74 protein-coding genes and 1 tRNA gene (1 of these 75 only partly in view) are annotated in these 115343 nt (G+C 42.2%); 51 read left to right on the forward strand and 24 right to left on the reverse strand.

Annotated features, from left to right (window positions below):
* Positions 1-320 precede the first annotated feature (320 nt).
* The 7 genes from EOD41_RS03200 to EOD41_RS03230 all read left to right on the forward strand — a co-directional run bounded on the left by EOD41_RS03200 (position 321) and on the right by EOD41_RS03230 (position 7171).
* Positions 321-1358: a porin gene (locus EOD41_RS03200; protein ID WP_127703323.1), complete on the forward strand. Its 1038-nt coding sequence runs from the start codon at positions 321-323 to the stop codon at positions 1356-1358.
* Between the two features lie 72 nt (positions 1359-1430).
* Positions 1431-2033 carry a DUF4468 domain-containing protein gene (locus EOD41_RS03205; RefSeq protein WP_127703324.1) on the forward strand — a complete coding sequence of 201 codons (603 nt, stop codon included), beginning with the start codon at positions 1431-1433 and terminating at the stop codon, positions 2031-2033.
* A gap of 199 nt (positions 2034-2232) precedes the next feature.
* Positions 2233-3078, forward strand: a complete 846-nt coding sequence (locus tag EOD41_RS03210; RefSeq protein ID WP_127703325.1) for an energy transducer TonB — start codon at positions 2233-2235, stop codon at positions 3076-3078.
* Between the two features lie 168 nt (positions 3079-3246).
* Positions 3247-5469: a phosphoribosylformylglycinamidine synthase subunit PurL gene (gene purL / locus EOD41_RS03215; protein ID WP_127703326.1), complete on the forward strand. Its 2223-nt coding sequence runs from the start codon at positions 3247-3249 to the stop codon at positions 5467-5469.
* Positions 5470-5555: 86 nt separating this feature from the next.
* A complete protein-coding gene (gene gloA2 / locus EOD41_RS03220) occupies positions 5556-5945 on the forward strand; it encodes an SMU1112c/YaeR family gloxylase I-like metalloprotein (RefSeq protein WP_127703327.1) in 390 nt (129 codons plus the stop codon).
* Positions 5946-5947: 2 nt separating this feature from the next.
* Positions 5948-6661: a tRNA1(Val) (adenine(37)-N6)-methyltransferase gene (locus tag EOD41_RS03225; protein WP_127703328.1), complete on the forward strand. Its 714-nt coding sequence runs from the start codon at positions 5948-5950 to the stop codon at positions 6659-6661.
* 18 nt (positions 6662-6679) lie between these two features.
* Complete coding sequence (locus EOD41_RS03230) at positions 6680-7171, forward strand: metallophosphoesterase family protein (RefSeq protein WP_127703329.1); 492 nt, start codon at positions 6680-6682, stop codon at positions 7169-7171.
* 63 nt (positions 7172-7234) lie between these two features.
* Here the strand turns inward: EOD41_RS03230 and rnhA are convergent, their stop codons facing one another.
* Positions 7235-7708, reverse strand: a complete 474-nt coding sequence (rnhA, locus tag EOD41_RS03235) for a ribonuclease HI (protein ID WP_127703330.1) — start codon at positions 7706-7708, stop codon at positions 7235-7237.
* A 79-nt stretch (positions 7709-7787) separates the two neighbouring features.
* Here rnhA and EOD41_RS03240 point away from each other — a divergent pair.
* Positions 7788-7861, forward strand: a tRNA-His gene (locus EOD41_RS03240).
* Here the strand turns inward: EOD41_RS03240 and EOD41_RS03245 are convergent.
* Both EOD41_RS03245 and EOD41_RS03250 read right to left on the reverse strand, forming a co-directional pair.
* Entirely contained in the window at positions 7853-8032 is a 180-nt protein-coding gene (locus EOD41_RS03245) for a hypothetical protein (RefSeq protein ID WP_127703331.1), read from the reverse strand. The two genes, EOD41_RS03240 and EOD41_RS03245, sit on opposite strands and share 9 nt — an antisense overlap.
* A gap of 197 nt (positions 8033-8229) precedes the next feature.
* Complete coding sequence (locus EOD41_RS03250) at positions 8230-9417, reverse strand: amine oxidase (RefSeq protein WP_127703332.1); 1188 nt, start codon at positions 9415-9417, stop codon at positions 8230-8232.
* A gap of 394 nt (positions 9418-9811) precedes the next feature.
* Between EOD41_RS03250 and EOD41_RS03255 the strand changes: the two genes are divergently transcribed.
* The 4 genes from EOD41_RS03255 (at position 9812) to EOD41_RS03270 (ending at position 19430) form a co-directional block, all read left to right on the forward strand.
* Positions 9812-10855 (forward strand): glycosyltransferase, encoded by a 1044-nt coding sequence (locus EOD41_RS03255; RefSeq protein WP_240663157.1) that lies wholly within the window; start codon positions 9812-9814, stop codon positions 10853-10855.
* Positions 10856-10857: 2 nt separating this feature from the next.
* Positions 10858-11988 carry a UDP-galactopyranose mutase gene (glf, locus tag EOD41_RS03260; protein ID WP_205780480.1) on the forward strand — a complete coding sequence of 377 codons (1131 nt, stop codon included), beginning with the start codon at positions 10858-10860 and terminating at the stop codon, positions 11986-11988.
* 818 nt (positions 11989-12806) lie between these two features.
* Positions 12807-13034, forward strand: coding sequence for a hypothetical protein (locus EOD41_RS03265; RefSeq protein ID WP_127703333.1), 228 nt, complete (start codon positions 12807-12809; stop codon positions 13032-13034).
* A 261-nt stretch (positions 13035-13295) separates the two neighbouring features.
* Complete coding sequence (locus EOD41_RS03270; RefSeq protein WP_127703334.1) at positions 13296-19430, forward strand: alpha-2-macroglobulin family protein; 6135 nt, start codon at positions 13296-13298, stop codon at positions 19428-19430.
* Positions 19431-19764: 334 nt separating this feature from the next.
* On the opposite strand, the gene EOD41_RS03275 is transcribed toward EOD41_RS03270, so the two are convergent.
* The 4 genes from EOD41_RS03275 to EOD41_RS03290 all read right to left on the reverse strand — a co-directional run bounded on the left by EOD41_RS03275 (position 19765) and on the right by EOD41_RS03290 (position 26381).
* A complete protein-coding gene (locus EOD41_RS03275) occupies positions 19765-20940 on the reverse strand; it encodes a hypothetical protein (protein WP_127703335.1) in 1176 nt (391 codons plus the stop codon).
* 179 nt (positions 20941-21119) lie between these two features.
* A complete protein-coding gene (locus EOD41_RS03280) occupies positions 21120-21644 on the reverse strand; it encodes a lipid-binding protein (protein WP_127703336.1) in 525 nt (174 codons plus the stop codon).
* Positions 21645-21655: 11 nt separating this feature from the next.
* Positions 21656-23158, reverse strand: coding sequence for a SusD/RagB family nutrient-binding outer membrane lipoprotein (locus tag EOD41_RS03285; RefSeq protein WP_127703337.1), 1503 nt, complete (start codon positions 23156-23158; stop codon positions 21656-21658).
* Between the two features lie 10 nt (positions 23159-23168).
* Positions 23169-26381: a SusC/RagA family TonB-linked outer membrane protein gene (locus EOD41_RS03290; protein WP_127703338.1), complete on the reverse strand. Its 3213-nt coding sequence runs from the start codon at positions 26379-26381 to the stop codon at positions 23169-23171.
* Positions 26382-26739: 358 nt separating this feature from the next.
* Between EOD41_RS03290 and EOD41_RS03295 the strand changes: the two genes are divergently transcribed.
* From EOD41_RS03295 to EOD41_RS03305, 3 genes are all read left to right on the forward strand, one after another.
* On the forward strand, positions 26740-27615 hold the full coding sequence (locus EOD41_RS03295) for a hypothetical protein (RefSeq protein WP_127703339.1): 876 nt from the start codon (positions 26740-26742) through the stop codon (positions 27613-27615).
* Between the two features lie 307 nt (positions 27616-27922).
* Positions 27923-28987 carry a sensor histidine kinase gene (locus EOD41_RS03300; protein ID WP_127703340.1) on the forward strand — a complete coding sequence of 355 codons (1065 nt, stop codon included), beginning with the start codon at positions 27923-27925 and terminating at the stop codon, positions 28985-28987.
* Positions 28962-29687, forward strand: coding sequence for a LytR/AlgR family response regulator transcription factor (locus tag EOD41_RS03305; RefSeq protein WP_127703341.1), 726 nt, complete (start codon positions 28962-28964; stop codon positions 29685-29687). The genes EOD41_RS03300 and EOD41_RS03305 overlap by 26 nt, the downstream gene beginning before the upstream one ends.
* Positions 29688-29753: 66 nt before the next feature.
* Here the strand turns inward: EOD41_RS03305 and EOD41_RS03310 are convergent, their stop codons facing one another.
* On the reverse strand, positions 29754-30242 hold the full coding sequence (locus tag EOD41_RS03310; RefSeq protein WP_127703342.1) for a cupin domain-containing protein: 489 nt from the start codon (positions 30240-30242) through the stop codon (positions 29754-29756).
* Positions 30243-30553: 311 nt separating this feature from the next.
* On the opposite strand from EOD41_RS03310, the gene EOD41_RS21150 reads away from it, so the two are divergent.
* Positions 30554-30676, forward strand: coding sequence for a hypothetical protein (locus EOD41_RS21150; RefSeq protein WP_262707642.1), 123 nt, complete (start codon positions 30554-30556; stop codon positions 30674-30676).
* Between the two features lie 326 nt (positions 30677-31002).
* Here the strand turns inward: EOD41_RS21150 and yiaA are convergent, their stop codons facing one another.
* Entirely contained in the window at positions 31003-31470 is a 468-nt protein-coding gene (gene yiaA, locus EOD41_RS03315) for an inner membrane protein YiaA (RefSeq protein ID WP_127703343.1), read from the reverse strand.
* Between the two features lie 131 nt (positions 31471-31601).
* Here yiaA and EOD41_RS03320 point away from each other — a divergent pair, with 131 nt between their 5' ends.
* Complete coding sequence (locus EOD41_RS03320; RefSeq protein WP_127703344.1) at positions 31602-33107, forward strand: hypothetical protein; 1506 nt, start codon at positions 31602-31604, stop codon at positions 33105-33107.
* Between the two features lie 158 nt (positions 33108-33265).
* On the opposite strand, the gene EOD41_RS03325 is transcribed toward EOD41_RS03320, so the two are convergent.
* Both EOD41_RS03325 and EOD41_RS03330 read right to left on the reverse strand, forming a co-directional pair.
* A complete protein-coding gene (locus EOD41_RS03325; RefSeq protein WP_205780481.1) occupies positions 33266-35482 on the reverse strand; it encodes a putative Ig domain-containing protein in 2217 nt (738 codons plus the stop codon).
* Between the two features lie 638 nt (positions 35483-36120).
* Positions 36121-37737 (reverse strand): DUF6377 domain-containing protein, encoded by a 1617-nt coding sequence (locus EOD41_RS03330; RefSeq protein ID WP_127703345.1) that lies wholly within the window; start codon positions 37735-37737, stop codon positions 36121-36123.
* Between the two features lie 430 nt (positions 37738-38167).
* On the opposite strand from EOD41_RS03330, the gene EOD41_RS03335 reads away from it, so the two are divergent.
* The 4 genes from EOD41_RS03335 to EOD41_RS03350 all read left to right on the forward strand — a co-directional run bounded on the left by EOD41_RS03335 (position 38168) and on the right by EOD41_RS03350 (position 47821).
* Positions 38168-41155 (forward strand): SusC/RagA family TonB-linked outer membrane protein, encoded by a 2988-nt coding sequence (locus EOD41_RS03335; protein WP_127703346.1) that lies wholly within the window; start codon positions 38168-38170, stop codon positions 41153-41155.
* An 11-nt stretch (positions 41156-41166) separates the two neighbouring features.
* On the forward strand, positions 41167-42897 hold the full coding sequence (locus EOD41_RS03340) for a RagB/SusD family nutrient uptake outer membrane protein (protein WP_127703347.1): 1731 nt from the start codon (positions 41167-41169) through the stop codon (positions 42895-42897).
* Between the two features lie 75 nt (positions 42898-42972).
* Positions 42973-45147: a TIM-barrel domain-containing protein gene (locus EOD41_RS03345; protein WP_127703348.1), complete on the forward strand. Its 2175-nt coding sequence runs from the start codon at positions 42973-42975 to the stop codon at positions 45145-45147.
* Between the two features lie 94 nt (positions 45148-45241).
* Positions 45242-47821: a glycoside hydrolase family 31 protein gene (locus EOD41_RS03350; RefSeq protein WP_205780482.1), complete on the forward strand. Its 2580-nt coding sequence runs from the start codon at positions 45242-45244 to the stop codon at positions 47819-47821.
* Positions 47822-47910: 89 nt separating this feature from the next.
* On the opposite strand, the gene EOD41_RS03355 is transcribed toward EOD41_RS03350, so the two are convergent.
* Positions 47911-49515, reverse strand: a complete 1605-nt coding sequence (locus EOD41_RS03355) for a DUF6377 domain-containing protein (protein ID WP_127703350.1) — start codon at positions 49513-49515, stop codon at positions 47911-47913.
* 344 nt (positions 49516-49859) lie between these two features.
* On the opposite strand from EOD41_RS03355, the gene EOD41_RS03360 reads away from it, so the two are divergent.
* From EOD41_RS03360 to EOD41_RS03390, 7 genes are all read left to right on the forward strand, one after another.
* Positions 49860-50969 (forward strand): glycoside hydrolase family 43 protein, encoded by a 1110-nt coding sequence (locus EOD41_RS03360; protein WP_164849872.1) that lies wholly within the window; start codon positions 49860-49862, stop codon positions 50967-50969.
* Between the two features lie 195 nt (positions 50970-51164).
* Entirely contained in the window at positions 51165-54314 is a 3150-nt protein-coding gene (locus EOD41_RS03365) for a SusC/RagA family TonB-linked outer membrane protein (RefSeq protein WP_127703352.1), read from the forward strand.
* A gap of 4 nt (positions 54315-54318) precedes the next feature.
* Positions 54319-56172: a RagB/SusD family nutrient uptake outer membrane protein gene (locus EOD41_RS03370; protein WP_127703353.1), complete on the forward strand. Its 1854-nt coding sequence runs from the start codon at positions 54319-54321 to the stop codon at positions 56170-56172.
* Between the two features lie 281 nt (positions 56173-56453).
* Positions 56454-56930 carry a hypothetical protein gene (locus tag EOD41_RS03375; protein WP_127703354.1) on the forward strand — a complete coding sequence of 159 codons (477 nt, stop codon included), beginning with the start codon at positions 56454-56456 and terminating at the stop codon, positions 56928-56930.
* Between the two features lie 336 nt (positions 56931-57266).
* Positions 57267-59093 (forward strand): sodium:solute symporter family protein, encoded by a 1827-nt coding sequence (locus tag EOD41_RS03380; protein WP_127703355.1) that lies wholly within the window; start codon positions 57267-57269, stop codon positions 59091-59093.
* A gap of 21 nt (positions 59094-59114) precedes the next feature.
* The gene (locus tag EOD41_RS03385; RefSeq protein ID WP_127703356.1) at positions 59115-60299 is read left to right on the forward strand and encodes a glycoside hydrolase family 130 protein; all 1185 of its coding nucleotides are present in this window, start codon (positions 59115-59117) and stop codon (positions 60297-60299) included.
* 86 nt (positions 60300-60385) lie between these two features.
* Positions 60386-64522 carry a hybrid sensor histidine kinase/response regulator transcription factor gene (locus EOD41_RS03390; RefSeq protein ID WP_127703357.1) on the forward strand — a complete coding sequence of 1379 codons (4137 nt, stop codon included), beginning with the start codon at positions 60386-60388 and terminating at the stop codon, positions 64520-64522.
* Positions 64523-64526: 4 nt separating this feature from the next.
* On the opposite strand, the gene EOD41_RS03395 is transcribed toward EOD41_RS03390, so the two are convergent.
* On the reverse strand, positions 64527-65396 hold the full coding sequence (locus tag EOD41_RS03395) for a helix-turn-helix domain-containing protein (RefSeq protein ID WP_127703358.1): 870 nt from the start codon (positions 65394-65396) through the stop codon (positions 64527-64529).
* Positions 65397-65925: 529 nt separating this feature from the next.
* On the opposite strand from EOD41_RS03395, the gene EOD41_RS03400 reads away from it, so the two are divergent.
* The 5 genes from EOD41_RS03400 to EOD41_RS03420 all read left to right on the forward strand — a co-directional run bounded on the left by EOD41_RS03400 (position 65926) and on the right by EOD41_RS03420 (position 73398).
* Positions 65926-68982 carry a SusC/RagA family TonB-linked outer membrane protein gene (locus tag EOD41_RS03400; protein WP_127703359.1) on the forward strand — a complete coding sequence of 1019 codons (3057 nt, stop codon included), beginning with the start codon at positions 65926-65928 and terminating at the stop codon, positions 68980-68982.
* A 23-nt stretch (positions 68983-69005) separates the two neighbouring features.
* Positions 69006-70505, forward strand: a complete 1500-nt coding sequence (locus EOD41_RS03405) for a RagB/SusD family nutrient uptake outer membrane protein (protein WP_127703360.1) — start codon at positions 69006-69008, stop codon at positions 70503-70505.
* Between the two features lie 11 nt (positions 70506-70516).
* Positions 70517-71485: a DUF5018 domain-containing protein gene (locus tag EOD41_RS03410; protein ID WP_127703361.1), complete on the forward strand. Its 969-nt coding sequence runs from the start codon at positions 70517-70519 to the stop codon at positions 71483-71485.
* Between the two features lie 59 nt (positions 71486-71544).
* The gene (locus EOD41_RS03415; protein WP_127703362.1) at positions 71545-72585 is read left to right on the forward strand and encodes a glycoside hydrolase family 26 protein; all 1041 of its coding nucleotides are present in this window, start codon (positions 71545-71547) and stop codon (positions 72583-72585) included.
* Between the two features lie 120 nt (positions 72586-72705).
* Positions 72706-73398: a hypothetical protein gene (locus EOD41_RS03420; protein ID WP_127703363.1), complete on the forward strand. Its 693-nt coding sequence runs from the start codon at positions 72706-72708 to the stop codon at positions 73396-73398.
* 49 nt (positions 73399-73447) lie between these two features.
* Here EOD41_RS03420 and EOD41_RS03425 read toward each other — a convergent pair whose 3' ends face one another.
* Positions 73448-74344 carry a hypothetical protein gene (locus tag EOD41_RS03425; protein WP_127703364.1) on the reverse strand — a complete coding sequence of 299 codons (897 nt, stop codon included), beginning with the start codon at positions 74342-74344 and terminating at the stop codon, positions 73448-73450.
* A 229-nt stretch (positions 74345-74573) separates the two neighbouring features.
* Here EOD41_RS03425 and EOD41_RS03430 point away from each other — a divergent pair, with 229 nt between their 5' ends.
* The 5 genes from EOD41_RS03430 to EOD41_RS03450 all read left to right on the forward strand — a co-directional run bounded on the left by EOD41_RS03430 (position 74574) and on the right by EOD41_RS03450 (position 81459).
* Positions 74574-75569, forward strand: a complete 996-nt coding sequence (locus tag EOD41_RS03430; protein WP_205780483.1) for a glycoside hydrolase family 26 protein — start codon at positions 74574-74576, stop codon at positions 75567-75569.
* 14 nt (positions 75570-75583) lie between these two features.
* Positions 75584-76771 carry an AGE family epimerase/isomerase gene (locus EOD41_RS03435; RefSeq protein WP_127703366.1) on the forward strand — a complete coding sequence of 396 codons (1188 nt, stop codon included), beginning with the start codon at positions 75584-75586 and terminating at the stop codon, positions 76769-76771.
* Entirely contained in the window at positions 76768-78147 is a 1380-nt protein-coding gene (locus EOD41_RS03440) for a glycoside hydrolase family 30 protein (protein WP_127703367.1), read from the forward strand. Before EOD41_RS03435 ends, EOD41_RS03440 begins: the two co-directional genes overlap by 4 nt.
* Positions 78148-78160: 13 nt before the next feature.
* Complete coding sequence (locus tag EOD41_RS03445) at positions 78161-79690, forward strand: carboxylesterase/lipase family protein (RefSeq protein ID WP_127703368.1); 1530 nt, start codon at positions 78161-78163, stop codon at positions 79688-79690.
* Between the two features lie 92 nt (positions 79691-79782).
* Positions 79783-81459, forward strand: coding sequence for a DUF5060 domain-containing protein (locus EOD41_RS03450; RefSeq protein WP_127703369.1), 1677 nt, complete (start codon positions 79783-79785; stop codon positions 81457-81459).
* Positions 81460-81513: 54 nt separating this feature from the next.
* Here EOD41_RS03450 and EOD41_RS03455 read toward each other — a convergent pair whose 3' ends face one another.
* The 9 genes from EOD41_RS03455 to EOD41_RS03495 form a co-directional block, all read right to left on the reverse strand.
* Positions 81514-82194 carry a GNAT family N-acetyltransferase gene (locus EOD41_RS03455; protein WP_127703370.1) on the reverse strand — a complete coding sequence of 227 codons (681 nt, stop codon included), beginning with the start codon at positions 82192-82194 and terminating at the stop codon, positions 81514-81516.
* A 266-nt stretch (positions 82195-82460) separates the two neighbouring features.
* On the reverse strand, positions 82461-83108 hold the full coding sequence (locus tag EOD41_RS03460) for a DinB family protein (protein ID WP_127703371.1): 648 nt from the start codon (positions 83106-83108) through the stop codon (positions 82461-82463).
* 75 nt (positions 83109-83183) lie between these two features.
* Complete coding sequence (locus tag EOD41_RS03465; RefSeq protein ID WP_127703372.1) at positions 83184-84437, reverse strand: NAD(P)/FAD-dependent oxidoreductase; 1254 nt, start codon at positions 84435-84437, stop codon at positions 83184-83186.
* A 203-nt stretch (positions 84438-84640) separates the two neighbouring features.
* Positions 84641-85378, reverse strand: a complete 738-nt coding sequence (locus EOD41_RS03470) for an SDR family oxidoreductase (protein WP_127703373.1) — start codon at positions 85376-85378, stop codon at positions 84641-84643.
* A gap of 65 nt (positions 85379-85443) precedes the next feature.
* Positions 85444-86337, reverse strand: coding sequence for a helix-turn-helix domain-containing protein (locus tag EOD41_RS03475; RefSeq protein WP_127703374.1), 894 nt, complete (start codon positions 86335-86337; stop codon positions 85444-85446).
* A gap of 126 nt (positions 86338-86463) precedes the next feature.
* On the reverse strand, positions 86464-86820 hold the full coding sequence (locus EOD41_RS03480) for a diacylglycerol kinase family protein (protein ID WP_127703375.1): 357 nt from the start codon (positions 86818-86820) through the stop codon (positions 86464-86466).
* Between the two features lie 14 nt (positions 86821-86834).
* Positions 86835-87341, reverse strand: coding sequence for a hypothetical protein (locus EOD41_RS03485; protein ID WP_127703376.1), 507 nt, complete (start codon positions 87339-87341; stop codon positions 86835-86837).
* Entirely contained in the window at positions 87338-87925 is a 588-nt protein-coding gene (locus tag EOD41_RS03490; protein ID WP_127703377.1) for a class I SAM-dependent methyltransferase, read from the reverse strand. Before EOD41_RS03490 ends, EOD41_RS03485 begins: the two co-directional genes overlap by 4 nt.
* Before the next feature lie 22 nt (positions 87926-87947).
* Positions 87948-88661 (reverse strand): DoxX family protein, encoded by a 714-nt coding sequence (locus EOD41_RS03495; protein ID WP_127703378.1) that lies wholly within the window; start codon positions 88659-88661, stop codon positions 87948-87950.
* 293 nt (positions 88662-88954) lie between these two features.
* Between EOD41_RS03495 and EOD41_RS03500 the strand changes: the two genes are divergently transcribed.
* The 3 genes from EOD41_RS03500 to EOD41_RS03510 are packed head-to-tail and all read left to right on the forward strand — an operon-like array spanning position 88955 to position 92357.
* The gene (locus EOD41_RS03500; RefSeq protein WP_127703379.1) at positions 88955-90205 is read left to right on the forward strand and encodes a protoporphyrinogen/coproporphyrinogen oxidase; all 1251 of its coding nucleotides are present in this window, start codon (positions 88955-88957) and stop codon (positions 90203-90205) included.
* 3 nt (positions 90206-90208) lie between these two features.
* Positions 90209-91639, forward strand: coding sequence for a flippase (locus EOD41_RS03505; protein WP_127703380.1), 1431 nt, complete (start codon positions 90209-90211; stop codon positions 91637-91639).
* Positions 91640-91658: 19 nt separating this feature from the next.
* Positions 91659-92357, forward strand: a complete 699-nt coding sequence (locus tag EOD41_RS03510; protein ID WP_127703381.1) for a glycosyltransferase — start codon at positions 91659-91661, stop codon at positions 92355-92357.
* A 51-nt stretch (positions 92358-92408) separates the two neighbouring features.
* Here the strand turns inward: EOD41_RS03510 and EOD41_RS03515 are convergent, their stop codons facing one another.
* On the reverse strand, positions 92409-93425 hold the full coding sequence (locus EOD41_RS03515) for an LLM class flavin-dependent oxidoreductase (RefSeq protein ID WP_127703382.1): 1017 nt from the start codon (positions 93423-93425) through the stop codon (positions 92409-92411).
* A 593-nt stretch (positions 93426-94018) separates the two neighbouring features.
* Between EOD41_RS03515 and EOD41_RS03520 the strand changes: the two genes are divergently transcribed.
* The 10 genes from EOD41_RS03520 to EOD41_RS03565 all read left to right on the forward strand — a co-directional run.
* A complete protein-coding gene (locus EOD41_RS03520; protein WP_164849873.1) occupies positions 94019-96316 on the forward strand; it encodes a Kelch repeat-containing protein in 2298 nt (765 codons plus the stop codon).
* A 113-nt stretch (positions 96317-96429) separates the two neighbouring features.
* Positions 96430-100503, forward strand: a complete 4074-nt coding sequence (locus EOD41_RS03525; protein ID WP_127703384.1) for a hybrid sensor histidine kinase/response regulator transcription factor — start codon at positions 96430-96432, stop codon at positions 100501-100503.
* A gap of 139 nt (positions 100504-100642) precedes the next feature.
* On the forward strand, positions 100643-103471 hold the full coding sequence (locus EOD41_RS03530) for a glycoside hydrolase family 31 protein (protein WP_127703385.1): 2829 nt from the start codon (positions 100643-100645) through the stop codon (positions 103469-103471).
* A gap of 16 nt (positions 103472-103487) precedes the next feature.
* The gene (locus tag EOD41_RS03535) at positions 103488-106586 is read left to right on the forward strand and encodes a SusC/RagA family TonB-linked outer membrane protein (RefSeq protein WP_127703386.1); all 3099 of its coding nucleotides are present in this window, start codon (positions 103488-103490) and stop codon (positions 106584-106586) included.
* Positions 106587-106593: 7 nt separating this feature from the next.
* Positions 106594-108177, forward strand: a complete 1584-nt coding sequence (locus EOD41_RS03540; RefSeq protein ID WP_127703387.1) for a RagB/SusD family nutrient uptake outer membrane protein — start codon at positions 106594-106596, stop codon at positions 108175-108177.
* 19 nt (positions 108178-108196) lie between these two features.
* The gene (locus tag EOD41_RS03545; protein WP_127703388.1) at positions 108197-109564 is read left to right on the forward strand and encodes a hypothetical protein; all 1368 of its coding nucleotides are present in this window, start codon (positions 108197-108199) and stop codon (positions 109562-109564) included.
* Positions 109565-109761: 197 nt separating this feature from the next.
* On the forward strand, positions 109762-110145 hold the full coding sequence (locus EOD41_RS03550) for a glycoside hydrolase family 95-like protein (RefSeq protein WP_127703389.1): 384 nt from the start codon (positions 109762-109764) through the stop codon (positions 110143-110145).
* A gap of 119 nt (positions 110146-110264) precedes the next feature.
* The gene (locus EOD41_RS03555) at positions 110265-110858 is read left to right on the forward strand and encodes an RNA polymerase sigma-70 factor (RefSeq protein ID WP_127703390.1); all 594 of its coding nucleotides are present in this window, start codon (positions 110265-110267) and stop codon (positions 110856-110858) included.
* 65 nt (positions 110859-110923) lie between these two features.
* On the forward strand, positions 110924-111895 hold the full coding sequence (locus EOD41_RS03560; protein ID WP_164849874.1) for a FecR family protein: 972 nt from the start codon (positions 110924-110926) through the stop codon (positions 111893-111895).
* A gap of 211 nt (positions 111896-112106) precedes the next feature.
* Positions 112107-115343 carry the 5' portion of a TonB-dependent receptor gene (locus tag EOD41_RS03565; protein WP_127703392.1) on the forward strand. 159 nt of this gene lie beyond the right edge of the window, so the window shows 3237 of its 3396 coding nt (coding positions 1-3237); the start codon lies at positions 112107-112109; its stop codon lies beyond the right edge, outside the window.

Here is a 115343-nt window from a genome sequence, read left to right on the forward strand (position 1 = left end):
TTTTTTACGAATAACGTGTGTGAGTTATGTTAATGAATAAGAAATTATTCACAATTTGAACTTAAAATCGAACTTTAATTTAAAAATTTTTGATTTTGTGTAATTAAAACTTGTATTTATTAAATAAGCTGTCTATTTTTATGAAAATTTTAATAAAAAAAACATTTATTAAAAGATTTTAAATTAACGTGCAGCTTAATTGGAATTTTGGCAGAATCGTTTTTGTTTAAAATCTTTTTAAAAGGCAAGGAAATAGAATAATCCGTAATTAAACTATAATTAAACACAATTCAGACAACTTAATTAATCAATCCATTATCATGAAAAGAAAACTTTTACTATTATCTATTATGTCTGCCGCCATATTTACGGCAAAAGCGCAGGATTCAACTTTGTCTATCACCGGTTCGGTAGATACCTATTACAAGTATGATTTTGCCGATCCTAAAGGCGGTCTGGGCCAAATCCCGACAAGTTTTGCTACAGATCACAATTCGTTATCTATTGGTATGGTTGATATTGCTTTGAAAAAGAAAATCAGCAAAGCGGCTTTTGTAGGGGAGCTATCATTCGGTCCTCGTGGTCAATATCAGTCAATTCCGGCAGGTGATGGCAATGATTTGAATGGAACGAATTCATTTCATATTCAAAACCTATATATATCATATGATTTGACCGATAAATTAAATGTTACAGCCGGTTATATGGGTACATTTATAGGTTATGAAGTAATTAGTCCGACCGCTAATTTTAACTACTCAACTTCTTACCTGTTTACTAATGGCCCATTCCAAAATGCAGGTTTTAAAGCTACCTATACCTTTTCTGATAAGGTTAGCTTAATGGCAGGTATATTTAACGACCAATGGAATGGCTACCGGGCATTTGAAAATGGGATGGATAATTTTGGCGCGCAATTAGGTCTTCACCCTGTTGAAGGATGGGATGCTTACCTGAATGTGATTACCGGTCACACAATGGGTACCGAATTTGATTTAACAACTGCTTATCAAATTACTGATATGTTTAAATTAGGCTTGAATGCTGCGGTTTACTCATCCTCTGATTATGCAAAAGCTAACTTCGAACTACCAGGCTTTGCAGGTGTGGCATTGTATCCTCAGGTGGCAGTATCAAGTTCGGTTAGCTTGGGTTTAAGAGGAGAGTATTTTAAATTTAAGTCTGATGGTCCGGATGTAAAAGCTATTACAGCTACCGCTAACATTAAAGCGGGCCCGCTTACCTTTATTCCTGAAGTTAGACTTGACAGCTGGAATGAAGAGGCATTTGAAAAAAAGAATGGTGATCCTACCAAATCTGCCAGTCAATTTTTACTGGCTGCCGTTTATGCATTCTAACAAGCAGAATAATTTTAGTTGATTTTTTCATAAGGCCGCCTGTCATTCAAGGCGGCTTTTTATATTTACAGAATGAACAAGATTGTTTTATTGATACTGGTTGTATCGGCTTTTAGCATAACTTCGGTACATGCACAAAATAAAGATTCATTGTCATTTGATGAGCGTAACAAATATATCTATTACCAGGTAGCAGAAGAGACAAAAGTAAAGGCTGATACATTATATGAAAGAGCGCTGCATTTTTTGAAGAATGCTTTCGAAAACGACAGGTTGAAATTGAGCAAGGAAGATAAAGATAAGGCTATCTTAACCGGTAAGGGCGGTTTTATGGTAACCAAAAAGGCACTTGTATCAATGCAGGACGATGCCAAAATTACCTTTAATATGGTAATAGAGGTTAAGGATGGAAAATACCGTTACTGGTTTACCGATTTTGCTGCGATACCTTATCGGCGCGACAGGTACGCTAATTTTAGCCCGGTAGATGGCAAGAAGATTCCCCTTGAGCAGGGACTGCGTAAACTTGGCCAAAAAACACTTGATGATTACCTGGAGCAAACATTAATAAACTGCAGGAACATCAGCGGTGTGTTAAAAACTTATATGCAAAAACCATCCGGAACGCCAAAAAATGACGGAATAAAACGGTCTGTTACTACAAAAGAGTGGTAAAAGCCAAATGATAAATTTAAAAGCCGGTAATGAACCGGCTTTTTTTATGCAAAGTTTATACGTTTCTTGTTTAAACATTAAAACTTTTAACATCTTTCCGCTTTGCCAAATAAAATTTTGTGAAAAGCGAATTTTTCAGAATAATACAAAATATAATATGGTAAATTAGCGTTATAATAGAAACTTAATTCTAACTATTATGCTTATCACCAAATTAGATTTGTACAAGGGCGAGTGGCTCGATCTTGTATTCACCAATCGCAACAAAAGCTATGGAGCTTATGAGCTACGTCAAAGCTACGGTAAAACCATGACAAAAGCTATGGGTATAGCCTTTGCTTTTGTAGCTGCCAGTATATTGGCTTTTACTATTAATAAAAAACCAGTTGTTATTGAAAAGCCATTAGTTGATAAAGATATTGAAACAGTTGTTGATTTATCGCATGCACCTAAAGTAGAAAAGCCTGTAGAACCGGCTAAATCCGAAATTCCTAAAACACCGCCCCCAGCAAAAGCCGAAGCAGCAAAAACAACAGCAATTCCAACAAAGGTAACCTCAGATCCTGTTCCGGATGAACCGCCAACAAAAACTGAAATTGAAACAAGTGCTGTAGGTCCCACAAAATCAGAGGGTGTAAATACTCCCGGAAATGCACCTGAAGGAACACCTGACGGCAGCGACAAAGGCGGCGGTACTGTTTCAGGTACAGAAGATACAGGCATCCACGACACATTTGAAACAATGGAAAAAATGCCCATGCCGGTTGGCGGACAACAAGCCTGGACCAAATTTTTGCAACGGAATTTAAGGTTCCCATCAGAGGCACAAGAGCAAGGCGTAAACGGCAGGGTATTTATCAGTTTTATTATTGAAAAAGATGGAAAACTTTCAGATATAACCGTTTTACGCGGCGGCGAGCATGGTTTTGGAGAAGAAGCTTTGCGTGTGCTTAAAAAAGCCGCCGCCTGGACACCCGGCATTCAAAACGGCCGTCCGGTACGCGTTAAGTATGTTATCCCTATAAACTTTCAAATGCCCGAGTAATATTACCTAAATCCTTATAAATTGATGTTTTACTGTAAGCGATGGATTATTATCCGTCGCTTTTTTGCTTTTCTTATCAGCGTTTCTATATAGCTTTCTGCCTTTTACCTTTCCGCTTTCGCCTGATTTTCCTAATTTTGCGCATCCTTTCAAAATAAATATAAAACATTGGAGAACCAGGAGCTAACTACCGTTGAAACCGCCAAAGACCTTGGCCTGTTACCCGAAGAATTTGAACGCATAAAGGAAATTTTGGGCCGGGTGCCTAATTTTACCGAACTGTCTATTTTCTCGGTAATGTGGAGCGAGCACTGCTCGTACAAAAACTCTATAACCTGGCTAAAAACTTTGCCAAAGGATGGGCCGCGCATGCTGGCCAAAGCCGGTGAAGAAAACGCTGGCCTGGTTGATTTGGGCGATGGCATAGGTTGTGCGTTCAAAATAGAATCACACAACCATCCTTCGGCGCTTGAACCTTACCAGGGAGCGGCAACAGGTGTGGGCGGTATAAACCGCGACATATTCACCATGGGTGCACGCCCTATAGCGCAGCTTAACTCGTTACGCTTTGGTGATATTAACCTTGATAAAACCAAGTGGTTAATTAAAGGCGTGGTAAAAGGCATCAGTCACTACGGTAATGCCTTTGGCATCCCTACAGTTGGCGGCGAACTTTTCTTCGACGAATGTTACAATATCAACCCGCTGGTTAACGCCATGTCGGCAGGTATTGTTAAGGCCGGTGAAACTGTTTCGGCTACTTCATATGGTGTAGGCAATCCGGTTTACATTGTTGGCTCTTCAACCGGTAAAGATGGTATTCACGGTGCGGCATTCGCGTCAAAGGATATAACTGAAGATTCGGTAAACGATTTACCTGCTGTACAGGTAGGCGACCCATTCCAGGAAAAATTGCTGCTTGAAGCTACACTTGAAGTGATACAAACCGGTGCCGTTATAGGCATGCAAGATATGGGGGCGGCTGGAATTATCTGCTCAAACTCTGAAATGTCGGCCAAAGGCGAACATGGAATGCGCGTTGATTTAGATAAGGTACCAACCCGCCAGGAAAACATGAAACCTTTTGAGATATTGCTGTCAGAGTCGCAGGAGCGTATGCTGATCGTAGTGGAAAAAGGCCGCGAAGCCGATGTACAAGCCGTTTTCGATAAATGGGATTTAAACTGTGTGCAAATAGGAGAAGTTACCGATACCAAACGTTTAGAATATTACATGCACGGCGAACTGGTTGCCGATGTACCTGCTGATGACCTGGTATTGGGTGGCGGTGCGCCGGTTTACCAACGCGAATATCGTGAGCCTGCTTACTTTGCCGAGAACCAAAAGTTCAAAATAGAAGATGTTGCCGAGCCGGAAGACCTGGTTGCTGTTGCCGAACATCTGCTTGGTCATCCAAACATTGCATCAAAACGTTGGGTAACAGACCAGTACGACTCAATGGTAGGTGTATCAACCATGACCACCAACCGCCCGAGCGATGCTGCCGTTGTAGCTGTTCGTGACACTGAAAAAGCTATCGTCCTTACAGTAGACTGTAACTCGCGTTATGTATATGCAGACCCGCAAAAAGGTTGTGCTATTGCCGTTGCCGAGGCCGCACGTAACATTACCTGTGCCGGTGGCGAACCTGTGGCTATCACCAACTGTTTAAACTTCGGTAATCCGTATATTCCTGAGGTGTATTGGCAGTTTGTAAGCGCTATCAAAGGCATGGGCGAAGCTTGCACCAGGTTTGAAACCCCTGTAACAGGTGGTAACGTTAGCTTTTACAATCAATCGTCTGACGAAGGGCCGGTTTTCCCGACACCAACCATCGGTATGCTGGGTGTAATGGTCAATATTGATAATATCATGACGCTTGACTTTAAACAGCCGGGCGATTTCATTTACCTGATAGGCGAGTCGGTTAACGATATTTCATCTTCACAGTACCTTGCTTCATGGCACAAAATCAGCGCATCACCGGCACCATACTTTGATCTTGATAAAGAATATGCAACGCACCAGGTTATAAAAGAGCTGATCAAACATAAAATGGTACAGTCGGTACATGACGTTGCCGATGGCGGTTTATATGTAGCGCTTGCAGAATCGGCCATGCCAAACAAACTTGGTTTTGACATAGCTACCGATGCAGCCATACGTAAAGACGCATTCTTGTTTGGTGAAGCACAGGGCAGAATAGTAGTTACTGTGGCGCCGGCCGATCAGGACAGGTTTGTTGAACTGATGGCTACCAGCGAAACAGATTTCACGTTGTTAGGTACGGTTACCGATGGTTACTTCCATGTAGACGAGCAGTTATTCGGCCACGTTACCGATGTGAAACTGTTATTTGATAACGTGCTTCACGTAGCGTTGGGGGAATAAAGTAGTTTTTGTCATGCTGAGGTACGAAGCATCTATCGGCGAATAGATTCTTCGCTTTTGCTCAGAATGACAGAATATATAGAATAATGCTGAAAATTAACCGGGTACACCACATAGCCATTATCTGTTCCGACTATGCAAAGTCGAAACAATTTTACACTGAAGTACTTGGTTTAACCATAGTTAGCGAGGTTTATCGCGAGCAAAGAGATTCATATAAGCTCGATCTGGCTGTTGCAGGGCAATACCAGATCGAGCTTTTTTCATTTCCAAATCCACCCGCACGCCCATCACATCCGGAAGCGACAGGATTGCGTCACCTGGCCTTTGAAGTTGATAATATTGACGAGGCCGTTGCCCATGTCAACAATCATGGTGTAGCTACAGAAGCTATACGTGTAGACGAGTTTACCGGCAAACGCTTCACCTTTTTTGCCGACCCCGACGGTCTTCCCATTGAGTTTTACGAAAAATAGTGATGAGCGGCGTATTCCGTTTCAAGCAGTTTGAGGTTGACCAAACCGGTTGTGCCATGAAGATTAATACTGACGGAGCATTGTTGGGTGCCATAGCAGGAGAGGGAAGTCCGCAAAATATTTTAGATATTGGTACCGGGACTGGTGTGATAGCGCTGATGCTTGCGCAGCGATTTGCTGAAGCTAAAATTGACGCGGTTGAAATTGATAATAGTGCTGTGCTAACCGCTGGGAAAAATTTTAAAAATTCGCCGTTTGATGAAAGACTTACTGTTTATGATACGTCATTTACCAGCTTCTTTGAGCAGCATTCTGATAAAAAATATTCACTGATTGTATCTAATCCGCCATTTTATATCAATTCGCTGGCGTCTCCACAAAAGGAAAGAAACACGGCCAAACACGCAGGGAAATATTTTTTTAAGGAGTTGATGCAAGGCTTAGCTCAACACCTTACCCCTGATGGGCAATGCTGGTTAGTACTGCCTGTTGATACAGCGGCTTTGGTAAAAGATAAAACAGCGGATGTTGGCTTACATTTGCAGAAAATTATAGAAGTGAAGTCATTTGAAAATTTTGAACCGCATAGGGAAATAGTAGTTTTTGGACTGATGCATAACATACCCTCGAAATTCTCATTTGTTATTTATAGCGATATAAGCGTTTACAGTGACCAATATATTCATACATTAAAAGACTTTTTTACTATATTTTAGCCTTATCAATCTACAAAAGTGACACGCATAGGCCTTATATCTGATACCCACAGCTACCTTGATGATGCCGTTTTTAAGCATTTCCATAAATGCGACGAAATTTGGCATGCCGGTGATATTGGCAATATTGAGTTGGCCGATAACTTAGCCGCTTTTAAACCCTTCAAGGCAGTTTACGGCAATATCGACGGACAGGATGTGCGGCGTATATATCCGCTAAATCTGCGTTTTCAATGTGAAGATATGGATGTTTGGATAACTCATATCGGCGGTTATCCGGGCAAGTATAATCCGGCTGTACGTAATGAAATTTATACCAACCCGCCTCAATTGTTTATATGCGGGCATTCACATATTTTAAAAGTAATGTATGATCAGCAGATCAATTGCCTGCATCTGAATCCAGGCGCCGCAGGCAAGCAAGGCTGGCACAATGTACGTACATTAATGCGTTTTAATATTGATGGTGACAAGGTAAGGGATATGGAGATTATTGAGTTAGTTAAGTAGTTGATTTACGCGTTAATTAATCACAGCCATTCATTTGGTCAACCCAATCAACCACTAACCAAATTACAACAAATTCACCTTAGCGTTTTCCACTTCAAAAACCGAATCTATAAGTAAATTAGGTTGTTTGTAAGCAGCCACGGCAAGCTGGTCGCAACGCTCATTTTCCGGGTGGCCAGCATGGCCTTTTACCCACACAAATCTGATTTTATGCAGTTTGCTTAATTCAAGATAGCGTAACCAGAGGTCTTTGTTTTTCTTGTCTTTAAAGCCTTTTTGCAGCCAGCCGTAAACCCAGCGCTTTTCAACAGCGTCTATCACATATTTTGAGTCGGAATATATAATAACTTCCTGGTTAGGGTTTTTTAAGGCTTCAAGCCCTTTAATAACCGCCAGCAGTTCCATGCGGTTATTGGTGGTTTTACGATAGCCTGCTGATAACTCTTTATAATGTTGGCCCGCACGTAAAATAACCCCATATCCGCCGGGGCCGGGGTTACCGCTTGAGGCGCCATCTGTAAATAACTCAATAACCATGCGGCAAAGGTATCAGGAAATATTAAAAAAGCTTTGCAAATAGGCCGGAGATTTATATTTTTGCACTCCAAACAAAACGGTAGGTATAGCTCAGTTGGTTAGAGCATCAGATTGTGGTTCTGAGGGTCGTCGGTTCGAGCCCGATTACTTACCCTTCAAGGGGGTAAAAGATTTTAAGGTCTTTTGCCCCTTTTTATTTGCTTCCTTGATAATCTTATAGATATAGTAATAAACATCGCTTACGGGAGCAATTCGATGTTGTAAGTTTTCAAAAGTGAATTTTTCAGGGAACGTAGAGCCAATTAGCCTTTTTTCTTCACTCATTCTTACAATCAGACAATCCTTAAACATTTTTGTTACTGTGAACCGGAAGTCTTTTGCTCACCTTTTTTGTTTGAAAGTTGCTGTTGGTTGAGCATAATAAATCCGGCGGGTTCAGTAAAGTTAGTTATGCGTGACGTAAGGCCGATTTATAATCGCAAGGCTGTAGGTAAACTAAACCTGCAATAAGTGGTTCACTATTAATGAGATCTCCTGTTTGATGGATTATCTATTTGATAAATCAGACGCTGAGATTTCCTTAATGCATTTGCATATGGTTCATTCAATAACCTAACTGTGGTTCCGCTTACGTGTTGAACTTCATCCCAGAGGCCGCTCTGGTGCCAGTACGTAAGATTATCCCAATCGGGACGGTCAATAATCGGGTAGAGGCATATGCCCCAAAACGGAATACCTTGTTGTATTGCTTTAAAGCATTCGTTGGTAACGAAATCAATCCATAGCGGCCTGTCTTCTTTAGGATGGCTGGTTTCTGTTAATACGATAGGCTTGTTATAACGGTTGTATGCGTCTGTCAACAATGCGCTCAAAGGGCGCCAGCGTAGGTCTTCTTCTTCATTTAACCAGGGTAAAAATTCATTAAAACCAACTACCCATTGGTTATTGTAGTAAAAATTAACACCCATCATATCCAGCAAATCTGGCGAGCCCCCAAGCTCCGGACAAATCCGTCCTACCAGTATATCCAACGCCTGAAACTGTTCTTCATGTGCCTTCGCTGCTTCTTCAATTTCAGCTTTATTGGCAAAAAGGGGTGGCACAATGTTAACAATGGGTTCGGTGGTAAGTATGCGAATGCTCGGGTCAAGCTCTTTGATGGCTTTAATGCCGGCAATATAGGCACGCATCAATTCATACTTTATAGTCCAGCCCTGGCCGGTGCAGTAGGGGGTAGTTCCAGCAGCTTCGCCACCCAGCCATGATATAAAACTCACCTCATTAATAGGAGTTACTATTAATACGTCTGCCGGGTATTCCGATCTGTAAAACTCAACAAAAGCACGGCAGATTCCCACAAATCGTTTGGTGAAATGCGGGTGTAGCGGGCTTAGATCATCAGGGTAGCCAAAATGACATATATCCCATATCTGCTGAATACCGTTGGATTTACCTTCGGCAAGCATTGTTTGAACAACGCTGAAATCATATTGGTAGGGCTGCTTTTCTACATGGCTCCACCTAATTCCTTCACGAACGGTAGTGATATCGAAGTCTTTTATGTCTTCATAATCGGTTTTTAAACGGCTTAAGTGGTGGGTGGCGTTGATTAGATCTACCCGGTTGCCCGAAATGTTCAATTGGTCTGTACATTCATAGCCCCCCATCCAAAAAGATTGAAAAGGACTGCTATCATGAGGGGTTTGCATGTAATTTTAGAAGTTTATTAATGAGATTAGCGCACACCAATCGGTTGAAAGTAATTGTGGAAGCGCACTAATATGAAAGTATAAAATGTGCAGGATTGTTTTTAGCAACAAGCAAATGTGGATTTTGTTGTATTGAAGGAGCAATGGCAAACTGAACTTATACCTTAACGTTTTTAATTAAATATTAATTTATATATTTTACTTTAAAACAATCGGCGCTGTTAATACTTGTTAAATAAAGAGGTAACATATGCAGGTAAAAAGCGACCAGTCAATGGAGCACTTAGGGCTGAATTTTAAAAACATGCCAAAAAATCTGGTTTGCTTTTCCCATCTCCGGTGGGATTTTGTATTCCAAAGGCCACAGCATTTATTAACCCGCTTAGCTACAGCTATGAAGGTTTTTTATATTGAAGAGCCCGTAATTATTGCTTCGGATAAATTTTCATATTATTCATTACAGAAAAGGAGCGATAATATCACGCTTATTGTACCGCAGCTTCCGGCAGGGTTAAGCCCGACAGAAACAGTTAAAATGCTGGAGCAATTGCTTGACGATTTTATGACAGAGCATCAAATAACCGACTACGCTTTTTGGTATTATACACCCATGGCGCTCGAATTCAGCCGAAAATACAAGCCCAAACTTACTGTTTTCGACTGCATGGATGAGTTATCTGCATTTAAGTTTGCGCCAGAGTCGTTAAAAACTTTGGAACAAGAGCTAATGCAAAAAGCCGATGTTGTATTTACAGGAGGGCATTCATTATATGAGGCCAAAAAATATCAGCATAATAATATACATGCGTTTCCCAGTAGTATTGATAAAGCACATTTTGCTAAGACACGGGTGCTTAAAACAACCACCAAAAACCAGGATGCTGCGTACAGGCCGAAACTGGGATTTTATGGCGTTATAGATGAACGGTTTGATATTGACCTTATTAAAGGAATAGCCGATGCGCACCCCAATTGGGATTTGATGCTGGTAGGCCCGATAGTTAAAATTGATCCTCAAATTTTGCCGGTAAAAAATAACATTCATTATATGGGGCCGAAAAGCTATGACGAACTGCCAAACCTCATGGCCGGGTGGGACATTGCACTGATCCCGTTTTTGCTAAACGAGTCTACCCAATTTATTAGTCCTACGAAAACGCCTGAGTATTTAGCTGCAGGATTGCCGGTAATATCAACGGCTATACGTGATGTGATAAACCCTTATGGCAAACTTGGTTTGGTATCAATAGGCAACACACCCTTAGATTTTATGATGCTTGTCGAGAAGGAACTGCATCGTACAGACAGAGAAGCATGGCAGCAAAAGGTAGATCTGTTTTTATCTGATATTTCCTGGGATATTACGTATGCGCAGATGATGAATGTAATGAGTGCTGCATTAAGCCCGGTACCGGTTTTTAACAATACCTTAGTTTAATAATGATGTTTGATTATTTAATAGTAGGAGCGGGTTTTGCAGGAAGTGTATTAGCAGAACGCCTTGCGGTAGCCGGAAATAAAAAAGTGTTGCTGATAGACAAAAGAAATCATATTGGTGGAAATGCTTTTGACTATTATGACAATGAAGGTATTCTGATCCATAAATACGGGCCGCATATTTTTCATACCAACAGCCGGGAAGTTTTTGATTATTTGTCAAAATTTACGGAGTGGCGAAATTATCAGCATAAGGTACTGGCTGATCTGGATGGGCAGCAGGTGCCTGTACCCATCAATTTAACCACAATTAACACACTATATAATTTAAACCTGAGCAGTAGCGAACTGGAGGGCTTTTTTGCCGATAAAGCAGAAGATGTTAAGCAGGTACGCACATCAGAAGATGTTGTTGTTAAGGCGGTAGGACGCGATTTATACAACAAGTTTTTTAGAGGCTATACGCAAAAGCAATGGGATTTGGACCCCTCAGAGCTTGACGCATCGGTAACGGCACGGGTACCAACACGTACAAATAAAGACGATAGGTACTTTACTGATACGTATCAGTCTATGCCTTTGTATGGTTACACCAAAATGTTCGAAAATATGCTTAACCACCCAAACATTAAGATTATGCTGAACACAGGTTATCGTGAAATTGCAAATGAAATCGCTTTCAGTAAAATGATTTTTACAGGGCCGGTAGATGAATATTTTAATTACTGCTATGGTAAGCTGCCTTATCGTTCAATTAATTTCAAATTTGAAACGTTTGATAAAGAACAATTTCAACGGACAGGAACGATTAATTACCCGAACGATTATGCCTTTACCCGTATTACAGAGTTTAAATATTTAACCGGGCAAAAGCATCATAAAACCAGTTTAGTATACGAATTCCCGACCGCAGATGGAGATCCGTATTACCCCATTCCGCGTCCGGAAAATGCTGAACTGTATAAAAAATACAAAGCCCTGGCAGACCAGTCTGACACGCATTTCGTTGGCCGTTTGGCTACTTATAAATACTATAACATGGACCAGGTAGTGGCTCAGGCGTTAAGCACATTTAAAAAAATACAGGCAGAGGTTGGTATAAAATCAATGCATAATAATGAAGCCGCAGCCTGAACAAACTCAAAGTTTGGGGCGGCATAGAATGCATTATAAACCGGGTTGGCAAATGTTATTTCGATCAACTCGAACATTCGGATCACCGGCAAAGAGCGATGATATCAAAAAGTTTGCAAGCCTCGGTTTAAAAAGGCCACCGTTTGGCTATGCAGGCCATTCGTAAAATAAACCCTGATGCTTAACTAATTCAAACGACGGCCTAAGAAAAGTTCACGCACAAAAAAGCTCCGTTACCAGGCAAATTTTTAAAACGAACGGCGATGGTTAGGGTATAACATTATATCCGGTAGGGTTAACCCATCTCATTACCTGGATGATTATTTAATTATAAACCATATAAGTATCGCCGAACTTGAATTTTTATTTGCAAACCTTGTAAGCCTGATGTATTAGGTGTGAATTATTACTTCACAAGTGAGCGTTATCTCGATGAAAATAAATCGAAATACCCAAGACATACTTATGGAAAAAAAGAGTTCATATTTATGCTGATGTAGAAGCAGTACTGTAGGCCATATTCTTCCCGTTTGGACCGAAGTACTGATAAAAGAGGCCTGGGAGCGCAACCATTATCCCCATTACCATAACCGAAGTTCACTTGCATTGTACCCGCGACGAACAAATGCGATGGTTAACTTACATATGGTTGGCCGCAATGCAGTTAAAAGCCAAAGGGTGAGCATACTGGGTATACCTCATGGGCACTGCTTAAATCATTTGATTGGGATAAACTGCTTACCAAACTCCATGGAACCTACGAATCAGGTGTGTATGAGTTAAATTATGGTTATCTGCACGAAACTATACTTACTAAAATGATTAGGGCATATAGTAATAAAGCCTTCTGCCGCCCGGTACTGGTTACGCCCGGCTGGTGGCAACGAAGATCGCGTGTAACCTACGGACAAGAAAAGTTTTTTGAAGATTCTACCGCATATTTATTAAACAAGCCGGTATCAATCAGCGGTGTTCATGCTAAGCTTTTAGGCAGCATTTGTAAGGACAGATATCTTAACTTTCAAATATCAGATGGCATTGCTTGATTTGATACAAGTGGCTCAAATGGCAAAAAAAACACTCGAATCCCTGATATCAAATGACAAATTGCTTCCATTGAAAAAGAGCAGCTGTGTATAACTTTATTTCGGCGATGCAAGCCGCCGCAGTTATGTATGGTGCATTATGGAGAGTAGCCTGACGGTTAAGGAAAAATTGCATTACGAAAATTAATATATCTTATGGAATATCCGATATTTGTGCATCCATAGGGTAATTATATATTCGTTTCACTTTATCCTGTTTATATGCGCCTTATCTACACCGTGTTTTTATGTATCATAATTCTTTGTGCGCAAAGTCCTGCAAAAGCACAGCGCAAACACAATGACTTGCCCGCAGTAGACATTAAGCAACTGGAACAAAACATCAAAAAAAAGAAAGAATTACAGGACACGAGAGTGAAACTGGAGGATATAAAGAGCCGCGCCTCTGCCAGCGGCGATAATATTTTACTGGCACGTGCGCTGTACAATATTATGCTGATAAATGATAAGCTTAGCGAAGATACGTTGTATTTCAAAAACAGCGCTTTTATTGATACCGTGCTTGATAATCCTAAAACACCTTCGCAGCTTAAAGCTATTTTTCATCTTATTAGGGCTAGCCGTTTACATGCGTTTTCGCAACGGTACAAAAGGTTTAATGAGGCCGCTTACCGCACACCGCGGCTCAAATATAATTATGCCGCGCTAACGTCCTTACAACGTGATGCACTGGTTGCGAAGGACATTGATAGCGCTTTAGCATATGCCGGAAAAAAATTAAGCGGCGAAAAACTGTTGTGGCTTAGTTCAAGCCCTGACGCTTTTTTATTTGAACCTCAATTTGCCGATATCATACTGGCTGAATATGTTAACATGATCACCTCTCACGGTGAAAGAACTGGTTTTGCACGCGGGTTGTTATCACTATCTTCAACATATTTCAGGGAACGTTTGGCTAAGGAAGGACCGAAGTTTAAAGCATACTATAATTGGTTAAACTACCACAAGCGCAATGGAAACATTGCCGCATTTATTGAATCGCTTGCGCGGAAGTATATTTACATGTCATCAGGTACAGATTCAGTAACCCGCGCGCTGTATATTAAGTATTTGCAGGATGGTATCGCTTCAAAAAATGAATTGCTTAAAGCCCATTCTGTGTATCAGCTTTGTTTAATGTATAACGAACAAGGAAAGAAATATGCATCAAGCGATCGTTACTATAACACCCTGACGCTTGATCCTTTTAAACCGGAGTACCGGCTGTTCCCGGCAAAAGCGCTTGCGCTCTTTAATACCCATCGTAAGTTAATGACCAAATATCCGCCATTTTATAGAGTCCTTAAAATCATGGAAAAGCAGCTACTGCACAAGGGCGTTATGATTGAAATGGAAGACGCGCACTTACCGGGCGGGGCCATACCATTCCGTGCACTGTATAAAAATGCCGACACGCTTTATTACAGGGTAATACAACTAAGTGCTGTTGAACCGGTAATAAAAACCGAAGTAAAAGCTACCGAAAAACTGTTTGAAAATAAAGCGGCCGCACAAGGTAAATTCGTATTACCACTGCCTGCCGACCATAACCTGCACGCCACTTATCTGAAACTTGAAGGATTGCCCACCGGGCGTTACCGCCTACTGTTTGGTGCCAATCCGTTGAAAGCTAACGGTGATACTATTAATAACATCACATTTAATGTAACCGGTATAACGGCTGTTAATGCCAGCAGCCGGATATTTATACTCGACAGGATAAGCGGCTTACCTTTAAACGGAGCAAAGGTTAGCGCGTTCAAAAAAGGCTGGCCGGCGAATGTTAATGTAACAACGGGTGAAGAGGGTAGTATTGATATAAAGCCCGGCGTTGCCGATAGTCTCTTTATCACTTATAAAGCCGATTCGATAGGGTACGACCTTGATGTAAAAGAACTATACGCTGCCGACGGCGTGTTTGATAAAGATGAATATGACGACCTGGAAGAGTTTTACAAAGACAACACCCGGATGGAAGTATTTACAGACAGGAGTATTTATCGCCCCGGGCAAACGGTGCACTATAAAGTTATCTTTTTAACTAACAACCCAAATACAGGCGGGCGCATGTTGTTCAATGCCAAAAATGTTGGTCCTAAACTGTTTGACAGTATAGTGAAGCAGATGCAAAAAGACGATGAGGATAAATTAAAACTTACTGATCCGTTTCGTAAATCAATTGATACCGCTATCATTAAAATAAACGAATACGGGAGTTTCTCGGGGGAATTTACTTTACCTAAAACAGCCGCCACAGGCGAATGGAGTTTAGAGAGCTCTATTGATGCCGAATATGCAAACAGGGGCGAGTTTAAGGTGGAAGAATACAAAAGGCCCACTATCGAACTCAGCGTCGAAAAGCAAAAGAAAATGCTTATACCCGGGCAGCCATTTAGTATCAAAGTTAAGCTGCGTTCGTTAAGCGGGGCTTCGCTTTCAAATGTGCCTGTTAAGTATATGCTTAAACGTAGTGGCAGTGTGCCTGATATGTATAGCAGTAACCGCGAAACCTACCGTAATATAGAGTTGTTAGATACTACCGGCTTTACAAATGAAAAGGGGGAACTGGTAATCAGCGTAAATGACAGTACACTGAGGAGGGCTGAATTAGAAAACGGCAAGGTTTGGAGTTACGACTACAATTTAACAGCCACCGCTACCGATGCTACCGGCGAAACCACTGATGCCGAAGAGCATTTAACTGTTTCATCACGCCCAATTATTATCAAAATACCACTTGCCACTGTTTACGACAGGCAACTGCTACCTGTTTTGACTATAAGTACATCAAACCTTTTTGAAGGTGTTACCGGCCACAAAGTAAATGTCAAGCTTTATAGAACAAGTGAAGAAAAAAATAATCACTATCAAAAAGAACGAGGCACTGTTGACCAATGGTATTATGATATAAATGATTGGAACAGTTGGTTTCCTGAAAAAGCGGAGAGAAAAATACCTGAAAATACAGAAGGTATGCTGGTGCTGGACACCGTTATCAATACTGCCGAGTACCAAAAACTTTTGTTGCCTAAAGAAAAAATAAATGTTGGTTTTTACCGCTTAACGGCTGTTTGTACGGATAATGGGCGTATTGTCGGCGAGTTTAATCAAGCGTTCAGCGTGTTTGACAGCAAAACCGGTAAAACAGCTGTAGAGGATATTGATTACATGCCGTTAAACTCGGTGCAACCAGGCGAGATGATTAACTGGTATACATCGGCAAAAGATAGCAGCTACACCATATATTACATCCAATACTTAACCGCTGATAAAAAACTACAGGCAAGAGAAGAATACTTTACCATAGCTGAAAAACCCGGCGTAAGGCACTGGCAGTTTCGTGTGCCGGCAAATGCAGAAGGTAACATAGCCCTCAGCAGTATAAGCATCGCGAATAATAGGGTTCATAAACGCGAAAAGCGGGTGTTTGTATATACTGATAACACTTTGCAGCCCGAAATAATTGCCGAGCGTTACCGGAAGGTAATGGCTCCGGGTGCGAAGGAAACTTTTTCGGTGTCGATAAAAATACGTAACGACAATGTAGCTGCCGAACTGATGACTACCCTGTACGACGCGGCTTTAGATAAGTTGGAGGAGCACAAATGGAACTTGCCTTACACCCGCCCGCGCGACCCTTATTTTTACACCAACTGGAACAATGGATCAGCAAACACCAGGTTAGCCGGAAGTTATGATTACATTACATTTTACCGGGATAATAACTTTGAGTATGAAAACCAAGCTTTTGAAAATAGCCTTTCCGGCAGGGTAGCAGGGGTAAGTGTTACGCAAGCCAGCGGATTGAATGAGGTGGTTGTAGTGGGTTATGGCAGTGTAAAAAGACAATCGCTTACCGGCAGTGTAATGACTATCAGAGGTACAGAGAGCTTGAAAGATTATAATCAGCCGCTTGTGGTAATTGATGGCGTAATATTTACAGGGGATATTTCAAGTATTATAACAGCAAACATCACCGACGCTATGGTACTGAAAGGTGCTGATGCATCTGCCATATACGGGTCCCGGGCTGCTAAGGGTGTGCTTATCATCAGCACAAAAGGGCCTATAGTATTACCCGGTGCAGATACTCAGACGCCTGTAAAGGTGCGTAAAGACTTTAGGGAAACTGCCTTTTTCTATCCTAAGATATATGCCGGTGCCGACGGCAATTATACGTTTAGCTTCACCATGCCCGAAAGTACCACTGAATGGAACTGGAAAATACTGGCACATACCAAAAATACGCAGTTTGCTTACCTTGAAAAAAAGCTGCAAACGCAGCTTAACCTGATGGTGCAGCCCAATATGCCGCGCATGTTATACCAGGGCGATAAAATAAAACTGCAAAGCCGCATAAGCAATTTAGATACCGCCGCAATAACCGGCAACGCTATATGTAAAATTGAAGATGCCGTCACCGGCGCCGACATCACAGCGGAGCTTGTAAAAAATAAAAAAGTGCCGTTTACCATAAGCGGCAAAAACACAGGCATGGTAGCCTTTGAGCTGCAGGTTCCGGAGGTTCAGTTAAATCCACTTAAAATAATTGTCACCGCGGCAAGTGGTAACATTGCCGACGCTGAAGAGCATGTTATACCTGTATTGTCGGCTAAAATATTTGTAAGACAAAGCCAACCGGTAAAGTTTGCGGAAGGCGAACCATCAATAACAGTACCTGCTGTTAGGCTACCCGACGGGGTGTCGGTATACGGCGTAGGATTATCTATTGATCAAAAACCACAGGCATCATTAATATATGCCTTGCCCTGGCTGGCCAATTACTCGTACAACTGTGCCGAACAAACGTTTAATAAACTGCGGGCGCAGGTCACAGCGCTAAACCTGATGCGTAACGATACGCTTGCTCAAAGTTCTTACAAAACAGCCGCACTTAACATGGAGAACCGTAACGGTGATGATGCGGTGTTGCCCGATGAACTGGCAGAGGCTACAATGCCATGGCTGCGTTTGGGTAATAAAACAGCGAATAACCAGCGTGAACTGTTCAGGCTGCTTGATACTTCTGTAATACACAGTAAAATTGACGGTCATATAAAACGCTTACATGAGTTGCAAACAGGTAACGGAGGGTTAGCCTGGTTTGAGGGCGGGCAAAGCAATCCTTACATATCTGCTTATGTACTTGCAGGTTTCGGTCAGTTAAAACCAATCTGGGCTGAGCGGCAAATTGTAAGTGGTAATCAACATAGATTTATTGGAGGTCTGTTTAAATATAGCGCTGATTTTCATGGTGCAGAAAATAAAGAGAATGAATTAAACCAGCTATACGCCCTATCGTACTGGTTAGCTGAATATGGGACTCCGCAATTAAAAGCAACTGCCAATAGCCTTTTAACTTCGCACTGGACAAATGCCGACAATAAGAGTTTGCAGCAGCAGGCGCTGTTAATAATAACTACTTTACGCTTTACCGGGGCCGGAAGCAAACTTTATGAACAAGCGCTACAGCAACTAGAAAGTATAAGACAGTTGGCTATTGAGGATGCCGGTAACGGCATACGCTGGAAAGATGTTGCCGATGCCGAAGAAATGAGTATTTCGGCCGAGGAAACCATGGCAGTACTTAGCGAAGCGTTTGAAATAAGCGGAGAATATAGCGAAGTACCCGCGGGCATCGTTAAGTGGCTGCTCACCACAAAACAGGAAGAGCACTGGCAAACAACAAAAGCAACAGCGGCGGCTATACAAATGCTGCAAAAAAGCAAAGGCTCCGCGTTTAGTCAATCGTTGGTTATTGAAACCAACATTAATAATAAACCACTAAAGGTAAACGATGACTTGCTTGGCGGTGTACCTGCTACCGTTGTAAGAACGGAGAAACAACCTCAAACCATAACTTTAAAGCAGCAGGGTAATAAAGCTGCAGGTGCAATAACGTGGCACTACTTTGCGCAGGCAAACCGGTTGGATACGCTTAATAAGGCTATTAAGATTAATAAGGTTTTTCATGTACGCGATAACGACGGTAACTGGCAGCCGCTTGCAGTAAATACGGTATTGAGAGCAGGTGACAGGGTAATGGTGAAACTTATCATTGAAACATCAGCACGGCTTAATTATGTGCATGTAAACGACCCAAGAGCAGCAGCTTTTGAGCCGGAAGAAAGCAGCAGCGGCTGGAAATACGGTAATGGGTTTAGCTATTACCAGTCGGTACGTGATACGGGGCTGGATATTTTTACAGAAATCCTGCCACGCGGCATTTCCGAAATTAGTTATGAGCTTGTAGTAAGTCACTCAGGAGCATTTACCAGCGGGCCTGCAAGGCTGCAATGCATGTACAATCCATCAATGACAGCCTATGGTCAATCAGCTAAGATATTAATCAATTAATTACCCACTAATTCCAAATTGTAACAGGAAAGATTTAGTCGTACTTTTTGTTCGGACCAGACACTATCTTAAAATAGCATGAACGCACTAACACGTAAGGATTTTTTATCGATTTTACGGCAAATGATGTTGCCGGAGGCGTCATTCGTAAAAGTGTTTGTTTTCTTATAAACTTGCACTAACATTCAATTGATTAAAATTGGATTTGAATTATTGCGTTTAACATAGACACATCACTGAAAATCCTGGCTGTATATTCACTGCCTGTATTATATCTTAAACAAATAATACAACCGTTAACTCTTTATGTTCTAAAATGCTTATGGTATTTGAATTAATCAAATACGGCTATCTTGGTGATCACGGATGCATTGGCATCTTTATTTTCAATTTCGATAAGCTTGTCGTTACGCCAATAGCAGGCTTTGCCACTTTGCTCACCGGCGGTGTAAACAGCGTTGCCCTTTGTGGCTACAAGTGTGGCAGAGCCGTAGTTGATGCCGGCTTTGACCGGCAGGTCAACTTTTTCAGTGATCAGTTTGTCCAGTTTGTCATCTAACCTGACTGTGACGTAAGCGCACTTGTTCGAACTGTTCTCGTAATAAGGCAGATAAACGGTGTTTTTGGCATAAGCGCCTTCGTTGATGTGGTAGTTAACTTCCGGCAGGTCGGCCTGGTACCGTTTGATGGTATGGTCTATCAGATTGATGGTAAAATAGAATAAACCGGTAATGGGAGTGCCCTCTTTTTTAGCGTCTACGATGACAATGAGGTGTTCGGCATCTTTAGCAAATACATTTTCAACGTCAATATAAATGTAGCCAGGCGCTTCCAGTTTGTAATCCTGTAACCATTGGGTTTCCCGGTAGATTGAAAGAAAGGTTTTTTTCGTGTCCGGGCTGAGAGAATTGGATACCAGCAAGCCTTTTTCTGTGCCACAATACCAAGCGTAGCCATTGCCATTGGGCGTTTGCGCAAGTGGATGAAAAGTAGGTTTACCGTCGGTACCGCTTACTTTGTAATAGTAAGAACTGGCCCGTTGGCCCTTATATGTTCCAAGCGCAATGATGTAGGTATTGTCATTGTAGGTGGTGCTGCCTTGCGACCATTCGATATAGCTCGGGTTTAGCTCCCGGCCTGTTGTTGTGGCAAACGGGGTGCTGACCTGTAGAAACTGGCACAGGCGGGAATTATTGCCGTTTGCAACTTCGTTACCGTAGAAGTCGATCCCTTTGGCAATGCCATTTGGTGAAATAACAGCGCGTTCATAAAACCCGGTGACGATCAATCCACTGTGTTTATAACCAACAATAGTAGTGTCGCGGTTTTTTCCGCTCCAAACGGTGGCAACGCCGGGAGAAGTTGATTTCTGCCAGGTTTGTCCGAATAAAAGGGGGTCATTCACTGGCCCCGGGTTCACTTGCGAATCCGGCTCACCAGCCTTTTCTTTTTTGCAAGCGGTTTGCAAGGCCGTTGCCAACGCCAGGATAAACAATATCTGTATTTTCATAAGCTATAAATTTCTACAAAGGTGAACATGCATTGAATAACGGTCAAACATGGTCGATACAGGTCGACTTTTATCGATAAACGGCGTTTTTGAACGGTCAAAAGATTTTAGGAATTCGCTAATCCATAAAAAGCCGGCAGTGCCAGCTTTTTATGGATTAGCGAATTAATGATTCGTGTTTAAGGTTCGTCGACGATAAAGCCTGTTGCGTGAAAGCCTGAAACTTTAAAGGTCTTGCCTTTCGCCTTCACTTCAAAATAGATAGAATCGGCCGGTGTACGTGATTTAATACCGACCGTACCGTTGGTAATCACTTTGCCATTCAAAATGTCAAATGTAGGAATGTTAGTAAGTGTGGCCGTCAACGTATTGGCCAGTCCGGTTCCTGAGAACGTTTGGGCGGAAAGTTGGACCGGAACTTTTCCCTTAACACCGATGTTCTCGGTGGCGCTGACGGTCAGATCGCGAAGCGCTGCGGTCTCCAACCAGAACTGGTCGGGAGTATTTGCCGCCGTATTATAGGTGTTGATTGCATATCTTTTAGGTAGATTGTCGACGCGGACATACCATTTGCCCGCTAATTTTTCAACGCTTGTACCTGTGCGCTCCGGCACTTTGCGGCAAGCGGTCACGGTGATCATCAGCAGCAGAAAGATGGCTGCCGGAAGGGTTATCTGTCTATAATTCATTTTTAATTTTATCATTGTGTTGATTATTATTTTGCCCACCAAACCGGCGTGCTTAAAGGCACCTCAGCCGGCGTATTTGTATTACGGGAACGTTCGAAGTCTGGGAAAACAAATCGTTTGGGCAGGGTCTGGCCGATCACAGTCTGCGGAACGATGACCAGTCTGCCAGGCACGTAGTCGGGGTCAGTTGAATATACTGTACTGGTCCTTGGATACCCTGTCCTGTTCTTCTCGAAAAATGCTTCGATGGCATGCGGTCCGAAAAGTGATACCCATTTCTGCACAATAATGGCCTCTATTTGTTGCTCCGGAGTTCCTGCAGTTGGGAAGGCATAAGGTCCGCTGAGTAAGGTGTTGGCCTCAGCTTCGGTAAAACCGCGTTCTACGAATGCTTCTACAACACCCTGCCGGTACAAGCTTTCGGCGTTGGTGCTATTGTTATAACGTACATCGGCCTCGGCCCTCAAAAAGTAAACTTCGGGCAGGGCAAACAGCCAGGCCGGATCGGTTGCTTTCTGTACAGCGACGGCTGATTGCTGGGCTTCCACAGAGTTGTTTCGGAAATCACCCTGGTGCATTAATTTAGGATCGGCCGAACCAAAGTACGCAATGATCCGCGGGTCATTGTTCGCCTTCAGAAAACTGCCTAATGTCCTGCTCCCGCGGAGGTTGGTCTGCGTATTCAATCGGCGGACATTCAGTTCATAAAATGGATTGCTGCCGTTGGGCACATCCTGGAAGGTGCTGACGCCGGCGGGAACCGTCAGAAACTCAGTGTCGGAATTCAGCAACGTGCTGACGCCCGCTTCTGCTTCATTGGGTTTGACGTTGACCATGCGCAGGTACATTTTTAGTTTCAGTGTATTGGCCAGTTTTTTCCAATTGGCCATTTCAGTTTCAAAATCAGCGGCGCCTTTATCACCGAAGATCAGGTCTACTTTGATCTGGCTTGCTGAAAATGGCACGCTGGTGAAATCTTTTGCCAATGCGTCGTCCAACTCTGTCAATAACGATTTGTAGATAGCATAACCATCATCAAACTTTGGCTGTAGGTATTTACTGCCCTGCATAGCCTCGCTGTAAGGCACTTTGTCATAAAGGTCCACCAGCACTTGATAAATATATGCTCTTAATGTGGTCGCCATCAAATAGAAACGCCAGTCATGTTTCTCACGGGCCTTCGTGATGATGGTGGTAAGGTCAAGCAGGGCGCCTGTATTAAGTTCACTGTAAGAGTTGTTGACGTAGCCGGTATTGCTGGAGATATTATAGGAGTCCAGGTCGCGGTATTGACTTGAGCTGGAAGCCTGCGCCCAAAACTGCGCCCACATGCCGCCGACAATGGCATAATCGCCGTCAATGCGTCCTACGGTGGACATTACTGCCGAGGGGAACAGCGACTCCATGGCGGCATCCTGTTCTGAAAGGTTGTTCGGGTTGATGTTGATATCCAGCTTCTGGCAGCCGGTCACGGCGAGGCTGCAGGCGCCCAGAGTAATGATGATATGTTTGATTCTGTTCTTTTTCATACTATGTTTATTAAAAAGTCATGGCCAGTTTGACGCCGATGTTACGGGTGGCCGGACCGGTTCTGAACTCGCCGAACTCACTCCTTAGGTCATTGCCGAAATTTGACACCTCGGGGTCGATGTATTGATTTTTAGCAGGCAGGTAGGTTAGTAAATTACGTCCGTATAAAGTAATCGAGGTGTTTGCAATCTTCCGTTTGGAAAGCAGCTTTTTTGGCAGGTTATAGGTTAGTGTTACATCGCGTAGTTTAAGGAAAGTTTTGTCAATGATGGTATTGGCGTTGGTCACCGCTTTGCCGTTGCTATGATACCAGTAATCATAAAAACCGCCTTCAGTCACCGGGATTGTATTTTCCTGGTATGTAATATTTCCTGCCGCATCTTTCACCTCAACCACCGAGTTAGGGACGATAAAGTTCCGGCGGTCGTTGAACAGCGTAACGTAGCCATTCCCGACGAAGTTGGTCAGATCGGCGGTTCCGGAATAAAACACGCCGCCTTTACGATAATCCAACGTAAACCCAAGGGTAAAATCTTTAAAACTGAATGCGTTGGTCAGCCCCATAGTAAAGTCACGCTGGGAACTGCCGTAGTTTTGGCCATCCTGTGCAACCGGGTAGCCATTTGCGGTGATCACCCTGCCTTGTGGGTCGTATTTCATGCCAGGCGCCTCGTAAACGCCCAGCGGCTGACCAACCTTGGCCACATATTGTGCTTCGTAAGCACCTGAGATAACGATCTTACTGAGACCATTTGGTAGCTCCAGAACCTTGTTGCGGTTTCTCGTAAATGTATAGCCAACAGTCCAGTTGAATTGATCAGTTTTAACTGGTGTTCCGTTAACCGCCAGCTCTATACCCCGGTTGCGTATACGCCCGAAATTGACGATCCTTCGGCTGTAGCCGGTAGAAGGGGCTGTCACGACCGGTAAAATCTGGTCTTTAGTCTCTTTATTATAAACAGCCAGGTCGAACCCAAACCGGTTGTCAAAAAAGCGCATTTCGGTGCCAAATTCGGTCTCAGAACTGATCTCTGGCCGCAGGTTAGCATTATTCAACTGATCGGTAATGGTTGTCCCGGCGATCCCCTGGTACGGGAACTGGATTACACCACCCAGGGCGGTACCGCTGAGAACCACTCCTGTTGTACTTAATGTGTTAAAAATTCGGTAGGGATCGGTATCATTGCCCGTGCGCCCCCAACTGGCTCGCACTTTGAATAAGCTGATTTTTGATTTTGATAGGTCAAAAGCATCCGACAAAATCACAGCCAGGTTGGCTGACGGGTAAAAGTAGCTTCTGTTCGCCTTCGGTAAGGTGGAGCTCCAGTCGTTCCGCGCATTTACGGTCAGGTAGGTCCAGCTCCTATAGCCTATGGTTGCCGAGCCGTATACCGCATATAAGCGACGATGAAAATCGTATTGTGTGGTGACCGGCTGGTTGCCTGAGTTACTTAATTCGAAAAATCCCGGAACGGAAAGGTCTTCCACTTTTGAATATAGCGTATTTCCACCGCGGTCATTATAGTTCACGCCTAACAGGCCGTTCAGGTCAAAGTCACCGCTGATCCGTTTACTGAAGATCGCGTTCAGCTTACTATCGTACTCGAAGTTACCTTCAGCACCTTCCGTTACGCTACCCACATAGGGCGCTTTCTTTTCACCTTCATCATTTCCGCCATCGGTCCAGCTACCCGGCGAAGGCTCATTTTTATTGAACCAGACTTTCGTGGTCAGGCTGCTGACATCAAAACCCTGCTGAAACTGTAGGTCCAGCCATTTGGCGACTTTCAATTTCAGGTCGATATTTCCAAAAAGACGGTCGTTAACCAGATGTGACCCATTTTCGTTAATAGAGTAATAAGGGTTTTCGGCAAACGAAGTAAAATAATTGTCTATATTATACCTGATATTTTTGTAATCTTTCATTGGTGCGATAGGCATGTTGACCGGTATTTGAATTATCTGGTCATAAAAAGCTGCCCCGATACCGCTTTGGTCGCCACCTGTAAGTGGGTAACGGGAATTTTTGTTGATATAGTTCAGAGAAGCGCTTGCGGTAAGCCTTTTGAATTTCGTACTGCCGTTGAGACTGATGACATTCCGGCGGTAAGTATCATTGGATGTGGGCAGGATACCATTGCTATTGGTATTACCATAGGAAACACGGAAAGCAGAGGACTCGTTACCGCCGCTGAACGCAATGGTGCTGATGTATTCCGCCCCCGTATCGAATGCATCTTTAAAACGGTTTTTAACCGGCGCGAATTCTTTCTGCAACTGCGTGCCGTCTACGAATGAACCGTAGCCACGCACCATTCCATCCATTTTAGGCCCCCAACTGCCGTTTTCATTAATATAATCCAGCTTGCCCCAGCCGCCACCCCAGACATCCTGCAGGTAGGGAACGAAAGAAACATTCGTGAATGACGCTGCCGAGGTAAAATCAACTTTAAAATCGCCGGCCTTGCCTTTTTTTGTCGTGATCAGAATCACACCGGCGGAACCTCGCGAACCATACAAAGATGTGGCGGCCGCGCCCTTTAAGATACTGATGTTTTCAATGTTGTTGGGATCAATGTCATTCACCGCGTTTCCGAAGTCGAAGCTTTCGCCCAAGTCACCAGCGGTTCTTAATGGCGCGGTGCTGCCTGGCCGGCTGTTGTTCACGGGGACACCGTCAACCACATACAATGGCTGGTTATTACCTGTTACGGACGAGAAACCCCGCAGGATTACTTTACTGGAACCGCCGGGGCTGCCTGATGTGACCGAAATATCAACCCCGGCGACTTTTCCCTGCAGGCCCGCGGCTAAATTAAGCGGCGCGGCGCGGTTGATTTCCGCGCTATTGACGGATGTTGTCGCATATCCCACCGCCTTTTTCTCCCTTGACACACCAAGTGCCGTCACAACAACCTCCTGCAACTGTTTGTTGTCCTGTTGGAGGACAATGTTGATAATCGTCCGCCCGTTTACCGGCAATTCTTGTTTAACAAAGCCAAGGAAGCTGACGATCAATACGGCATCGCCCGAGGCCTTGATATGGAACCTCCCGTTGGCGTCCGCTTGCGTGCCGTTGGCTGTACCTTTTACTGAAATGGTAGCGCCCGGTATGTTTGCCCCATCTTCTCCCGTGACCGTTCCGGTTATCACCGACTGCGCCTGCAGCCGGTTAAAACACCAGAACAGCATCACCATGACCAATAGTAATTTCTGTTTCATGTACTTGTGATTAATAATTTATTTACTGTAGGCCCTGAAAATCATGAGGAAATTTAATAGCTAAAATCGTTGTCGTTGAACGACTCGTTCTGTCGACCGAAAACCAGATTGAATGTTGAAGTGCATAATTCAGGTGATATTGAATTTGGTCGCGTCAGACGCCGGTTGGTCGTTCGTGATTCGATATTTATCGACATATAGCCGTCAATTTGATGGATGTGGTAGTTAATCTCCCGACACGGGAAATACAGGCGGCTGGGTACTACGGTTTGGATATATGGCTTTCGTCGATAAAGGCGGCTGTAAGTCGATCCGCTTAGGAATTTATAAGGTGGAGGCTTAGCATTGTTACAAAAAGATGAAAAATCCCCTGATTAGTTATTTGCGTCGCCTGGGATCACTTATTTCCATACTGGCGCTGGTTGTAGCTGTGCGCGCGCAGTCAATGACCATTCCGTTTATTGCTGCCGAAAAGCAGTTCGCATCACACGCCCTCGCAGAAGGGATAAAAGCTGCTTTTCTAGAGCACCTGGATTCCGCAGGTATTGTAGTCAATGCAGGTCAGTTTGTAAATGGACGAAAGTTTTATGCTCAGGTAAGCCCCGAGACAACCGAAGCGCTGTTCTGGCAGCCGGCTTATGCGCGAACTAATCAGGCAGGCACTTTCGGCTTCACGTCGGGGCCGTATCATTACTATGCCGACCGCAGGACATTTCCTGTATTATCGGGCTATTATTTTTCTATCTGGAAAACGGACCTGGAAGGACGGTTAAAGGTATTTTTCGACGGCGGGGTCAACCATTCCACAGCTGTGCCGGTAAAACTGGCGGATATCACACCCGTATTGGCCGACACTGTACAACACGGCCAACTAAACTGGGTAAATAAAGGTAAAGGAAAACCCAAAACATTTCGCTTATTCCAAAACGCGCTTGTCCGGAAACCGCTGTCGGCTTACCAGAAATATCTGAATGATGCGGTGCTTGTACTCCGGCCCGATCAACCTTTTCATACTTCCGCAGTGGGCTATCTGGCATATTGCGCCCGGGGCAGGCAGCCTGTTTTTGATTACCGGCACTATCAGGAGGGATTTGACCCCCAACGCCAGTTATATTATCAGTTCGGACATTTAACCGGGACGGCGGGTAAAATATGTGGGTATTTCGTGCGCATCTGGCAGTTACAAAAAAATCGCTGGAAGATCGTGGCTGATGTACAGCAGTACGAGCCGTAGAAAGAGCAGTTAAAGCGGCGGCCCGTTTCACTCGCTGAAACAGGCCGCCATTAACTAAACTGATCTTATAAAGAGATCCTGGTACAGCCGCTCTCATGGCCTGCCCAGAAGTTGAGCCCCTTTAATTATGCATAAACCTAATCCAGCAAAAAGCTAATTTGAAGGCGGACAGACAGACAGCACTTTTCCCTGATAGAGGACAGTTCGCGGCGACCAACGGGTTCAACGGTTGTTTATCGACAGATGCCACCGTTTGTCGACGGCTAGCTGTGTTTTTCGGTGAAAGCATTATTTTAGCACAGGTGTTATGAAGAAATTCCCGGTTGCCCATATTGCCTTCTGGTTATGCAGCGTTTTACTGCTGACGCTGATCTACGGTATTGCATTTGATAGTTACCGCCTGGGCATTGTCGTAATCCTAATGCTCATCCCGGTGCACATGATCTATTTCTACACCGTGGTATATGGCATCGCGCCAAATTTTTTCCATCAACGATATGTATTTACCGGGATGACCCTCCTGGCTGTTGGGTTTGGCGCCGCCGTGCTTTACCGGATAAACGAGATTACTATCTCTGACCCTTACATTTACCGGTATTATTTGGCGATGGATCCAGCCTTCACCTGGAAAAAACTGGATGGTAATTTCTGGCAACAGTTAAGCCGGCCTGCTGATTTTGTGAACGCTGCGGAACGTAGCAATGTGATCGTTTGGATCGGCATTTCAATGAAATTCATTAAAATGTGGTACGAGCGGCGGCAGGCGGCTTTGCAGGCTGAACTGAGCTTTTTAAAAGGTCAAATTCATCCGCATTTTTTGTTCAATACCCTGAATAATCTCTATGCTCTGTCGCTCGGGCAGTCGAAACAAACCCCGCAGGTGATCCTGGGCCTGTCCAATATCCTGCGTTATATGCTGTACGAATGTAACACCGCGCAGGTGATGCTGAAACGGGACGTGGAGATATTGCAAAGCTATGTCGCGCTAGAAAAGATCCGGTATGAGGAAAGGCTTGACCTGAACTTCAACATCAACGGTGATGCCCGACAGCAAAAGGTGACGCCATTGCTGATGCTGCCATTAATAGAGAATGCTTTTAAACACGGGGTAAGCGAAACAGTAGACGCACCCTGGATCAATATCGAACTTCAAATCAAGTCCGATCAACTTTTGTTGAAAGTAAGTAATAGTAAGGCGAAAACTGTATCCAATAAACAGGCTTTCGAAAATGTTGGGCTGGCTAACTTGCAGAAACGTTTGGATCTGCTTTATCCGAAACGTTTCTCGCTGGAGCTGTGTGATGAGGCTGATGTATATATTGCCATACTTCAATTGAACCTGAACGATGACGATAAGAACCCTGATAATTGACGACGAGCCGCATGCCATCGAAGTGATCGATGGCTACCTGGCCAATTTTCCGGAGATAGAAGTAGTGGATCGCTGCGCCACGGCTATTAAAGCCTTTAAGATACTGCAATCACAAAAGATCGACCTGTTGTTCCTGGACATAAAAATGCCCGGGCTGACCGGCACCGACCTGATGCGCAGTTTGCACGAACCGCCCCGTGTGATCTTTACTACGGCCTTCCAGGAATACGCGTTGGACGGCTTCGAACTGAACGCCATTGACTACCTGATGAAGCCGGTCCCGTTTGACCGCTTCCTGAAAGCAATGAATAAGGTAATGACCGCTTTCCGGGGGACGCCTGAAGTGGCAACGGTTACCCCGGTTGCCGAGGTTGCGGAAAAAGTGTCGCACTATCTTTACCTCAAGACGGAGCGGCGGACCAGTAAGGTCGAAACCTCGGATATCTACTGGATTGAGAGCGTAAAAGACTATATCAAGGTGGTGCTGAAAGACCGCAGCCTAATGTCAAAGCATAAGATCAGCGTCATTGAAAAGCTGCTTCCGCTGGATGCTTTTGTGCGTATTCACCGGTCTTTTATCGTGCCGCTGGATAAGATTGAATGCTTTCACCCTAACTATGTGCAGATCCAGGGCAAAGAGATCCCCATCGGAAGGAACTATAAAGCGGATTGCCACAAGCGGTTCAGGTCAGACGATTGATTGACCACTGAGAACCAACACGGCACCCTGCACGTCGTTTGTTAAACCGTAATTATATCCCTTTGCCTACGATACGCGGGCGGCAGCAGTAAAAGTAATGCCATAGGCATTCGTCATCCGGTTAACCAGGTAATCAAGGTAGTCCTGAGGCGGTGGTCCTGGCAATGGTCTTATCATTGGTTCACCCACCGTCGGCGTACTAAACTCCTGGAAATATTCCCACAGCTTACCGGGAGTAAGCAGTGTGATAAAACGCACCTGAGGGCTCAGTAGTTTGAACAAATGCGGGATGCCGCGTGCCGCAAAAATGGCTTCGCCAGGCCGGGCTGCAAGGGTCTGGCCACCTATTATAAATTCCATTTCGCCTTCAATCAGGTAAAATGTCTCGTCTTCGTGCGCATGCATATGCATTGGCGGTTCCGCGCCTTGCGGCAAAACCATTTCCATCATTGCCAGCGCGCCGTTGGTTTGTGCAGGTGAGATAAGGGTTTTGTAATAACCGCCGTGATACTCACGGTAAATTGTGTTGACGGCTTCAGTCAGGTTTTCTTTCATATGTATATGTTGTTAATGATTGACGGATGCAAAAATCTGAAGGACATCAAACATGCGCAAATCCAGAAGATAGGGACCGGTTTTTGTCGACAAAAAGCGGTTAGCGCTGCTGAACAAAGCCGGCGGCCATGACAGCGTTTAATAAATCAGCCATGAAACTTCCTTTGTCGACATCAAACGCCTTCTGCCGACTATTGTTCTGTCGTTGTAACGTCTGCTGTTCTGCTTATAAAATTTTTTCTATGGAAAGATTTTTATATGCTGCCTGGTGGGCGTCGATTCGCCTGTTTGTTTATAAGCTCAAAGACACATTGAAACAATTCACAGACCACAATATGGCTGAAGAACCTGCCTTTTACCAGGAGATCAGGAACTGGCAGCCTGGCGTACGAGGCTCCCGACCAGCGCGCAGGGAAAAGGCGAAGGCACATTGATAGTAGAAATCACAGAGGCGTTAAGGGTCACATAATTGGTGAGTGTGGTTGTTATATCATTGTAAATGTCGTAAACGTTATATGTAGGTCCGGTCAATTTTCTCAGAATGTGCTGATCAATCCCTTGCATAAAGAAACCAGAGAGATTATGATTGAATCGGTTAGTTCGTTTGGATTTGATGAACGGTTTTATAAAATGTTGACCTTTTTTATCGACTGAGAAAATGAATGGTTTACATTAACCGACAAGCACAGCTTAAAAATAATAACGCATAAAAACCCCGCAGACTTGCAAGGCAAGGCGCCGCGGGGAAGCAACCGCTACGTTACATATCTTTATCTCCAATCAACTTTGCGTCGCGGGTATTTTTTTGCACAGCAATGGCCGAGAACATACTAAGACAAAAGGCCATAGCATAAAAGCCTTTCTCACTTCTGGCAATGTCTGCATTCCAAAGGCCAATCGTTAACAAAATCATTGAAGCTATAGTGGCAAACCAGCTTAGGCCGTAATAGAGGTCAGTCACTGCAAGTCCTTCGGCTCGGTCCCTTACAGTTTTTTGTACCGAGATCACTGCAAATAGTCCAAACAATAAAATGGTGAAGTAATACCCTTTTTCGTTCAGCTGCATACTGGCGTTCCATAAGCCAATGCAATAGGCTACTGTTCCTGTTAACAAGGCAAACCAAGATGCCCCTATAAACGCAGCAGTGGGTTTAAAAGGATTTCTACCGTTCTCGCCATGTTTGGTGAAAGATAAATTTTCGTCTGTTTTGTGTTGTAGCGGTTCCATGTTGTTTTTGTTTTAATGATTAATATGGAAGCAAATTTGCGATCTAAAACAGACTTGTAAAATGCAGATTGTGCCAATTACTGACGATATAATTTATGATAATATTACCTTTATAGGTATTATTATATCTCATGGATCCACTTTCAGAGTTAATCAACTTGCTTGATAATAATGATAAAAAACTTTTCAGACAGTTTCTGCAACGCAAAAACAAACGTAGTGACGTCAAGAATTTACAGTTACTGGATTTAATAGAAACTGACGATATCATTGGCTTAGATAAGCTCTATCATTCAGAAAAAAACAGGGATGCTTACCATGCTTTACGCAAAAGGTTGCAGGATAACCTCCTGCACTTCTTATCACAGAAAACATTTGAAAGAAATCAGTCGGACACCTATGATGCGCTACGATTAGTGATAGTAGGACGTTTCCTGTTAGAAAACGATGTAGTGAAGGTGGGTTTAAAATGCCTGGATAAAGCAGAACGACTGGCCGAAAATTTAGAGCAATTTAATTTATTGAATGAGCTTTTACTGTTAAAGCTGCAATATGCTCATTTGCCGGAAGCCGAAGATTTTGAAGCCTTAACTACACGCTTCCAGCGTAACCAATCAGACATGCAGCGCGAAGCCAAGCTCAATATGGCTTACGCCTTTTTAAGGCAACAATTGCAGCAAATTCATCTGCAAGGCAAAGTTGTTAATTTAAACGCCCTAATGCTGACTACGATAAGGAAATACAAAATTTCGGTGCAAGACCTGATGACTTATAAATCGTTTTATCAAATACTTTTTATTGCCAATGAATATGCCGCTATACAACATGATTACAGCTTGATAGAACGTTATATCGACCGTACAAATCAGTTTAAACCACGGCAGACTAACCCAAAGAAAACTTACCTCTTTTATCATATCTCTATTTTGTACTTTTTGGCAAACTTTTATTTACGGCAGAAAGATTTTGCAAAGAGTACGTCTTTACTGGAAGAGATGATGGAGTTGATGATGTCTGATAGTCGTTATCATATCGTGTTTTATTTGCGATACCAGTTACTCTCAGCTCTTAATCAGTTCTTTACAGGTTATGCTGATAAGGCAGTTGCACTATTGCGGGAGTCGCTGGCTGTTTCCAAACCTTCATCTAAGACTGAAGACGTAGAAGATATACGCATATGTTTGGCTATGTTTTTAGCCCTTTGTGATAACCGGGACAGTTTAAAACAGTTGACGCTGTTAACCCGAACAGATGCTTGGTACGAGAAGAAACTGGGTATGCTCTGGACTATTCGAAAAAACCTGATGGAAATTCTGGTACAGGCACAATTCTCTAATATTGAGCTTGCCATGTCCCGTCTGGTCAGCTTTCGCCGGAGGTACAGGAAATATTTGCTTAAAACTTCAGAAGAACGTGTGCTGGTGTTTTTGAGTCTGGTTGAAAGATACTTGCTAAAGCCCGACGTCGTCTATGAACCGTCTTATCAAAAGAAGGTTTTAGCCTTGCGAAGCGGCCCGGAAAACAATGACATATTCATTTCAAGCTTTATCAGCTGGTTAATAGCAAGGTGGAAGAAAAAAACGGCGTATTTGGTTGTGCTGAAAATTATTCAGGATGATAACTACGACTACAATTAAATTAAAAGACTTCATTTAATTTATATTAATTCATGAGTGGCCAATTCAATAAAGTATTGAAAATAACCCTTAACTTATCGGTTATAAGGCGTTTCACTCACCCAGTGAAAACACCTTTCAAAAGCGGCGTTTCGTGATAAGGTAAGAAAAAGTTGTTATTAATTACTCTTTACCTTGATCAGCATTACGCCGTGTGGTGGAAGTTTGTAAGTAAGCCCTTCGGCAATTTTGCCGAGATCCTTTTGTCGCCATATGTCACGTACTTGTGCTGATGGGCTCAGACTGATCTCGGACGGTTTTACTGAGATGGTGCGGTATTTATCGGCAAGATTAAACAAGCCTACGGCCTTGCTGCCATCGGCGAGTTCCTTAACATAAACTTCGTACTCATTTTTGGCCAACACACGGCGGGCCTGTTTGCCCAGTGTATCCTGGTTAACAGCTATCACCTCATCATTTGTAAGCAAGTTAAGGGTAAAATCATCGATTTGACTAATATCGCAACCTATCAGCAAGGGGGAAGCCAGCAGGCTCCATAAGCTGATATGGGTGTATTGTTCATCGGGTGTTAAACGGGTGTTACGTAAATTCCCGCTCCAGCCTACTTTGCCAACAATAAGCATATCAGGGTCGTTCCAGCGACCGGGGCGGGCGTATTCCGATAGTTTGTACTGGCGGAAACCAATGTCGTGCAGGCTTTCCCAGGTATCAGTAATGTCGCCGGTAGTGCGCCAGCTGTTAGCATCAACCTGTGGCCCCCATTTCCATACATCCTTCATACCATACTGGCAAAGGCTGTAGTAGATATCACGGGGTTGCGCGCGTAAGGCCTTTTGCATAACACGATAAGGTTTCATAAAGGTTTCGAGCGAGGTATCGCTGCCCGCCACTTCGCTGTATGAGCACCAGTCGTGTTTCAGGTAATCAACACCCCATTTGTTATAAGTTTCGGCATCCTGCAACTCATGTCCAAGCGATCCTAAGTAACCGCCGCAGGTCAGCCTTCCCGGTGATGAATAAATACCAAATTTTAAGCCATGGCTATGCAGCCAGTCGCCCAGCGCTTTCATGTCTGGGAATTTCTCATTGGTTACTATAGTACCGTCGGCAGAGCGGGCGGATGCTTCCCAGGCATCATCAACGTTGATGTATGTCCAGCCGTGGTCTATCAGTCCTTTATCGATCAGGGCTTGCGCTGAGCTTTTAACCTTTTCAGCCGTTACTGATGTACCCCAGCAGTTCCAACTGTTCCAACCCATGGCCGGGGTCAAGGCCAGCATATCGCCAACTTTAATGGTCATTGTACGGCTGGTGGTACCCAATGTGTTTTTTACGCTGATGTTTACCGGGTAGTCACCTGCTTTGGCTATCGAACCGGTGATAATACCTGTGGCGGAATCCAGTTTCAAGCCATCGGGTAGTTGAGTGGCGGAGTAAGTCAACGGTTTTTTACCTGTTGCGGCTATTTTGTAGATCAGTGGAGAATTTGGCCTTACACCTGTTATTTGCGCGCCGTTTATACGCGGCGTTTCCTGTGGCCTTGGGGTAAGTATATAGGGTGACTGCTCAATAGCCATTATGCTTTTGCCGGTTTTTTGTTCAGCAAATATATAGGTAAGCGTAGTACCCGGTTTCCCTGCAATATCAATTAAAATGGTGGCGTTGGCTTTAGGCGCAATGCTTATGTTGTATTGTTTCGAGTAAACGTTTTTACCGGTCTGCTCGTCCTTAGCGTTCACTGTGAACAAGCCTTTTACAAGCGTATCATTGTTGTTGGTCACCTTTAGCTCTTTACGCACATTCGCTGCGGCAAAGGTAAAGCTGTTATTCGTGTTGATGGCCATATTGTCAATATAATCAAGTATGGTAACGTAAGGTGTGCCGTTGCCTATACCGCCGTCGCCATTACCATCATATACCTTTACAGCAATAACGTTTTCCCTATCCCAATTTATAGTCAGATCTTTTAAGGCCAGGTGATAGCCACGTTTATTAGCGTATGCGGTTGAGTAACCGCCCTTGTCCTCGGGAAAACGACCGGTCTGACCAATCTTTTTGCCATTGAAATATACTTCATCACAATCATCAACATAGGCAAGGTTTAGCAGTAACGAATCTTTTAGTGCCGATCTGGTTTTTAGTGACGAAGGCAGTCTGACGTGGAAACGGTACCAGGCGTAGCCGTTGTGATCAACACCTTGTTTTTCCCAAAAGGTGTTGGTTTTAAGGTCCTGCCATGAGGAGTCGTTAAACCTTGGATCGCTCCATGCGGCCTGGTTGCCTATGCAGAATTTGGCCTGCGGCATTTCTACACGCTGAGCCCTTGCCGTGTAAGTGCATGCCGCTACACAGGCCATAATTAGTACTTTACGCATTGGTTATGGTTTATACATGTCTAAACTACGTTTCATTTAATTATTTCTTTTATTTTTTTCAAAAATATCTGTATCCTGCCTGATAGTCACCTGTCTATTTATTAACAGGTCGGTAGAAAGACTGGCGATAGGATGAATAAAAACGGTTTAGAGCTGCTGAGACAGTAAAGCGAAGGTTATGTCACCAGGGCGTAACGCATTCGTGTTCGAGTCCTGGTATAATGAACTGTTTCCGGCGCCGTCTACCGAACAGAGAGGGTGCACCTTACTAATGTGAGGCATATATTATAGGTCATATTAAGCCGAAACCCATACCTAACCTATAGCGCTTAGAGAAGGCGGCGACTTTATTATTCATATTGGTATTAATTCCAGAAATGTTAAATCGTCAGTAATAAATTGGTTAAAGTAAGATGTTATACACTATATAGCTGCAGGCTATTTTATTGTTTCTGATATTGAATGTATAATCCGGCAATATTTATTTGTAAATCATTATAAACGGTGCGAGTGATCACTAAAACAAAACGCTTCTTAAGTTCTCAAGAAGCGTTTTGTTTGAAGCAGGTTAAACAGCCTTAATATGACATTTTTACATAGCTAATAATGCATTATCTTAATGAAAACTTAACAACCAGTTATTCAACATTATCGTTAAATTTAATCTCCATGATTTTTCTATCGAAATCGTGAGTTGAGATTACTGATTTTGATTTAATCCTGAATTTATACGTATATATAGTGCTTTCACTGTATCCCAATATTTTGGCTACAATTTTAAGTTCATCAATCCCAAGGCGCATTAGCGCGAAAATCCTTAATGTCGCATTTAGTGCCTGTGTGGATTTAGGCCATATCTGATCTTCCTTTTTAAGCAAAGCGTTAAAAGAATTTACAAAGTTTGGGAACATTTTAAGAAATGCCTTATCCAGCGTTTCATATAATTTTTCTTTTTCCTCTTCAATGTGCAAGCCTTCAGCAAAGAATTTGAGGTCAGCATATTTTTCAGATTTGATTGCCTTTATAACTTTACGTTTTACACCATCAAGCATTTCAATGTATGATGAACAAGATTTTAAAAAAAGCCCTATCAACTCTTCCTTTATACGGGCCGACTCCCATAGTTTTTCATTAATCTGTTGAAGTTTATTATTTTGATCTTTAATTAGCAGTTCATTCGCTTTTATGCGAAGCAACTGGCCACGGTAAACAAACAGCAGAAAGAACAGCACCAGCGCAATCAGTAATAATATTAAAGCGATGTTTAAAAACCTGTCCATATTATGTTGTTTTTCTGCCAGCAATTTGGTTGATATCAGCGGCAATACAGATTCTATTTGCACCTGCCTGTTGCGTGAGCCGTAAAACTTCGCGTTATCTGAAGCTTCCTGCATAAAATAGTAGGCATCTTCTGTTTTTTCCTGTTCATACAGTTCCTGGCCAAGTAAGTATATAGCGAGCGTTTCCTTAGTGGCCGAACGAATATCATTTATAGCCGCAAGCGCCAAAAAAAATAGCTTATTATCACCTGTATATGCAAAACTAAGCCGAGTAGAAGCCATTGCGATACCATGCGCGCCCAGATTGTGGTTCAGTATGTAATTGTAATAATAGCGCGGCGTTAATTTTTTATCCCGGTTTGACGGCGGCAGAAAAGCTTTGCTTATTGTCTGCTCAAATTCATTTGCCGGAACAACTGTCTCTGCATTTTTAAAGTCGACCTCTGACTGTTTATAGTATATTTTGGTAAAATAAGCATCATTGTTATACTCGGCAATGCCCGAATAAAGCCGGGAACGTAAGATAAGGTACTCTGACCTCAAGTAGTGAGGCATTCGCGTTTTATCCAATCGTTCAACAATGTCAAAAGCTTCTTTATAAAAACCCGAGTTAAGCAGGGTAAAGCCTAAAAGTATATTGCTTTGTACTACCTTCTCGCTTTGTTTGTGTTCCTCTGAAATTTTTATCATACGGTTTGCATAAACAAATGCCGAATCGAATTTGAAGGATTTATACAACTCAAAAATGCGGAGGTAGGTATTGAACCTGGATGAAAATTCAGAACGTTGTAAATGTTGAATTTTTGTCTTCAACTGATTGATGGATCGCTCTTTTTGCAGGTCGTAGCTTTTTTTATTTGCTATTTCTTTTTTAAGTATCCTGATAAGGCTATCCGCGTCAACATCTTGTGCCTTACAACGGAAGGATGTCACCACCATCAATATCAGTAATAGTACACTATATGTTTTTCTCATATGAAATTAAATGGTCAGTTAGCAGCGCAGCATGGTATTTCTTACAAATATCTAAGAAGCTGTTAAATCGTCAAATATGTCTCCGGTAAACACACTCTTTGTAAAGCCTTTTATAAGTGTGCATAAAAGGTTGGTTGAATATTTATAAGTGGTTAAAACACCTATGTTAACCAATTTATCAATCAGGTTGTTACAGATGTGTTTTGATTTTTAACATCTAAACAATTGATAATGTGCTTATTATCAATTGTTTATAAAATAAACTTTTTGGATTTTTAAATGCGCTGGTTTCAAAGCTCCAAAAACCAGCTTTTAACGCACTTAATTTGTCTTAAGGAATTTGAGCGCGATAATTCTATTAACATGACATCATTCCATTGTCTGCAGCAATGGGCTTGATGCCGTCCTTTAAACCAATTTTAAATTTATCATGCGAGAAAAACTTTTACGATTATTGAGCACTTGTGTCCTGATTTTTATCGTAAGTGTATCCGCCTTTGCCCAAAACAAACAGGTTAGCGGTAAAGTGACAGATGCAAGTACAAAAACAGGCTTACCCGGTGTAAGTATCGTTGCTGCCGGGACAACCACAGGAACTACCTCAGACGCTAATGGTAATTTCAGTTTCAGCGTGCCCGAAGCTACCAAAAGCCTGAAGTTCTCATTTATTGGTTATGCAACCAAAACGGTTGATTTAACCGGGACAAACACGGTAAATGTGGAGCTCCAGGAGAGCAACAATACCTTAAATGAAGTTGTTATAGTAAGTGTTGGTTACGGCACCCTTGACAAGAAAGAAGTATCAAGCTCCATTACCCACGTTTCGGGTAAAGACCTGCTTCCGGTTTCGGCCAACAATCCTTTAATGTCGTTACAGGGTAAGGTAGCGGGTTTAACTATCACCAACACCTCAAACGGCGACCCTAACTCATCGCCTAACATCCAGTTGAGGGGTGCATCCTCAAGGGTAGCAGGCCTTGGTCCGTTGTTCGTCATCAACGGTGTTCCGGGTGGAAATATCGACAACATCAACCAAAACGATATAGAAAGCATTGATGTGCTTAAAGGCGGTGCAGCATCGGCCATTTATGGTACCCGTGGTGGTAACGGCGTTATCATCATCACTACCAAAAAAGGCACCTCACAGGGCCGGATGTTTTATGACGGTTACGCCAGTTTCGATTATGTGACTAATCGCCTGGAAAACCTTTCGGCAGACGAGTTTCTGAATAACCGGGTGAAAAATAATCAGGGGCAGGACTATGGTGCCAAAACCGACTGGCTTAAAGAAGTGACCAATTCGCCGGCTTTCAGCCAGAAACACACCTTGCAACTTTCGGGCGGGTCTGAAAGAAGCAATTATTTTGCATCCGCAGATTACCGTAATGCTGATGGAATTGACCTCAGGGCACACAAAAAAGAATACGGCGCGCGCATCAGCGTAAACCACGCTACCAGCGATAATGTGTTTGTAGGTACGCTGAACGTTGCACCACGCATTATGAACACCAGCAATTCCGATTTAGGGAACTTTAATAATGCTTTAACGCTAAATCCTACTTACCCAATTTATAATGAAGAAGGGAAGTACAACTATATCAATACCGGTTTCTTTTCAAATAACCCGGTAGAAAATGGTCGCCTTATAAAGTCTGACGCTGATATCAAAGAGTTAGATATTAATGCCTCGTTAAAGGTTAATATCTTAGATAATTTATCGAGTACTATAACTATTTCTGAGATAACAAGATCGGCACGTAATATGAATTTCAGGCCGTCTACTTTGTCGGCAATAGTACATGCTAACAGCACAACGCAAACCAACTTTGCGTCGCAGGAACAGCAGGAGAACGACCAGAAAAACTTAGAGTGGACAGGTAATTATTCACTTAATTTAAACAAGCATCATTTTAAGTTACTGGGAGGTTACTCTTACTCGCTGTACAATTACAAGCAGTTTTATGCTCAAAATTACGACTTTCCGTTTGATACCTATTTGTGGAATAACCTGGGGTCGGGATTGTATAATGGCGGCGCGGCAGGGCAGGGGCAATCAGCGGTAAGATCAACACAAAACGGTTCTACGCTTATTGCATTTTTTGGCAGGCTTAATTATGACTTTAATAACCGCTATATACTTACTGCCAGCTTGCGTCATGAAGGTTCTTCAAAATTTGGCACGCAAAACAAATGGGGTAATTTCCCTGCAGTTTCGGGCGCCTGGAGAGTTTCTGAAGAAGAATTTTTTAAAGGTGCTATACCATGGTTAGATGAACTTAAGGTGCGTGCCGACTATGGTGTTACAGGTAACCAGGATTTTGACAATTACCTTTCGCTGTTGCTTTACGGCGGTGCCGGATATTTCCCGTTTGAAGGCACACAATACCAGGTGTACGGCCCGTCATCAAACGTTAACCCCGACCTGAGGTGGGAAAAAGCTATCAACTTTAACGCGGGTATTGATTTCAGCTTGCTCAACAGCCGCTTATCGGGTTCGATAGATTACTACGTACGTACCAATAAGGATTTGCTGGGCGGTTACAGGGTACCGCTTCCGCCTAACTCGCAAACTGAAACTTTTGCAAACGTAGGTACTATGAAAAATCATGGTATTGAGGTTTCATTGAGCGGCGAGGTAATTAAAAAGAATGATATGTCATATGTAGTTGGCATAGCGGCGGCTTATAACCGCAATAAGTTTGTGTCATTCTCTAACTCGATATACCAGGGCGACCCGTTCCGCGATGTTGCCGGCTTACCTGCCCCAGGTTCACCAGGCAGCATACAACGTTTACAGGAAGGACGCATAATCGGCGAGTTTTATATGCTGCGCTCTGCAGGTGTTGATGAAACAGGCGCGCTGTTGGTTTATAAAAAAGACGGCAGCATTGTGCCGGCTAATCAGTCGAGTGCCGACGATAAGCAGTTTGTAGGTAACGGACAACCAAAGTTCATAGCTTCTTTAAACAATGCTTTTCGCTACAAGCGCTTTGATTTGAACGTATTTCTGCGCGGAGCATTCGGTTATCAGATATTTAACACCCCGGCGTTTTATCTGGGTACACCGGCGGCACAAGCCGACGCCAATGTGCTGAAATCAGCTTTCGACCCTAAAAGCAAATACTCAAAGTTAACCAATCCGGCTACCGCGTCACTGGCGTCTGATTATTTTCTTGAATCGGGCTCTTTTGTAAAAATTGATAACGTTGCATTGGGTTACACACAACCGCTCAAAACCAAATACCTGAAATCGATAAGGCTTTATGCTGCGGGCCGTAACCTGCACACCTTCACCAAGTACACAGGCGGCGACCCTGATTTGATAGAGATTAACGGACTTACCCCTGGTGTAAACACCTCATTGAACTATTACCCCGCAACACTGCAGGTGATATTAGGCTTACAGGCAACATTTTAAGCATTTACAACATGAAAAAAAATAAATTTATAATAAGCAGCGCGCTGCTCATATCCATAATTTCGGGCAGCTGTACAAAACTTGATGAGAAGGTTTATGATAAGGTGGATGCGGCAAGTTTCCTTACCCGCCGCGATGATGTGATACGCGCGTTTTTACGTCCGTTTGAGCATGGTTACTGGAGCATACAGGGTAATGATTATTACGCCGTTATGGAAAACAGTACCGATGAAATAGGTACTTACAACCGCCAGGGTGACTGGCAGGATGGTGGTTATTATCAGCGTATGCACTACCACACCTGGACAACACAGGATGGCTTTACCGATGGTGTTTGGACAAACCTGTTTCAGGGTGTTGTGCTTTCTACCAACTCTTTACAGGACATGGAAAGCATAAGAGACCCTGCGAAGTTAAGCGTAACTCCGGAAGAACTGGCCGATTTTAAATCAGAATTGCGCACGCTGAGAGCATGGTTCAACCTTAGAGCTTTCGACTTTTACCGGAATATTCCACTTGTAACCGATGTAAAAACCTCAACCCAAAGTGGTCCGCAGGCAACACCGCAGGAAACTTTCAATTTCATCGAGAAGGAGCTTTTAGAATCGATACCGGGCTTGCCAACGCGTGAGCAGCTTGGCGCTAAAGGCATAGGCCGATGGACAAAAGCCAGTGCTGCTGCTTTGCTGGTTAGGCTTTATCTTAATGCCAAAGTGTATATAGGCGTTGATAAATTTGCTGAATGCGAGACAGTTTGTAAAGATATTATCGCAGGTAAATACGGCGCTTACCAGTTGGATACCCGCTGGGATGCCCCGTTTGACTATACCAATACCTCACTTGAATCGGAAGTGATATATGGTTTTCCGGGAACATTGGCACGTACGCACTGGCAGTATGATGGTGGTATGTTTTGGTGGGGAATGACGTATGATGCGGGGCCACTGTATTGTGGATTTACCGACTTCGGACAGTCGAACCCACGTTATGCATTGCAGCCGGGACGCGATGTTGACAGCGTTGAATACAATCATGCACTGGGCAAGCCGTTTGTTAAATTCCAGAAGTATCCTGATGACTTCCGTTTAACAAAATACAAAAATCTGGGCAATAGTAAACGTGAAGGTATGTTTCTGTTTGGTTACCTGCCTTTTACACGCACGGTTAACGGACAGGAGGTTGCTGATACGGTTAGAGGGAATAAGGGCAGCTATCCTTTATTCATTCGCGACCAGGTAGGCATGTTCCTTGATACCAAGCCAGGTAAAAAAATTGCAGACAAGGAGTCGAACATGAATCATGCCGATCATAACTCGGGCATATTTATGGTTAAATACCCGGTATATCCAACGCCCGATCCAAACCGAATTACCTCGGCCTATGCTGAAATACGATTATCGGAAATTTATTATTCTCTTGCCGAATGTTTATACCGTAAAGGTGACAAGGCCGGCGCTGCTGACTTACTGAACCAGGTAAGAAAGCGTAACTATCCAGCCGGATCACCAAGCTTGTATGATGCAAGCGGAAGCCAGCTCACCGATCAGGAAATGCTGGATGAATGGGGACGTGAATTTTTAGGCGAGGGCCGCCGCCGTATCGACCTGATTCGTTGGGGAGTGTTTAATTCCGGTACCTGGTGGGATAAACAACCCGATGCAGATAATCACACAGCCATATTCCCCATTGGCCAAAGAACCTTGGGCGTTAATAGAGATCTAAAACAAAATCCTGGTTACTAATTAAGTTGAACACCCTTGCGCAGGCAATCTGCTGCAGGGGTGTATCTTATTTAAATCGAACATCTTCATTTATCTATGATCAAACTGTCTACACGATTTTTATTCATCATTTTCTTATTATTTTTAGCTAATAACACCTCCTTTGCCGAGCGTTTGCCTATTAACCATTCGGGCCTTGTTGGCAAAAACATAGCGGTATTTATACCAGAGGGATACAATCCCAAGAAAACGCCATCACTTATTCTAAAAAAAGAACCAGTTATACTGGACGCAGTACCTAAAGGCTGGAAGATAGTGCCCCAGTTTACCGTAGTAAACGGTAAGGCTACTGCCGTTGTAAATCTCACCGGACAGGTAAGTTTGTATGGTGGCGGCGAAGTAACCGGTCCGCTGTTACGTAATGGAAAAACCATAAAGCTTTGGAATACCGATACCGGCGCTTACGGTGTCGATGGCGGTTCGCGATTATACCAGTCGCATCCCTGGGTTATGGGTGTGCGTGCGGACGGAACAGCTTTTGGCGTATTGTTCGATAGTTTTTGGAAGGCAGAGCTAAGCACCGAGGATGATAAGATAACCTTCAAAAGCGAAGGCCCGGCGTTTAGGGTGCTGGTAATTGACCGCAGTTCTCCGCAGGAAGTGGTTCAGGGTCTGGCTGAACTTACCGGTACTATTGAATTGCCGCCAAGGTGGGCTTTGGGTTATCAGCAGTGCCGCTTTTCATACGCTTCAGAAACCCGTGTCAGGGAGATAGCCGACACTTTCCGTGTTAAAAAAATCCCTTGCGACGTAATTTGGATGGATATTGATTACATGGAAGGCTACCGCGTATTCACTTTCAATAAACAGAATTTCCCAAATCCGAAGAAATTAAATAACGATTTACACGCAAAAGGTTTTCATTCGGTATTTATGATTGACCCGGGTGTGAAGTTTGATAAAGATTATTCTGTTTATCAATCAGGCACCAAACAGGATGTATGGGTAAAAGACACAGCAGGGCAGGAGTACCACGGAAAAGTATGGCCGGGCGATTGTGCCTTCCCCGACTTTACCATGCCCAGAACACGCCAGTGGTGGGCTAATTTATACAAAGATTTTTTGGCGACAGGTATTGACGGCGTATGGAACGATATGAACGAACCTGCCGTGAACGACAGTGAATTTCCTAAGCACTTACAGTTGGGCACTATGCCCTACCACACGCCGCACCGTGGTGGTGGAGCATTACCGGCTGGTCCGCACCTGCTTTACCACAATGCTTATGGCAGATTGATGGTTGAGGCTACAAGGGAAGGCGTACTGGCGGCAAAGCCTGATAAACGACCATTCGTGCTAACCCGTGCTAACCTATTGGGCGGCCAGCGATACGCCGCCACCTGGACGGGCGATAATTATGCCGATGAGCGGTTTATGAAGCTGTCTGTACCAATGTCAATCACGTTAGGTTTATCAGGACAACCATTCAGCGGACCGGACATTGGCGGCTTTTTAGGCAATACCAGCGCCGACCTTTGGGGACAATGGCTTGGTTTCGGCACCTTTCTGCCATTCGCGCGCGGACATGCCTGTGCCGGTACCAACAATAAAGAGCCTTGGGCTTTTGGTGCGGAAATGGAAAAAACATCAAGGATAGCTTTAGAAAGACGTTATCGTTTATTACCATACCTGTACAAGTTATTTTATAATGCACATAAAACCGGGATGCCAATCATGCGTCCGGCTTTCTTTGATGACCCCACTAATCTGAATTTAAGAAACGAAGAGCAGGTATTTTTATTAGGTAAAGATTTGCTGGTAGTGCCAGCTTTTGCAAAAGACCCACATTTGCCGACAGGTAAATGGGAAACACTAAATCTAATTAATGGCGAAGAAACCGATAAATATCAGGCTAAATTACTGATAAAAGGCGGCGGTATTATTCCTGCAGGAAACGTTGTTCAAAACACTCAGGAGAATAGCTTAGCCGAACTTACTTTATACATATGCCTTGATGCCAAAGGAACTGCGACAGGAGAATTGTACTGGGATGCAGGCGAAGGTTGGGCTTTCAAAAAACAAGGTTATAAGCGCTTGACCATTAATGCAAGTACACAAAATGGTGTGGTTAAAGTCGCACTTTCTTCAGTAGGTGGTACTTACAAAATTGAACAGGATGTCAAATCTGTAAAGGCCATCATATTGCAAAACGGCAAACAATATGTCGGTAGCGGTAGCCTGCAAAAAGGTGTCCGTGTCAGGATCAATTAATACTTCGCCAACAAATTTTATTAGTCTATACATCACAATTATGTTTTTATTCAAATCCCGAAGTAAATTTTATTTAAAGAAGTGGCTTTTACTGTTGCTTGTTTTAGTTCAAATAGGGGCAGTCGAGGCGCAAACGCCCATGCATCCGCTTGCCAATCCAAAGGCTGTAGTACAGTCGGGCCAGGCAAGGTTTACGGTGCTTACGCCGCGGCTTATACGTATGGAATGGACGGCTGCACTGCCGTTTATTGACAACGCGACATTAACCATAATTAACCGCAATTTGCCGGTGCCGCGTTTTACATCAAAAACAGAAAATGGCGAGCTTGTTATTAAAACCGATGAATTGGAACTCCGTTATAAAACAGCATCAGGAAAATTTACTGAGGAAAATCTATCAGTTACTTCTCTTGACAATAAACACACGTTTAGCTGGTCGCCGGGTAAAAAACAAAAAGGCAATTTAAAAGGCACTTACCGTACATTGGATAATTTTGACGGCGACTACCATATCTGGGATAAAAAGAAAATGGAACTTGAAGACGGCCTGCTGGCTACAGATGGCTGGACACTGATAGATGATTCGCAAAAATTGCTGTTTGATTCGGCCCCATGGCCCTGGGTGACAGAACGCCCCGCGAAAGATTACCAGGATTTTTACTTTTTTGGTTACGGAAAACAATACAAAAAAGCGTTGTATGATTTTACACAGATAGCAGGCAAGGTGCCCCTGCCGCCGCGTTACGCCTTTGGTTACTGGTGGTCGAGGTACTGGAGTTATTCAGAAAATGAGGTGCGCGATGTGGTGAATAATTTTGAAGAGCACAACATACCGCTGGACGTATTTGTGATTGATATGGACTGGCACGAAACCGACAGCTTAAGGGCGAAATATGATGTGTTTGACCAAACCAAGCACTGGACCGGCTGGACCTGGAACAAACGACTTTTTCCAAATCCGGCTGGTGCGTTAAGCTGGATTAAAAGCCAAAATCTAAAGGTGACGCTAAACCTTCACCCCGCATCGGGAATTGCCCCGTTTGAGGAGCCTTATAAAAGAATGGCGCAGGAACTGAACTTTGATACAACAAGTAAAGCTAACATCCCTTACGAAGGGTCGAACAAAAAATACATGCAGGCGCTGTTCGGCAAGGTTTTGCATCCAATGGAAAAAATGGGTGTAAGCTTCTGGTGGCTAGACTGGCAACAATGGCCTAATGATAAGAAGATAAAAAGCCTGAACAATACCTGGTGGCTTAACTATGTGTTTTTTACAGATATGGAACGCAACACATCGGTGCGCCCGCTGCTGTATCACCGCTGGGGTGGTTTGGGTAATCACCGTTACCAACTGGGCTTTTCGGGGGATGCGGTTATCTCATGGAAATCACTGGCATTTCAGCCTTATTTTACCAGTAGCGCGTCAAATGTACTTTACGGATACTGGAGTCATGATATCGGCGGTCACCAGTTTGGCCCCGGTTCAGACCAAAAGCTCGACCCCGAACTGTACGTACGCTGGATGCAGTATGGCGCCTTGAGCCCTATTTTTAGGTCGCATTCATCAAAAAACTCTCATCTCAATAAAGAGGTTTGGAACTTTAGCGGTGAATATTATGACGCGTTAAAGACTGCCATTGAACTGAGATATGAACTTGCACCTTACATCTACACCATGGCCCGCAAAACGTATGATACCGGTATTTCGCTTTGCCGCCCGCTGTATTATGATTATCCGGAAGTTGACGCAGCGTACAATAATCCGTCAGAATATATGTTTGGCGACGATATGCTGATTGCGCCGATTGTTGCTCCGATGGATAACGGCCAATCAAAAGTTGAAGTATGGCTTCCTGAGGGAAACAACTGGTTTGAATGGCAAACAGGTACACTTTTAAAGGGTGGGCAAACTGTAAAACGCACATTTGCTTTAGATGAATATCCCATTTATGTTAAAGCGGGTGCTGTTATTCCTTCATATCCTAAAACAAAAAATTTAACAAAGCAGCCTGATACTTATGTTATCGACGTGTTCCCGGGTGCCGATGGTGCGGCCTCTGTTTATGAAGATGCAGGCAACTCAAAAAACTACGCAACCGAGTATGCCACAACCAAAGTTGTTTCAAAACATCTGCAAGGCAGAAAACAACAGGTAACCATTATGCCGCGCAAAGGAACGTATGAGGGTATGCCTATTGCAAGGAGTTATGTTGTACGATTAGTTGGTGCCGAAATGCCTGCCACAATTACAGTAAATGGTAAAAAAATGAACTATGCTGTTGAACCAGCTTCCGGCTTCTGGAATTATAATGGCAAAACGTTGTCGGTAGAAATATCGCTGCCGAAAACAAGTTGTGCAACGCAGCAGGAAATAATAGTACAGTACAATCAAACCAACAATTTTGATGTTAATACCGGTTTGGTGCGTAAATTTAGGCAATTAAGTAAAACGGTAACTGCCTTAAAATTCAGGGATGCCGATATTATTTTGCCTGAAGTAGTTGGCCGTTGTGAAGAAACTAACAGGTCGTTATCATATTACCCCGGCCAGTTCTACAAAACGTTAGGCTACTTCCAAACCAATTTTAGCAGCCTGCCGCAAGCGGTTAAAAAGGCTACCAACCAGGCCAATGCCGATTGGTTTAACGAACAAATTAATAAGTTAGATAAATAAACCCTGAACCTAATTACTACCGCAACCCGTGGATATTCAAATGTTATGTTTGAACTTCCACGGGTTGCGGCATTTATAAGCCGGTTACTTCAACGGTCATCAGTGAATTTAATTTCCATTATCTTTTGCTCAAACACATCCGGCGATACCAGGGCCTTGCCTTTAATGCGCGCTTTGTAGGTGTACACCGTGTTTACCGTATAATCGAGTATTTTGGCAATAGTCTCAATGTCGGTAACACCGAGACGTATCAGCGCGAATATCCGGAGTGTGGCCGTCATCATTTCACCTTCTTTAAGCCATATCTGGTCTTCTTGCTTTAATAGCGAATTAAATGAAGCCACAAAGTTGGGGAAAAGGGTGAGAAACACCCTGTCGAGCGTGCTGAATAACTGGTTCTTTTCTGTTTGTATATGTACATTACCGAGTACACGCGTCGCGTCCTGATACTTGCCCAATTTGATGTTATGCTGCGCTTTCCGTATAACTTTATCAAGGGTTTCTATATATGACGAACATGTTTTAAAGAAAAGCCCGATAAGTTCCTCTTTTATGCGAGACGACTCCCAAAGCTTACCGTTTACGTCTTCCAGTTCGGTGTTTTTTTCCTGAATAATCCGGTCGTTCATTTTTATTCGTATCATCTGCTTTCGGAATAATACCAGCTGAAAAACAAGTACAACGGCCACAAACAAGAAAATAACAATACCAATCCAAAGCATATCCTTTTCGTGTTGCTTTTCTTCAATTAGCCTGCTTGCTATTAGCGGTAATACCGATTCAATTTGCGCTGCCCTGTTTCGTGTGCCGAAAAAGGCGGCATTGCCAAGCGCTTCCTGCATACATATATAAGCATCATTGTTTCGGTTATGTTGAAAAAGTTCCTGCCCAAGCAAAAAAATGGCAAATGTTTCCTTTGTGGCCGAACGGATGTCGTTAATAGCGGCAAGGGTCAGCAGTAGAAGTTTATCATAATTATCATAAGCATAACTGATCCGAGTGGCAATAATCGCTATTTGGTGTTCAGATAGTTTACGGCTCAGCAGGTAATTATAGTAAAATTCCGCTGTGGGTTTCTTTTTATCTCCTGTGGGAAGAAATGCCAGGTTAATCGTTCTCTCCAATTCATCTACATTAATTATTTGCGCGGCCCTCTTAAAATCTTCCTCCGATGCCTCATGATAACGTTTCGCGAAGTATGCATCATTGTTATAGGCACTTATTTCGGCATATAATAAGGCGCGCAAAACCAGGTAATCATGCTCGGTTCGTGTTGACAATTGATTTGTATCTACCTCTGCAACAGCATCAAACGCCTCTTTATAAAAGCCTGACTTCATTAAAACCGTAGCATATGCCATTTGGCTTTTAATAAGATGCTGCTTTTCGTTAAACCGTTTTGATATGGCAATCATCCGGTGAACACTCGTAATGGCCGAGTCAAACCGGAAAGAGCTATATTCATCAAAAAGATGTGATAATAATTGAAACCGAGGATTAAAATTGTCGTCCGGTATTTTTTCTAATTGTTGTTTTATTAACCGGATCTTTTGCTCTTTACGCTGAATGTAGCTGGTTCCTTTTTTTAGCTCGGCCTTTAGTAACAACCATAAGCTATCGGTTTTGGGGGTGTTTGCATAGGTATGTATAACGCTTATTAAACAAAAAATAATCGCTGAAATTTTTCTTCTCATCAGTTTATTTATAGGTCAGTTAGATAGTGCTGTATTTACAATGCACACGCGGTTGGACGGCACGGCATAGCAGCAAATATAAGTGGTAACATGTGTTTATACAGGATTTTTTGGTTTGATTTTTTCAGCTAATTAAATTTACAATATATTGATTTGTAGATATTTGCAATTTTATTTGGTTTGATTTTTTAAACTACGACTTTAGCAACTCAATCAACACGTACTATTCCTGCATACATTTGGTGAGCCAATATATCTAATTCAAAAGTGCGTTATCAGGTGTCTTTACTAACCTTGATTAGTTAACTTTTTGAAAGTGCATGCCAATTCTATTTACACTTTTTATGAAGAATAAATTTCTTGCGTTATTAATTGCTGCTATTCCTTTTTTTGCCGTAGCCTGTCAAAAAAATCCAACCGGAGATACTACTGAAAAAGTTTCCGCTACGGAAAGTAAAGTAAAGTATTTCAAGAACCCGGTTATACCAGGTGACCACGCCGACCCTTTCGTTGCCCAGAAAGATGGTAACTATTATTTTCTTTCTACTAAAGGTGGTAACATAGCCATTGCTAAAACGCGTGCTATGTCGCAACTGTCTCTCGCAAATGAAACTGTGGTATGGACGCCCCCTGAAAATACCGATCACTCAGCCGACTTATGGGCACCCGAACTGCATTTTCTTTCCGGTAAATGGTATGTATATTTTGCTGCCGCACAAAGGGGAGTGAACGATAGTAACCGTATGTTTGTGCTTGAAAATGATAGCGCGGACCCTACACAAGGTAACTGGATATTTAAGGGCAGGATATTTGACTCGGCTAATGACGAGTGGGCAATTGATGGCTCGATACTCACCATTGCTGATAAAAACTATTTTATATGGTCGGGTTGGGAAAACGCTAATGAAAAATACAAGCAATACATTTACATCGCGCCAATGTCAAATCCGTGGACGCTTAGCGGGCCAAGGGTAAAAATATCATCGCCAACTAATGATTGGGAGCGGTGGGAGCCCGACTTTTTAGGTGCCGGAGTTAACGAGGGACCTATTGCATTGCAACACGACGCTAACAGCCCGGTGTTTATAATATTCTCGGCCAGTCGTTACAGCAGCGATAACTACTGCCTGGCACAAATTCAGTTGAAAACAGACGGCAACCCTTTGGATGCCGAAGACTGGATAAACAAGAAACAGGTTTTTACAAAAAGTGAGAAGAACATGGTTTTTGGCCCTGGCCACAATGGCTTTTTTACAAGCAGCAGTACTGACGATAAAGGCGTAGTGCAAACCGAAAACTGGTTTATTTACCATGCGCGCAACCTACCCAATGCGCCTAATCAACCCCGAACATCAAGGATGCAGAAACTTACCTGGAATACCGATGGTTCGCCAAACTTTGGGAGCGCCGTTAGTACAGGGTTGAACATTCCCTCCCCGATAGGCGAGCAATAGCGTAATAACATGTTTTACAACCAGGCTGTGCCCTTATTAGGGCAAGATGGCATGTGCTATGTCTTTTTAATAACAAACAGTAAACAAGTATCAATATGGCATTATAGAAAACATCTTCCAACACCTCCGGGGCGGATAGTCCGCTAACGGATGGTATTATAAACTGAACAATTTGTCACATATAATTAATCAATTATGAGAAAACCTTTATATAACAATAAAGCAGGCACCTCTTATCGGGTTGTCAGTTTTCATACGTTACTTATCATCATGATGTTACTCTGTTCGCAGGCGTTTGCCGGTACGGACAGCAATCTTAAAAATGGATCACTAAAAAAGCCTGGTAACATAACATTTAAAGACATTGAAGTGCGCGGTACTGTTACCGACACCAGCGGCGTGGGCTTACCCGGCGTTGCAGTCACTGTAAAAGGCCGCAATGGTTACGGCGCTGTTACTGATGTTAACGGCGGTTACCTTATCAAGGTGCCCGAAGACGCTACTCTGGTGTTCAGCATGGTTGGCTTTATCAGGCAGGAAGTACCGGTTAATTCACGCGAGTTTATCGCGGTGAAGCTTCGTCAAAATATCGCTCTTCTTGAAGATGTAGTAGTGGTAGGTTATGGTACGCAGCAAAAAAATAACGTTACCGGCGCGCTTACCTCGGTAACCTCTAAAGAACTGCTTCGTACGCCAACCGCCAGCCTTACAAACAGTCTTGCTGGTCGTTTGCCTGGCCTGATCACCATTCAAAGCAGCGGCGAACCCGGTGCAGATGGTTCTGCTTTGTACATACGCGGCTTTGGTACTTACCAGGGCAAAAGCCCGCTGATATTGGTTGATGGTATTGAAAACAGTATTGACGGTATCGATGCCAACGACGTAGAAACCGTAAGCGTACTAAAAGATGCCGCAGCTACAGCTGTGTACGGTATGAAGGGTGCTAACGGTGTTGTGCTGGTAACCACCAAAAGAGGTAAAACCGGTAAACCGGTTATTTCGCTTACCGCGCAAACTGCGGCTCAACAGCCGTTCAACATGCCTGAATACCTGGATGCTTACGACGCTTTGACCCTATTTAGGGAAGCATTGAACAATGACGGATTGAACGCTAACCTTTACACAGACGAGTACATCGCCAAGTTTCGCGACCGCAGCAATCCTACTTATCAGTATCTGTATCCGAATGTTGACTGGACAAAAGAGCTGATCAAGGATTACTCGATGATGAACCAGGCTAACTTAAACGTGAACGGTGGTTCATCAACCGCAAGGTACTTTGTATCAATGGCTTATTTGAAGCAGGATGGTTTGTATAAATATGATGACCTTAACGCATACAATATCAATGCGGTAATGAACAAGTATAACTTCCGAAGTAATATTGATGTTGATTTAACCCCGCTGTTGAAGCTGGAACTGAATCTATCAGACATTGTGCGTGAGCGAAATTATCCCACAGAAACCGCAGGCTCTTTCTGGGCACAGTTACGTAACACACCTGCTTATTTATATCCGCTTACAAACCCTGATGGTTCGGTACCCGGACAAAAAGATTCACCACCTAACCCTTATGGCCGGCTAACACAATATGGTTACGGTAGATTTTTTGAAAATACGCTAAGCTCCATTATTGGTTTTACGCTGAAACTGCCTTTTGTTACTGAAGGCCTGAGCTTCAGAACACGCTTTGCTTATGATGCTCAAAACTTCCGTAACATCTTTAGAAAGCGTAATTACTCAACTTACAGGTTCATAATTGATGAAAATGAAACTGACCTGAATAATGGCAGATACGAAGAACTCACAACAGGAGATGGTCTTTTAGGCTTTGCTGTTGATGCTAACGGCAGTCGCAAATCAACCTTTGAAGCTTACCTGAACTATGACAGAACTTTTGCCCAAAAACATGCAGTATCTGGCATGCTGCGTTACAACCAATCGCAAAGTTTCCTCGCAACCACAACTGGCGATGGTGCTATAGCTGCTCTTCCATATAAGCAACTGGGGCTTGTGGGCCGGGTAAATTATGCATATGACAGGCGCTATGTTTTGGAGTTTGATGCCGGTTATAACGGTTCTGAAAACTTTATGAAAGGCAGGCGCATGGGCTTTTTCCCTGCAGTATCTGCCGGTTGGATTGCTTCGAACGAAAACTTTCTGAAAGACTCAAAGTATGTAAACTTATTAAAGCTTAGAGGTTCATACGGTATAGTGGGAGTTGATAACAGCGTGGGCCGTTTTGCATACCTGAGCACCTGGCAAACCGGAAACGGCAGCGGCTACCAGTTTGGTTTGGCTGCCGATGGGGACGGCTATGCAGGCGCGCAGGAAAGCGCTACCGGAAACTCCTTCTTAACCTGGGAGAAGTCAAAGAAAGCAAATATTGGTATCGACCTGGAACTGTTTAACAGCGAGATTGCCTTTACCGGCGACGTTTTCAAGGAACGACGTACCCAAATCCTGACTACCGCTACAATAATTCCGGATGTAATTGGCGTTCAAAACCTGCCGGCCATTAATGCAGGTATTGTTGATAATAAAGGCTTTGAGGGCGAGCTTAGCTGGCGTAAACGCTTTGGTAACCATAACATAATGGTAAGAGGCTCATACTCTTATGCTACTAACCGTATTCAATACGCGGCTGAGCCGGTGTATGCGCTACCTTACCGTGGATTGAAAGGCACACAAATAAACGAAGCGTATGGTCTTACCGCTCTTGGGTTGTTTAAAGACGACGCCGACATTGCGGCAAGCCCAACTCAACAGTTTGGCACAGTGCGCCCGGGTGATATAAAATATCTTGATCGTAACGGCGACGGCGTAATAAACAGTCAGGACGAAGGTTATTTGGGACAGGTAACTACCCCTAAATCAATCATGGGCTTAACATTGTCTTACACCTATGAAAGTTTCGATCTGAACGTACTGTTTCAGGGAGCAAGTGGCGGCAAATTGTGGTTAACAGGCACATCAGCCTGGGCCTTTTCAAGCAACAGCTCAGTACTGGCCGATTACCTTGACGGACGCTGGACTGAAGAAAACCCAGACCCCAATGCTAAATGGCCGAGGTTGTCATCGTCAAACAACGTTAACAATAACCAAAATTCAACATTCTGGCTGCGTTCATCAAACTATGTGCGCCTTAAAAATGTGGAGATAGGTTATACGTTTCCAAAAAATTGGGTGAAAAGAATCGGTCTGTCAAATATCCGCACCTTCGTTAGCGGGTCAAATATCTACACATGGTCTGATATGAACATTTTCGACCCTGAACGCACCAATGGCTTTGGCGACTACCCCCAAATGCGTGTAATAAACTTAGGATTAAACGCTTCATTTTAATACCATGAAAAGAATTTTTAAGCTGCTGCTGGCAGCACTATTAATAGGCGGCACATCCTGTAACAAATACCTGGATGTTGTACCTGCCGAATATTCAAGCGAAAACGATGTTTATAATAACATCAACCTGGCAGAACAGGCACTCGCGCGTTTATACAACGCTTTGCCTAATGAATTAACGTCACCGTTAACCGCCGCTACTGATGAAACCTATCACCATTGGTTTGATAATGGTGAAGCTGTAGATGCCTATAAGTACAACTTAGGCAGCTGGAGTACCAACGATAATCCTTACGGAAACTGGTCGGGCAGGTACCAGGACATCAGGAGGGCCAATATCTTCATTAGCCGTATTGATAATGTCCCGGTTCCGCTTGACCGTGAAAGCTACTATGCTATATGGAAGCCACGTTATAAAGCCGAAGCCCGTTTTTTACGCGCGTTGTTTTATTTCGAATTGTTTAAACGCTATGGTGCTGTTCCGCTATTAACTGATGCAGGCGATGTTGACCCCGATAACCTGGAAGATACCCAGGTTTCCCGTAATTCGGTTGATGAGGTAGTTGGTTTCATTGCTTCTGAATGTGATGATATAGCTAATGCCTTGCCATTGTCGCAGGATGCAGCGCAAACCGGACGTATTACCAAAGGTGCCGCGCTTGCATTAAAAGCACGTACGCTGCTGTATGCTGCCAGCCCGCTGTTTAACGGCAACCCGTTGTATGCAGGTGTGAAAAATAAAGATGGTAAGGCGCTGTTCAATGCCAGTTACGACAAGGAAAAATGGAAAGCAGCAGCTGACGCTGCAAAAGCGGTGATCGACCTGGGTGTTTATAGCCTGTACAATCCTTTTCCAAACAACCCGGTGCAAAATTATGCTGCCCAGTTTTATACCCGCGATTATACCGAAACTATTTTGCCAAGAATCATGGGTAATTCAACTGATATAGATGGCAATTATCTGCCAAATGGCTCACCGTTTAAAGGAAACGGAAAATTAACGCCCCTGCAGCAGTTTGTTGATGCTTATGAGATGAAGAATGGTTATCCTATAAATGTGCAAGGCTCAGGTTATACCACAAACGGTTTTTGGAGTGGAGAGCTGTGGGATGGATTAAAATTTCAAAGCGTCAGCAACATTTCGAACATGTATAAAGACCGCGACCCGCGTTTCTACGCCAGTGTGTTTTTTCAGTATGATGTATGGCGGTTTGATGCCACAAGGCGGCCGGTACGACTGGCGTGGTTTGGCTCAGGCAACGGTGTAACCGACGGTTGGGCTACCGGTAAACCGGGTACGAATCCCTGGGGATACAATGTGCGTAAGTTTTTATCACCGAATTATGATCGTAACGCAAATTCAGGTACAGGAACCCGTAATTTCCCTATTTTCCGTTTGGCTGAAATTTATTTAAACTACGCTGAAGCGATGAACGAATACCTGGATGCGCCCGATCAATCAGTGTATCAATATGTCAATTTGGTTCGCGGCCGCGTGTCTATGCCCTCTCTACCAATTTTACCGGATGACAATACCAAAGCAGGCATGCGCAAACGCATACAAAACGAGCGTAGGGTAGAACTGGCTTTTGAAAGCCACCGGTTTTGGGACGTAAGAAGATGGCTGATAGCGAAAACTGTAGACAATGGCCCTGCACTCGGTTTAAACGCGCGTCCGTCGGCAGCAGAGCTGCAGGCTACCGGCCTGCCCGAATCAAGTGAAGAAGCAGGTGTTGCTGTGTTTTATAAAACCGTCACTTTGCAGGACCGTAAGTTTGAAGACAAGCATTACCTGATGCCAATACCACAACCGGAAATTGACAAAGATCCAAATCTGGTGCAGAATTATGGATGGTAGATAGTACGTCTTATTTATAAGGCTTTTCGCAAAATAAAAATAGCTGTAGACTGTCATCTACAGCTATTTTGTTTTCTTTTGGTTATCACATATTCTGTAAGTTAGTATGCTAATGCAATATATTGATTTTTAGTATTAAGGTGATGTACTTTATAAAGGTAATGTCCGGTTAATTAATATAAGCTAAAGAAAATATATACTTGATAATATGGCTCAAAATTTGAAATAAATGATAATTTAATCGTAATAAAAGTGTATTAATTATTTTCGTACCTGTATTTATGAGCGACCTCAATGAATTTGAATGCGAACTGCTTGATACCCTTCTTGGTGCATTCGGTGTACCCGATAGCTTAACCCGCCTGCAGGTACTTGATCTTTTCGGACAAGATGAAGCTGCAGCTTTTGCTATGGTGCAGATACTGTTACGGGAAGACCTCATCAAATCGTCAGGAAGTTATGGTGAGTTTGAGTTGCCCGAGCGGTTAATTCTGAAACCTAAAGGAGAAAAGTTTTTAAGTCAGGGCGGTTTTACCCGCAGGTTTCGCGATGCACAGCAAAAACCTGTTGAAGTTGGCGGCACCCTTGCTAAGCTGCAGCAGCAAAACATGCGCCTGCAAAATTTAAAACTATCATTAGAGTCGGAAGTATCAGCACTCAAAAAACAAGTAAGCATCATGCGCCAACGTCAGCTAATATTATTGATCGCTTTGGCTCTTTCTTGTTTGTTTTGCATTGCTGTAGTCCTGTATAAATAATTTTTTATTACTCCTGAGTAAATATTCATTTTTTGATTCGACCCCTAAAAAATTCGAACCAACTGCCTGCAATAACCTTAACTTTATGTATTGAATATCAATTGCAATAATAGAAAAGTGTATTACTGCCACTTTCATAAAGTTCAGATCAGGTAATCTGATTACCAAAGTATAACATTTGGTTAAAATAGTATTACAACACTTTTTGCACCTCATCTATTTTTGCCATCGTTAATTAATGCATGGTAAAAATGCTTCGCTGCGAAGAAAACTTTAAATTTTTACAATAGCTGTGAGTGCTGAAACATGCTAATAAGCTTTTCCTGATAACTGTTGATGAAACTACAAATTATTGATGTTCTGATTTTGCTTGCCTACCTGGCAACAATGGTAATTATTGGTTTTTGGCTGCGGAAAAAAGCAAGCGCTAATAAAGACAGTTACTTGATGGGCGGTAAATCGCTGCCATGGTATATGCTTGGTTTGAGTGACGCGTCGGACATGTTTGATATAAGCGGTACCATGTGGATGGTGGCGCTGTGCTTTGTATATGGTTTTAAAAGTATTTGGATACCATGGTTGTGGCCGGTATTTAACCAGGTATTCATGATGATGTTCCTGAGTAAATGGCTTCGCCGCAGCAATGCCAATACCGGCGCCGAATGGCTGCAAACACGTTTCGGTAAAGCAGGGCCGGGCGTAAAAGCGTCACATATTATTGTAATAGCATTCGCCTTAATTGGGTGCCTTGGCTTTATGGCTTACGGCTTTGTCGGTTTAGGTAAATTTGTCGAGATATTCATTCCGTGGAATATCATTAAACCTTATGTGCCATTTGATGTAAGCGCCGGATATGTGCCTCATTTTTACGGAATTGTATTCACCGTTATCGCCATGTTTTATTCAATACTTGGCGGTATGCACAGTATTGTATTGGGCGATGTGATAAAATATATGGTGATGATAGTAGCATGTCTGGCCGTGGGTATAATTGCCTGGCAGCATATGGACGGGCAAAAGCTCAATATACCTACGGGCTGGAACAACCCATTCTTCGGCTGGAAGCTTGATCTTGATTGGTCGGGATCAATACCCGATGCCGGTAAAAAAATAGCCGAGGATGGTTTCGGACTGTTTGGTATATTCTTTATGATGATGCTGCTTAAAGGCGTTTTTGCATCACTAGCCGGCCCTGCACCTAATTACGATATGCAAAAAGTACTTAGTACACGCAGCCCCAAAGATGCCAGCAAAATGACAGGTTTTGTAAGTATTATCCTGTTGCCTGTCCGTTATTCATTGGTAGTTGGTCTTACCGTACTGGCATTATTATACTACAATCAGATCAACATAAAAGGTCCTGACGGTGTTGCCGACTTTGAACGGATACTTCCTGCTGCAATAAATACTTTTTTACCTGTCGGGATATTAGGCCTTGTGCTTACCGGCTTAATGGGTGCCTTTATGGGCACTTTCAGCGGCACGCTGAATGCTGCACAGGCTTACATTGTAAACGATATTTATCTGAAATACATTAATCCGCAGGCGCGGAACAAAAAGGTGTTGTACATGAATTACCTTACCGGCGTAGTTGTGGTAATAGTAGGGGTTGCCTTTGGTTTTATGGCGCATAATGTAAACGATATACTGCAATGGATAGTTGGCGGGCTTTACGGAGGATATGTTGCAGCAAATATATTAAAATGGTACTGGTGGCGCTTTAATGCAAGCGGTTTCTTTTGGGGCATGGTGGCCGGCATTATTGCCGCGCTGATAATGCCATACTTCACTACCGGATTGCCTTTGTACTGGTGGCCGCTGCTTTTTGCCGTATCAATGGCGGCAAGTATAATCGGCACATATATGGCGCCACCTACTAATGAGGCCGTACTTGTTTCTTTTTACAAAACAGTAAGGCCATGGGGTTTTTGGAAACCGGTACATGCATTGGTGGTTTGCGAAGACCCGGACTTCCAGGCCAATAAAAATTTCAAGCTTGATATGTTTAATGTGGCGCTTGGAACAGTTGCCCAATTGTGCCTCACCATTTTGCCTATGTATGCCATAACGCATATGAGCAGTCAATTATTTATTGTGTTGGCCACACTGCTTGTGATAGGCATCATTTTAAAACGTACCTGGTGGAATAAACTTGAAGACTAATATCACTGACACAAAGAACTTATGAACAATATATTTAACGAACGCCTTGCGTATCTGCAAAAAAGCCACCATGAATTAATCAATAAACCAAACAACAAAGTTTATGGCGGCAACGGAATATTTGAAAGGTTTGAAAACCCGATATTAACCGGGGCACACGCTCCGCTTACCTGGCGTTATGATTTTGATGCTGAGGCCAATCCGTTTTTAATGGAGCGTTTTGGAATTAACGCCGCTTTCAATGCGGGCGCAATAAAGTTTAACGGAAAATACATACTGCTTGTACGCGTTGAAGGCGTCGACCGTAAATCATTTTTTGCGGTTGCCGTAAGTGATAATGGTATTGATGGATTCAAATTTTGGGATAAACCTGTAGTTATACAGCATAGAGGAAACGAAACAAACCTGTACGACATGCGGGTTGTACAGCATGAAGACGGTTGGATATACGGTATTTTTTGTACTGAAAGCAAAGACCCTATGGCGCCCGAAGGCGATCAGTCGGCAGCTGTGGCGCAGTGCGGCATTGTTCGTACCAAAGACTTATTAAACTGGGAAAGACTGGCCGACCTGAGAACACCTTCACCACAGCAGCGTAACGTGGTATTGCATCCCGAATTTGTTGGTGGTAAATATGCTGTTTATACCCGTCCGCAGGATAGTTTTATAGAGGCTGGTAAAGGCGGCGGAATTGGTTTTGGTTTGGTCGATAATATTGAAAATGCTGTTGTTGACAATGAAATAGTGATTGACAGAAAAGTATATCATACCATTTACGAAGCAAAGAATGGCCTTGGACCCGCGCCTATAAAAACTGATAAGGGATGGCTGCATCTGGCGCACGGTGTGCGAAACACGGCAGCTGGTTTAAGATACACGTTATACATGTTCCTGACAGACTTGAACGATCTTACCAAAGTGATACATAAACCGGCCGGTTATTTTTTAGCGCCCGAAGGAGAAGAGCGTGTAGGGGATGTGTCTAACGTCGCTTTTTCAAACGGTTGGATAGCTGATGAAGATGGAACGGTGTATATTTATTATGCATCCTCGGACACCAGGATGCACGTGGCAGTGTCGACTATTGAGCGGTTACTGGATTATGTAATAAATACACCGGAAGACGGTTTTACATCGTTTCAATCGGTTAATACTATCTGCAAACTGGTTGATAAAAACAGCAGTGTAAATAAGGTTACTATTTAAGCTGAAGTAGAATAAAATTGTATTAATTCATCTGAATACATAATTTTAGCGGTTGCGTAACCAATTAACTAAACGCTAAAACCTGTATGAGATATGTGTTGAAGCTTTTGCTGTCATGTGTATTCCTGTTACACACAGGCAGCACTCTTGCGCAGGTTAATTATGTGGCCGTACAAATAGACAATGCCAGCGGACTATCGAACAGTTGCATTAACAGCGTTTTCCAGGACTCTGACGACCTGATATGGCTGGCCACATGGGATGGGTTGAACCTTTACAACGGCACATCTATGCATGTGTTTAACTATGGTAAAGAAAAATCAAGCAGCTTTTTATCAAGCAACGTAATTTACAATATAAGCGAAGACCTTGAGCGTAATATCTGGGTTGGCACTGTTGAAGGCGTATCAAAGCTTAACAAACAAACCGGTGTTATCAGTAATTACTTTTATGATAGCCGCCGCGTAAACACAAATGGGTTTGTTGTTGCTGTAACCTCTAAGGGGCAGGTCTTCGCTATAAATCGAAATAAAAGCCAGCTTTTCAGGTACGAAAAAAGTACCGATAAGTTTATTACTGTAAAGTTGAATGGTCTTGGTGATAAGCTGATTTATAATGTCCAGTTTGATGGAAAAGATAACCTGTGGCTACAGGATAATGGTGGCATTCTGGAACTGTATCAGCCTCAGAATAACGGTTATGTAAAACGTTGCACCATACAAGCGGGCGTAAATAATCTGTTTTATGTAAATAATACGTTGTTTTTTTCTACCAACAACAATGTGCTGTATAAGGCTGCCTATAATGCTCAGCCTGTTAAGCTTTTGCAGCACTTACCTCATGAAGTACGATCAATGGCTTATTACGAGGGGCATTACATACTGGCATGGTCGTCAAAAGGGATAGGTGAGTATAATATCGACTTTAAACCCGAACTTTTTATTAGCAAAGAGAACCCTATGCTGGCGGGAATCCGCATCACTTCACTTTGCGCCGGTAAGGAAAATATACTTTGGCTGGGTTCTGATGGTAATGGCGCTATACGTGTTACTAAAAAGCTTAACTACTTTAATGCCGTTGGCAAGCAACCAAACAGCGAGCTCTTCCGCATTCCGGTAAGGGCGTTTTGTAAGGTAAACAACCAACTTTGGGTAGGCACCAAAGGCAACGGGATAACCACTATAAAAAATCTTGGCTCGCCCGTAATGTCTTTTTCAAGCATCCGCTCATTCAACACCGGGCAGGATCTGCTTGACAACTGTGTTTATACGATTCAAAAAGATAATAACGGAACCGTTTATATCGGTTCTGATGCGCCGGGAATAACCCTGTATGACGAGTCAACCAAAAAAATTATTAACTGGAACCAGATACAAGGCAGCAACAAATATCCGCCGTTTGGATCGGTACACTGTATCCTGAACGATAAGGATGGTTCGATATGGCTTGGCCTTAACGATAATGGCCTTGTTCACCTTAAATTGAAAAAAGTTGGCAATAAGCAGTATAATATCGAATATTTACGTCAGTACGTTTATAACGATGCACAAACAGGGCCAGCAAGCAATGTAATATATACCCTTGCTCAAGGATCAGGAAATTATATATGGGTGGGATGCCGTTATGGCGGGCTAAGTTTATTTAATAAAAGCACCGGAAAATTTACCACATATAAAGCTTTTACATACAAGGGTAGCCTTTCAAACAATGATGTGCTTTCGCTTTACATTGATGGAAGCAGACGTTTGTGGGTAGGTACCAGTTTCGGGCTTAACTGGATTGACGAAGCCGAGGCAGTGAAAAACAATAAACCGGTGTTTAAATTCCTTAATACCGATAACGGGTTACCTAATAATTCGATACATGCCATAACTGAAGACGACAAAAACAATATTTGGATAAGCACCAATAAGGGGCTGGCTAAGATTGACCCCAATACGTTAAAGATTGTAAGTTTTAAAGAGGCCGACGGATTGCAGAACGATGAGTTTAGCGACAATGCGGTTTGGCGGTCGGTAGAAGGGCAATTGTTTTTTGGCGGTATTTATGGCTTTAATTATTTTGATCCTCAAAATATAAAAATCAATACCCGCCAGCCGCAACTAATGTTGAGTAACCTGCAGCTTGCTAACAAAAAGGATGATGCAGGTTGTTTTAAAGTGCTTAACGCTGTTAGTAATCCAACTTCGGTGCATCACTATAATCTGATGCCTCAGGATAACTTTTTTGAGCAAAAGGTCGAGTTTATCAGCTTTATTACCCCGCAAAAATGCCGCTACAGTTACTTTTTGGAAGGGAACGACAAAGACTGGCACCAGGCACGGCATAACCAGACCATATTTTACAATAATCTTTCGCCGGGCGATTATAAGCTTAAAATTAAATGGTCAAACGGAGAAGGGGGATGGACAGCACCGGTTACAGCCTATACCATTACTGTTAAACAATATTTTTGGCTTACGCCGCTGGCATTTTGCTGCTACGCTATAGTGCTGGCGGGCTCGGGTTATTTATTTTATCGTTATCGGCGTAACAAGTTTTTGCTTAAACAGCAAATACGCGTTGAGCATATGCTGCGCGAAAAGGATGAAAAGCTACACCAGCAGCAACTGAACTTTTTTACCAATATAGCGCATGAACTGCAAACGCCGCTAACGCTTATACTCGGTTCGATGGAGCGATATTTTTACAGAAATAACCATAAGCAGGCAAGTACAGGCAATAGCCGTTTTCTGTCTGTTGTTAACCAGGAGGCGGCACGGCTGCATTATCTGATACAGCAGTTGCTTGAATTTAGAAAAGCTGAATCAGGGCATCTGAAAAACCATTACAGCTACCTGCATGTAACGGATCTGTTGAAAAATATTGCTGCTCTATTTGACGCCGTTTCTGAACAAAAAAATATTGATCTTTCTGTCCATATTGAACCGGAAATACATCTATGGACAGATAAAGACAAGCTTGAAAAAATCATTTACAACTTGTTATCCAATGCTTTTAAACATTCAGGCCAAAATGAGTATGTGATGTTCTCTGTCAACAGGCTTCCGGCAGAAGAGAAGCTTGAAATTATTGTGGCTAATTCGGGTTGTGGTTTGAGTAATGAACAGGTTAATAAAGTATTTGACATGTTCTTTACCGATGATGATACCCAGCAAACAAAGCTCAGTTCAGGCATTGGGCTGGCCTTTACCCGGCAAATGGTATTAATGCTCAATGGAGATATCAGCGTAAACTGCCAGAACAACTGGATATCGTTCAAAGTTACTTTACCCTTGCAGTTTATACCCGAAGGTGTTAATCGGCAGGCACAGCCTGATAAGCCAGAAACACTATCCTATATCTTTAGTTCGCTTACTCAAATGGTTATGCCATTGCAACAACAGGCTACCATGGCTGAAAACAATAAGCTATCGCTTGTAAACAGTTATGATCGGCAAAAGAAACATGTTTTGATTGTTGAAGATGAAACCACGATAAGGTATTTACTGAGGGATATATTAGCTGATAAATACCTAGTTTATGAAGCATCAACCGGCTATGAAGCGCTTGATGTCATCAAACGCACCGGTATCGACCTGATAATAAGCGATATCATGATGCCTGATATGGATGGACTTGAGCTATGCCGCGTTATAAAAGAAACTCCTGAAAGCTGCCATTTGCCGGTAATACTGCTTTCGGCCCGGTCATCAATCGATCAGCAAACTGAAGGTTATGGTCTTGGTGCTGATGCCTATATACCGAAGCCATTTAAAACCGAACATCTGTTGGTAAGGGTGCAAGCATTGCTTGAATATCGTGATAAAATAAAAAAGCTATTTAAAAACGATCATGTTCAATTGCCGGCCGCCACAGTTGAGGCTAATGATCAGGATAAAAAATTTATTAAAACGGTAATCAATTTAATAGAGCAGCATATTGAGGAAGATATCGATGGCTCATTCTTAGAGAATGCTTTAAATGTCAGCAAAATGCAGCTGTACCGTAAGATCAAGACGTTTTCTGAAATGACGCCAACAGAGTTGATACGCCATGTACGATTGAAAAGAGCCGCTCATTTATTAGAAGTGACTAACTTAACCGTTTCAGAGATATTTTATAAGACAGGCTTCAACAACAAAACCTACTTCTTCCGCGAGTTTAAAAAGCTATATCACTGTTCGCCGGTTGAATACAGGCAAAAGTTTCAGCTGCAGGATATCAGGAAAAAAAGTGAATAGCAGCTTATATTACAATCCGTTTTCCGGCATAACTTTCACGAAACTCTCGCGGCGTTAAGCCTTTTTTCGCCTTAAAAGTGCGGTTAAAGTTGGCCATGTTATTAAATCCGCATTGAAAAGCCACTTCGGCAATTGACTGTGTGGTGTTAAGCAGCATGCGTGAAACATGGCCGAGACGAATCTCATTTAAACTATCTACAAAACTAAAGCCTGTACTTTGGCGCATAAACCGGCTAAAAGAGGCTTCGGGCATGCCAGCTACTTTCGCAACTTCGGTTAATGAAATATGTCTGTGAAAGTTTTTATTCATAAAATCGAACACCCGCTCAATGCGCCGGCTGTTATAATGCAGTTGTTCAGTAGTGAAGCTGCTGTCTGATAATAACTTTGAATCTCTTGCTGTTGATAGATCATGCATGATCGACATCAACTCCAAAATGGAGTCAAATCCGCTTTTTTTAGCAAGCGCTATTATGCGCGGAGCGATATGCAAAACGGTTTCATCTGAAAACAAAATACCACGCTTGGCATTTTCAAACATGTTACGGATGTTAACCAACTGATTCCGTTTCATAAAACTCTCGCTAAAAAACTCCCGGTGAAACTGTATAGTTACTTCTTTTATCTGCGTATTACGGCACTCATGCGTAAACCATCCATGATTTAAATTAGGTCCTGTGAAAACCAGTTCCTTAGGGCCGATTTCGCCTATGTGATCGCCTACTATACGCTGCGCGCCTGCACCATCAAGTATCAGATTAAGTTCCATGTCTTCATGATTGTGCAAGGGGAAATCAAAGCACGATTTAGTCCTTGAAAAAATGGTAAAACAATCGTTTTGTGTTAACGGCGTAATTTCTCTTACAATTTCCATCTCAGCTTAATTGTAGTTTATGTGGTTTTAAATGGTTGGTTATTCATGCCGGGCGATACAATCCTGCAATAAATAACCAATACAATTTTACCGCAACTTAAGCTGCCCTTAGTCCACTATTCTTTCATAATAGTACACAAACAATGCAAAGGCATGCATTAATAAAATACCATGTATAAATTGGCTTAAAAAACCGAATTAATACCTCTTTTATTAGACATATAACTGCTGGCTTTGAGTGCGTAAGGCTTATTAAACTTTTGTTAAACAGTCGTTTATAGTTCGCTAATGAGTGGCAGACAAAACTGTTTTGAGCCTTGCGAACATTTTTATTATATGTATGAGGAATATAAACTGAACGAATGTAAATATAAAAAAGTAAGCGGTTGGTTAAATGCGATGATACACAATTATGATAATTGAATTATTTGTTAAAATACTATTAAAATCCCTTTTGATGCCCCGCTACTTTTGGTCAATCAATTATAAATACGAAACTTAATTATTTATCTAAATCCAACAACAACGTATGAAGAAAATTCTATACACATTATTAATGTGGTGTTTTCTGGCGGCGGGTGGCCTTAACGCCTGGGCCCAGGAAACCATTAAAGGAACGGTTACCGATGATACCGGTACCCCTCTTCCGGGTGTGTCCGTATCGGTAAAAGGTACTTCAACCGCTGCGGCTACCGACGCCAATGGTAACTTTACTATAGCCGCTGCTACCGGCCAGGTTTTGAAGTTCACCTTTATAGGTATGACGGATCAGGAAATTACTGTATCGGCGTCGCGTGCTCCGCTTACAGTAAAGCTGTCAAACGCCAACCAAAATCTTGAAGAGGTGGTGGTAGTAGGTTACGGTACCACCCGAAAAAGCGACCTTACCGGTTCAGTTGCTACCTTGAAAGGCAGCCAGCTTAACAAAGTGCCTTCATCATCTGTCGATCAGTTGCTGCAGGGCAAGATTGCAGGTGTGCAGGTAATGGTTCCGTCGGGCCAGCCAGGCGCAGGCGCTACCATCCGCATACGTGGTGCAAGCTCACTCAACGGTTCGCGTAACCCGCTTATCGTAGTTGATGGCTTTCCATGGGGGGACGCAGGCGACCTGAAACAGATCAACCCTGACGATATTGAGTCGATTGAAGTTTTAAAAGACGCGTCTTCAGCGGCTATCTACGGTTCACGTGGTGCTAACGGTGTAATTATGGTGACTACCAAAAAGGCAAAAGCCGGTACGCCGCGTATCAGCCTGAGCACTTTGAATACGCTGTCGTTTTTGGTGGTGAAACCCGACCTGTGGCGCGACCCGGTTGAAGAAGCCATTTTTGCCAACGAAGCTGCCCTGAACGGAGGTACGCCTGTAGACCAGCTACCGTATCTTGGTAAACCACGCGGCGGTGTGTACTATCCGTCAATTGCCGAACTACGCGGCCTTGACCCAAACAAACCGCAATGGCCGTATAATACTGATTGGGTTGATTTGGTTTACCGTAACCCCTTCTCACAAAACTATACTTTGGGTATTGATGGCGGTAATGAGAATACCAAGTATTCAATGTCTGGCAACTATTACAAAGAGCAGGGCCTTGTTATTAAAAACGATTACGACAAGTATACCGGCCGCTTAAATATTGATCAAAAAATAAGCAATACCATAAACACTGGTGCCAATATTATATTGACGCGTACACAAAACAGAGGGCAAGGTTTAGGTGCCGGACGTTCGCGCATATTCCCTGTGTATGATGAGAATGGCAACTACTTCCGCATGGCAGCAAATGATTATGGTAACCCCATTGCTATTGCCAATGAAGTGCTGAACACTTCAAAAACCATCGACGTTTTAGGAACCGTGTTTGCCAACGTTAAGTTTACCGATTGGCTGCAATTCCGTACGCAATTAAGTACCAAATACGGCAATTCGGTAGGCGATAACTATCAGCCGGCCACCATCACTTTTTCGGGTGCCGAGGCTAACGGTTTGGGCTCTATATCAAACTACAACAGCAACGAGTTGCTGAACGAGAACTATTTAACCTTAGATAAAACCTTTGGCGAACATCATCTGAACGCCGTAGGTGGTTTTTCCATACAAAAATTTGAAACTCGCCAAAGCGCGCTTATAGGCCGCAACTTTGTTAATGATAACCTTAACAACGAAAACCTTGAAAGCGCCGCTACGGTACAAATTTCAACGCCACCGCTGCAACGCTCAACGCTGATGTCGTATTTCGGCAGGGTGAATTATACTTTGCAAAACAAGTACCTGTTCACCTTAACCGGCCGTACCGATGGTTCAACCAAGTTTGCCAAAAATAACAAATGGGGTTTCTTCCCGTCAGGTGCAATTGCCTGGAAAGCCAATGAAGAAAGCTTTGTTAAAAACCTGAATATTTTCTCTGAACTGAAGTTCAGGGCAAGTTACGGTTTAACCGGGAACCAGGGTTTGCCGCCATACCGCTCGCTTGAGCGCTACGGTACTGATAAATACTTCACCGGTACAGGTTTTGAAACAGGTTTCGGCCCCGGTTTTTCACTGGGTAACGACGAGCAGGGTTTAACCATATTAGAAGGTTTGGCCAACAACAGCCTGAAATGGGAAACCACCAAACAGCTTGACTTAGGTGTCGATATCGGCATAATGGACCAGCGTTTTACCCTGACATTAGATTATTACGACAAACGCACCAGCGACCTGTTAAGGCTGAAGCTGCTTGCACCATCATCTGCATTTAATCAAATATGGGTCAACGACGGCGAGATAAGCAACAAAGGTTTTGAGATTGGTTTAAATGCCAACATCATCACCCAAACAGATTTGAGCTGGAGCGTGGGCGGTAACTTCACCCTTAACCGTAACAAGGTTATCTCAATGGGCGAAACCGCACGTAACGAGGTGGGCAGCCTGATAGAAATGTTAAGGCAGCGTGTTAATACTTATACCATTGGTTATCCAATTAACTCGTACTACGGCTTTAAGTCTGACGGTATTATACAAACGCTTGACGAAGGTTTGGAGGCCGGTTTAACCGGTGCTGAAGCACAGCCTGGTGAGATAAAATATGTGGATATTTCGGGTCCGGATGGTGTGCCCGATGGTGTGATAAACGACCAGTATGACAGGACTATTATTGGCAACCCTACGCCAAACTTCCTGTACAGCTTTAACACTAACTTAAAGTATAAACAATTCGACCTATCAGCACAGTTTTACGGGGTACAGGGTGTTGATGTCTTAGACCTGCAAAAGCTAACCCCAAGCCGCTGGATACAACGCTGGACACCTGATAACCCAAGCGAACTGTACCCGCGCGCCAACAACACCCGTGGCTACAAAGCTTCAGATTACTTTATTACCGATGGTTCATTCCTGCGCATACAAAATATAACCGTGGGCTACAATGTAAAATCGGGTTTAATAAAAGGTATTAACTCTATCCGTATCTATTTATCGGGCAATAACCTGTACACTTTCAGCAAGTTTAATAAAGGTTTTGACCCTGAAGTGGGCGAAGACGGTATAAACTGGGGTAACTATCCAAGGCCGCGTGCCATATCGTTAGGGCTTAATATTGGATTTTAATTAGCGAGAGGAAAGAAATTATCATGAACTATAAGAAATACATATACGGTTTAACTATTACCGGCCTGTTAACTGGTTGTGCAAAGCTTGAAGAAAAACCTTACGGTATAATAAACGAAACCACGTTTTATAAAACCGAAAAGGATGCCAACGCGGCCATTATTTACGCTTACGCGGGATTATCAGAAGTAGGTTATTACTCACGCGGATATTACATTACCACCGAGTTGCCTACCGAAAACCTTACCCAAAAAAGCGACGCGGGTGTAAACAACTTCGAGCTGGATGAGCTAAGGACAACATCCGCGAATACCGATTTAACTAACCTTTGGAACTACATGTACCGTGGGGTAACCCGTGCCAATGCGGTAATACTTAACGTGCCCAAAATATCTACTATGCCCGAGGCTGCCCGTAACCAGGTAACCGGCGAAGGGTACTTTTTACGTGCCCTGCACTACTTTAACCTGGTAAGGTTATGGGGTAATGTGCCATTACGTACCACTATTATTAATGATATCGACCAGATACCTATTGCGCGTTCGCCAATGAAGGATGTTTACGACCTTATCATCAGCGACCTAACACAGGCTTCAAATCTTATGGGCTTGCAGAAGATAGAAGGCCGAGCAAATAAAGTAGCTGCACAAGGTTTGCTGGCAAAGGTTTATTTAACTCTTGCATCAGGCAAAACCTCAGGTTCGCCGGGTTATGACTTTGTGACTAACGCTGATGAGATGTATGATTTGGCTAAGCAATACTCAGGCGAAGTGGTGAATAATCAATCTGTTTACGGCTTTACTAATAACCTGAAGGATATCTGGAATATTACCCTTTACAAAAGCGGCGGTGTTACCGAACATATTTTTGATGCCGCTGCCGATAAAGCCGGTACCCGCGAGGGCAACTACTCGAAACTGCAAAATATGTTTTTACCTGCATTAGGCTTTAACATGATACTGGACGACGGCCGCAATATTGGCCAGGGTTGGAACCACTTTCAAACCGAAACTGCCATTTACAACAGCTACGCCGCTAACGATAAGCGTAAAACAGAGTTGATCGTTTCATCAGTAAAAGATGAAACCGGTAAGGTAACCAACCTGAACATCGGCGATTTTTCAAGGCCGTTCAGCAGGAAATATACACCGGAGATGGTGACCGAGCGTGTGGGGGATGCCAGCAGCTGTAACTCTCCAATTATACGCTTTTCAGACATATTGCTTGTTTACGCCGAAGCATGCGGCCCTACAACCGAAGGCTATGCCGCTATAAACAAGATACGTAACCGCGCCGATATTGGCAACCTGCAACCGGGACTTGGCGTACAGGCTTTCCGCGACGCGGTTGTGCGTGAACGCTCGTGGGAACTGGCGTTTGAAGGCCAGCGCTTGTTTGATCTTCGCCGTACTAACGGCATGGAAGCTATGGCACAGCAGTATGGCAAAACCATTACCAGCGGCGCGTATTTCTTCCCTATCCCGCAACGTGAAATAGATAACAATCCTTTAATAAACCAATAAAAGATTTCGAGATGAAAACCAGATATACTAAATGTTTCACCCTGCTGATAATTGCCGCCGTCGGCTTTACAGCTTGTAAAAAAGATCCGTTTGACGGCGTACAAACCAATGAGCGGTCGATAGAGGCATATACCTTGCCCGAAGGGCAGATTGGACCAGCAGTGGTTGACCAGGAAAATAGTTCGGTAACTATAAAAGTGCTTGAAGGAACCGATTTAACGAAAGTAAAAGCCATTGTTCAGGCATCGTACAAAGCAACGGTTAGCCCATCGCCCGACCAGGAAGTAAACTTCGCTGCAAGCAACAATAAAGTGGTTTATACCATTACTTCAGAAAAAGGCGAAACCCGCAACTGGACGGTTGAACTGGTGCCTTTTCAGGAAACTATTATCGGCACCTATAACGTAACCGATTTGGTAGTGTACGGTGGTACCGGCCCTGAATGGGGTGGCGGTGGCGTTATAAAAATGGCCGATAAGCCCTGGGTTTGGCCTGCTGATGACGGTCCGCAAGCTGAGTTGGATAACACGCTAACTATGGAATTTACCGGCGCTACTGCTGAAGGTAATACCTACGGCAAGTTTGTAAACAGTGCTGGTGCCGATGGGAAGTATGCCGACTTCAGGTTTGTAGGTAACCCGCAAACCGATGTAAACAAGTTTTACCGCGTTATGCCAAAAGGTGAAGGTACCTGGACGCGCAACTATGCCGAAGGTACTGTAACTTTCACTTTCGCGGATGGTTCAACAAAGGTAGGTTACTTCCGCGAAGGTCCATATACTTATAAAGATGATTACAGCGGTTCGGGTAACATGAAAGATGTTTACACTAAAACCGTTGCTGCCGGTAATGCATCGTTCGAGTTCAATCTTGTAGGCGCTCCTGGTACCGCCGACGACTGGGGAAGCATTTATAACGATATCGACAAATTTGTGAAAAGGCCAAGAAGGTTCTGGGTCGATGTAAAAAGAACAAACTAAAAATACAGCCGGGTGCCTGCAAAGGTGTCCCGGCTTTTACTATTATAACCACAATATTTATGACGAAATTACTGCCCATTTACCTGATTGCCTTAACCATATTTTTAGCCGCTTGCGGTAAAAGTGACAGCAACAAACCAGCCGACAAGGATGACGACGACAAGCCGGATGTTGAAGTGCCGAACACGCCGTTTAAAACACTTAACTACCTGTACAGCGTATCGGGTAAAAATACCGTTGCGGGTATGCACAACCGCGAACCGGCCAGCTCACCAAAACGCTGGACGGATGAGCTGAAAGCTACCACGGGCAAATTTCCGGGTTTATGGAGCAATGATTTCTTTTTCCGCGGGGCAGACATTAACAACAGGCCGGCCGTAATTACTGAAGCCATTGCACAGTGGGAGCAGGGCGCAATAGTGAACCTGATGTGGCACGCATGTAACCCCGCTTTTGCACAACCGTGCGAGTGGGACGGCGGCAGCGGCGTACTTAGCAAACTTAGCGACGACGAATGGACCGAACTAATAACCGACGGGACCGCGCTTAATAATAAGTGGAAAGAACGAATGGATGAGGTATCGATACATCTGAAAACATTAAAAGACAATGGTGTGGAAGTGCTCTGGCGTCCATTTCATGAAATGAACCAGGGCGCGTTTTGGTGGGGCGGAAGGCCGGGTCCCAGCGGTACCAGGAAACTTTACCAGCTAACGCACGATTACATGACCGACGTTAAAGGCTTAACCAACCTGATATGGGTATGGGATATGCAGGATTTTGCTACGCTGCAGTCTGACCTTACAGCTTACTATCCCGGTGATGAATACTTCGATATCGCCGCTCTTGACTGCTACGATGGCAGCGGTTACACCACCGCAAAATACACCGCCATGGTTAACATCGCCAAAGGCAAACCTATTGGTATTGGCGAATGCGATAAATTCCCGACTACAGCTCAACTGGCCGCCCAACCCAAATGGACATTCTTTATGGGCTGGAGTGAACTTGTGTACAACAAAAATACCGGAGGCGAAATAAATGCGCTGTTCAATTCGTCGCGCGTGTTAACGCTTGATGAACTACCGGGTTGGGAGTAATCCCACCAGCAAAAAACTATGAGAAGAACCTAATTATTCAACAGCAAATAACAACCAACCCATAATGAATTACTGATGGATTAATTAACCATATCTATAAACCAAACAATCTAAAAAACCATGAAACAACCAATTCTGAAGTTCATGATGGCAGCTGCCATTGTGGGAGTAGCCGCGCTTTGCTTCCAATCTTGCAAAAAAGATGTAAAAGAAAAAGCCGACGGTAAAGCCGAGAAAACAACCACCGCCCGTGGCGCACTTGGCCAAAACAATTTTAATTTATGGGTAACGTGCGGTGCCGCACCGTACAACATTTCGGGTAGCAACGGCATTTGCGTACCTGTAGGTAATTGCAGTACGGCTATTAACGCCGCGCAGCAAAACGGCGGGCAGTATGCCAGCGGCATGCAGTTTTATGGCTGCTTTAAAGGCGGCAGCAACGCCAACAGCGGCGCCAGCGAACAGGCAGTGTTCGTATGCGACAACGTACAACAATGGAACGGCAATGAGATGGGCTTTGTTAAAACGCTTGAAAACAACGATCTGAAAGCTTATTTGCAAGGCGGCGGGCAATATATCACTTATCTTATATCAGATAATGATAACGGCTATCATACCTACAAATGTCAGGCGCGTTCAAACAACACGCACATGGTTGATTTTTACGTGGATGGCACATACAAATGTACCCTTACCAACAACAGTGGCAGCTACTACAACAAGTGGTATTACTTTGTAGGCACCAACCACTGGTATGGCGGAACAAACCCAACCGGTCAGCAAATTGAAATGTACAATATGGTTACTTATTAAGCCTCAACCAATATCTCTTAAAAGGCTGTGCTGTTTTGGCGCAGCCTTTTTATTTTGTTACGAAAGTTAGTTTAACCCCTGCCTCAACCATATAAGCTTTAAGCGTAATACCGTTAAGCTGCGTTTCAGGTCGTTGCCCGTTGTTAAGGTAAAGCTTATCAATACCTTTACCGGTTTCATAGTAATGATAACCTCCGTTCACATAAAACTGAAATTGATTATTAAGCTGATAACCTATTTGTAAAGCAGGCATAATGCCGAAACCTTTGGCTGTATGCCTGTAGCTCACCGGATGTTCAAAATCGTCTATCATGTTCCAGTTGCCGTTGGCGCTGTAGCTTATTTGATGATATATTATTGATGGTATGGCCGAAAGTTTCATGCTGATATTTATTACAGCCTCTGCCATAGCCAGTGGCCCGTGCCACCTGGTATTATAGGTGCTGTTTAACCGCGCATCGTATTTGCCATTATTGTCACGTAAAAAAAGATGTTCCCTGTTTATGCCATAACCCGCGTATAAGTTAAACTGCCAGTTTTCTTTCTTTATAAACTGATAACCTGCCGCTGCACTAACATCAGTTACACTTCCTTTATCAGCATCAAACAAACCCTCAAACGATACATACTGACGATTGTCCAATTGATAGTCATAATCACTTACCCTTCCTGCGACGATATATGCCTTAAGCAGGGCGACCTTTAACTTAAAGCGTTTGGTTAACTGATAAGTGGCGTTTGCATTAAAGCCGATGCTTTTGACTTTGGTCCATTTGAGTTCTGAGTATATATTTGGGTCAGTTCCTTCAAGCGTCCCTGCAATGGACCAGGTAAGGTTATCATTACCGTGGTTGGGGCCGATTGCTATTGAAAGCGCTCCTTTATCCTGGGCTAGGGCTATTAAACAGTTTACAGCTAACGCTACAGTTAGTATTGATCCTCTCATAAAGCAAAAGCAATTGGTTTATAACTGCAATTTTTAAAATAAAAATTGGGTTTAAAAGCCAAGCCATGATAGTACCACATTTGGTTAAAATGGTACTAAACGATAGTCTTTTCACAAAGTAATCTGATTGTATCATAATTGGTTAAAATATCATTAACCCAATGCCTGTACGCCGGATAATTTTGAAACCATACAAATGGGCAAAATCAAGCCCCGGTACCTTTTACTAATGAAGAAGAAATTTTACTATTTACTAACGGCCATATGGCTTGTAAGCATCCAGGCGTGCAGTGCACAGCAATCAATAACCAAATTCAAAACCCTTAATTACCTGTACAGCATATCAGGCAAAAAAGTAATTTCCGGTATCCATAACCGTGAACCCAACGCCGATCCGGGCCATTGGACGGAACGGATTAAACAAACCACAGGCACTTACCCCGGCTTATGGAGCGGCGACTTTTTGTTTCAGAAAGACAATATAGATAACCGTGGCATTATGATAAATGAAGCCATTAAACGTTGGAAACAGGGCTTCTTGATCAATATTATGTGGCATGCTTGTAACCCTGCCAATACACAGCCCTGCGGCTGGGACGATGGTAGAGGCGTGCTAAGCAACCTTAGCGATGTGCAATGGAAAGAATTGGTAACCGATGGCACAGCGCTGAACAAACGCTGGAAACAAATGATGGATGAGGTAGCCGCTCATCTGCAAAAACTTGAAGATAATGGCGTTGAAGTATTGTTTCGTCCTTTGCATGAAATGAACCAGGGCAAATTTTGGTGGGGCGGAAGGCCGGGAGCCGAGGGTACAGCAAAATTGTTCCGCATAACACACGATTACCTGGTGAAAACTAAAGGCCTGGGCAATCTGATCTGGGTGTGGGATATACAGGATTTTCCGACGCTGGAAGATGATGTAAAAGGATATAACCCGGGTGATGAATATTGGGATATTGCCGCGCTTGATGTATACGATCGCAGCGGCTTCACTGCCGAGAAATACCTGATAATGCAAAGCATACCGGGTGGCAAACCAATAGCCATAGGCGAGTGCGATAAATTGCCATCGGCACAGCAGCTTGAAGCGCAGTCGAAATACACCTTCTTTATGGGATGGAGCGAACTGGTTTTCAGCAACAACACAACCGATGAGATCAAGGGTTTATACAAAGCGCCGAATGTTTTAACGCTTGGCGAGATGCCGGGTTGGTTGAAATAAATTGTATTATTTGAATGTATTCAGCATTAAAAAAAGAGTTTGAGCAGGAGCTTAAAAACATCCTGAAGTTTTGGTCGACCGTTGCAATTGATGAGGAAAAGGGCGGCTTTTACGGTAGTATTGATAACGATAATCAGCCTGATGAAAATGCCGTAAAAGGGTTGGTGCTTAACGCCCGCATATTATGGAGTTTTGCAGCCGGGTACAACCTTACAGGCGATAACGCTTATCTTAAAAACGCAGAAAGGGCTTACCATTATATTGCTGATAATTTTATCGACAAAGAATTTGACGGTGCATATTGGTCGGTGACTTCAAATGGTAAGCCTGCCGATACTAAGAAACAGATTTACGCGCTTTCATTCGCCATATATGCTTTTAGCGAATATTACATGGCTACAAAAGAAAGCGACGCTCTCGAACTCGCCAAAAGCCTTTTCCGCGATATTGAAAAGCACAGTTTTGATGACCAAAAAGGCGGTTACCTGGAAGCGCTCACACGCGATTGGCAGCCCATTGATGACCTTCGTTTGAGTGACAAGGATGCGAACGAGAAAAAAACCATGAATACCCATCTGCATATTCTGGAAGCTTATACTAACCTGTTTCGCATTTGGCCTGATGAATTTCTAAAGAGACAAATCACCGCACTAATTGATAATTTCACTCAGCATATTGTTAACGCAAATACCAACCACCTCGACCTGTTTTTTGACGAGGACTGGCAGGTACGCTCGAACATAATTTCCTACGGGCATGATATTGAAGCATCATGGTTGCTGCTTGAGGCTGCTGAGGTGATACATGATGAAGGATTGATTTCACAGATAAAAAAGCTATCGGTAAAAATGGCTGAAGCATCTGTTAAAGGAATAGAACCTAACGGTGCCATGAACTATGAGTATGAAGTTGACAAAAATCACCTGATAGCCGAAAAACACTGGTGGGTACAGGCCGAAGCGCTTGTTGGTTTATTGAACGCTTACGAACTAAGCGGGCAACAGCATTTTTATGATGCCTTCGTAAACGTATGGCAATACATTAAACAACACATCATCGACCATAAAAAAGGGGAGTGGTATTGGGGAAGGAATGCCGATGGTACTTTAATTAACGAGCATAAAGCCGGTTTTTGGAAATGCCCTTATCATAATAGCCGTGCGTGTATAGAGGTTATAAACCGTTTGGACAGGATATCATGAAGAAGCACCTATTATTATTGATCTTTGTTTCAAGTTTAACTCCATGTCTGGCGCAAACGGCGGAAATGTGGTTAACTACCAATGATAGATCTTCATTATTAAAAAAGCAAAGCGCATCAAAGTTTGGCAGTAGCGATACAACAGGAAAAGTGCTGATTAAAGTATTTCCGGATGTCAAATTTCAGGAGATAGATGGTTTTGGCTTGGCGCTTACAGGAGGCAGCGCACAGCATATCAACCGGATGTCGGCAGCGGAGAGGAAAAAGCTGTTGAATGAATTATTCGGAAGTGCAGCAAACGGTGTGAGCATAAGTTACCTGCGTTTAAGTATCGGTGCGTCCGACTTGAACGATCATACTTTCTCATACGATGATATACCTGCAGGACAAACAGATACCGAACTAAAACGCTTCACTTTACAGGAAGACGAAAAGGATATAATACCTGTGCTAAAGGAAATACTCGCTATTAATCCCACTATTAAAATAATGGGTTCGCCATGGTCGGCACCGGTTTGGATGAAAACTAACAGCAACATACAGGGTGGCATGCTGAAGAAAGCGTACTACCCGGTTTATGCACAATATTTCGTCAGGTATATACAAGGTATGCAAAAGCATGGTATTGTCATTGATGCCGTTACTGTACAAAACGAACCTTTTAACGATGGCAATACGCCAAGCATGCAGTTCTTTGCTAAAGATGAAGCCGCTTTTATCCGCGATCATCTGGGGCCGGCATTTAAAAAAGTAGGCATCAAAACAAAGATTATCTTGTATGATCATAATTGCGACGCCCCCGAGTACCCGATATCTATTTTAAATGACAACGAAGCGGCGAAATATATTGATGGTTCAGGCTTTCATTTATATGCCGGTCAGATTACAGCCATGAGCAAAGTGTATAACGCTTTTCCTGACAAGAAGCTGTATTTTACCGAGATGATGGCGGTAAGCCGTGATGGAAATTTCAACACGGCAAACCCTGTAGCACGCATAGTTATTGGTGCTATGCGGAACTGGAGCCGGAATGTAATATTATGGAACCTTGCCGCCGACAAGTTTAACAAACCACATACTGATAACGGCGGCTGTACAATGTGTCAGGGTGCTGTTACTATTGACGGTGATAAAGTTGAGCATAATCTCGCTTATTATACCATTGCACATGCATCGAAATTCGTTCCAACTGGATCTGTTCGGGTTGAAAGTACTGATTTCACTCTGCCTAATGTCGCCTTTTTAACGCCTGGCGGAAAAATAGTTTTAATAGTGGCTAACAACAATCAGGATGTAACAAACTTCACGGTTTATTGCAAAGGCAAAACAATATCATCAACTTTACCCGCCGGCTCAACGGCAACCTATGTCTGGTAAAAAACTTGTTCGTATGAAAAAGCTTATACTTTTAGTGCTGATTTTCACTTCGGTTGCAGCATTTGCACAAACGTTAACTACACGTGTAAAAACCCAAAACGGCGAGCTTGAAGGCCTAAAACTGGAAAGTGGGATACTTACATTTCGTGGGGTGCCCTTTGCGCAACCGCCTGTAGGTGAACTTCGCTGGAAAGAGCCGCAGCCTGTACAAAACTGGAAAGGCATACGCAAGGCCGATAAATTTGGCCCGCGTGCTATGCAGAAGGCCATATACAGCGATATGATTTTCCGCAGCAACGGTGTAAGTGAAGATTGCCTGTACCTGAATGTGTGGACGCCCGCTAAAAAATCAACCGAGCGCCTGCCGGTGCTGGTATATATTTATGGCGGTGGCTTTATGGCCGGCGATGGGTCTGAATATCGCTACGATGGGGAAAGCATGGCTAAAAAGGGGATTGTAGCAGTAACTATCAACTATCGCCTTGGTATATTTGGTTTTATGGCACACCCTGAACTTACCAAAGAGTCGGCTCATCATTCATCGGGCAACTACGCATTGATGGATCAGCACGCAGCCTTGATGTGGGTTAAAAATAATATTGCTGCTTTTGGCGGCGATCCGCAAAAGGTAACCATTGCAGGCGAATCGGCAGGTTCAGCGTCGGTATCGGCGCAGGTGGCGTCACCATTATCTAAAGGCCTTTTTGCCGGTGCTATTGCCGAAAGCGGTTCACTATTAGGTGGCCGTGCTCCGGTACAGTTGAGTGAAGCGGAGCAGGCAGGGGTAAAGTTCGCTTCATCAGTAAATGCTGCATCATTAGCTGAATTAAGACAAATACCTGCTGAAAAGTTGCTTGATCTGTCATCTTCTACACGCTTTCCGGTAACTATTGATGGTTATTTTCTGCCTGAAACACCACAAAAGATATTTGAAACAGGTAAGCAAATGGATATACCACTATTGGCCGGCTGGAACAGCGCCGAAATGAGCTATCACGCCCTTATTGGTAACGATACACCCACTGTAGCCACATATCAAAATAAAGTTAAAGAGCTTTATGGCGCACATGCTGAGGAGGTATTGAAACTGTACACAGCTGCAAATAATGCTGATGTAAAACAGGTGGCTACTGATCTGGCGTCAGACAGGTTTATTGCTTATAATACCTGGAAGTTTATCGATCTGCACGGTAAAACCAACGGTCATCCGGTGTATCGCTATTTGTTCAGTCGGATAAGGCCGTCTGATGATAAAACCATTATAGGCGCTGTGCACGCGTCGGAAATAGAGTACGCAATGGGTAACCTCCACCTGATAAAACTTTTTAACTGGACGCCGGACGACTATAAAACCTCGGCAACCATGCAAAGCTATTTTGCCAATTTTATTAAAACGGGTAATCCAAACGGTGAAGGTTTACCGCAATGGTATGGCATGCAAAGCAGTATTCCCAAGGTAATGATTATTGATGTGGAAAGCCGGTCGGAGCCCGAAAAAAATCTGAGGCGTTATCAGTTACTCGACAATTTTTTTGCAAACTAACAATCCTGTAAAATACCATCATTAGTTAATATCCTATTAAAACGGTAATTCTCATAACAATAGTTTTGGCTTAACAAACCGAAACTGTAGTTATGAAATTTCAAACCTTGCTATCTTTTTTATTGCTGATAACATCAGGTACACAGGCACAGATATCAGCGGTAGAGAGTATTACCGCCAAACCATTACAATACCGTAAAACAGAGTTTAATATCAAGCTTACCGCTTCCTGGGAAAATCCTTATTTACAACAGGATGTTGCGCTGGATATGCAGGTAAATGCGCCTTCGGGGAAAACGCTAACACTTCCTTGTTACTATGCATCAGGCGAAAGTGGTAAACCATCATTGTGGAAAGCAAGGTTTGCTCCGCAGGAAAAAGGAAAATACAGCTATCGGTTCGTTTTAGGCAAAACAGGGAAGGTCGTTTCAAAATCAGCTGACGGGTATTTTACAGTCGCTTCGTCAAAAAGTGACGGTTTCCTGCATGTTAAAAATAACTGGGTATTACAGTTTGATAACGGAAAGCCATTCAGAGGTATCGCTGAAAACATTTGCTGGGAATCTCGTGATAATGACGACTCGAAGTATTTTAAAGCGCTGCACGAAAACAATAAATACAATTACGAATACATGCTGCGCTCATTCGCCGGGCATGGCGGTAACTTCTTCCGTACATGGATATGCCGGTGGAACTTGCCAATTGACTGGAAAAAAGGTTTTAATAACTCAAGGTATCAACCGTCTGAAGAATATTTTAACCCAAGCGCTGTGCAAAGGCTCGATAGGTTGGTTAATCTTTCAGACTCGCTTGGTCTGTATATAATGCTATGCATGGGGCCGGGTGCTTACAGCACCCGCGACGGAGGTTTCTCACCAAATGCAGCCGACTTCTTTGTAAACCCGAAATCAAAACAACGGTATAAAGATCGCCTGCGTTACATAGTTGCCCGTTGGGGATATAGTACAAGCATAGGCGCTTGGGAGTTTTTTAACGAGGTTGATAACGTGCAGTTCGGTAATAAAGATAAACCTATCAGCGGCGATTCCATAGTGCAATGGCACGATGAAATGAGTACTTATTTAAAACGGCTTGACCCATACCGGCATATTGTGACCACAAGCATCTCACACCGGGATATTAACGGATTAAACTCATTGAAGAATATCGATATCAATCAAAAACACATCTATAAAAATACATTTATAATACCGGAGACTATTGAGAAGTACGAGCAGGATTACGGTAAGCCGTATGTTATTGGCGAATTTGGTTACGAGTACGACTGGTCGAAAAACTTCGATGAATTTGCCAAAGGTATGGACAGCGACTTTAAAAGAGGCCTTTGGTACGGATTATTTTCATCAACCCCAATACTGCCCATGTCGTGGTGGTGGGAGTATTTTAATAACCGTGGTACCGATGCTTACTACAAAAATGTAAAGCTAATAGCGGACATAATGATTAATGCCGGAAAGGGATCTTTCGAAAGAATAGAGTTGTCTGCTTCGAACTATAATATTAAAGCCTACGGTGTAAAATGCGGAACCAAAACATTTATCTATGTATGGAACCCTTCTGAAATACAGCAAGCAGGAAGAATAAAGTTTGAAATATATAATACAGCATCAGTAAAAATCGCTATTTATGGCTGTGAAAGCGGAAAATTCACTAAAAGCACAGATTTGAAAGCCAATGCTGGTAAGTATAGCTTACAATTGAGTCTTGCGCAAACGTCAGATAAAGTTTTTGTTTTGAGTGAAAACTAATTTTTGTAATGAATCGCTTTAACTAAATCTATTAGTACAAATTTTTAACAAAATTTATTTACTCAGAACATAACCAAACATAGGTGCCCGCGTTTTAAACCCTATACGCTTATAAACGCTTATTGCACCTTTGTTTTCCTGTAATACATGCAAAAATGGAGTTTTCCCTGCTTTAAGTATTCTATTAATTTGCTCTTTTAACAATATAGTCGCATAACCTTTACCTACATGATTGGGATGTGTACACACTGCACTAATCTCTGCATAGGGTAACGGTTGCATACGGTGGCCTGCCATTGCCACCAATTTGGTTTCATTAAACACACCTGTATAATTGCCAAATTCAATTGTACGTGGTAAAAATGGCCCAGGATTAGTTAATTGCGTAAGGGCAAGCATTTCACTAACATCTTCATATCCGAGTTCTTTTATAATATGATTATCTGTTTCTGAAGTTAAGAAATAACCGTTATAAACCATTTGATACATATTAAAATGTCTCAGCACCTGAAAGCTTTTAGGGATGACTAATTCTGTTCTGGAAAATATTACGAACACGCTCTCATTTGGCAATATGCTACCTAACAGTTCAAAATCTTTTTCCGATGCATCTTTTAAACCGGCAAAAGGGGCCACATCCTGATGAAAAAAGAACGCCGGATCAGCCCCCGCGGCAAATTCTCTGTTTCCTGATATAAGAGCATTATAGATAGGGTTGTCAAGTATGTGGGCCATACTGCAAACTTAAGACATCAGGCGTATAATGCAATCCTATAAATTTATAGCAATGTCAGAAATCGGTATATAATTCTAATAAATATACTTAAATGTAAGCAGGGGGTAAACAGTAATATCTCTATAACGTTGATATATATTGTTTGACTTTATACTGAGATTTCTTATATGGTTATCTCAACTCGTTCTCTGATAATGTTATTAAACAACTTATTTCTCGCAACATTACTAAATGAGTGACGGCTGTTCGATCCAGGCTTTAATCGCTATTGTTTAGGAAATTCTGAATTAGCCATTACCTCTTTAATTTGCAAAGTATGTCGTTTACTATGTGCACCAATTAGTAAAATCAGTTGATAAGCATCGTATGTACCAATAGGTAAAATTGAAACATGATTCCGTAAGCTGTCTTGTGAAGCGTTTTTCATAAAAAGAATAAGTTTTTCACGGTTTTGCTTAAAGGCAGCCAACGCTTCGGCGGCAGTTTTATATGGTGAATTAGCAGGTTCCAGCGCGGCAAATGTTTTTGACTTATGCGAACGGTCTTCTACCGCATGTACCAGTGCCGTATCGGTTGCTTTAATATTAGCCCGCTGTTCCGGGTTAGCCGGCTGGTTCAATGATGCTTCAACCATTGCCCATAGCTCCTTTTCAGAAGCAGCAATATGTTTAACACATTCCTCTATACTCCATACATCCGGAACTGGCTTAAATGTTAATTGAGATTCGTTTAATCCTTTTACGGCATTAAAAACACCAAACTCAGTTTCTTTTAAAAAGTTAACAGCAAAGTTTTTTTCCTTATCTGCCATTACATCATTAGTCCTTTGTTTTATAGTTTGCGGCTGTGCAATGCTTATGGAGGTGCTTATACTTAATAAAGCAAGCAAAAAAGAGGTGATTGTATTCTTCATACAACAAAAATATGTTATATGTGTTTGCAATAGGAGGTGTGCATCAGACTATTAGGCGGGTGAATTAGGACAAACTTATTTTTTATCAGGCCGAATGATTAGCCTTAACGTTGGATCATTAGTGACAAAACTCCATAGCCAGTTTAACGCAATTTTAAGCTTGTTTCGAAAACCAACAAGTGGTATAAGGTGAATGAATAGCCATACCAACCAGGCAAAAAAGCCTTTAAAAGAACCCTTGGGCAAATCAACAACTGCTTTATACTTTGATATAATAGCCATGCTGCCTTTATCTTTGTAGCTAAAAGACTTAAGCGGTTTGTTTTCAACCGACCTGATAAGGTTTGTTGCCAGTAATTGCCCTTGCTGTATAGCAACCTGTGCCAGTTGTGGATGTCCGTGCGGATAACGGCTGTCAAAGGTTTGAGAACACTGGTCGCCAATGGCGAAAATATTTTCAAAACCTTTAACACGGTTTATATCATCAACCATTATTCGCCGACCTTTAGAGAGTATATCAGCCGGTAAACCGGGTACTTCGCGTGCTATAACACCTGAGGCCCAAATTAATGTTGCTGCAGAAATTGTTTCCCCTGTTGACAGGATGACCGTATCATCAATATAATCTTTTACCAGTGTGTCTGACATTACCTGAACATCAAGCCCTGTGATTACTTTAAGCGCTTCTTGCTGTGCCGTTTTGCTCATTGGGCCAAGTAAAGCAGGCCCTCCATCAATAAGGTAAAGCTTACCCACCCGGGATATTACTTCAGGGTAATCTTTTTTAACGATGTTGCGTCCCATTTCAGCAAGCATACCCGCCATTTCAACGCCGGTTGGCCCACCGCCGGCAATAACAATGTTAGCATATTTTCTTTTTTCGTCAGGATTATTACTGCGTACGGCCTTTTCCATTGATAACAGAATGTGGTTACGAATAGTAAGCGCTTCGTCAATTGTTTTCATTGGCAGTGCCTTCTTACTAACATTTTCGTTTCCAAAAAAATTGGTTTCTGTGCCCATAGCCAGCACCAGATAATCATAAACAAGGCTTCCGGCTGTAGTTTCAATAGTATTTAACCCTGGCACAACCTTTTGCAGGCCACCCATAAAAAACCTTATGTTTATCTGCCCCTGAAATAATTTGCGGTAAGGATAACTGATATTCGATGCTTCAATAAAGGCGGTAGATACCTGATATAATAACGGCGGAAAAAAGTGGTAGTTATTTCGGTCAACAAGTACTACTTCAAAATGTTGATTATTGGCGAGTGCTTTAGCTAAGTTAAGTCCGGCAAAGCCGCCACCTACGATCACGATTTTTTTCATTTACTAAGAACGCCGATAGATGTTGTTGGTTTTATAAACAAATTACTCACATAATTTACATTAGCTTAGTTTCCCGGCTAACCAAGCCAGTTGATTGCAAATTTTAGATGCCTAAGCTTACAATAATTTATTTTGATATAAATCAAGCAATGCCCGGCCTCTCGGGCATTGCTTGATTTATCAGGTAATTTATGTTATTTAATTTACCATGGGCTTATGCCGGTTTTCGGGTTATTATCATCGCTAAAGAAACCGCCTGTGGGGCCATCTTCGCCAATAGTTGCTAATCTAACCAAACGTGCAGCGGCATCTTCAACAGTGCCGGGGCCACTATGGTGATTAAAGTCGGTAGCTGTGTAGCCGGGGTCAACGGCATTTACCTTAAAAGCGGTGTCGCGTAGCTCATAAGCTAATACAATAGTATAATGATTTAAGGCTGATTTTGATGGTCCGTAAGCGGCAGTCTTGACCTGATAATATTTCCAGTGGGGATCGGCTTGTAACGATACCGAGCCTAAGCCTGAAGTTACATTTACAATCCGGGGCGCAGCAGATGCGCGAAGCAGGTCAATAAATGATTGAGTTACCTCAATTACGCCAAAGTAATTAGTTTCAAAAACTTCGCGTACAACGTTTACATCGGCAGTTAAAGCAGGTTGTTCCATACCACCCAGAATACCGGCATTATTAATTAATACATCAAGCGCATTTATTTTTTGCCCCAATTGCTCACGTGCTTCTTTTATTGATGCCAGGCTGCTAACATCAAGACTAACTGCTTCCACATTGGTTAGCCCTTCTGATTTTAGTTGTTCGGCCGCCTCCCGGCCTTTACTTAGGTCGCGTGCGCCTAAATAAACATAGTACCCTAATTTTAGTAACTGACGGGTTGCCTCAAAGCCAATGCTTCTGTTAGCGCCGGTTATTAATGCTGTTTTCATTTCTCTGTTTTTATTAAAACAAAGATATTTAGCTGATGCAACCGGCTAATGCACATTAAAAGGTTTCAATGGTACATTTCACGGCTTTGAATCCGGTATCCTGCCGGGGTAGTTCCGCACAGACGTTTAAAGAAACGGTTAAAATAAGAGGCGTCTTCAAAACCCAGCTCAAAAGCAATTTCTTTACTTGATTTTTCAGTATGAAAAAGCAAACGTTTGGCTTCCAGCATAAGTCGCTCATGAATATGGGCAATGGCCGGCCGGCCACTTTGCTCTTTAACTACGTCGCTAAGATGACCTGCGGAAATGTTTAGTGCATCAGCATAAGCAATAACTTCATGCATTTTAGTATAATTATCCTCAATTTTGCTCAAATACTTCTTAAGCAGCATACGACCCGGCAGACGATCATCAGCAACAAATTGCTTGTTATACAATCGGCTCAGGTATATAATAAGCACATTCATGTAAGCCATCAGCATACCGCCTTGCCAGTTCTTACGTAATTGGTATTCCGTAGTAATTTTGCCTATGATGTCTTCAAGGAAAATTATATCGTCCTCACTCAGGCTTAATTCATGACCATTTTGAGGATTTTGAATGATGGGCATGTTTTTTAATGAACCGCTTTTATCAAGTGTCAAAAATTCTTCAGTAAAAGCTATTATTGTTCCCACCATGGGCTCTGCTTCTTCTTTAAGGTGAATTTGGTGCGGAACAGTAAAGTAAAGTGTGTCTGGCTTTAGGGTATAAGGCACCATATCAATCCAGTGCCTGCTGTTGCCCTGCCTTACCAGCGCAAAAAAATAATAATCCTTACGATGTGGACGAAGAAAGTCGACGTTCATATGAATTATTCGGCAATCGGCTTTAATAACCCTGAAAATTCTATTACCAGTAACCGGATCAGGTTCTATGTTGTATTTCGGAATGTCTAAGTCGGCGGCGATTATTTGCATATAGTGCAATATCGCTATTAATACTATTGAAAGAACTACTTGCCCCGAAAATGACTTAAGCGTTGAAATCAGCCATTTATCACTTCAAAGTTACTTAAACTACAAATTTTTATTAGGAACAAGAAACTAAAATAAATAGGGTAAATAAATAATGGCTGCGCATAAAACGGAAAATCCACATATAATCAATACAGCGCCCGATGCAAGGTCTTTTACCTGCCCTATGATGCCATCCTCTTCCTTCGTAATACGGTCAGCCAATTTCTCAATTGCTGTGTTAAATAGCTCAGCCGTCCAGACCAGGCCAATAAGCATCAGGGTAATAAGCCATTCTGTTTTGGTGATATGCAATAATAAGTTAACAAGTATTACAAAAATTGCCGCTGCCAGATGAAAAAGCATATTAGATTCAAAACGAAATGCTAATGCAATTCCCTTTACAGCATACCGGTAACTAACCAAGTGTTTTCTAAATTTATTCATAGTTTGTCAGTTTCTTATTTCATCACATGGGCTAAATAAACAATGCCATAGCTGATGACACATACCAGCGTGCTGTAATTTGGTTTGTTCAACAAGTGCTGCTTTTTATTATTACCACAAAAACGATAGCGGGCCAGCACCCAGAATAGCACAAAAATTGCGATGTCTATGTAATCAAACCTTCCGTTTGTAACATGCAGTAGTTGTAATAATTCAAGCGTAATACACAATGCTAAAGGAATATAAGTACAATCAAAATACCGGTTTTTGTATTGTACATAGTAAGCCTTGGAGGTTAGCGTAATACAAAACACCCATAAACCTTCCGGAAGAGAATAGATAAAAATATTGTTAAGAGGAATACTTGATCCAATAAAATTTTTTAAACTGATATATACAGGATAAGAAACAAGCCGTATGATTAACTCATTAACTACGGTTTTTTCAGTACGGTAAAACAAGTAAATAAACAGGCTGATAAACAGGGATACTGATAATAATATATATTGCTTCTTCGTCATTTTTGATAGATAAGGATTTTGAAATATGAAGCATGACTTACTTTGATTTCATTTAGCAGCGTAAATTCTTTTAAGGTAGCAAGGTCCTTAAGGCGAAATACAGATTTGAACTGAAAGATTTTTGCCAGTGGTACAACGCACCGGTCCATATACCGCAACCAGTTGTCAGGGGTAAAATGATTAAGAATAAATACCCGGCCGCCAGGTTTTAAAGTGCGTTTCACCTCATGTAACAATTGCTCGGGATGTTCAACAACCGCAATAACATGTGATAGAACTATATAATCAAATGTTTCGTTATTAAACAATAACTTTTCACCATTCATTAAAAACAATTCTGTGTTATTCGGACTGTTTTTGCGAGCATGTTTTAACATAACAGCGGAGGTATCAATACCGGTAACAAGGTGTTTATTATACTGTTTAATATGTAACCCGTTACCCACACCTATTTCAAGAAGTTTACCTTCAGGTAAATTGTTAATCACTTTGAATAAATGTCTTTTTTGTGGCTGCAAAATAATGTCAATCAATGGATAGAGGAAAGACAAACGATCATATAAAGCAGTGGATTGTTTATTCATGGTAGGCGCGGGTTTAGATTGATCAGTTACCATTGTGCTTTTTTAAAGCCTGCTTATATGTATTCAAAGCTTTATCAATATCCTGACCTTCAGTATGAATGCTTTCACAAAAAGTTTTGCAGGCTTCCGGGTTTTCACTGTTGTTGCATTGTGTTTCACAATCAGTTAATGTGTTGCGTGGCATAAGGTCAAATAAATGAGTAACAGTATAACCCACTATAAAGAAGGTAACAATAACCGTAGCGAAAAACCACTTGGGGAATTTATGATCAGCAGTTTTAGGCACTGTAACTGGTGTATTGAACGGTAAAATGAACTTAATGCGATCGTAGTGCCAGCATAAGAGATACAGACAGGCAATAACCATAAGTGGTGAAGTAAACAACGAGCCTTCAAATCTAACAGCCAGCGAAAGAATACAGATATTTAATATGATGGGTAAATAAAGCAAAGTGCCTAATACAACCGTGCGGGGAATGAGCAACAACACGGCAGCGATGACCTGCGCATAACCTATAAATGTATAGTAAAAACCTGTGTGATGAAGAGCTTCAAGGTAATGTCCCATGGGCTGGTTATTATGCAGATCTGTAAACCGTTCGCCAATGATTTTTACATAACCCGCAGGAAGGAAGCCGGCTGCAAGTGCCCATCTTGTAAAAGTGGTAAAATAACCCATCCATTTATTACAAGTAGCTTTTTGGTGAAGTAAGTCAAGTTTAGTTGTTAAAGTCATTTTTAAAAGTACTTTGTTTTGCAAAGTTAATACATAAATTATTACTTACAAGCGTTTTATTGTATTATTTATAAGTTAATAAAGTCTATATTATAGGGAGATGAAATAATTGATAGTATATCAGTTTTTACAATACTGATTATTAATTTAATTACCTCAAAGTCAAACAATTTTTAGTGTTGCCTGTAAACTAATTAACGGAATTGAACAGGTAGGCACCTATATTTATTTAGTCCTGATTAGCTACATGCTCCATAGTTTTTACCTGTAACAATAATTTAGTATTGATAAATATGAAAATAGGAGTGTTAGGAGCCGGTATTTCAGGCCTGAGTATAGCAAGGCTACTAAGTAAACAATATGATGTTGAGTTGCTTGAACGTGAAGCTATACATGGCGGCATAGCCCGAACAAGGGATGCTCAAGGTATTTCATATCATGTTACGGGCGGGCATTGCTTTAACACTAAATATCCTGATGTACTTGACTTTGTTTTCAAAGAAATACTCCCAGAGCATCAGTGGCATAAGATACAACGCCGTGCTACAATAAAATTTGATAACACCGAGGTAACTTATCCTATTGAATATGCTGTAAAGCAAATAAATGAGTTTGACAACGATTTAGCCATAGCAATCACAAAGGACTTTCTGGCTTCTGAGGATGATAATAATTATCGTAACCTTGAAGACTGGTTCAGGAAAAAGTTTGGAAACACCCTCGCCGACCTATACTTCATTCCTTATAACACAAAAATATGGAATTGTAAACCGGCTGATATGTGTGTTGATTGGGTAGAAGGCAAATTACCAATTCCGGATAAGAAATCATTTTTCAAAGGCTTGGTAAGCAATGAAAATGATAACATGCCTCATTCAACTTTCTATTATCCAAATACCAATAATCAAAATACGTTTATTGATAACCTGGCAAAGGGGTTAAAAATCACTACAAATTATAATATTAAAAGCATAGTTAAGAATACAACCGGTCAGTGGATTGTTAATGATGACAAAAGGTACGATTTGATTATTTCTACGCTACCATTGAACGTTTTGCCCTCATTAATACACGGAACAAATGAGGAAATATTGAATGAAGCGGGAAAACTTAAATATAATAAAGTAACCACTATGCTTTGGGAAACAACAGGAACACAAAATACCTGGACATATATACCTGAAGCTGATAATTTTTTTCATAGATATATTCATATCGGTAACTTTTTCAGGCCGGCTGCTAATTACTCAATAACCGAAGTTGTTGGCGAAAAAACCTATGATGAAATGTTACAAAATGGAAAAAAAGATCCGTTTTTAATTCGTCCGGTTGATTATCACGTATCAGATCATGCATATGTGGTTTTTGATGAAAATTATACAGCATCTACTTCTGCAATAAAAAATTACCTCAATAATTTAGGTATTTATACGCTTGGCAGGTTTGGTGAGTGGCAATACTATAACATGGATGTATGCATTAAAAGCAGCATTGATTTAGCAGCAACTATTGAAAAAGAATATAGCTTTGCGTTAGCAATGTAATTAATGGGCATACGTAAAAACATGATCAGCAACCTGTTGCTTAGCTCGTCGGCTATAGTTTTTCCGCTCATAACATTTCCATACGTAACCAGGATATTATCAGCAAATAGCATAGGGAAATATTTTTTCATTGATGCGCTAACTCAATATCTCATTATTTTTTCGGCTGTTGGTATTCCATATTACGGCATACGTGAAATAGCAAAAGTGAAAAACGACGCTGAGCAGCGCTCAAAACTTGTGGTTGAATTACTTAGCATACAAATTGCGCTGGCTGTTTTTTTTGCTATAGTTCTGTTATTTACCCCTTATTTTATACCCACACTTAAATATGATGCCACGCTTACTAAAATAGCCTGTATTAATGTTATCAGTAGTGCCTTTTTAATGGAATGGTTTTATCAGGGTATCGAAAATTTTGCGTACATCACAAGTCGTTCAATAATCATCAAAATCTTAAGCGTTGTAAGCATACTGTTACTGGTTAAGCAAAGTAATGATTATATAATTTATTACCTGTTATCAACCTTAGTGGTTGTATTTAATTCTGGCCTTAATCTTTATAACTATTTAAGAAATCATCATCAGCCTATTAAATCAAATTTATCATTTAAAAAGCATTTAAAGCCACTGCTTGTACTGTTCAGCATTAATGTAGCAGTAAGCATTTACGCAATATTGGATACTATTATATTAGGATTATTAACAAACTCAACTACAGTAAGTTACTATAATGTGCCACTTAAGCTGGTGAAGATATTTTGGATGGTTGTTAATGGCGCCGGGATGGTATTGATACCCCGCATTGCAAGTTACTTTTTAAATAACGACAAACATCAAATTGAGAACATTATTCAAAAATCCTTAAACATAGTTTTTTTGCTTACTATCCCTTTTTGCTGCTTTTGTATGATGTTTGCAAACGAAATACTTGCGATTATATCGGGTAAGCAATACCTAGTTGCAGCCAATGGTTTACGGATATTATCGGTACTGCCGTTTATTATTGCCATATGTAACGTATGCGGTACACAATTTTTAATGCCTATAGGACAGGAGAATAAAATATTACATGCAACGTTGTTAGGTTTGATAATTAGCCTAAGTCTAAACTTTTTGTTGATTCCGCATTTAGGTTTTATTGGCTCGGCAATTGCTTGTGTGGCAGCTGAAACTATGGTTTGTTTATATGTTGTTGTATCTGCATTAAAAAGAATAAAGCTAAATATCGATTATCAATTGCTGGTACATATTTTACTCAGTTTGTGTGTCTCAATAGCTGCCCGTTTTATACTACGCTCATATTTTACAGGAATAACGCTTATAATTAGTGATTTGTTAATTTATGCTATTGTTTTTGTGTTTTTGCAGCTGATTTTCTTTAAAAATATTTTTATTTTCTCATTAGTGAAAATATCCAAAACACGGATTTAAAGATTGTGTTTTAGGTATAATGAAAACTCCGGCGGTCAGCATAATTACAGTTACCTATAATGCGGCTGCGGCCATTGAAACCACAATAAAAAGCATTATTGATCAGCCTTTTGGTGATTATGAATATCTTGTAATTGACGGTAATTCTACTGACGGTACTAAAGAGATTATCCAAAAATATTCTGATAAAATAACTAAGTTTATAAGTGAGCCTGACAAAGGAATACCTGACGCGCTGAATAAAGGAGTTAAACTTGCAACCGGTAAATACATAGTTTTTATTTTAGCAGGAGATGAGCTATTCACTATACCTTATAAGCAACTGGCCCACTCAGATGCTGATGTTGTGTGTTTCCCTGTAAAACTTACAGGAGATGAAGTGCACTATCCTGAAATAAATAATTGGTTAAAAATAAGAAACACTATACCGCACCAGGGAGCTTATTTTAAGCGGACGCCTAATTTAGCGCATGACCTTAAATACCGATACTATTGCGACTTTGCACTGTGCCAAATATATTATAAAAATAAACTTAGGTTTGAAATACATGATGGTCCTATAGTGGCTTTTCATGGCCTTGATGGGGCCACAAGTGACAAAAAAAACTTTCATGAAGTGTTTTCCATTATAAAAGAAAATTACGGTACACCTTATAAAGTATTATCATTTATATACTGGAAGTATTTCGGGCTAATGAAAAGGCTCAAAATGCGTTAACTACCGCAAAGCATAACAATGAGTTTTAAGCCGTTATTTTTAATTAAGCGCTTATTGCTTCAATAACGGAATAACTTTTTCGCCAATTAATGAAATTGAATGCATTAATTGATTATGTGTTAAACCGGCGTTATCCATCTGGAAAGTAAAGCGGTCAATACCACCAAGTGCTTCGCTATGATGCAAAAGTTTTTCGGCCACTTGCTCAGGCCCGCCAACAACTAAAACGCCTTTCAGGCTTATCAGTTGGTCAAATTGCGAACGTGTAACCGGCGGCCATCCGCGCTCCCGGCCAAGCTTTGTCCATAACTCAGCATAACCGGGGTAATACTCACTTATAGCCTTGTCACTCGTATCGGCTACATAACCGGGGGAATGCAGGCCTACTTTTAGTTGGTCAGTGGTAAAACCGGCACGTGCTCCGGCTTCACGATAAAGATCGATAAGCGGTTTAAACCGATGAGTATTACCACCAATTATGGCTACCATTAAAGGTAAACCAAGCGTTCCTGCCCTGACGAATGATTCTGGGGTGCCTCCAACACCAAGCCAAACAGGCATTTTCTCTTGCACCGGTCTTGGATACACAGGTAAATTAGGAATAGCCGGCCTAAATCTTCCTCTCCAGTTCACAAACTCATTGTTTCGGATATTAAGTAACAATTCCAGCTTCTCTTTAAAAAGTGCGTCATAATCATCAAGGTTAAAACCAAACAGGGGATAAGCTTCAACGGAGGAGCCTCGGCCAACTACAATTTCAGCCCGTCCTTTGGAAATTAAATCCAGCGTGGCAAACTGCTGAAACACCCGAACAGGATCAGAAGTACTAAGCACTGTAACAGCGCTTGTTAACCGGATACGGCTTGTTTGTGCAGCTGCAGCAGAAAGAATTACTGCAGTAGCCGAATCCAGAAATTCTTTTTTGTGATGTTCACCAATACCAAACACGTCAAGGCCACATTTGTCGGCATGTACAATGCGTTCAAGTAACTGTTCCATAGCTTGTACGCTGTTAAGCGAATGAGCGCCATACATAGCCGAAGCGAAGCTGTCTATTCCTATTTCCATGCTGCAATTTTATAAAATATGTTGTAACATCAACTATAATAAAGTCATTTTACTATAGTTATAAAGGCCGTAAACTTCTTTGCATTTAACAGGCCGCCAAAGCGGGAGTATAATATAAGAAAGTAAAATAACGTATGCTCTCCATTGATTTATATTGCTGAGAGCATCACACATTGGTAACACTTTTTATATCATTTCTCTACACAATCAATGTCGCTTTACCTAATAAGATTTAACACATTTCCGGTTGAAAAAATCAGCTGTTCCTTTTTATTATTCTCTTATTAATAATACTTAGCATGCATCATTTTTAGATGAAATAACAGTGGTAGGTTGATTGTATGGGTTGCTATTTATTCAGTGCGGACTCCTGCATAAAAACAGTATTTATATAATTAATTAGCCACTGTTCAGGATGTGTAAAAATCGCACATAGCATTTTCAGCATTTCTTCATTATGCAGATAGTATGTAGTTTCACGGTGATTTATTTTATTAATATTCAACCTTTTACCGTTTATTCTATTTGATATGAAGTACAAATGCTTTATACCATTACAAATTTTAAATACATCTCATAAAAGCTATTTAGCTTTGTTTTTATTTATTTCGATAACCGGCACAACCTATGGGCAGTGGACAAAAAAAGCTGATGAAATAAGTAAACGGGCCGAATCAAATAATATATTATATAAAAATAAACTTTATGTATTTGGTGGTTTTGGCGATAATCCCATAATTGAAAAAACAAACGAAGTTTATGATATAGCCACCAATAAATGGAGTACTATAGCTTCATTTCCGGCGGGAAAAGAAATTACACATCAGGGGGTAGTGCTTGTAGATGATAACGTATGGCTAATAGGAGGCCGGTCAGTTGATGCGCATGGGCCGGCAAGCAGCCAGGTAATAATTTATAACATAACCAGCAATACGTGGTCAAACGGGCCCGAACTGATAAATCCCGCTACAGGTAAAGTATTTCCAATTGGGGCAGCCGGATATGCGCTGCTTGGTCGTACCATACATGTTTTCGGTGGTTTCGGGCCAACACTTTGTGAAGACCAGGCTATCTTACATTTAACCATTGATGTAGACAAGTACCTTGCGGATACCAAAAATGTAACCTGGGAAAATAAACTCTCGCCTATGCCAATACCCAGGAATCATTTAAGCTATGTTGTGCTTGGTGGAAAAATATATGCTTTTGGCGGCCAGTTTAAACATGACTGCGGCGCTGCCGACCAAGTGTATTGCCATGTGTATGATAGCGCTACTGATAAATGGACAAGACTCACTGATTTACCTAAGCCGCGGTCGCATGCCGAGGCGGCCACTTTTGCTGTAGATGGGAAAATATTTTTAGTGGCCGGCCAAAGCTATAATGATTTAACCCAAAATACCACCTATCAGTTTACGCCCCAGGCAAACAACGGGTTAGGCGCGTGGACCAACTTAACTGCTTATAAACTTCCCGGCAGTTTTTTAGGATTATCGGCCAAGCTTGCCGGATCATCGTTTATCATAACTAACGGTGCATTGAATAAATATGCAAACGAACGTAAAGAAACATATGTCGCCAGCGTTACCCGGACAAAGACAAGAACTTTTGGTTTTGCTAAGGCCTGTGTGCCGGTTGATGTTCAAACCGGAAATACATCTGTAATCAGTAATCTCTTATTTTGCATAGAAGATACAACCCCGTACACCGCAACTGCTGATGTAAACTGGCTCACCATAATTAAAAAACAAAGTGGTGAGGTGACGCTTAACGGGCAAAATATTGAGGTTTTGATTAATACAGTTGGATTGTCGCCTGGCAAATACACAGGAAATGTCACGGCGAAAAATAGTTCAACAGGTTCAAATGCAAATTTTTGTGTCAACTTAAATGTTACTAACTCACAGCAATATACCCTAAACGTGGCTACTACCGGTAACGGAACAGTAACAAAGTTACCCGACCGCACTTCATATGATGCTAATGGTATTGTAAAGCTTACGGCGACACCGGCAACAGGTTGGAAATTTAAAGGATGGACCGGTGATACAATTGCAACAGTTAACCCTATTAGCAGGGTAATGAATACTAACAGATCTATAACAGCAACTTTTATACAGGATGCTCAGCCGTCTACTTTAATATCTGATGTTAGTGCTGTCAGCGGAAAAAACTATGAAGTTGCTCAACTTAATACGGCGGTTATATACTATACCGACCGTGGCTATAAGATTACAGCTTTACCATCGGACTTGGTGGGCGCGGAATTTATAAAAACGCCCAATGATGATAAGCTTAATACAACCACAAACTTGCTTACATTTACATTGAACCAAAGTGCAACAGTATATGTTGCATATGACCCCCGGGCCACCACTTTACCTGCATGGTTATCGAACTGGAAAAAGCTGACAGATAAAATAGGAATTGATGATCCTAAACTAAGCTCATTAACGCTTTACAGTAAAGATTTTTCTGCTGGTAAAGTAACTATTGGCGGCAACAGGGCAAATCCGGCTAATGGCTCACTTTGCGGATATATAGTTATTGCAAAAGCCCCGGTTACATTAAAAACGTTGGCTACCGCTTCTGTTAACACTTATAAAAGCGTTAGCATAAATCAACCTGTTAGTGATAAACCAGTTCTGTACCCTAATCCTGTAAGCAAAACTTTTCAGGTCCTCTTTCCTCAAAGTTATCAGGATATATCAAATATAAATATTGTAGATATAAACGGTAGAGCATATTATGTGCCGGCATCTTCACTCAGCAAAATGCTAAACAAAATAGAGGTTAATATAGCCTCCCTTTCCTTAAAGCCCGGCTTGTATTCATTGCTAATACATTTAAATGACGGACAAACCGATATTATAAAATTTATTATTGAATAATGCCTTGTGTCAATACATAATTAATAAACTAATAATTAATCAAAAATCTCTATTAATCCGCTGTTTTTAACCATTGTTTGTTATTTTGCCTATCCAATTGCAAACCAACGGTTATGTACAAATTTCATGTCAGTATAGTGTTTATGCTGCTTGTTTATTCCACTGCTTTTTCGCAGCACGATAAATACAGGTTTACGCAATACAACATTTCGAAAGGCTTATCGCACAACCAGGTTAACGCTATATTAAAAGATAAGCATGGATTTATGTGGTTTGGTACGTTATCAGGCCTTAACCGTTTTGACGGGTATAAGTTCAAGATTTTTAAGCATGAATTAAGTGACCCGAAATCATTAAATGATGATTGTGTTATAAATCTGCTTGATGGCCCTGAAGATAAATTATGGGTTCAAACGCGGGTAGGATGGCAGATGTATAATCCATTAACCGAAACCTTCGAACGCAACACTGCCGCTTACTTAAAGAATAGGGGTATGCCCAACGATACCCTGAAAAACATTGTTAAAGCTAAGGAAGGAAGCTTTTATTTCCTGTTTTCTTCGGGAGTATATCATTTGGGCAAGAGTAAAAGCAGGGCCGTCTTTATTAACCCATTTCTTTATAAACTTAGTAAAAGTCCGGTATCGGGCATAGCGGTTTCATCAAAAAACACCTTATGGGTATTGCATAATAATGGCGCACTTGAGCATATCAACTATGAACAGCAAAGGTTGCTCGCACGCAAGTCAGTCAACAATACAGGTATAGGTTGCCGGTTGTATTGCGATAGCGATGATGAGTTGTGGCTTTTTAATACCGGGGTTTTTAATGGTGTTTACTGGTATTCGCCTAAATTAAATAAGGTTTGGGCAATTAATACTAATAGCGCTTCGATGCGTTTAAATAACAACATTATTAGTGCTATAAGCCAGGACGATAAAGGCCATATATGGTTGGCCACTGACCATGGAGGGGCTAACGTTATTGATAAGAAACAAGAGACGGTTACCTATCTGCTTAATAATGCCAATGATGATAAAAGCGTAGCACAAAACAGCGTGTCAAGTATCTATGCCGACGGCGCGGGCGGGGTGTGGCTTGGTACATTTAAAAAAGGAATAAGCTATTATAAAGAGAACGCGCTGCTTTTTCCATTGTACAAGCATAACCCGTATAGCACTGTTAGCTTACCTTATGATGATGTGAACCGCTTTGTTGAGGATGCTTATGGTAATATATGGATTGGCACTAATGGCGGCGGTTTAATAAAGTTTGATCCGAAACACAATTCTTATAAGCAATACCTGCATAATGCATCAAATAACAGTATAAGTAACGATGTTGTAGTTAGTTTGTGGATAGACAAAAAGGGTATATTATGGATAGGCACCTATTATGGCGGACTTGATAGGTTTGATGGGAAAACGTTTACAAATTTCAGGCATAATCCGGCTGATGCGAATAGTATAGCTGATGATCGGGTATGGGAGATATATGAAGATTCGGCCGGTCGCTTATGGGTAGGTACCTTATCGGGTGGTTTAGACCTTTTTAACAGGCAAGCTAATAAGTTCATCCATCATAAACGTGGCGGTAAGTATGATATACATTCTACCTATATATCTTCAATTACTGAAGACAGAAATGGTAATTTGTGGTTAGGCACGTCAGATGGTATTGATATACTCGAAAAGAACACCGGCAGGTTCATTAATTTCAAGCATGCCGAAAACAACGCATCTACATTAAGCAATGATAACGTTAACGCTGTTTTATATGATAGCCGTAAACTGATGTGGATAGCCACACGTGAAGGACTGGATGTTTTTAATGAGCAGCGCCGTAAACTATACACATTACGCAAAGAACAAGGCTTGCCCGATAACACAGTACTTACTGTTATTGAAGACAAAATTGGCCGTGTATGGGTGAGTACGCCTAACGGGCTTTCTGCGATATCTGTAAAGGCTGACAGCAGGAAGGGTTACTCATTCAGTTTCCGGAACTATGATGATTCGGATGGGTTACAGGGGCGTGAGTTCAACGAGAATGCCGCGTTTACAACACGTTCCGGTTATTTGATTTTTGGCGGCGCAGGAGGATTTAATTTCTTCAACCCCTCGCATATAATAACAGATCAGCGTATACCTGAAATTGTTTTTACCGATTTGCAACTGTTCAATAAAAGCATACAGGTGAATGAAAAAATAGGATCGGGAATAGTATTATCACAATCAATCACCAGTTCGCACGAAATAGTACTTCCTTACAACCAAAACGTATTTTCAATAGAGTTTTCGGCCTTGAACTTTGTTAATCCCTATAAATGCAGGTATGCTTATAAAATGGATGGGTTCAATAAGGAATGGCTTTTTGCCGATGCAGCGACACGTAAAGCAACTTTTACAAACCTTAACGAAGGAACTTACACTTTGATGGTAAGGGCAAGCAACGAAAGCGGCATTTGGAATACTACAGGCATTGCATTAACTGTAAAAATTTTACCCCCATGGTGGCGCACACCTTGGGCATATATTAGCTATGTACTTATTGCCGGTGGAAGTTTATATTTTATCAGGCGGAAAGGGATACAGAAACTTAAGCAAGAGTTTGCTATTGAGCAGGAGCGGCAGGAAGCCCGGCGGATGCATGAACTGGATATGATGAAGATCAAGTTCTTTACCAATATCAGTCATGAATTCAGAACGCCTTTATCATTGATACTTACACCGGTTGAAAAACTACTAACCACTCCGGCAAAACATGATGAAACACGGCAGTACAAGCTGATACACCGTAACGCCCGCAGGTTGTTAAACCTTGTAAACCAGTTAATGGATTTCAGGAAGCTGGAAGTTAAAGAGCTTAAACTGCAAACAAAAAGGGGAGATATAGCCGCGTTTGTAAAGGATGTTTGTAATTCCTTTACCGATGTTGCCGACAAAAAAAACATCAGCTTTTCTTTTCATTCAGATGTGGCTTCATTGCATACATTTTTTGATCACGAAAAGCTGGAAAGGATTTTATTCAATTTGCTGTCGAACGCGTTTAAGTTTACACCCGAAAATGGCAGTGTATATGTAAAAGTTGCTTATGATAACGCGATGCATCAACTTTCTATAGTGGTAAAAGACAGCGGAATAGGCATTGCGCCCGAAAAGCACGATAAAGTTTTCGATCGTTTCTTTCAGGATGATGTTCCCGGCTCTATCATGAATCAGGGAAGCGGTATTGGTTTATCTATTGTGCGTGAGTTTGTTAAGCTGCATAGCGGAACCATAACCCTTACAAGTAGCCCCGGAAAAGGATCGGTGTTTACCGTTCAGCTGCCCCTTAAACCTGCGGGCGAAACCGTTTATGCTGACAGCGAAATAATTGAAGAAGCAGAGGTTGAAGTGCCGCAAAATATTGAGCTGCCATCTGTTACTAAAAAATATACCGTGCTGGTTGTTGAAGACAATGAAGATTTTCGCTTCTACATAAAAGATAACCTTTTGAAGTGTTTCAATGTTGCTGAAGCCGCCAACGGAAGGGAAGGCTGGCAAAAAGCACTTTCGATACACCCAGAGCTTATTCTGTCAGACATCAGTATGCCCGAAATGGACGGCAATGAATTATGCCGTCGTATTCGTAATGATAGTCGTACACAGCATATTCCGGTTATATTATTGACTGCACTTACGGGTGAGGATCAACAACTTAAAGGGCTTGAAACCGGTGCCAGCGATTATGTAACCAAGCCTTTTAATTTTGAGATACTGGTATCAAAAATATGGAACCTGATACGCCAGCATGAATCATTCAAAAAGACATACAAAAAACAGATTGAAATAAAGCACAGCGCTCCTGAAATAGAATCGTACGATGAAAAGCTGCTCAAGCGTGTTGTAGGGTTAATAGAAGAGCATATTGCCGACCCTGAGCTATCTGTTGAAGACCTTAGCAAACGTACCCATATGAGCAGGGTAGGCTTTTACAAAAAAATGCTTCAGCTTACCGGCAAAACTCCTGTTGAATATATTAAGTACATGCGGCTTCAACGGGCTGTGCAATTATTGGAAAAAAGCCGGATGACGATCTCTGAAATTGCATACGAAGTTGGTTACAGCGATCCAAAATATTTTACAAAAGTTTTTAAGGCACAATTTGGAAAATTGCCTTCAGCGTACATTAAACGCGGAAATTGAAGATTTTTACTCCTCACACGGTTAACATTTTTACTCCTATTTTTTAACAAATAGCACTCACTTCGGCTCAAAATACCGCCTAATTTCACCTCCCGGAGATCGCTCCAATTATAACCAAAGTTAACCGTAACTAATTTCTATGCCTAAAAAACTACTTGCATTTTTAATGCTTATTGCTGCCGTTTTTTTATGTGCGCCCGTGTTTGCACAAAGCGGATATACCTCTATACCCGGTGGTATAAGGGTTAAGCTTTCTTCGGGTAATACTCTTCAGGTAACTGCTATGGGTAAAAGTGTTATACATGTGCAACGTTCGCATGATATATTAAATGCACAAAAAAGCCTGATGGTTATGGATAGTAATACGAAAGCCGATTACAGTGTAACTAAAAAGCAAGGACATGTTTCAGTAAAAACATCAGCTGTAGAAGCAGTTGTCTCGCTTGCTGATGGTAGCATAATCTTTACAGATGCTGCAGGAAAACTGCTTAGCGCTGCAACAAAAAGTGATTTTACTCCCGTATCAAACGGTGGGGAAACATCGTGGCAATTACAGCAATACTTTACTTCATCGCCAACCGAGGCCTTTTATGGTTTAGGACAGCACCAGGAAGGGCTGATGAACTACAAGGGCTATCAGGTAAACCTGTCGCAGTATAATACAGACGTGGCCATTCCTTTTATGGTATCCAACAAAAACTATGGCATTTTATGGGATAATTATTCCATTACCAAGGTTGGCGATGTACGTGCTTATCAACCTTTGTCAGGTTTAAAGCTAATTTCTAAGACCGGCGATGAAGGCTGGCTTACCGCAAGCTATGTTTCACTTAACGATTCAACAAAAGTATTTGTACAACGGCCCGAATCGGTGCTTGATTACGCTTTTCTTAAAGACCAGGATAAATTTCCGGCAGGAGTAAAACTGGGTGATAGCCGGGTAATATACGAGGGTAGCCTGGCGTCGGGATATGCAGGCGTCCACAAATTCCATTTAAAGTATTCGGGTTATATAAAAATATGGGTGGACGGTAAACTGGTGGCCAACAAATGGCGCCAGGCATGGAACCCCGGCTCGCAGATATTTGAAGTAAATTTTCAGAAAGACAAAACTCAACCTGTTCGCATCGAGTGGATACCCGATGGCGGCGAAGCATACCTGGCACTTAACTGGCTGCCGCCCTTGTCGGCAAAAGAGCAAAATGAAATGGCTTTTTCATCTGAAGCTGGTGACTTGATAGACTATTATTTTATAGCTGGCGCAAACGCCGATGAAGTGATAAGCGGATACCGCACGCTAACCGGTAAGGCTACACTATTGCCTAAATGGGCTTACGGTTTCTGGCAAAGCCGTGAACGCTACAAAACGCAGGATGAAATACTATCTACCATAAAAGAGTTCAGAAAAAGAAAGATTCCAATTGATAACATCGTACTCGACTGGTCATATTGGAAACAAGACCAGTGGGGTAGTCAGGAGTTTGACGAAACGCGCTTTCCGGATGCAACCGGTATGATAAAAAGCCTGCACAACGACTACCATGCTCATTTTATGATATCGGTATGGCCTAAGTTTTATAAAGGCACCGCCAATTATGATTATTTGAACAGCAAAGGCTTATTGTACAAACGCAATATAGCCGACGCCCGTCGCGACTGGATAGGCAAGGGATACGAATCGACATTTTATGATGCTTACAACCCGCAGGCACGTGCCGAGGTATGGAGCATGATGAATAAACATTTATACAGCAAAGGTATTGATGCGTGGTGGATGGATGCGTCGGAACCCGATCTGCACTCAAACCTTGATGTTGAAACCCGTAAAACAACGTTTACACCAACCTACCTGGGTTCATCAACAAAATACTTTAACGCCTTCGCGCTTGAAAATGCTCATGGTATATATGAAGGCCAACGCGGAACGAACCCTTCGGCACGGGTATTTACCCTTACACGCTCAGCCTACGGCGGTATGCAACGTTACGCCGCTGCTACCTGGAGTGGTGATATTGCCTCACGCTGGGAAGACCTGAAAGCACAAATACCCGCCGGTTTGAACTTTTCATTATCAGGCATGCCTTACTGGACAATGGATATAGGCGGATTTTCGGTTGAACGGAGGTACGAGAAACCATCAGCAGAAAATCTTGATGAATGGCGTGAGCTAAACACCCGCTGGTATCAATATGGCGCATTTGTGCCGCTATTCAGGCAGCATGGGCAGTATCCATTTCGTGAGATATACAACATAGCGCCCGAAGGCCATAAAGCGTATAAAAGCATGTTGTATTATAACAAGTTACGTTACAGGCTGATGCCCTACATCTATTCTCTTGCCGGAGAAACATATCATAGCAACTATACCCTAATGAGAGGGCTTGTAATGGATTTTGGTGCAGATACCGCTGTAAATAATATTGCCGACCAGTACATGTTCGGGCCGTCGTTGCTTATCAATCCTGTAACCGATTACCGTGCAGTTTCACGTAAAGTATATCTGCCTAAAGGAGCCAACTGGTATGATTTGTATACAGGCAAGTTATTTAAAGGTGGCAATACTATCACAGCAGATGCGCCATACGAACGTATGCCAATATTTGTAAAACAAGGCGCCATTATTCCGTTCGGCCCAGAAATACAATATACTGCTGAAAAAACAGACGGGATAATCACAGTTTTTGTGTACACCGGCGCAAACGGTTCATTTAGCTTGTACGAAGATGAAGGCCTGAATTACAACTATGAGAAGGGGCAATTTTCTACAATTCCACTTAAGTATAACAATGCTTCCGGTGAATTAACTATAGGCGCTCGTAAAGGCAGCTACCCGGGCATCTCTTCACAACGAAAGTTCAAGATTGTATGGGTCACGGAAAGCTCGGGCGCATCTACAGACATCGATAAACAGCAGGGACAAACGGTTACCTATACCGGCAAACTGCTCACCATAAAACGCAAATACTAACTAAACCAATTATACTATGAATCAAATTATTACTAAACAAAAATTCAGGGCCTGGTTTATGGCTTTGATAGCGTGCCTCGTGATAGCGCAGAATGTAAACGCGCAAACCCGGCAAATCACGGGAAGCGTTATAAGCGAAGCCGACAAACTACCCTTACCCGGAGTGGTGGTGAAAGTGAAAGGCACTACAACCGGCACATCTACCAATCCTCAGGGCAACTTCACTATTACTGCTGCAACAGGTGATGTGCTGCAATTTACTTATGTAGGTTTTCAATCACAAGAAGTAACTGTAGGGGCTTCGGGTACTATTTCGGTGTCACTTGTTGAGAACATTAAAAATCTTGACGAGGTAGTAGTAATAGGCTACGGCGTACAAAAGAAAAAGCTGGTTACCGGGGCAAACCTGCAGGTAAAGGGTGAAGACCTGCAAAGGCAAAACACAACCAACGCCTTGCAGGCCTTGCAGGGGCAGGCGCCGGGTGTGCAAATCACTTCTTCAACGGGTCAGCCGGGCGGCGCCATGCGCGTTGTTATTCGTGGTTTGGGTACCATTGCTAATGCTTCGCCATTATATGTAGTTGATGGTGTGTTGACATCTGATATCACCTATCTTAACCCATCAGACATAGAATCTATCGACGTGCTGAAAGATGCCGCCTCTGCCGCGATATATGGTTCACAGTCGGCAAATGGTGTAGTACTGGTTACCACACGAAATGGAAAGGCCAACCAGAAAGCGCAAATATCATTTGATGGTTTTGCAGGTGTACAAAAACTTGCACGAAAAGCTGATCTGCTTAACTCCCAAGAGTATGCAACTATTATGAACGAAGCCGCCATCAACTCGGGTAAAGCGCCATATTTTACCAATGCCGAAGTTGACGCGATGGGAGAAGGTACCGATTGGCTCGGCGAAATGTTTGTAAACAATGCACGCACACAAAACTATGTATTGAGTGTTAATGGCGGTTCAAATAGCTCCATTTATTCAACTTCATTGGGATATACCGGGCAGGAAGGTATTGTAGGCGGATCGAGCCTTTCAAATTATGAGCGGTACAATTTTCGTATTAATACTGAACATAAGTTGTACAACGATATTATAAAAATTGGTCAGCATCTGAATTTTTCATACATAAAAAACAATGGCATAGGCGTAGGCAACCAGTATAACAACTCACTGCGTGCTGCTTTTAACACTAGCCCGTTTGTGCCGATGTATGATGAGAACGGAAACTTTTTTGACAACAGCAATTCAACCTGGTATAACGGTGAATCAAACCCATACGCGGTGATGTATTACAGCAACCAAAACCGTAATAACAATCAACGGCTTATTGGTGATGTCTACCTTTCTGTTGAGCCAATAAAGGGATTACGTTTCCGCACAAGTATTGGTATGGACTATAATGCAACTGAAGGACGTTCATTTCAGCCTATTTATAAATTATCAATCTATGCGTTTAATGATTATACCCGTGCGAGCCAGAATATGAGCAAGGGGCGAACTATTATGTGGGATAACCTGCTTAGCTATAATTTTAATATCGACGCGCATAACTTTGAAGTTTTGGCAGGTTCGTCGGCATTCCAGTACGCCGGATCAGGTTTATACGGTACAAACCGCGATCTTATTTTTGGCGACCTTGAGCATGCCTGGTTAAGCAACGCTACCAATACCGATGGCGCCAACATTACACTTGGTGGGGCACCAGATTTTGATGATAAACGCTTATCATTTTTTGGCAGGCTGCAATATAACTATAAAGAAACTTACCTGCTTAATGCTACCTTCAGGGCCGATGGTTCGTCGAGGTTTGCCGCCGGGCACCGCTGGGGTAATTTTCCATCGGTATCAGCAGGCTGGGTGGCTACAAACGAAGAGTTTTTAAAAGATGGTCAGGAATGGCTTAATTTCTTAAAAGTTCGCGCAAGCTGGGGCAGGGTAGGTAACCAGGCCATTCCGGGCTTTCAATATCTGGCGCCTATAAGCTTTGCTTTTACAAATTATATTTTCGGTAACCAGGAAGGCGTACTTACACCCGGCGCTTTTCCAAGCAGGCTTGGAAATCCCGGAGTTAAATGGGAAACATCACAACAAACCGATATCGGCTTTGATGCAAATTTCATTAATAACAAACTGGCTGTAAACTTCGACTACTATATTAAAGATACAAAAGACTGGCTTATTAATGCACCCATACCAGGTACTGCAGGGGCTGATGCGCCTTATATAAATGGTGGTAATGTACGCAATACCGGTGTTGAACTGGCGCTTTCATACCGCGGCAGTACAAACGGAGGCTTTAATTATACTGTTGGCGTAAATGGCGCATACAACAAAAATAAAGTTGGGCAAATACCAACAGCCGATGGTATAATACATGGTGCCAATAATCTGCTATATGATAATTCGCTTGAGTTTTACCGTGCCCAAAATGGCTTCCCTATAGGATATTTCTGGGGACTAAAAACTGACGGAATATTTCAAAATGAGGCAGAGGTTGACGCTCACCGAAGTAATGGTGTATTGATACAGCCAAATGCACAACCCGGTGATTTACGTTACGTGGATTTAAACGGCGATGGCCTGCTCAACGATGCCGACCGTACCATAATAGGTAACCCAAATCCTGATTATACTTTTGGGTTTAACTTTTCTGCTGATTATAAAGGTTTTGATTTTACCCTGCAGGCATCGGGCGTGGCAGGAAACGATATCGTTCAATCGTGGCGCAACCATGGTAATTCAAAAGCCAACTACTCTGCAGCTATACTTGACCGTTGGCATGGCGAAGGGTCATCTACAACAATGCCGCGTGTAACTGAAGATAACCGCAACTGGACACAGTTTTCAGATATCTACATCCATAAAGGCGATTACCTGCGCATTAACACAATAACCTTAGGTTATGATTTTGGCAGGGTGTTAAAGAAGAATTACCTGAGTAAGATAAGATTTTATGCTTCGGTACTTAACGTATACACTTTTACCAAGTACAATGGCATGGATCCTGAAATTGGTTACAGCGAACAATTTGCCTCCGGTGTCGACCTGGGATATTACCCCCGTCCGCGCACATTTATGATAGGCGCTAATCTTAAATTCTAAAATATTTATGAAAACATTGAAAATATATATGACCGTTTTAAGTGTAGTTATACTTAGCGGTTGCTCAAAGTTTTTAGATGTAGAACCCATAACCCAGGTTACCGACCAGAATTTTTATAAAACCCCTGATGATGCTTTTAAAGCATTGGTAGGTTGTTATGACGGGCTGCAGCAAATTTGGGCAAATGGTATGAGCTTTCCTGTCGCATCTGAAGTTTTGTCTGACAATACCTTTGGTGGTACAGGTGCATCTGATGGTTTTGGTTACCAGATGGTTGACGAGTTTGACAAAACGCGTTCGCCTGCCGATCAGAATATGTTTGGTGATAACTGGATTGCCTATTACAGGGGCATACACCGTTGTAATACGCTGATCAGTAAACTTGATCAAATTGAGTGGGGAAGCAGTAATTTGCGTGCTACCTACGAATCGGAAGTGCGCTTTATCCGAGCCTACCTTTACTTTGATATGGTGCGTTTATGGGGCAATATCCCATTGCTGTCGGTACCGACAGACGAGTATGTGCCTCAGTCAAATCCGGAGGATGTTTATAAACTGATAGCTGAAGATTTAATGTTTGCTGCTGATAACCTTGCGGCTACGCCATATACCGCGCAAAATGCTGCTACGTATGGAAGGGTAACCAAATGGGCTGCACAGGCGCTGTTAGCAAGGGCTTATTTGTATTATACCGGTTATTATAACAAGCCCGACCTGGCAGGTGTGATAGATAAAGCGCAGGCGCTTGCCGGTTTAGAAAGTATTATATCCACCGGTGGTTTCGGGCTTGTAGAGGATTTTGCTAATCTGTGGCCTGTTTCGCTTACAAAATATGTTGGAGAAGACAACAAGGAAACGATTTTCGCTATCAAATATACTTTCACCAGCGATTACGACGGAAATACTGATGGCAATCACTGGATGGTAATGTTTGGTATGCGTGAACAGTCTATCTACCCATATGGCAATGGCTGGGGCGGTGGTACGGTTAACCCTAAGCTGTGGAATGCGTTTAGTGATAACGATACCCGTAAGTCAGCCTCAATTATTTCAATTGCCAAAGAAGCGCTGCCGTTTACCAACCAGTCGAAACAGCGTGAATATACCGGCTACTATGTTAAAAAGTACACGCCGCTATCTGACAAAGACGGCAATAGTGAAGCTGTGAACCATGGTGGTGTAAACTTTATGATAGGCCAGTATCAGGATTATGTATCTATACGCTACGCTGATGTTCTTTTAATGGCAGCCGAACTGGGTAGCACTAACGCGCAAACCTATTTTGACGATGTACGCAAACGTGCTTACAAGGCCAACTTTACAGCGTTACCGGTTACAAAAGAAAATATTATGAAAGAGCGCCAGCTTGAATTTGCGTTTGAGGGACATCGTTATTGGGATCTGCTGCGTCAGGGAGTTGACTATGCTGCTAATAACATAGCCCAGGAAATAGTGGTACAAAATGCGGGTGTTAATACCAATAAGGTGATAAAAGCTTCAAACATAGTTCAAACCAAAGGTCTGCAGCAAATACCTTATTCACAGATCACACTATCTAACGGTACGCTGCTGCAAAATGCGGGATGGTAAAACATTAAATGATCATAATATGAAAGCATTTAAATATTTAATATGGTTTTTTGCTTGCGCATTAACCATTGCAGGATGTAAAAAGGATAATTACAGTTTAAGTGAAAGGCCTGATAAATCGCAAATTAAATTTGACGTAATACAGGATCTTGAAACCGACCCGGGAGGTAATACCGTAATCCTTGTAAATAAAACACCCGAATCCATAGCTATTTGGGATTACGGTACCGGCAAATCAAACCGCGACCGCGATACAATTCATTTTGCGTTTGCAGGTGATTATGTAATTAAATTTGCTGCCGAAACCGGAGGTGGCGTTGTTGAAATGGATCCCGTAACAGTAAAAGTTACAGCTGATAACTTAAACTATGTGAACGATCCGCTATGGAACTTTCTTACAGGCGGTGTAGGACAGGAAAAAACATGGATTTTGGATTATGGCGATCATGGTATATTTGATGGGCCATTATCATATTATGAGCCGCTTACCAACTGGCAGCAAATGCAGGATGGTACAGCCAAACTGGGTTGGGCTCCTGCATGGAAAGATAACCAGTGGATAATACCTGAGGCCGATAAGGCCAGCACCATGACTTTCAGCCTGAAGGGCGGCCCGTTCATGAAAACACATAAGGTTACCGAAGGGGTTGATGAATCAGGAACCTATTTTCTTGACGCGGATGGTAAAACGCTTACCACTTCAGGAGCAACCATACTGCGTTCACAAAGCTTTATTGCTAATGCCACCAACTGGAATAATAACCTGGTGATACTATCGCTTACCGAAAATCAGCTACAAGTAGGGGTAAGGCGTACCAACAGCGAAGGCGATTATCTGTACGTGTGGAACTTTATATCAAAGGAGTATGCCGATAACTATGTACCACCGGAAACCGGCCCGAAACTGCCTGATGCAGGTTTCGACCCTAAATTTGAGCCGGGAGGTTTATTAACCATGATCACCGGAGCCAGCGGTTACCAAACCTGGGCGATTGACGGGGCGGGTAATGCTATTGACTGGATTGGAAAAGGTAACGGCTGGACTAAAAGCAGCAACGACTCACGCGACTGGGGTTGGAACGCTTCGTGGGATGCCGTGGCCGGAAACTCGTGGATCAGGTTTGAAAAGAATGGTATGAAATACTTCCGCAACCAGGAGGGTACGGTAACAACCGGTACTTTTACCATAAATGAGGCAACCAACGAAGTTATGCTTAACGGCAATCTGCTTATTCAAAATACGGGTAACTGGATGAGCCCTGCTTCAAATACTTTAAAGGTAATTAAAGCATTCCCGGAAGAGTCGGACACCAAGGGTATCTGGTTTGCAACGTCGTATGACGCTGCAAAAGATGAGTGGTTCGCGTTCCACTATATCAAACAATAAAGCATCTAAGTGAACATATTGTTATAATAATTGGATTGCAAGCCGGCCCAAGAATATGGGTCGGCTTTTTTTAAATTTCTATCATGACTAAACATGTACTTAAGGGCCTGATTATAAACTTCTGCATTGCAGTAACACTAAGCCCAAAAAGCTAAAAAACGGTTGACTGACTGGCATCGAAATATTGGTCGGCTGGTATGGGGTCGTTTCACAATGTAGGTGAGCTGTTTAATACCGACATAAGCGGCGGCTTACCCGCTGTTATTGTTGAAATGTTGATATATGCTGATGAGGATACTATAAAATTACTGCCTGCGTTACCTGCAGATTGGAAAACGGGTAGTCTGCATGGCGCGCTACTTAAAGGGAATATATTAGTTGATGAGTTGGCATGGAATAAAAAAGAGATAAATTTTATTTTGACGTCTTCAGCAAATAAAAAGATTTCCCTTGAATTCCCGGAAGCGGTTAGAAGGATTAAATTAAATGGTGATAAGTTATCACCGGGAAAAATTAAAAAAAACAAATACTTATTGCAGCTGAACAAGGCCGAAAAAGTGTCTATAACGCTAATGTTATAAATAAAAGGCGGGCATTGTTATCATAACGTAAAGTAAAATTAAAGTGTAATTTTTTTATTAATTAAAAACTTTGTAACTATGCTTACCAATTTAGCTACCAAAAAGCAACTTAGTTATACATGCAATCTGCTGCGCAATATCAAATATGGCCGGATGAAAAGTTATTAGAACTGATCAGGTTTGACGATCGTACCGCGTTTGAATTGCTTTATAACAGGTACTCCTCCAAAGTTTTTCATGTTGCTTACAATCTTTTTCGTGACAAAACTGTTTGCGAAGACCTGGTACAGGAGTTGTTTATCGACTTGTGGTTTAAACGCTATCAGTTAAAGATCGATAATTTATCGGCCTACCTAAAAGTTGCCATCAAAAACCGGGTTATCGTTTATCTGCGTACGCAAAAAGCCACTTTGGATATTGACACCGTTGATAAGTTAATAGAGCAATATACGGCCGACAGCAAATTAATGCAGAATGACATATTAAAACTTCTTGAAGCTAATATTGCTGCACTTCCCGAAAAATGCCGGCAAATTTTCATTTTGAGTCGTAAAGAATATCTGTCAAATAAGGAAATTGCCGCACGGTTGAATTTGTCTGTAAAAACAGTTGAAAATCAAATAACTATAGCACTCCGTCACATTCGTACCGGCTTGACAGATTACCTGCCGGCAGCAACACTTTTCGTGTTGCTCAATCAGCATCTCAACTAAATAAAATTTATTTTCATTCGGTTTGGGGGATGCCCTTCTTTTTTGCATCCTACACATACAAACCAATGAGAAGACCTTACTTAAAAAAGACTGGCAATAGTATTAAGGTTGTTGACGATACCCGTTTGCAGGAAAAGCTTGTTGAGCGATATTTCCAAAACCTCGATCTGAACGCTGTTGAACCGGGCGCTTATGATGCCGAGTTTAACCGTGAAAGGATATATGAAGGTATAACAGCTGTTATTGACGCCGATAATACCATGCCTGCTAAACGTGGTTATGGTAAATGGCTCGCCGCTGCGTCAGTAATAGGTATACTTATTCTCTTCTCGTGGATTTATCGTCTTGATATTTTAAACTACGTTTCACCTGTAAATTATCTTGAAGTATCTGCTGCTAACGGAAATGTAACACACATCAAACTAAGTGATGGTACAAATATCTGGCTTAACAGTGGCAGTAAGCTAGCCTATCCTGAAACTTTCAGAGGCGATCACCGGGAAATAACGTTAACAGGTGAAGGTTTTTTCGATGTGGTGCATAATGCTGATATGCCATTTATAGTGCACACCGGCGATATAACAACTCACGTACTCGGTACAAGCTTTAACATAAGAGCTTATGCAAATGAAAAGCTTGTTAAAATAGATGTGGCCAGCGGTAAAGTAGGGGTAGTGCCAACAGAAAACAGTAATGTTGACTTTGGTACGGTGTATCTTACACCTTCACAAGGTGTGGCCTTTAATAAAGGTACACACAGCATTACCAAGAGCACTGGTGTTGATATTGCCTCAATAAGCAGTTGGAGTAAAGGAAAGCTGGTGTTCAAAAATTCACCACTTCCCGAAGTGATAAAATCATTAAGCCGCAAATTCAACTGTAACATAACTGCTGATAACAATCTTTCATCATGCTATGTATCGGCCGATTTTACTAATGTTCCTTTAAAAGATATCGTAGCAGTTATAGCTAAGTTGGTGAAAGGTAAAGCTGAAGCTACCGGTACCAATTATCATTTGAAAGGAAAAGGATGCTAAATTTTAAGTATGTAACCAAATATTTACCCATTAAACCAATTAATCATTACCAAATGAGCCTGAGAAAAAAAATCCCTTAAATAAAAAACCCTGCTCAAACGGGTTTGAACAGGGTAACCAAAATGCTGTGTTAATTAACAAGTGAATTTGTGTCGAGGTGCAATTCTAACAAATCACTTTAGTTTCCTACATTTTAATTTTTTATAAAAATATGAATAAATCTCTGTTTTATAACGGAGTGGTTCGTTATGCATTAAAATTAATGAAATATACCTCGCTTGCTTGTTTTGTAGTTTGCCTGATGTGCTTCACTGCCATTGCCGGTACTACTTACGGACAAAAGTTTTTAGAGGCGCCGGTTTCAATTAAGCTGAATAACACCAGGCTTACCGACGCGCTTGACAAAATTGCTGCCGATAAGCAGGTACGCTTTGCTTATACTGATAACGTATTAAAGCAAACGTACAGGGTAACGCTAACGGCTACTGATAAAAGCATAAAGGATTTGCTTGGCGAAATGTTATCGCCGTTTAACCTTACTTACAAAATAATAGGCGATGTAATAGTAATTAGTGAAGGCGGTGCAACTACTATAACCGGTAATCCTGTAGATCAAAAACAGGTGAAAATCACCGGTACGGTAACAGACGATTTGAACCTGCCGCTGCCTGGTGTAACTGTTAAAGTTAAAGGTACTACTATTGCAGTATCAACCGATGCTAATGGTGTATATACCATTGATGCGCCTGCTGATGCCGTGCTGGTATTCTCATTTATAGGTTTTACCACTAAAGAGGTAGCCGTAAACGGACAAAGTTCATTAAATGTACAACTGGTTGCTGAGCGCACTACACTAAACGAGGTGGTAGTAGTTGGTTACGGTACGCAAAAAAGATCAAGTGTAGTTGGTGCTATTGATCAGGTTGGATCTACCATTTATGAAGGAAGACCAGCTGTAAATGCGTTACAAGCACTTCAGGGTACAATGCCAAGCCTTATTATACAGCAGCGCAGCCTTGAGCCGGGCCAGGCGCCAAACGTTAATATTCGTGGTGTTAGCACTATAGGTAATAATACGCCTTTGCTGGTTATAGATGGTATTATTTACGAAGATTTTAATGCGATAAACAACTTAAATCCTTCGGATATTGAAACCTCAACAGTATTGAAAGATGCAGGTGCGGCGGCCATATACGGTTCTCGCTCGGCAAATGGTGTTTTACTTATCACTACCAAAAAAGGTAAGAAGAATACCAAAGCTACTATCAATTATAATGGGCTTGTTGGTATACAAAAACCTGAAGTTACTTACCAGCCGGTACACTCATATGAAAACGCTTTATTGCGAAATGAGGCTAACGTAAATGCAGGCTTGCAGCCTATTTATAGCCCTCAGCAAATTCGTGATATGCAGGCCGAAGGTGATCACGAGTGGTTTTTGGATGCTATATTGAAAAATGCATGGCAGCAAAACCATAATCTAAGCGTAACAGGTGGTTCTGAAAAAACAACATATTTGGTGTCAGCAGGATTGGTTGATCAGAGAAATAATCTTGTTGGACCAGACTTTGGCGCACGCCGGTACAATTTCCGTATAAATCTTACCAATGAAATTGGAAAATTAAAGGTTACAAGTATACTGGCTTATAACCGTACCGATCGTAAAGAGCATTCTTTTAACACATCAACCTTGATAGTTGACGCTGCACGTACGCCTACGTACTATGATATAAAAGATGCTAACGGCAACTACCTTACAAATGATGTGTTGGCCGAATTCAATCCGCTTGGAATATTAGAGCAAGGCGGTTACCGTCAGGCTGATGACGATGGTATAAATGCTAACATCAGCGCCGAATTAAACATTACAAGCGATTTTAAGTTAAGAGGCGTTTTAGGTGGAACCTTAGTAAGCAACCATACATTAGAACGTGTAAAACAGGTGAACTTTTTACCTAAGGGTACCTACGGTGCTGATCGTAATACAAATGATATCAATTATAAAAGCTTGTTTATCAATACGCAGTTAATTGCCGAGTATAACAAGACATTTAATAAAAAGCACAATGTTGGCGCTTTGCTTGGCGTAGCTAATGAATCATTAACAACCAGAGGTAATGAAATACGTTACAGGCTTACTGACCCTGAACTTGGAACACCAACCACCGGAACAATTATAGATCCTAATACCTCACGCGGTACGCTAAACAGTGATAATACCACTGAAAGAAGCTTAAATTCAGCTTTTGGCAGGGTTACTTATGATTATGACAATAAGTATTATGGTGAATTCAATTTCCGTATTGATGCATCTTCAAAGTTTAACAAGCAAAACCGTAATGCGTTTTTCCCGTCAATATCTGCAGGTTACCGCATAAGTAACGAGGATTTTATGGAAGATTATCGTAGTAAATACGGTGATTTAAAAATCCGGGGATCTTATGGTATTTTGGGTAACCAAAACGTTGATGATTATAATTATCAAACACGATTTCAAAATGCAGCCAACGTTTATGGCTTTAATAATTCAGTAGTAAGCGGCATAAATATCGCTTTTGCAAACCCGGACCTTAGATGGGAAAGAGGGGCAACACTTAACATAGGTGTTGATGCTGGCTTTTTGAAAAATTCATTGACCGTTAGCGCCGATTATTTTAACAAAACTACCAGGGACATATTGTTAGTTCCGCAAGTACCGGGTGCATATGGTGCAGGTGTTCCACTTTATAATGCCGGCGAAGTGCGTAATCAAGGTTGGGAGCTTAATGTAAACTACAGAATTACATCTAAAAACTTCAGACATACAATTAACTTCAATGTTGGCGATTCAAAAAACAAGGTTTTAAAACTTGAAGGTGACCAGGAAATATTTAGCTATGATGAAATGCAGGTTATACGTAAAGTAGGTTTGCCGCTAAACTCATATGTTGGCTATAAACGCGATGGTTATTTCCAAAACCTTGATGAAGTGAACAACGGCCCCAAACCAACTGGCCTTAATGTAGTGCCGGGTGATAATCGCTACATTGATGTAAATAAAGACGGTGTAATAGATGAGAATGACAAGTTTGTATTAGGAAATCCATTCCCACGTTATAATTACGGTTTAACCTATAATTTGGGCTACAAACAATTTGACTTTACCTTGTTTTTGCAAGGTGTAGGTCAACGCAGCATGTTTGTGCGCGGCGAATTGGTTGAGCCTTTTCACTTTAACTATGGGCAGGTAGTATATCAGCATCAGCTTGATTACTGGACACCGCAAAACCCTGATGCGCGTTACCCGCGTTTGGCAGCAAATGGAAGCCAGTCAAACACCAACAATTTCAGACGCGGATCAGATATGTATTTATACAACGGGGCATACATGCGTGTTAAAAACATACAGATAGGTTATACCTTACCAACTAGCATTGCCAAAAAAATAGGTATGCAAAAAGTAAGGGCG

Source organism: Mucilaginibacter limnophilus (assembly GCF_004005815.1).
Classification (GTDB): domain Bacteria; phylum Bacteroidota; class Bacteroidia; order Sphingobacteriales; family Sphingobacteriaceae; genus Mucilaginibacter; species Mucilaginibacter limnophilus.

What these genes read in the sequence shown, in the direction of transcription:
- EOD41_RS03200 (WP_127703323.1), top strand. Translation starts at nt 321, where the DNA reads ATGAAAAGAAAACTTTTACTATTATCTATTATGTCTGCCGCCATATTT.
- yiaA (WP_127703343.1), bottom strand. Translation starts at nt 31,470, where the DNA reads ATGGAACCGCTACAACACAAAACAGACGAAAATTTATCTTTCACCAAA.
- EOD41_RS03420 (WP_127703363.1), top strand. Translation starts at nt 72,706, where the DNA reads ATGAAACAACCAATTCTGAAGTTCATGATGGCAGCTGCCATTGTGGGA.
- EOD41_RS03300 (WP_127703340.1), top strand. Translation starts at nt 27,923, where the DNA reads ATGAAGAAATTCCCGGTTGCCCATATTGCCTTCTGGTTATGCAGCGTT.
- EOD41_RS03390 (WP_127703357.1), top strand. Translation starts at nt 60,386, where the DNA reads ATGAGATATGTGTTGAAGCTTTTGCTGTCATGTGTATTCCTGTTACAC.
- EOD41_RS03495 (WP_127703378.1), bottom strand. Translation starts at nt 88,661, where the DNA reads ATGACTTTAACAACTAAACTTGACTTACTTCACCAAAAAGCTACTTGT.
- EOD41_RS03535 (WP_127703386.1), top strand. Translation starts at nt 103,488, where the DNA reads ATGAATCAAATTATTACTAAACAAAAATTCAGGGCCTGGTTTATGGCT.
- glf (WP_205780480.1), top strand. Translation starts at nt 10,858, where the DNA reads ATGATGTTTGATTATTTAATAGTAGGAGCGGGTTTTGCAGGAAGTGTA.
- EOD41_RS03310 (WP_127703342.1), bottom strand. Translation starts at nt 30,242, where the DNA reads ATGAAAGAAAACCTGACTGAAGCCGTCAACACAATTTACCGTGAGTAT.
- EOD41_RS03465 (WP_127703372.1), bottom strand. Translation starts at nt 84,437, where the DNA reads ATGAAAAAAATCGTGATCGTAGGTGGCGGCTTTGCCGGACTTAACTTA.
- EOD41_RS03435 (WP_127703366.1), top strand. Translation starts at nt 75,584, where the DNA reads ATGTATTCAGCATTAAAAAAAGAGTTTGAGCAGGAGCTTAAAAACATC.
- EOD41_RS03500 (WP_127703379.1), top strand. Translation starts at nt 88,955, where the DNA reads ATGAAAATAGGAGTGTTAGGAGCCGGTATTTCAGGCCTGAGTATAGCA.
- EOD41_RS03330 (WP_127703345.1), bottom strand. Translation starts at nt 37,737, where the DNA reads ATGAGAAAAACATATAGTGTACTATTACTGATATTGATGGTGGTGACA.
- EOD41_RS03365 (WP_127703352.1), top strand. Translation starts at nt 51,165, where the DNA reads ATGAGAAAACCTTTATATAACAATAAAGCAGGCACCTCTTATCGGGTT.
- EOD41_RS03280 (WP_127703336.1), bottom strand. Translation starts at nt 21,644, where the DNA reads ATGATAAAATTAAAAATGAATTATAGACAGATAACCCTTCCGGCAGCC.
- EOD41_RS03335 (WP_127703346.1), top strand. Translation starts at nt 38,168, where the DNA reads ATGCGAGAAAAACTTTTACGATTATTGAGCACTTGTGTCCTGATTTTT.
- EOD41_RS03210 (WP_127703325.1), top strand. Translation starts at nt 2,233, where the DNA reads ATGCTTATCACCAAATTAGATTTGTACAAGGGCGAGTGGCTCGATCTT.
- EOD41_RS03370 (WP_127703353.1), top strand. Translation starts at nt 54,319, where the DNA reads ATGAAAAGAATTTTTAAGCTGCTGCTGGCAGCACTATTAATAGGCGGC.
- EOD41_RS03415 (WP_127703362.1), top strand. Translation starts at nt 71,545, where the DNA reads ATGACGAAATTACTGCCCATTTACCTGATTGCCTTAACCATATTTTTA.
- EOD41_RS03530 (WP_127703385.1), top strand. Translation starts at nt 100,643, where the DNA reads ATGCCTAAAAAACTACTTGCATTTTTAATGCTTATTGCTGCCGTTTTT.
- EOD41_RS03460 (WP_127703371.1), bottom strand. Translation starts at nt 83,108, where the DNA reads ATGAAGAATACAATCACCTCTTTTTTGCTTGCTTTATTAAGTATAAGC.
- EOD41_RS03380 (WP_127703355.1), top strand. Translation starts at nt 57,267, where the DNA reads ATGAAACTACAAATTATTGATGTTCTGATTTTGCTTGCCTACCTGGCA.
- EOD41_RS03325 (WP_205780481.1), bottom strand. Translation starts at nt 35,482, where the DNA reads ATGCGTAAAGTACTAATTATGGCCTGTGTAGCGGCATGCACTTACACG.
- EOD41_RS03290 (WP_127703338.1), bottom strand. Translation starts at nt 26,381, where the DNA reads ATGAAACAGAAATTACTATTGGTCATGGTGATGCTGTTCTGGTGTTTT.
- EOD41_RS03295 (WP_127703339.1), top strand. Translation starts at nt 26,740, where the DNA reads ATGAAAAATCCCCTGATTAGTTATTTGCGTCGCCTGGGATCACTTATT.
- EOD41_RS03540 (WP_127703387.1), top strand. Translation starts at nt 106,594, where the DNA reads ATGAAAACATTGAAAATATATATGACCGTTTTAAGTGTAGTTATACTT.
- EOD41_RS03400 (WP_127703359.1), top strand. Translation starts at nt 65,926, where the DNA reads ATGAAGAAAATTCTATACACATTATTAATGTGGTGTTTTCTGGCGGCG.
- EOD41_RS03265 (WP_127703333.1), top strand. Translation starts at nt 12,807, where the DNA reads ATGATTAGGGCATATAGTAATAAAGCCTTCTGCCGCCCGGTACTGGTT.
- EOD41_RS03560 (WP_164849874.1), top strand. Translation starts at nt 110,924, where the DNA reads ATGAGAAGACCTTACTTAAAAAAGACTGGCAATAGTATTAAGGTTGTT.
- EOD41_RS03545 (WP_127703388.1), top strand. Translation starts at nt 108,197, where the DNA reads ATGAAAGCATTTAAATATTTAATATGGTTTTTTGCTTGCGCATTAACC.
- EOD41_RS03255 (WP_240663157.1), top strand. Translation starts at nt 9,812, where the DNA reads ATGAAGGTTTTTTATATTGAAGAGCCCGTAATTATTGCTTCGGATAAA.
- EOD41_RS03525 (WP_127703384.1), top strand. Translation starts at nt 96,430, where the DNA reads ATGTACAAATTTCATGTCAGTATAGTGTTTATGCTGCTTGTTTATTCC.
- EOD41_RS03425 (WP_127703364.1), bottom strand. Translation starts at nt 74,344, where the DNA reads ATGAGAGGATCAATACTAACTGTAGCGTTAGCTGTAAACTGTTTAATA.
- EOD41_RS03285 (WP_127703337.1), bottom strand. Translation starts at nt 23,158, where the DNA reads ATGAAAAAGAACAGAATCAAACATATCATCATTACTCTGGGCGCCTGC.
- EOD41_RS03395 (WP_127703358.1), bottom strand. Translation starts at nt 65,396, where the DNA reads ATGGAAATTGTAAGAGAAATTACGCCGTTAACACAAAACGATTGTTTT.
- EOD41_RS03405 (WP_127703360.1), top strand. Translation starts at nt 69,006, where the DNA reads ATGAACTATAAGAAATACATATACGGTTTAACTATTACCGGCCTGTTA.
- EOD41_RS03385 (WP_127703356.1), top strand. Translation starts at nt 59,115, where the DNA reads ATGAACAATATATTTAACGAACGCCTTGCGTATCTGCAAAAAAGCCAC.
- gloA2 (WP_127703327.1), top strand. Translation starts at nt 5,556, where the DNA reads ATGCTGAAAATTAACCGGGTACACCACATAGCCATTATCTGTTCCGAC.
- EOD41_RS03430 (WP_205780483.1), top strand. Translation starts at nt 74,574, where the DNA reads ATGAAGAAGAAATTTTACTATTTACTAACGGCCATATGGCTTGTAAGC.
- EOD41_RS03245 (WP_127703331.1), bottom strand. Translation starts at nt 8,032, where the DNA reads ATGAGTGAAGAAAAAAGGCTAATTGGCTCTACGTTCCCTGAAAAATTC.
- EOD41_RS03440 (WP_127703367.1), top strand. Translation starts at nt 76,768, where the DNA reads ATGAAGAAGCACCTATTATTATTGATCTTTGTTTCAAGTTTAACTCCA.
- EOD41_RS03450 (WP_127703369.1), top strand. Translation starts at nt 79,783, where the DNA reads ATGAAATTTCAAACCTTGCTATCTTTTTTATTGCTGATAACATCAGGT.
- EOD41_RS03455 (WP_127703370.1), bottom strand. Translation starts at nt 82,194, where the DNA reads ATGGCCCACATACTTGACAACCCTATCTATAATGCTCTTATATCAGGA.
- EOD41_RS03445 (WP_127703368.1), top strand. Translation starts at nt 78,161, where the DNA reads ATGAAAAAGCTTATACTTTTAGTGCTGATTTTCACTTCGGTTGCAGCA.
- EOD41_RS03275 (WP_127703335.1), bottom strand. Translation starts at nt 20,940, where the DNA reads ATGAAAATACAGATATTGTTTATCCTGGCGTTGGCAACGGCCTTGCAA.
- EOD41_RS03480 (WP_127703375.1), bottom strand. Translation starts at nt 86,820, where the DNA reads ATGAATAAATTTAGAAAACACTTGGTTAGTTACCGGTATGCTGTAAAG.
- EOD41_RS03515 (WP_127703382.1), bottom strand. Translation starts at nt 93,425, where the DNA reads ATGGAAATAGGAATAGACAGCTTCGCTTCGGCTATGTATGGCGCTCAT.
- EOD41_RS03355 (WP_127703350.1), bottom strand. Translation starts at nt 49,515, where the DNA reads ATGAGAAGAAAAATTTCAGCGATTATTTTTTGTTTAATAAGCGTTATA.
- EOD41_RS03555 (WP_127703390.1), top strand. Translation starts at nt 110,265, where the DNA reads ATGCAATCTGCTGCGCAATATCAAATATGGCCGGATGAAAAGTTATTA.
- EOD41_RS03225 (WP_127703328.1), top strand. Translation starts at nt 5,948, where the DNA reads ATGAGCGGCGTATTCCGTTTCAAGCAGTTTGAGGTTGACCAAACCGGT.
- EOD41_RS03320 (WP_127703344.1), top strand. Translation starts at nt 31,602, where the DNA reads ATGGATCCACTTTCAGAGTTAATCAACTTGCTTGATAATAATGATAAA.
- EOD41_RS03270 (WP_127703334.1), top strand. Translation starts at nt 13,296, where the DNA reads ATGCGCCTTATCTACACCGTGTTTTTATGTATCATAATTCTTTGTGCG.
- EOD41_RS03250 (WP_127703332.1), bottom strand. Translation starts at nt 9,417, where the DNA reads ATGCAAACCCCTCATGATAGCAGTCCTTTTCAATCTTTTTGGATGGGG.
- EOD41_RS03470 (WP_127703373.1), bottom strand. Translation starts at nt 85,378, where the DNA reads ATGAAAACAGCATTAATAACCGGCGCTAACAGAAGCATTGGCTTTGAG.
- EOD41_RS03360 (WP_164849872.1), top strand. Translation starts at nt 49,860, where the DNA reads ATGAAGAATAAATTTCTTGCGTTATTAATTGCTGCTATTCCTTTTTTT.
- EOD41_RS03205 (WP_127703324.1), top strand. Translation starts at nt 1,431, where the DNA reads ATGAACAAGATTGTTTTATTGATACTGGTTGTATCGGCTTTTAGCATA.
- EOD41_RS03375 (WP_127703354.1), top strand. Translation starts at nt 56,454, where the DNA reads ATGAGCGACCTCAATGAATTTGAATGCGAACTGCTTGATACCCTTCTT.
- EOD41_RS03510 (WP_127703381.1), top strand. Translation starts at nt 91,659, where the DNA reads ATGAAAACTCCGGCGGTCAGCATAATTACAGTTACCTATAATGCGGCT.
- EOD41_RS03550 (WP_127703389.1), top strand. Translation starts at nt 109,762, where the DNA reads ATGGGGTCGTTTCACAATGTAGGTGAGCTGTTTAATACCGACATAAGC.
- EOD41_RS03475 (WP_127703374.1), bottom strand. Translation starts at nt 86,337, where the DNA reads ATGCAAATAATCGCCGCCGACTTAGACATTCCGAAATACAACATAGAA.
- EOD41_RS03505 (WP_127703380.1), top strand. Translation starts at nt 90,209, where the DNA reads ATGGGCATACGTAAAAACATGATCAGCAACCTGTTGCTTAGCTCGTCG.
- EOD41_RS03485 (WP_127703376.1), bottom strand. Translation starts at nt 87,341, where the DNA reads ATGACGAAGAAGCAATATATATTATTATCAGTATCCCTGTTTATCAGC.
- EOD41_RS03345 (WP_127703348.1), top strand. Translation starts at nt 42,973, where the DNA reads ATGATCAAACTGTCTACACGATTTTTATTCATCATTTTCTTATTATTT.
- rnhA (WP_127703330.1), bottom strand. Translation starts at nt 7,708, where the DNA reads ATGGTTATTGAGTTATTTACAGATGGCGCCTCAAGCGGTAACCCCGGC.
- EOD41_RS03340 (WP_127703347.1), top strand. Translation starts at nt 41,167, where the DNA reads ATGAAAAAAAATAAATTTATAATAAGCAGCGCGCTGCTCATATCCATA.
- EOD41_RS03410 (WP_127703361.1), top strand. Translation starts at nt 70,517, where the DNA reads ATGAAAACCAGATATACTAAATGTTTCACCCTGCTGATAATTGCCGCC.
- EOD41_RS03490 (WP_127703377.1), bottom strand. Translation starts at nt 87,925, where the DNA reads ATGAATAAACAATCCACTGCTTTATATGATCGTTTGTCTTTCCTCTAT.
- EOD41_RS03305 (WP_127703341.1), top strand. Translation starts at nt 28,962, where the DNA reads ATGACGATAAGAACCCTGATAATTGACGACGAGCCGCATGCCATCGAA.